Below are 111096 nucleotides of genomic sequence, written 5' to 3' on the forward strand. Positions count from 1 at the left end.
CCCCCCCCCCCCCCCCCCCCCCCCCCCCCCCCCCCCCCCCCCCCCCCCCCCCCCCCCCCCCCCCCCCCCCCCCCCCCCCCCCCCCCCCCCCCCCGAACCCGGCCGGGGCCGCGGCGTGCGCGGCCTGCGCGGGCCACACCGTGCCGCCGGACTCCGCGGTGACCGGCTGCGCCGGCTCGTGGGCGGGCGGCGGCGGCCACTCGGGGTCGACGGGGGAAGAGACATGCTGCTGCCGGGGGTACGCGGTCTGGTCGCCGTGACCCTGGGGGTTCTCGTACTCGCCGCTGCGGCGGAAGCTCTCGGTCATGCAACAGAGCTTGTCCGCCGACCATGAGAGCTTGCTGAGTGCTGCCTGAGAAGCCCGGCAGAACCTCGTATGCCCGATGTAAAGGTGGTTCTCGCAGCTTGGCGGGCCCTCTCAGACAACCCTCAGGAACGGGTGCGGAGTCTCACACACAGCCGCAGGAGCTGCGCGGCACCAGACGCGAGGGGAACACCTTCAGCCGTTCGCGGCGGGAGCCCGGGACCCGCACCCCGTCGTCGAGGACGAGGTCGACCGCCGCCCGCGCCATCGCCGAGCGGTCCGACGCGATCGTGGTCAGCGGCGGGTCCGCCAGGGCGGCTTCCTTGATGTCGTCGAAGCCGGCGACCGCCAGCTCCGCCGGCACCTCGATCCGCAGTTCGCGGGCCGCGCGCAGCACGCCGATCGCCTGGTCGTCGGTGGAGCAGAAGACCGCCGGCGGCCGGTCGGGCCGGGCGAGGAACTCCAGGGCGACCTGGTAGGCGTCGTAGCGGTTGTAGGGGGCCTCGATGAGCCGGCCCTCGGTGGCGAGCCCGGCCTCCTTCATCGCGCGCCGCCAGCCCTCGACGTGGTCGGACACCGGGTCGCCGACCGCCGGGGTCTCCGCGGTGCCGCCCATACAGGCGACGTACTCGTAGCCGTGTTCCAGGAGGTGGCGGACGGCGAGCTGGGCGCCGCCCAGGTCGTCGGTGACGACGGCGACGTCGTCGATGGCCTCGGGCCGCTCGTGCAGGAGGACCAGCCTGGCGTCCCAGGCGTCGATCTCCGCGGCCGCCAGGTCGTTCAGCGCGTGGCTGACGAGGATGAGCCCGGACACCCGCATGCCGAGGAAGGCGCGCAGGTAGTGGACCTCGCGCTCAGCGACGTAGTCGGAGTTGCCGACGAGGACCATCTTTCCGCGCTCGGACGCCGCCTGCTCCACCGCGTGCGCCATCTCACCGAAGAAGGGCTGGCGCGCGTCCGGCACGATCAGGCCTATGAGGTCGGTGCGCCGCGAGGCCATCGCCTGCGCCACCCGGTCCGGCCGGTAGGCCAGTTCCTTGATCGCGGCGAGTACACGCTCGCGCGTGGCCGGTGCGACCGGCCGGGGTCCGTTGTTGATGACATAGCTGACAACGGCAGTGGATGTCCCTGCCAGCCGCGCTACGTCATCCCGAGTCACCTTGGCCACCCGCGGAGTCTACGCGGATGGACCCGCTCTGGGCAGGGCGTAAAGCGGACGGACCGCTCGGGGCGGCCCCGTGGGACCCTCCCCGCGGCTTCCGGTGCGAAAGCCGTGCGAGCCCGGCCCGACCCGAACCGGAGGCCCTGGGGTCCTCCGTCCGGATCCGGCCGGATCAGGCCGGATCCAGCCGAGAGGACCTAGGCCTCGGCGGCCACCTCGGCGGCGTCCAGGGCGGCCGTCTCGTCCGCGTTCTCCGGCTTCGTCCCGGTGGAGGCGGAGGTCTGTCCGGCCGCCGCCTTGGCCTTGGCGTCGTCGCCGCCGCGGTCGCCCTTCTCGGGCGTGACGAAGCGGTACCCGACGTTGCGGACGGTACCGATCAGCGACTCGTGTTCCACGCCGAGCTTGGCGCGCAGCCGCCGTACGTGGACGTCGACGGTCCGGGTGCCGCCGAAGTAGTCGTAGCCCCAGACCTCCTGGAGCAGCTGGGCCCGCGTGAAGACACGGCCGGGGTGCTGCGCGAGGTACTTCAGGAGCTCGAACTCCTTGAAGGTGAGGTCGAGGACCCGGCCCTTGAGCTTGGCCGAGTACGTCGCCTCGTCCACCGACAGGTCACCGTTGCGGATCTCCATCGGGGAGTCGTCGTTGACGATCTGCTGCCGGCCCATGGCCAGACGCAGCCGCGCCTCGACCTCGGCCGGTCCCGCGGTGTCGAGAAGGACGTCGTCGATGCCCCAGTCGGCGGTGACGGCGGCGAGGCCGCCCTCGGTGACGACGAGGATGAGTGGGCAGCCGGGTCCGGTGGAACGCAGCAGCTGACACAGGCTGCGGACCTGTGGGAGGTCACGGCGGCCGTCGATCAGGATGACGTCGGCACCAGGGGTGTCGACGAGTGCGGGTCCCTCGGCAGGCGCCACGCGCACGTTGTGCAGCAGGAGTCCGAGAGCGGGGAGCACCTCCGTCGAGGGCTGGAGGGCGTTCGTCAGGAGCAGCAGAGAACTCATCGCGCCCCACCTGCCTGGCTCGTCATACGTACGTACACGGTTCGCTCGCCCATAACGTCTGGTTCCTCCTCGGTCCCTGCGAGGACGTTTGCGGCACTGCTTCGCAGCCGTCGTACTGGTGCGGCTCCCGCGCCCCGGGGGCCCGCCGTGCTCTCCGCGGGCCCTGTACACCTGCGGTTTCCCGCTTCGTATACAACGCTTTCCGAAAGCACAAAAGGACCCGGGGGCTACGCTGCCCGAGTCCTCTGCCGAGCAGAATAGCCCACATGAGCACTGGTTCGGCAGGTCATGCGGCACGTTCCACGGATCGTCCGCATGCCGAGACAAGCAGACATACCCGTTTCCGGACGTTTCTGCACACGGTCGACGGGGTGACGATCGATTCCGTATACGACCCGGTCGGGGACGTATACGACGCCTCCGCGCCACCTGCCCGTGACCTGGTGTTCGTCGTCGCGCACGGATTCACCGGCGACGTGGACCGGCCGCACGTTCGCCGGGTGGCGGAGGCGTTCGCGCGGTACGGCGCCGTCGTCACGTTCTCCTTCCGGGGGCACGGGGCGTCCGGCGGGCGGTCGACCGTCGGCGACCGGGAGGTGCTGGACCTCGCGGCCGCGGTGGCCTGGGCACGTGAGCTCGGCCACGCCCGCGTGGTCACCGTCGGCTTCTCGATGGGCGGCTCCGTGGTGCTGCGGCACGCGGCGATGTACCGGCCGGACGGCACGGGAACCGGCGACGCGTACGGCGACGTGCGGGACGCGCACGCGGACGCGGTGGTCTCCGTGAGCGCACCCGCCCGCTGGTACTACCGGGGCACGGCCCCCATGCGCCGGCTGCACTGGCTGGTGACCCGCCCCGCGGGCCGCGTGGTGACCCGCTACGGGCTCCGCACACGGATCCACCACCGGGAATGGGACCCGGTCCCGCTGTCCCCGGTGGAGGCGGTCCCGGGGATCGCCCCCACGCCGTTGCTGATCGTGCACGGCGACAGCGACGGCTACTTCCCGGTGGACCACCCCCGCATGCTGGCGGAGGCCGCCGGTGACCACGGCGAACTCTGGCTGGAACCCGGCATGGGGCACGCCGAACACGCGGCCGCGGACGAACTGCTGGCCCGGATCGGGGACTGGGCCACCGCACAGGCGGGCTAGCCTGATCCTGTCGACTGCCGATGTCGACCGCCGAATCACAGAGGAACGACATGCCAAAGGTCACGGTGCGCTACTGGGCCGCCGCGAAGGCCGCGGCCGGGACCGCCGAGGAGCCGCACGACGCGGCCACGCTCGCCGAGGCGCTCGACGCCGCCCGCGAGCGGCACCCCGGTGAACTCGTGCGGGTCCTGCGGCGCTGCTCGTTCCTCGTCGACGGCGACCCCGTGGGCACCCGCGGACATGAGACGGTACGGCTGACCGACGGCGGCACGGTCGAGGTGCTCCCGCCGTTCGCAGGAGGGTGAGATGACCGACCAGCCGTACGAGGGCGGTGCTCCGTACCAGGGGCACGAGCAGCAGGGACGCCGGCAGCAGGGGCACCGGCCGTACCAGGGGTACGAGGGACAGGAAGGGTACGGCGGGCAGGAGGGGTACGGCGGGCAGGACGGGTACGAGGGCCACGACCCCTACCGGCAGCCGCAGCCGTACCCACAGCAGCCGCAGCCGTGGGGACACCAGCAGGCGGGGCAGCAGGCGTGGCCGGGGCAGCAGCAGCCGCAGGAGGACCCGCAGGCCGCCCAGCAGTACACACAGCAGTGGCAGGGGCAGACCTGGGAGACCCAGATGCACGCGCCGGTCTCCGCGGCCGAGACCTCCTACCTCCCGCCGCAGTCCTACGACCCCGGACCCGTCCCGGCGGCCGACCAGGGCCACCGGTCCGCTCCACCCGCTCCGACCGCTCCCGCCGCGCCGTTCGCGCAACCGGTCGCGCAGTCCTTCCCGCCCGAGGCACCGGCGGCTCCCGGGGCCGCCGGCTACGGTCCCGCCACCGTCGCCGGCAACGCCCGGGTCACCGACGCCCAGCGGGCCCGGCTGGAGGGCCGGTCGCCGGTCATCGAACCCGGCATGCAGCCCGCCGCGCTCACCGCGCTGCTCGGGCTCCTGCTGTCCGGCACGGCCGCCGTCGGCTCGTACGCCCTGCTCGTCCCGCTCGTCCTCCTCCAGGCCCTGACCGCCGCGGGCTGGTTCCGGCTGAACGGCATGTGGCCCGCCCGGCAGGGCATCGCGCTGGCCTTCGCCGGCGCGCTCACCGCCGACGTGGCGCTGCTGGCGGCGGGGCGCGAGAACGGGCCCGCCGCGATCCTCGGCACCCTCGGCGTCTGGGTCCTGCTGACCCTCGTCCTCCAGCTCCGCTCGCACGCCGAGCCCGACGAGCGGATGTACGGCCTGATGGCGACGGTCGTCTCGGCGGCGCTGTCCGTCGTGGCCACCGGGTACCTCGCGGCCGGGCCGGACGCGGTCACGGTCGGCGCGGCCGCGGTGGCGGTCGCCGTCCTGGCCCGCGCCCTGCCGCTGCCCACGCCGGCGTCCGTCGTCGTCGCGGTGCTCGCCGCCGCGGGAGCCGGCATCGCGGCCGGCGGGATGACCGGGCTCGGCGCGAAGGGCGCGGTGCTCGGCGCGGGAGCGGCGGTGTGCGCGCTCATCGGGCACCGGGTGGCGAGCTACGACTACCCCTCGCGGTTCGTGCACTTCACGGCCGGCGTGGCCCTGCCCCTCGCGGCCGCGGCGCCCGCGGTGTGGGTGCTGGGGCGGGCGCTGGGATAGGCGGCACGACGGGGCGGCCGGACCGGATCCACCGGGGCGCCCCGCGCGGCCGGGGCCGCCCGGGAGGTCTGCCGGAAGGCGTCCGGGCGGTGTCCCGGCCCGCGGACCCCCTGTCACAGGTGATCGACAATCTCCCGTTCTCCGTCCACGGCGGGACTAGTCTCGCGCTGGGCGGCCACCCGGTCGTCACGGGCCGACCCGGTGGGGGAAACAGCGCATGCGCGCACTGCGAATACTTCTGATCGTCGTCGTGATCCTGGGCGGCCTCTTCGTGATCGCCGACCGGGTGGCGGTCAACTTCGCGGAGGACAAGGCGGCCGACAGACTCCGGACCACGGAGAACCTGGCCACCACCCCGGACGTCTCCATCAAGGGGTTCCCCTTCCTCACCCAGGCCGCCGACGGCAGGCTGGACGACGTCGAGGTCGGCATCAGGGACTACGAGGCGTCCACCGGCAACGGCGGGGACGACACCATCCGCATCGACGGCCTCAAGGCCGAGATGAGGGGCGTGACGTTCTCCGGCGACTACGGCTCCGCCACCGCGGCCACCGCCACCGGCACCGCGACCCTCGGCTACGCCACGCTGCTCAAGGCGGCGGCCAAGGCCGAGCCCGGTCAGGTGGCGCCCGGCGTCACCGCGCAGATCGTGGGCCTGTCGGACGGCGGGAACGGCAAGATCAAGGTCGAGCTCGACGCGACCGTCCTCGGCGCGAAGCTGCCCCGCACGGTCTCCGTCCTCAGCTCGGTCACGGTCGTCGACGGCGACACCGTGAAGGTGCACGCCGACTCGCTGCCGGACCTCGGCATCGACCTCGCCGAGACCCGGATCCGCTCGGTCACCGACTTCCGGCAGACCATCGACGGGCTGCCCGGCGGAATCCGCCTCGACCAGGTGCGGGCCGCGCCGGAGGGTGTGAAGATCTCGGTGAAGGGTTCGAACGTCCGGCTGGCCGGGTAGGACGACGGTCGGCGTGACCGACGTGTCCGACCTGTGAGACGACGTCGTCCGCACCGCAGATGTGCCACCCCCGACACCCGCCCGCAGACCCCGCGCACCCAGCCCGATCCCCACAGTCGTCTCACATCCCGGACGATCGCATCTCAAAATACGACACGGCGGTGACATGTCCCGCTGTCCGTCCCTACGATCGACGCATGAAGCGACAGGCGGATCTCACGAAGCGGCGGGCAGTAGACCTGTGCCGCGTCGCCGCCATGCTCTGTCGCGCCTTCTGAGCGGAGGCGTTCGCCTTCCGCGTTCCCCGCGCCCTCTGACGGGCGCCGTGCGCTGCCCTCGCGCCGCGAGCGCGCGCACCTCTCTCACCGCACGCCCCGCCGTAACTGCCCCGGAGGAGAAAGAGCATGAGCCGCAGCGACGTCCTGGTGGATGCCGACTGGGTCCAGGACCACCTGGACGACCCGAGCATCGCCATCGTCGAGGTGGACGAGGACACGTCCGCCTACGAGAAGAACCACATCAGGAACGCGATCCGGATCGACTGGACGCAGGACCTCCAGGACCCGGTCCGCCGTGACTTCGTCGACCAGGCAGGCTTCGAGAAGCTCCTGTCCGCCAAGGGCATCGCCAACGACACGCTGGTGATCCTCTACGGCGGCAACAACAACTGGTTCGCGTCCTACGCCTACTGGTACTTCAAGCTCTACGGCCACGACAACGTCAAGCTCCTCGACGGCGGCCGCAAGAAGTGGGAGCTCGACGCCCGCGAACTGGTCGAGGACGTACCCGAGCGTGCCACGACCGACTACACGGCGAAGCCGCAGAACAAGGCCATCCGCGCCTTCCGCGACGACGTCATCGCCGCGATCGGCGAGCAGAACCTGGTCGACGTCCGTTCGCCCGACGAGTTCTCCGGCAAGCTGCTCGCCCCCGCCCACCTGCCGCAGGAGCAGTCGCAGCGTCCGGGCCACGTCCCGTCCGCGCGCAACATCCCGTGGTCGAAGAACGCCAACGACGACGGCACCTTCAAGTCGGACGACGAGCTCAAGGAGCTCTACGCCGACGAGCGGGTCGACCTGGCGAAGGACACCATCGCCTACTGCCGCATCGGTGAGCGCTCCGCGCTGACCTGGTTCGTGCTCCACGAGCTGCTCGGCGTGCCGAACGTCAAGAACTACGACGGCTCCTGGACCGAGTACGGCTCCCTCGTCGGCGTGCCGATCGAGCTCGGCGCCAACAAGTAAGTCACCCGACCGACCTTTCAAGACCTCTACAGGAGTACGACATGTGCGGAGCGAAGGCCGGCGGCCCGGACGCCTCGACGATCAAGCCCGGTGAGACCACCATCCAGGGTCAGGTGACCCGCGACGGCGAGCCGGTGACCGGTTACGTCCGGCTGCTGGACTCGACCGGCGAGTTCACCGCGGAGGTCCCGACCTCCGCGACGGGCCAGTTCCGCTTCTACGCGGCCGAGGGCACCTGGACCGTGCGCGCCCTCGTCCCCGGCGGCACCGCCGACCGCACCGTCGTCGCCCAGCAGGGCGGCCTCGCGGAGGTCGCGATCGCGGTCTGATCCACACCAGGCGACCGAAGGGCCGCACCCCGGTCTCCGTACACCGGGGTGCGGCCTTCGCACGCCCCCGAACCCGTGCCGGTCCTACCCTGGAGTCATGTACGCCCGACGACGGCACGCCTACTTCGTGATGATGGGCATCTGCATCGCGCTGTTCGTGTCGGCCTGGGGGATCGTGCGCATCTGGTCGGTCCCGGCGGCCGTCGGGATGTGCCTGGTCGCCATGGTGATCCCCCCGGTCGCCGCGATGGTCGCCAACCGGCGCGGCCCCGAGGACCGCTGGTGGGACGCCCCCTCCGGCGACCCCGGGTCCGACGACTGGTGGGACGAACTGGACGGGAGGAAACGGCGGCGGTGACACCGCCCCACCCGCCGCCCGCTCAGTACACCAGCGCCTGCGTCCCGTCCTCCGTCGCCTCCTGCACGAAGACCTGCGCGCCCGCGATCCGGACGCCCTCGATGACGTCCTGCTCCGTGATGTCGCGGCGGGCCGCGCACTGGGTGCACAACGTGATCCGGCCGGCCGCCAGCACCGAGTCGAGCAGGTCGGGCAGCGGCGCGGCGTGCGGCAGCTCGAACTCCGCGGCCCTCCCCGGCAGCGCGAACCACGCGGACTCGCCGGTCAGCCACAGCGAGACGTCCACCCCACTGGCCACGGCCACCGCCGCCACCGTGAACGCCTGAGAACAGCGCTCGGGGGCGTCGGCCCCCGCGGTCACCTTGATCACGAGCTTCTTCGCCATGACCGAATCGTAGTCACCGCCCTCACGACTCCGGTCTTCACCATGAGCGGCCCGAGCCCACCGCGGGGGTCGCGGCGCCGCATCCGCACCTCGCAGAGAGCGCCGGGTCCCACCCGACTAGAGTGGGGTCCGGCTCTTGTACCGCCCACCCCGCTCACCAAGGAGCACCCGTGCTTGAGGCTTTCTACGAAGTCCTGCTGGTTCTGGTCTGCGTCGGCGTCCTCGCCTTCGCCGGACTGACCGTGAAGAAGCTGTACCAGGGCCAGCGCTGACCTCCGTCTAGGAACTGCCGATCATGATCGAGATCCCGTCCGACCTCCACCGGGACCTGGTCCCGCTCGCCTTCCTGCTCGGAACCTGGGCCGGCGCCGGCGTGCACGACTTCCCCGGCTCCGAGAAGTGCAACTTCGGGCAGGAGGTCGAATTCGCGCACGACGGCCGGGACTTCCTGGAGTACCGCTCCCACGCATGGGTGCTGGACAACGACGGGAACAAGGTCCGGCCGCTGGAGTCCGAGTCCGGCTTCTGGCGCATCGACGCCGACCGCAAGGTCGAGGTCACGATGACCCGCGACGACGGCGTCGTCGAGATCTGGTACGGCGAGCTGGCACACCAGAAGCCGCAGATCGACCTGGTCACGGACGCCGTCGCGCGTACCGCCGCCTCGGGCCCGTACACCGGCGGCAAGCGCCTGTACGGCTACGTCAAGAGCGACCTCATGTGGGTCGGCGAGAAGCAGACCCCCGACGTCGAGCTGCGCCCCTACATGTCCGCCCACCTGAAGAAGGTCGTCACCCCCGACGACGTCGAACGCTGGGCGAAGGCCCTCCCGGACGACATGCCGGACGACGGGATCGCTTTCTTCAAGTAGTCCTAGACTCTCTGGTGTGGTGAGCACCGACTGGAAGAGTGACCTCAGGCAGCGCGGCTACCGGCTGACGCCGCAGCGGCAGCTCGTGCTGGAAGCCGTGGACACCCTCGAGCACGCGACCCCCGACGACATCCTCGTGGAAGTACGGAAGACGGCGTCGGGGGTCAACATCTCCACGGTGTACCGGACCCTGGAGCTCCTGGAGGAGCTCGGGCTGGTCAGCCACGCGCATCTGGGCCACGGCGCGCCGACGTACCACCTGGCCGACCGGCACCACCACATCCACCTGGTCTGCCGGGACTGCACGAACGTGATCGAGGCCGACATCGCGGTGGCCGCCGGCTTCACGGCCACCCTGCGGGAGACCTTCGGCTTCGAGACGGACATGAAGCACTTCGCGATCTTCGGCCGCTGCCGGGAATGCCAGCTCAAAAGTTCAACTTCCAAGAGTTCAAGTACCGGGTCGTAGGCTTGGTCGTATGAAGAGCCCTCTGCTGTCCCTGCCCGGCGCCGTTCCCGCCGAGGGCGTGGACGAAGACGTCGCCGCCCACTACGGCGACCTGTTCCGCGAGCAGCGCGCCCTCGCCGAAGGCGCCGGCTTCGTCGACCTCTCGCACCGCGGAGTCGTCGCCGTCACCGGTGACGACCGGCTGAGCTGGCTGCACCTGCTGCTCACCCAGCACGTGAGCGAACTGCCCACCGGCGAGGCCACCGAGGCGCTGATCCTCTCCGCGAACGGCCACATCGAGCACGCGCTGTACCTCGTCGACGACGGCGACACCGTCTGGGCGCACGTCGAGCCCGGCACCCAGGACGCGCTGATCGCGTACCTGGAGTCGATGAAGTTCTTCTACCGCGTCGAAGTCGCCGACCGCACCGCCGAGTTCGCCGTCGTGCACCTGCCGGCCGGTTCGATCGCGGAGGTGCCCGAGGACGCCGTCGTCCGCGAGACGCCCTACGGCCGTGACCTCTTCCTGCCGCGCTCCGGCCTGGAGGCGTTCGCCGCGCAGGCCGGTCCGCCGGCCGGGATCCTGGCGTACGAGGCGTTCCGCGTCGAGCAGCACCGCCCCCGCCTCGGCTTCGAGACCGACCACCGCACCATCCCGCACGAGCTGGGCTGGATCGCCACGGCGGTCCATCTCCAGAAGGGCTGCTACCGGGGGCAGGAGACGGTCGCCCGCGTCCAGAACCTGGGCAAGCCCCCGCGCCGGCTCGTCTTCCTCCACCTGGACGGCAGCGAGGTCCACCTGCCGGCGGCGGGCACGGAACTGCGGCGCGCGGACGAGGGCCCCGACGGCCGCAAGGTCGGCTTCATCACGACGTCCGCCCGGCACCACGAGCTCGGTCCGGTCGCCCTCGCGCTGGTCAAGCGGAACGTCCCGGTGGACGCGCCGCTCGTCGCGGACAGCACGGCCGCCGCCCAGGAAGTCGTCGTGGAGCCGTAGGGGCAGGCGGCCGCGCCCAGGAAACGCGGAAGCCGTCCGGCCCCCGGCGTCCATGCGCGCCCCCGGCGGTCACATCTCGATCAGGACGGTGAACGGGCCGTCGTTCGTCAGCGAGACCCTCATCCGCGCGCCGAACCGGCCCGTCGCCACCGTCGCGCCCAGTGCGCGGAGCTGCGCGACGACCTCGTCGACCAGCGGCTCGGCGACCTCGCCCGGCGCCGCCGCGTTCCAGGTGGGGCGGCGGCCCTTGCGGGCGTCGCCGTACAGCGTGAACTGGCTGACGACCAGCAGCGGGGCGTCGATGTCGGAGCACGACCTCTCCTCTGCCAGCATCCGGACGGACCAGAGTTTGCGGGCCAGTTGGGCCGCCTTTTCCTTGGTGTCCTCGTGGGTCACCCCGACCAGGACGCACAGCCCCTCGCCCTCGATCGACCCGACCGTCTCGCCGTCCACGACGACGCTCGCGCCATCCACCCTCTGCACCACCGCACGCATGGCGACCATCATGCCGTGCTGCCCCCCACGGCTCGTACGGGGGCTTCTTTACCACTCGTACCCGTCCATCTGGGGCCGATCGGGGGCACTCGGTCACATAGCGGCCACCTGGGGTGGCACGATGCTTCCACACTCCGGTCGAGGGGACGGTTGAGGCACATGAGCACACCGAGTACCGGGCGGCCGCCTGGGGCTGTCTCGTTGACCCGCGCGGGAGAGGTTCGCGCGGGAGAGGTCGTCGGCGACCTCCAGACGCTCCGGCCGCCCGTCCAGCGCACCGACAGCGCGCTGCCGACGGCTGATTCCGACGAGCACGACCTGACCCCGCTCAGCCTGCCCGAACTGCGCACCCTGCGCCGGGAGGCCCAGCGGGACGAGGCCGACCTCAGCTACGTACGACGGCTGCTCCAGGGCCGTATCGACATCCTGCGGGCCGAACTCACCCGGCGCGGACCCGCCTCCGTCCCGGACACCGAGGAGGGCTCCCTGATGGAGCGGCTCCCGCAGATCCTGACCGACGCCCCGGCCCGGCACCGCTCCTCCGCCCGCCATGTGACGCTGGGCACCCCGTACAGCGAGGAGTACCGGCTGCTCGCCGCCGAGACGCTCGCCGAGGTCGAGCTCTCCGACCTGGCCGCCCGCACCGACCTGGAGCTGCACACGGCGATGGGCCGGCTCGTGCGGTACGAGCAGCAGGCGTCCCGGCGCCGGCAGCGGTTGCAGCGTACGGCCGACGACTGCGGGGCGGAGATCACCCGCAGGTACCGTGAAGGGGAAGCACAAGTCGACGACCTGCTCGTGTGAGGCGACGGCCCGGCGATCCCGGGCCCCTTCCGGGGCGGGTCCCGCGTACCGGCCCGGTCCACGGGGCGGGTCCCGCAGGCCGGCCCCTTCCCGGTGGCGGCGGGAACCGGCCCCTTCCGGGTCGGGCGCCGAGCACCGGAAGGTCACCGCCGATGTCCGTCCCCGCCCCCTCGACCCCGTCCGCCCTCGTCCCCGACTTCGCGCCCGTCCTCGCCGAGGTCGTGCGCTCCGGGTTCGTCGAGGGGCGGCATCGCGGCAGCCTCGTCGTGCTGGACGCGGACGGAGCCGTCGAGCTGGCGCTCGGTGACGTGACCTCGCCGGTCTTCCCCCGCTCCTCCAACAAGCCGATGCAGGCGGCGGGCGTGCTGCGGGCCGGCCTGGAGCTGACCGGCGAACGGCTGGCGCTGGCCGCCGCGAGCCACTCCGGCGAGCTCTTCCACCGCGACCTCGTCCAGAAGATGCTGGCCGAACACGGCCTGACCGCCGACCGGTTGCGGTGCCCGCCCGACCTCCCCCTGGACGAGGTGGAACGCGAGACCTACCTGGCGTCGGGCGCCGTCCGCGACCGGGTGACGATGAACTGCTCGGGCAAGCACACCGCGATGCTGGCCGCCTGCGCGCTGCGCGGCTGGCCGCTCGACTCCTACCTCGACCCGGCGCACCCGCTCCAGCGGATCGTTCACGACGTGGTGGAGGAAGCGGCGGGCGAACCGGTCGCGGCCGTCGGCACGGACGGGTGCGGCGCGCCCCTGATGGCGATCGGCCTGACCGGCCTGGCCCGCGCCTTCCGCGCCTTCGTCCTCGCCGTCCCCGGCACCGCCGAACGCCGGGTCGCCGACGCCATGCGCGCCCACCCCGAGTACGTCGCCGGCACCCGCCGCCCCGACACCTGGCTGATGCGCGAGCTCCCCGGCGCGCTGTCCAAGATGGGCGCGGAGGCGGTCCAGGCGGTCGCCCTGCCGGACGGCCGGGCACTCGCCTTCAAGATCGAGGACGGCGCCGGCCGGGCGCTGGGCCCGGTCCTCGCCCGCACCCTGACCCTCATGGGCGTGGACAGCCCGGTGCTGGCCCGCATCGGCCGGGCACCGCTGACGGGCGGGGAGCGGGAGGTGGGGGAGATCAGGGCGGTGTTCTGAGCGGCGGTCACTCGGCGAGGGTCGTGCGGCGGGGTCACCCGGCAAGGGGCGGCGGGATCGGCGGGTTCGGGGTGGATCAGGGCGCCGTATGCGGGTGGCGCACTCGGTGAGCGTTCCCGCCGGGGGCGCGGGGTTGGGCGGTCGCGGGCCGCTTCCGGAGCGGCCCGGCGAGGTCCCCGCCCCCGCGCGGGGGGGCGGCGAAATCCCCGCGACACCCATCCCCCGTCCACCTACCGTGACCTCATGAGCAGCCGCCGCCCCGACATCGACGTACGTCCGATCACCGAGAACGAGTTCCCCGACTGGCTCCGCGCGGTGAACACCGGGTTCCTCCGCCCGCCGACCCCGTCCGGCACCGAGCTGGCGGCCCGCCGGGCCCAGTTCACCCCGGGCCGCTACCTGGGCGCCTTCGACGGCGACCGCTGTGTGGCGACCTTCAAGTCCTTCGCGCAGGAACTCACGGCGGTGGGCGGCGCCCCGGTCCCGGCCGACGCCGTCACGGGTGTCACGGTCACCGCCACACACCGCCGCCGCGGCCTGCTCACCCGCATGATGGCGCAGGACCTGGCGGCCGCGAAGGAGCGTGGGGACGTCGTGGCGACCCTGATCGCCGCGGAGTACCCGATCTACGGCCGCTACGGCTTCGGCCCCGCCACCTCGATGAGCGAGTGGACCGTCGACGTGCCGCGTACCGGCCTGGACCGCCACCGTCCGGTCCCGGAGGACGGCGGCCGTATCGATCTCGTCGAGGCGGAGGACGTCCGCAAGCTCGGCCCCGACCTGCACGAGCGGCTGCGCCGGACGCAGCCGGGCGCGGTCAGCCGCGACGAGGTGTGGTGGCGGGTCAACACCGGCGCCCTGCGCTACGGCTCCTCGTGGACCGAGCCCTTCTACGCCGTGTACCGCTCGGCGTCCGGCGAGGTCGAGGGGCTGGTCTCGTACGAGTCGGACGACAACTGGCACGACAAGCGGCCGCACAACACGGCTGAGGTGAACTGGCTGATCGCCTCGACGCCGGCCGGTGAACGCGCGCTGTGGCACCACCTGTGCTCGATCGACTGGATCACGCAGGTCAAGAGCGGCTGGCGCGGCCCCGACGACCTCCTCCCGCTGTACCTGCCGGACCCGAGGGCGGCCAGGATCACCACGCTGTCGGACTGGCTGTGGGTGCGGATTCTCGACGTCGTACGGGCCCTGGAGGCGCGGACCTACGACCGCGCGGGCTCCCTGGTGCTGGAGGTCGCCGACCGGGCCGGGCTGGCCGGCGGCCGCTTCCTGCTGGAGGCGTCGGCGCGGGGCGCGAGCTGCACGCCCACCACGCGGGACGCGGAACTGGCCCTCGACGTGGCCGACCTGGCGTCCCTGTGGCTGGGTGACGAGTCGACGCTGCGGCTGGCGGCGCTGGGCCGGGTCCGGGAAGAACGAGCGGGCGCCGCCCGTGAGGCCGACGCCCTGCTGCGGACGTCCGGGCGACCGTGGTGCCCGGACATGTTCTGAACGCTCCTCGGTGTCGGCGACGGGGTGGTGCTGATCCGATCGGTTGATCCATCCGTAGCTGTGCTGCTGTGCTGCCGTTCTGGTACTGCCGATGGTGTTGTTCGGTTGTGGCTGTTCGGTTGTGGCTGTTCCCGCGCACGCTCCGCGTGCGCGCTGTATGGAGTTGTGGCTGGTCCTCGGTGTTCAGTTGTGGCTGGGCGGTGTCGCGGACCGGTCGGACTCCCGGCTCCCCTCCGGAAGGGAGAACGATCGGCCAACCTTGGGAACATGTGACCATGTTGCTCAAGTTGGCGACCAACTCAACTGTACTTATCTCCGCTTGGACGCGTCTCATAACCACCTTCCGCTGAACTGCCTGAAGATGGCGAGAAGTTGTACTGTTTGGGCGTGGACCCGAAACACGCCTCCGTCAAGGGAGGGTCGAGGTCGCAGCGGCCACAGAGAACACCCCACGAGGTGGCCGACGAGCTGCGCGCCCGGATCAGGTCCGGTGCGCTGCGGCCGGGCGAGCGCATGCCCACGCAGGCCAGGCTGGCCGACGAGTTCGGCGTGGAGCGCGGCGCCGTACGCGAGGCGCTGCGCATTCTGCAGGCGGAGCGCCTGCTGACCAACGTGTCCAAGGGCAGCCCGGCCACGGTCGCGCCCGATCTGGGCCTGGACAGACTCCGGACCGGCCCGGCAGCTCCGCCGCTGCCCACCACCGTGGCCCTCGCGCCCCGCATAGCGACCGCCTTCGCGTCCCCGCACGTCGAGATCGACGCCCTGTGTCTGACCTCGGTGTCCCTCACGCTCGCGATCGGCGAACCGTTGCGCCGCATCCACGCCGGAGAGCTGAATCCGGCCAAGATCGACGTGCGACTCCTGCTGCCGAGCCGGGACATCGAGCTCGCCTTCCCGACCCCGGTGGACGCCTCGGCCGACGGCCGGCTGCAACGGCGCTGGCTGGCCCAGCGCAACGCCCAGGGGCAGGTGCTCCGGCACAACCTGCTGGCGCTGCGGGCCACGCACGGCATCGACGTGCGCGTGACCTTCCGCGCCCTGCCCTTCACCCCGCCGGTGAAGCTGTACCTGCTCAACGGCTCCGAGGCGCTCTTCGCGTACTACACGCTCTCGCGGCGCGCGGAGGAGATCGACCACGAGCACCTGGAGCTGTACGACGCCGAGGGCACCCAGTCGATGCTGTTCGCGTTCGAGCAGGGCGCCGGGCTGCGCGACACGACGTTCGTGGAACAGTCGCACCTGTGGTTCAACGCACTGTGGGAGACGATCAGTTCGGAGCTCGTGCTCACGAACTGACCGCCTCCCACGAAGGCTGACCAGGTGACTTCTGCCTCACAGGGCGGGCCCCGCGAGGAGGAGGGCGAGCACCACGGCCCCGGCGGAGCTGACGGCCGGGCTGTTGGCCTTGATGCCGACGGTGAGCAGCAGCAGGCCGACGGCGCCGGTGACTCCGTACTTCACCTGGACGGTCTGCTCGATGCCGACGACGAGGACGGCGGAGAGAAGGGCGAGGACAGGCATGAGGGGGTTCCTCCTTCGGGCTTCCGGTGCGGGCGGTCGTGGGGGGGCGGGTGTGGGGGTGTGCGGGCGGTGGGGCGATGAGGAGGTAAACCTTCCGCCAACTCGGCTAAGTTGGTAACCAACTCTGCTGTAGTTGTCCCCACTTGGTACCTACTCATAAACAACTTTCAAACAACTCCACACAGATGGATCTAAGTTGTAGCGTTTGGTCGTGACCCAGGAGAACGTGGCAGTGAACGGCAGCAGAAAGCTCTCGCCGCAGGAAATCGCCGACAGCCTGCGGGAACGCATCCGTGCCGGGGACCTGAAGGCCGGAGACCGTCTGCCCACCCAGGCCGAACTCGCCGAGGAGTTCGGCGTGGAGCGGGGCACGGTCCGCCAGGCACTCCGGGCACTCCAGGAGGACGGCCTGCTCAGCAACGTGAGCAAGGGCAGCCCGCCGCGCATCGCCGAGCCGGCCCCGGGCCGGGCCGAACCGCAGCCGACGATGGTCGCACTGGCGCCGCGGCTGACTGAGGCGTTCTCCGCACCCCGCGTACGCGTGGACGTCGTCTGCCACACGTCCGAGACCCTCATGATGGCGCTGAGTGAACCCGTCCGCCGGATCCATCAGGGCGGCAGCCCACCCGAGTCGATCCACCTCCGCATCCTGTTGCCGTCTCGCGACATCACCCTTGCCTTCCCGGTCCTGGTCGAGAGCCGAGGAGATGACGATCCCGTCCATCAACGCTGGCTGAGGATGCGGAACGCCCAGGCCCAGGTACTACGCCACAACCTGCAAGCTCTCCGTTCCACCCACGGCGTCGATGTACAGGTCACCTTCCGGGCGCTGCCCTTCACACCGCCGGTGAAGCTGTACGTGCTCAACGGGCAGGAGGTGTTGTTGGGGTACTACATGCTCGAGAAGCGACGGGAGGAGTACGAGAGCCAGACCCTGGAGATGTACGACGCCCTCGGCTCCCGGTCTCTCCTCTTCTCCTTCGAAGAGCGCACAGGCCAGCGGGACGCGGCGTTCGTGGAGGAATCCCGGAAGTGGTTCGACGCCCTCTGGGAAACCATCACGACTGACCTGACACTCTCTTAGTGACCTCTGATACGAAGCAGACTGAACCGGTGGCGGCACGGACGGTGGACCAGGAGTCCCTGAGGGACCTCCTCCTCGGCGCCCGCGTGGTGCTGTGGGACTTCGACGGGCCGATCTGCCGGCTGTTCGCCGGGCACTCGGCGCATCGAGTGGCGGACGGGCTGGTGGCCTGGCTCGAAGCGCGAGGGTTGAGCGGACTGCTGGACGAGAGCGAACGGGACACGCGGGACCCCCACGCGGTACTTCGAGCCGTCGATCGACGGCACCCCGACAGCGACCTGGTCACGGAGCTGGAGGAACGTCTTACCGATGAGGAGCTGCGCGCTGTCCCCTCCGCGATGCCGACCGCCTTCGCGGATCCGCTGATTCACACCTGGCGGGCGGTGGGGGCGCGGCTGGCCATAGCCACGAACAACTCGCCCAGGGTCGTCCGTGCATACCTGGCCGAACGCAGGCTGCTCGACTGCTTCCAGCCGCACGTCTACGGGCGTACGCAGGACCTGCGGTACCTGAAGCCACACCCCCACTACCTCAACCGCGCTCTCCATGCGATGGGGGCCGCGCCGTCCGGTGCCCTGTTCATCGGCGACACCCCCACGGACTGCCAGGCCGCAGCCGGGGCCGGAGTTCCCTTTCTCGGTTACGCGCGCAACGAGCACAAGAGCAAGCTGCTGAGGGATGCGGGGGCTACGAGCGTCGTCGGCTCACTGGAGCCTTTGCTGATGATTCTGCGGGAGTGAACATGAAGGCAAGGGATCACCGGCGGCGGACCGTTCGGTGTGCCGCCACCGGTGTCCGCTCCTGGCGGGGGCCCGAACGGGTTGTGTCGTAGACGCGGTCCCGCACGCCGGACAGGATGGGTGTAACGGCGTCCACTACGCGGACATGCGTGAACGCCCGCGGGTAACGCGAAACAGCTGACGGAAAGTTATGCGCGTGTTGACATGACGCGGGTGGAGGACGGCTATTCTCGGCCATCATGCCCCCTCAGTCACACCGGGCGCGATGGGCGCTCGTGCACCGCCTCCTGGAGTCCCGCAGACTCCGGGGCGGGGGGCGTGTGCTCACCGGCCATCACAACACCAACCATGTCCTGCGGGCAGGGCTCTTGCTCGCTGTGTTGACCGGCGTCACGCCCTTCGCCCGGTTCAAGTACCGGGTGCCCCTGCAGGGGATCGAGGTCGTACCGCGCATCTGGCCGTGCGAGGCCGACGTACTCAGGGTCGTGTGCCGGTACCTGAGTGAAGTGCCCCGCTGTGTCGCCGTGCTGGGTGAGCTGGGGGACCGTTCTCTGCACAGGTACCGCCGGGGCGAAGCGCTGAGTGACGGTAATCCCGACGGCGCCATCGGTGAGTGGCTGATGAGGGAGTTCGCAGCGTTCTTCGTCAGGACCGCCCAGGTGCCGGTCGGTGAGCTCCCGGCTCGCCCTGCGGACTGGCCGGCCGATGGCGACAGTGACGGATTCCTGCACTGGCTTGCCGACTTCACCGAGAAACGCGTGCACCAGCCCAACCGGGACAGCTTCGGCGATCTCTTCCAGGCCCTGGGGATCCCCGAGGACGCGATGGCCAGGTTCAAGAGCAGTCACCAAGGTCTGACGCCCCGACCGTTCAGGCTTCTGCACACCGATGTCCATCGCGCGAACGTCCTGGTGCACCGTCAGCGGATCTCCGTGATCGACTGGGAGTTGGCCATTTGTGGGGATCCCCTGCATGATCTGGCGACTCATATCGTACGTATGGGGTACGACGTGGCAGAGCGGCAGCTCATGACTGAGCTGTGGACCGAAGCCATGGACGAGGCGGGTCTGAAGGAGCTGACCGCCGGCGTGGACAGGGACCTCGACTCCTATATGGCCTTCGAGTACGCCCAATCGGTGTTCCCGGACGTCATGCGCGCTGCGCTCGGCCTTCCCGGTGACGCTGAGGAGGGGCATTTCCACGCGGCTGGACGAGGGGTGGGCCGCGCCATGAATCGGGCCCGCCAGTCGCTGGAGATGACGGACGTTCCGGGCCTGGAGGAGATCGTGGAAGCCCTGAAGAAATGGCACAGCGTGTCCGCGCACTCTGCCACCGGTTGAAGCCCCGGCCGGACTGCCTGCGCCGGGCGTCGCACGCGCTGGGCGCCGAGGCGGACGGCGCCCTGATGACCGGGGACACGGCGACCGACCCGGCTGCGGGGGAGGCGGCCGGCATGGTCTTCGCGGGGGTGTGTCCGTGATGAGGATGAGGCGAAGGCGTTGTGGGAGGCGGGAGCGCCGTATGTGCTCTCTCGCTTCGCCCGCTTCCCGGCCATGGTTCCGTGCTGATTCCGGCGTCCCCTTCCTGACGGACCGTCCGGCGGGGCACCATGAGCGGACTCGAGTCGAATCGGGGTCCCGCGGGGGGGAATGGTGTCGGACACAAGGCCGTCGTGGTCCAGCAGACTGACCACCGCATGGGGCCGGGCGGAGTCCACGGTCACGAAGCTGTTCCTGTTCGCGGTGTTCGTGGTCGGACTGGTGGCCCAGTTCGTGAAACCCGTCGGTGACGCTCTGCAGGACAAGGTTTACCTGGGCGGGGCTCTGCTCACGGTGGTGGGCTACGTTCTCTACACCGAGGTACAGCGCCTGAACGCGGGACAGTCCGCGCAGCGAGAGGCCGAGACGGAACTGCAGGGGGTGGCGCGGCGGCTCGAAGACGAGGTGCGGCGCCTGAACGAAGCGCTCCGTCCCCGTGACGTCACGCCGAGGCAGCTCGAAGCGCAGTTCAGGGAAGTGCTCAGCAGCAGCGGAGACAGTCGTATCTCCGTGATGGGATTCACCGGAGAGACCTTCGCCGAACCCCTGGTGCACATACTGCAGGGTCTGAGCCAGCATGTCGCGCGCACCATCGAACTGCGTGTACTGGTACCGGACTTCACCAAGGAGATCGGGGTACCCGGGCTGGTCGACGCGGACGGCGTGGCTGGTGACGCACCCTCGTTCCGGGAGAGCCTGCTGGCTCAGATCGCCGGCTACGAGAGGCGGCTGACGGAGATGATCGGGCGGATGGTGGACGAGCACAGAGGAACGCTGTCGGTCGAGTTCCGCGTACTGCACATGTCCCCGTCGCTGAAGCTGTACTTCATCAACGAGGACGTGGTCTACGAAGGAATCTACGACAAGATCGTGCTCCGGCGCCCATCGCGCGACTCGGGCGGCCTCACCGCGCCCGATTCCGGCGTGGTGAATCACCGGTTCCTGGACCTCCTGGGCTACGACTCCATGCTGACCCGGTGGCACTGGGACGGCGGCGAGCAGGCACAGCAGATCATCAGGCGGCGCCGCGAACTCTTCGACACCCTCTGGACTGCCTCACGCAGGTTCTCCACGGAGGTGACGACCGGTACGCCGCCGGTCCGGCCGGGGGGTCTTCGACCTCGACCCGCCTTGCGGTCAGGCGGTGGCCCGGCGCCCGGTGCGTAGGCTCACCGGCATGAGTGAGGGCGGCCTTCGTGAGCGCAAGAAGCGGCGGATGTACGAGAGCGTGTCCGACATCGCCGTCGGGCTCTTCCTGGAGCGCGGCTTCGACGCCGTGTCGGTCGCGGAGGTCGCCGCCGCGGCCGAGATCTCCAAGCCGACGCTCTTCCGGTACTTCCCGGCCAAGGAGGACCTCGTCCTGTACCGCATCGCCGATCACGAGGGCGAGGCCGCGCGGGTGGTGGCCGGCCGGGCGCGGCCGGTCGACGCGCTGCGGCTGCACTTCCTCGACGGCCTCGAGCGGTACGACCCGATCACCGGGCTCAACGACGACCCGCGCGTGCGCGCCTTCTACGCCCTCCTCTACGGCACCCCGTCCCTGGTCGCCCGCATGTACGCCCACCTGGAACGCTCGGAGGCCGCGCTCGCCGAGGCGCTCGGTGACGACCTGGACGCGCGGCTGGCGGCCGGCCAGATCATCGCCGTACGACGGGTCCTCGCACAGGAGAACTGGCGGCGGATCGTGGCGGGGGAGCGGGCGGCGGAGGTGCGTGCGGACGCGGTGGCGGCGGCGGAGCGGGCGTTCGGGCTGCTGGCGGCCGGGCTGCCGCGGTTCGCCTGAGGGTTGTGTCCGGCGGGGCTGCCGCGGTTCGCCTGCGGGTCGTGTCCGGCGGGGCGCGGCGCGGGCCGGCCCCGGCGTAGAGACGCGGTTAAAAATGTTACTCGGTTGCGTTATTTCGGTAGGGTGCCCTCATGACGTCGACCGACCGCGACCTCGAAGGCCCGCTCCGGGACTCCCTCCGCCGCGAGCGCGCCCACCACGACCGCTGCCGCGCCGCCCTCGCCGCCATGATCGACGGAGCCCAGGAGCAGGTCGTCACCGGTGAGGACGTCTCCGCCTCCGGCGCCGACGCCGAAGTCCTCGGGTACCGCCTGCGCAGCCAGGCCAAGGAACTGCGGGAACTGCCCGAAGGTCCGTTGTTCTTCGGCCGGTTGGACTTCGGCCGCAACGCCGGCGCCGGCGACCACGCCGGCCAGCGCTACCGCATCGGACGGCTGCGGATCACCGAGCACCCCGCCGCCCCGCCCCTCGTCGTCGACTGGCGCGCCCCCGTCTCCCGCGCCTTCTACCAGGCGAGCGCCCGCGACCCGCAGGGCGTCGCCGTACGGCGACGGTTCGGCTGGGCCCCCGGCAGCCGCGGCGACTCCGCCGACCTCACCGGGCTGGAGGACGAACACCTCGACGCGCCGGAGAGCGGGGACGGTTCCGGGGCGGGCGTCCGCCCGAGTGGCATCGTCGCCCGCGAGATCGAGCGGCCGCGCGTCGGACCCATGCGGGACATCGCCGCGACCATCCAGCCCGACCAGGACCACCTCGTCCGCGGGGACCTCGCCCTCTCCGTCTGCGTGCAGGGCGCCCCCGGCACCGGCAAGACCGCCGTCGGCCTGCACCGGGCCGCGTACCTGCTCTACACGCACCCGCAGCGCATCCGGCGCGGCGGACTGCTGATCCTCGGGCCCAACCGGACCTTCCTCTCCTACATCTCGGAGGTTCTGCCCGCCCTCGGCGAGACGGGAGTACGGCAGTCCACCGTCCAGGACGAGATCGCCCGGCGGCCGGTCACCGGAGCCGACGAGGAGCGGACCGCCGTCGTCAAGCACGACGCCCGGATGGCGGAGGTGCTGCGCAGGGCGCTGTACGCGCGGGTGTCGGCCGGCGCCGTCGCCCCGCTCGTGGTGGCCGACGGCACCTACCGCTGGCGGGTCGGGACCGGAGAGCTGGCGGGGATCGTCACCGCCGTACGGGCCGAGGAGCCGCCGTACGGCGTGGGGCGGGAGCGGGTCCGCAGCCGGGTCGTGCGCTGCCTCCAGGCGCAGGCCGAGCGGCGTGCCGGGCCGCAGACCGGCGCCTGGGTGCGGACGGTCTCGCGGGCGCGAGCGGTGACGGCGTACGTCGACACCGTCTGGCCGCGCGTGACGCCCGAGGAGGTCGTCGCCGAACTCCTCGCCGACGAAAAGGCGTTGGCGCGCGCCGCCGACGGACTGCTGGACGCCGGCGAGCAGCGGGCCCTGCTGTGGGCGCGGCCGCCCCGGTCGTGGAAGTCGGCCCGCTGGTCGGCCGCCGATCTCGTCCTCCTCGACGAGGTGGCCGGGCTCGTCGAGCATCCGGAGGGCTACGGCCATCTCGTCGTCGACGAGGCCCAGGACCTCTCCCCGATGGAGTGCCGGGCCATCGCCCGCCGCGCCGCCTTCGGCTCGCTGACCGTCCTCGGCGACCTGGCCCAGGGCACCACACCGTGGGCCGCCCGGTCATGGCCGACGACCCTGCGCCACCTAGGCAAGCCGGACGCGGCCGTGATCCCCCTGACCACCGGGTTCCGGGTCCCCGAGGCCGTCGTCACCCTCGCCAACCGCCTGCTGGAACGCCTCGACGTGGATGTCCCGGCGGGCCGGTCCCTGCGCCGGGACGGGGAGCTGAGACTGACGCGGGCGGCGGCGGACGCCGTACCGGACGCGGTCGTCGCGGCCGTACGGGACGCCCTGGCCGGGGAGGGATCCGTCGGGATCGTCGCGGCCGACGCGGAGGCCGGCCGGCTCCGCGAGGTGCTCGACGCGGCCGGCATCGACGCGGCGGGCCCGGACCGACTCGGCGCCCGGGTGGCCGTGGTGCCGGCGAGCCTCGTCAAGGGCCTCGAGTACGACCATGTCGTCGCCGTCGAACCGGCGGCGATCGCGGAGGCGGAACCGCGGGGCCTGCACCGGCTGTACGTCGTGCTCACCCGTGCGGTGTCCCGGCTGGAGGTGGTCCACGCGCGGCCACTGCCGTTCTGATCACCGGAGGCACCGGCGCTCGACACGGCGGTTTCCCGGGCCGCGCGCTTCACCGCGTGTCCGTTGTGGGCGATGCTGTTGCTCGATGCTCCTCTTCCTCGACGTCGACGGGACGCTGATCCCCTTCGGGGCGGCCCGGCCGTACCCGCGGTACACGGCGCCCGCCCCCACCTCCGCACAATCCGTCGCGCACCCGCTGCTGACCCGGGTCGACCCACGGCTCGGCCCGCGGCTGACGGCGCTGGGCTGCGAGCTGATGTGGGCCACGACCTGGCTGGAGGAGGCCAACACCGTGGTCGCGCCCTGGCTCGGGCTGCCCCCGCTGCCCCTGGTGGACTGGCCCGACGAGGACGAACCGCCGGGCGCGCTGCACTGGAAGACGCGCCCCCTCGTCGCCTGGGCGGCCGGCCGCCCGTTCATCTGGGTCGACGACGAGATCACCCCCGCCGACCGCAGCTGGACGGCCGCCCACCATCCCGGCCGGGCCCTCCTGCACCGTGTGGACCACCGGTACGGACTCACCGACCGGGACTTCGCGATCCTGGAGGAGTGGCTCGGCGACCCGCGGTGACGCGCCTCGGCACCGCCGGCCCACCGGGACCTCCGGTGCCGCTCACGAGAAGTCGTACACGGTCCAGTCGGCGAGCGTGCGATAACCGAGGCGCTGGTAGAGGGCGTTGCTGGTGGGGTTGCCCAGGTCCGCGAACAGGACGACGTCCTGCGCGCCCGCGGCCAGCGCCGCCCGGCTCACCTCCGCCACCACGGCGCCCGCGTACCCGCGACCACGCAGGTGGGCCGGGGTGTGGACGACGTCCACCTGGACCTGGCCGCCGATCATCGGGTTCAGGCCCGCGACGGAGACGGGGGTGCCTTCCGGGGTCTCCCACAGCGTGTAGGTCTTGTCGGCGAAGCGGGTGCCGGCCCAGGTGGAGGCGTCGAGGGAGACGTCTTCCCCGACGGCCTCGGCGAACTCGCCGCACCAGAACATGGCCTGCTCCAGATCCCGCTCGCCCAGGACGCGCCCCCGGCCCGGCGGCAGCGGCTCCGGTGGGGTCAGCGTGCCGAGGCCGTACAGACGGAGCCGCGTGTCGCGGAGTTTCGGCGTCGCCCCGGTGTGCGTCTGCCACGCCTCGGCGAAGGCGGCGGCGGTGCCGCGGTCCGCGCTGACGCGGGAGAGGGAGTGTCCGAGAGCGGCCAGGCGGGCGGCGAGGGAGTCGGCCTGACCGGGCGTGAGCGGAGAGAGGCCGAGACCGCGGGGCGGGAGGCGGTAGAAGGTGGCGTGGACCGCGCCCGCCCGCTCCAGCACACCGAAGACGGGCGCTTCGGGGCCGAACGCCTTGGCCCCGCGCGTGCGCACCCTCTCGGCCCAGGTCAGCTGCATGACGTGCGGGCCGGGCCGGGAGCGCAGGAAGTCTCCGGCCCGGGCGAGAAAGTCGCCGACGTCTTCGGTCAGGTACCAGTCATCCGGTCGCATGCCTCATGATTCCCCGCGCGGCGGACGCGCCCGACGGGTTTCCGCCAGGCTTCCGCCAGGCTTCCGCCAGGCTTCCGCCAGGCGGGGAAGTACCGTCGGGCCTCACGGGCCCCATGCCCCGGGGAACGGGGAACGGGGAACGGGGAAACGGGGAACGGGAACGGCAACGGGGACCTGGGACGGCGATGAGCGCGCCGCCCATGGGTACACGCCGTCCCGTGTGCGCGCGGCCCATGGGCACCGGGACCGAACGGGTTGTCCCGGGCCGCCGTGCGAGTGGCGTGGCGCACTATTGCAAGCAGATGCTTGCAATAGTTAGCGGCGATGCGGCAGGGTGGAGGCATGGCATCGCTCAACGTCGGCAATCTCGGTGAGTACCTGCGCGAGCAGCGGCGCACGGCGCAGCTGTCGCTGCGGCAGCTCGCCGACGCCGCCGGGGTGTCCAATCCCTATCTGAGCCAGATCGAGCGCGGGCTGCGCAAGCCGAGCGCGGAGGTGCTGCAGCAGGTCGCGAAGGCGCTGCGGATCTCCGCCGAGACGCTGTACGTGCGGGCCGGCATCCTCGACGCCGAGCGGGACCGGGACGAGGTGGAGACGCGTGCGGTCATCCTCGCCGATCCCACGCTGAACGAGCGGCAGAAGCAGGTGCTGCTCCAGATCTACGAGTCCTTCCGCAAGGAGAACGGATTCGAGATCCCCCTGGGAGACGCGGGGCAGGACATACCGCAGGACACCGCGGAGAGCGAGCACGCGCAGAGCGACACCGTCGTACGGCCCGCTCGCACGGTCGACGACGGCACCGGCACGGCGAGACGTACCAGCGGTACCGGCACCACCGACATCGATCCGCAGCAGACGGCCAGTTGAGCCGGACCAGGGCACCGGCCGCCTGACCGCGGACCTTCATCAACCCTCAGCCGAAAGAAACACGGGAGGACCCTCACCATGGCCATCACCGACGACCTGCGCAAGACCCTCAGCGACCCGACCCCGTTCTACTTCGCCGCCGGCACCGCCGACCTGGCCCTGAAGCAGGCCAGGAAGGTGCCCGGTCTGGTGGAGCAGCTGCGGGCGGAGGCGCCGGCCCGTATCGACGCCGTCCGCGGCACCGACCCGAAGGCCGTGCAGGAGAAGGCCGCCGCCCGCGCCAAGGAGGCGAGCGCCAAGGCCAAGGAGGCCCAGGAGAGCCTCCAGGCCAAGGTCGGCGAGTTCTTCGGCGCCCTCGACGGCGACCTGAAGAAGCTGGGCAGCACGCTCGACGCGGACCTCAAGAAGCTCGGCGAGTCGGCCCAGGACATCGCGCTGCGGAGTGTCGGCGTCGCCGCCGAGTACGCCGTGAAGGCCCGGGAGACCTACGAGAAGGTCGCCGAGCACGGCGAGCAGGCCGTGCGGACCTGGCGCGGCGAGGCCGCCGAGGAGATCGAGGAGCTCGCCATCGCCGTCGAGCCGAACGACGCGCCGGCCCCCGTCAAGGTGGAGACGCCCGTCGCGAAGCCCGTCGCGGTCAAGCCCGAGCCCGCCGCGGCCAAGAAGCCCGCCGCGAAGAAGACCCCGGCCCCGGCTCCGGCCCCGGTGCGCAAGCCCACCGCCAAGAAGACCACGCCGCCCGCCAAGTAGGGACGGGGCGGCGACGGGCCGGGCACTCCAGGAGTGCCCGGCCCGTTCACCGGGTAACGGGCTTCCGGGACCGGGTACGGTGACCGCGTGAAGACAAGCCGAATCGGGTGGTGGACGTTGTGCTGATGCAGGGTTTCGCAGGGTTCATGTGGCTGCTGAGTGTCGCCATGATCCTGTTCAGCGGCTTCGCACTGCTCGACGCGGCGGTGCGCCGCGAGGACGGTTACCGCGCCGCCGACAAGCAGACCAAGCCGTTCTGGCTGATCATCCTGGCGATCGCGTTCGTGGTGAGCCTGATCTTCCCGATCCTGTCGTTCCTGCCGATCATCGGCCTCGTCGCGTCCATCGTGTACATGGTCGACGTGCGCCCCGCCCTGCGCGGTCTGCCGGGGGGCGGCCGCAGCCGCCGCGGCGGCTCCAGCAGCGACGGACCGTACGGGCCGTACAACGGCGGACGGTAACCCGGGGCCGCACGGGTTGCACGTCGCCGCAGGTCCGCAGGTCGGGTCCGTGGGGCCGGCGGGCTTTCGCGTGCGGCGGGCCGGCCCGCGCTCTCAACCGGCGCCCGTGTTCCGGCCGGTGGGTCAGGGGGTGCGGTCCAGGAGCACTACCGCCACGTCGTCCGTCAGCTCGCCGCCGTTCAGGTCGCGGACCTCGTTGACGGCGGCCCGCAGCAACTCCTCGCCGCGCAGTCCCTCGGCGAGCTGGCGGCGGACCATCTCCACCATGCCGTCCTGGCCGAGCCGCTCCCGGCCGCGGCCGACGTGACCCTCGATCAGACCGTCGGTGTAGAGCATCAGGCTCCACTCGGCCCCCAGCTCCACCTGCGTACGCGGCCAGCGGGCACCGGGCAGCAGACCGAGTGCGGGGCCGTTGTTGTCGTACGGCAGCAGCTTGGCCGGCCGGCCCGGGCGGGCTATCAGCGGCGAGGGGTGACCCGCCAGGCACAGGCCCGCGCGACGGCCGTCCGGCGCGATGTCGACCGTGCACAGCGTCGCGAAGATCTCGTCGTCCGAGCGCTCGTGTTCCAGGACCTGCTGCAGGGTCCCCAGCAGCTGGTCCCCGCACAGGCCCGCCAGGGTCAGCGCCCGCCAGGCGATGCGCAGCTCCACTCCCAGCGCCGCCTCGTCCGGCCCGTGGCCGCAGACGTCGCCGATCATCGCGTGCACCGTGCCGTCCGGGGTGCGGACGGTGTCGTAGAAGTCGCCGCCGAGCAGGGCGCGCGAACGCCCCGGACGGTAGCGGGCCGCGAAGCGCAGCGAGGAACCCTCCAGGAGGGGCGTGGGCAGCAGGCCCCGCTCCAGCCGCCGGTTCTCCTGGGCGCGCACCCGGCCCTCGGCGAGCCGCCGCTCGGCCGTGTCGGAACGCTTGCGCTCGACGGCGTAGCGGATGGCCCGGCTCAGCAGCCGTGCGTCCAGCTCGTCCCGGAACAGGTAGTCCTGGGCGCCCACCCGCACCGCCTCCGTGCCGCGTTCGGCGTCGCCGGACGCGGTCAGCGCGAGGACGGCGTGCCGGGGCGCGAGCCGCAGCACGTGCCTGAGTACGGCCAGTTCCTCGTCGTCACCGGGCAGGCCGGGGACGGTCAGCGCGAGGTCCAGCAGGATGCAGTGGACGTCGTCGGTGAGCAGCCGCTCGGCCTCGGTGAGGTTGCGCGCGGTACGGATGCGGAACGGCCGGCCGGCCGCGTCCCGGAGTTCGGGCACGGCCGCGGAACCGCCCGGGTCGTCCTCGATCAGGAGCAGCGTCAGGTGGGGCTGAGCGGCGCCCTGGGTGGGGCCGGCCGTCTTCCCGGCCGGCTCCTTGGCCGGGGTGGCTTCGCTGTGCGGAGTGGCTTCGGTGCGCGGGGCCTCTTCCCTGAAGCGGCCGCTCGGTGACGCGGCCGGCGCCTGACCACTCTCCACGGCCGGGATCGCTCTCTGCCGCGGTACGGGTGCGGGCATCGTCTTGGGTTCCTTCCCTCCCCCCGAGGGCATGGCGGGGCGAGGGACCTCGACCCACCGACGGGGACCATAGCGGTAGTCGGCGCCGCAGCGGAATGGTGTGAGACGGGCCGCACGGGCGTCCGCCACTGTCATATGCCGCGATCGGTAACGCAGTTGGACAGGTCAGGGGTGTCGCCGCAATGACGAACGTCACGTCGGCGGCAGGCCGGGCGTGGGACAGATCACGTGGCGGGGCTCACCGTGACGAGGAGCCCGGTTCACCTGGTCCGTATGCCCGTTCAGCCATCCGGCATGCGGTGGGCGGCCGTGCCGGGGGCGGAGCGAGCGGGTGCGGCGGGTCGGGCGGTCAGGCGTGGCGGGGCCCCACAGGGCGCGCCTCCGTCGCCGGCCCTCACGCGTCCGGCCGTACGACCCCGAGTATCGGCATGGAACCGGCCCCCGCGACGGTCACCGTGCGGCCGGGCCGCGGGGCGTGCACGATCGCGCCGTTGCCCACGTACAGGGCGACATGGCTGGCGTCGGCGAAGTAGATGACCAGGTCACCGGGGCGCATGTCCTCCACGGCGACGTGCGGCAACTGCTTCCACTGCTCCTGCGAGGTGCGGGGGACGGGGTGCCCGGCGTGCGCCCACGCCTGTGAGGTCAGGCCGGAGCAGTCGTACGTCTTCGGGCCCTCGGCGCCCCACTCGTAGGGCTTGCCCAGTTGCGCGGTGGCGAACTCGACCGCCTTCTTGCCCGGCTCGCTGGCGCTGCCGTGACTCCCGTCGAGGACTCCGGAGTCGAGCCAGGTGGTCTGCGCCTGGTGGGCGGCCGCCTCCTCCAACTCGGCGAGGCGTTCCTTCTCCTTCTTCTCCAGCCGCGATTCCAGCTCCTCGGCCGCGGCGATCCGCTGCTTGACCCTCTTGGTGGCCGCGGCCTTGGCCTTGCGGCCCGCCTCCAGTTCCTTCCACTGGGCGGAGGCGTCCTTCGCGTACAGCTCCAAGTCCTGCTGGGTGCGGGTCATCTCGACGAGGAGTCCCTTGGCCGCGCGCTGGCCCTGGAGCACCCGGCCCGCGCCGTCGAGGAACTCCTGCGGGTTGTCGCTGAGCAGCAGATGGGCCTCGTCCGGCAGCCCGCCGCCGCGGTACTGGGCGCGGGCCGCGGCGCCCGCGCGGTCCTTCAACCCGGCCAGTTTCTCCTGGCCCTTGACGATCTTCTTCGCCAGCTCGACCAGCTCGGCGGACTGCCGCTGAGCCTTCTCCTCGGCCGCGTTGTGCGCGTCGGTGGCGACGGCGGCCTCGTGGTACAGCCTCTCCAGCCGCTCGCGGACGGCCTCCAGGTCCTTGTTCGCGGGGAGCGCCGGGGCGGTGGGCGAACCGGCCGCCGGTGTCGGTGTGGGGTCCGGGGCGGCGAACGCCGTGCCCGGTGCCGCGAGGACGGTGACCGCGCACACCACCGCCACGGCCGCGGTGATCAGCCCGCGCCTGCCCGCTCCCATATCCCTGCCCCCGCATCCCTTGACGCGACCTGATTTACCGTCAGTAACTTACGGACGCCTGGGGATCGTGCCATGTCGTCGCGCAAAGCGACAGAGGTACGCGAGGCCGCGCTCGGCGGATCCCTTCCCCTCCCTCCCGGCGGCGCAACGATCTCCCCGCCTGTGTGACGAACGACTCAGGGAGATCGTTCCCCGCAGGTCGGGCGGGTCCGGGGGGTCAGCCGCGCGGGGCCAACGCCTCCCATCGCAGGGTCACTTCGCCCTGCCGCCACCGCGCCGGCCCGTCCGTCACCGGCCAGTCGGCGGCCACCTCACGCACCGCCCGGATCCAGCGCTGCCGGGCGCCGTAGGAGGCGTAGGGCGCCGCGGACGCCCAGGCGCGGTCGAAGTCGCGCAGGAACGCGTGCACGGGCTCGCCGGGAACGTTGCGGTGGATGAGCGCCTTCGGCAGGCGCTCGGCCAGGTCCGAGGGGCGCTCCAGCGAGCCGAGCCGGGTCGCGAAGGTGACCGTGCGCGGCCCCTCCGGGCCGAGCGCCACCCACACATGCCGGCGCCCGATCTCGTCACAGGTCCCCTCGACCAGCAGCCCGCCCCGGGAGCCGGCCGCCGGATCGGCCGGCGCGAGCCGCCCGCACAGCCGTTCCCAGACCGCGGCGACCTCCGCCTCGCCGTACTGGCGCAGGACGTTCGCCGCCCGGATCAGCAGCGGCCGCCGGGGGAGGGGGATCTCGAAGCCGCCGTGCCGGAAGGCGAGTCCGTCGCGCTCGTAGGGCTTCGCCGCGGCGACCCGCGCGGGCTCGATCTCGACGCCGACCACGCGGGCGCGGGGGGCGGCCTCCCGCAGTCGCGCGAGCAGTTCGACAGCCGTCCAGGGGGCCGCACCGTAGCCGAGATCGACGGCGACCGGATCGGCGGCGCGGCGCAGTTCGGCGCCGTGGGTGGCGGCGATCCAGCGGTCCATGCGGCGCAGCCGGTTGGGGTTGGTCGTCCCGCGCGTCACCGTTCCCACGATGGGGGTTCCCCTGCTCGAGCGAAGCCGAGGGTGGGGGAGGGTCGCTGCGCGGGCTGTCATGCGTACGAGGGTATGCGGGCACCAGGAGCGGGTCGTACGCCGTGGGGCGCGGGCGGCCGGTGAGCCCCGTGGGGCCGCTCGGGGCCCCACGGGGCTCACCGGCGGGGCCGCTCGGGGCCCCGCGGTCCCGGAGTGGGCAGGACGTGCCGCGGCCCCTCCGTGCGGGGCGCGGGCGGGCCGTGGGTCACAGGCCCCGGGGCGCGCAGGACGTGCCGCGACCCCTCCTCGGCTTCGGCCGGACGGGCAGGTTCGAGAGGCGGAACCACGCACAGAACCCTCGAACGGTTGAGCGAGACTCGGTAATGATTCGGCAAATACGGAGCGGCGCGGGAAATGGAGCGGCGACGTCCGGTGTTGCAAGCCCGTGGAGGGTCCCCCACACCCTCCGACAGGCATGTCCGCAGCAAGGAGGAACGCCACGTGAGCCAGTATGTCAGCAGGCTCGGGCGGCGCACCCCGGCGGCACCCTCCCGGCTCAGGCTGCACCGCCGCCCCCGCCGCGTGGCCATGCTCTCCGTGCACACCTCACCGCTCCACCAGCCGGGCACCGGAGACGCCGGCGGCATGAACGTCTACATCGTGGAGCTCGCGCAGCGCCTCGCCGCGATCAACATCGAGGTCGAGATCTTCACCCGAGCGACCACCGGCGGCCTCGCGCCGACCGTCGACCTCGCCCCCGGCGTCCTGGTCCGCCACATCGACGCGGGCCCCTACGAGGGGCTGGCCAAGGAGGACCTCCCGGCCCAGCTGTGCGCCTTCACGCACGGGGTGATGCAGGCATGGGCCGGTCACCGCCCCGGCTACTACGACCTGGTGCACTCCCACTACTGGCTGTCCGGGCACGTCGGCTGGCTGGCCGCCCAGCGCTGGGGTGTCCCCCTCGTGCACGCCATGCACACCATGGCGAAGGTCAAGAACGCCAACCTGGCCGACGGCGACACGCCCGAGCCGCCCGCCCGCGTCATCGGCGAGACGCAGATCGTCGCCGCCGCGGACCGCCTCATCGCCAACACGGCCGAAGAGGCCGGCGAACTGGTCCGGCACTACGCCGCCGACCACGGCAAGGTCGCCGTCGTCCACCCGGGTGTGAACCTGGAACGCTTCCGCCCCGCCGACGGCCGCGCCGCCGCCCGCGCCCGCCTCGGCCTGCCCCAGGACGCGCTGATCCCGCTCTTCGCGGGCCGCATCCAGCCCCTCAAGGCCCCCGACGTCCTGCTGCGGGCGGTGGCCGTCCTCCTCGACGAGCGCCCCGACCTGCGCCCGAACCTCGTCGTCCCGGTGGTCGGCGGCCTCAGCGGCAGCGGCCTCGCCAAGCCCGAGGGTCTGCAGAAGCTCGCCTCGCGCCTGGGCGTCGCCGACGTCGTACGGTTCTGTCCGCCCGTCGGCCAGGAGCAGCTCGCGGACTGGTTCCGGGCGGCCTCCGTTCTGGTGATGCCCTCCTACAGCGAGTCCTTCGGCCTGGTCGCCATAGAGGCCCAGGCCGCCGGTACGCCGGTGCTGGCGGCCTCGGTCGGCGGCCTGCCGGTGGCCGTACGCGACGGGCAGACCGGCTTCCTGGTCCAGGGGCACCGTCCGGCCGACTACGCGCGCGTGCTGCGCGACTTCGCCGACGACCCCGCGCTGTCGCCCCGGATGGGCGCGGCCGCCGCACGGCACGCCCAGTCGTTCGGCTGGGACACCGCCGCCGCGGCCACGGCCGACGTCTACAGCGCCGCGACCCAGTCCCACCGGCGTCGCGTACGCTCCCACCATGGCTGATGCGAAGACGGCGGCCCAGGTGATCGAGGGCTTCCTGAAGGACGCCGAACTCGACTGGGAGAGTCCCGCTCCCGGCAACTACGTCGTGAAACTCCCCGGCACCCGCAAGCTGTCCACGACCGTCTCCCTCCTGGTCGGCAGACACTCGCTCTCCCTCAACGCCTTCGTGGTCCGCCACCCCGACGAGAACGAGTCGGGCGTCCACCGCTGGCTCCTGGAGCGCAACCTCAAGCTGTACGGCGTGAGTTACGCCGTCGATCCCCTCGGCGACGTCTACGTCACCGGCAAGCTGCCGCTGGCCTCGGTCACCGCCGACGAGATCGACCGGCTCTTCGGCCAGGTGCTGGAAGCGGCCGACGGAAGCTTCAACACCCTTCTGGAGCTCGGTTTCGCCTCCGCGATCCGCAAGGAGTACGCGTGGCGCGTCTCGCGCGGCGAGCCGACCCGCAACCTGGAGGCGTTCGCCCACCTCACCCGGCGCCCGGCCGACTGATCACCGCGGCTCCGTCGCCCGTCACGCCCGGTCACGCCGTCCCGTCAGCCCGTACCGTCCCGGCGTCACCCCCACCAACTTCCTGAAGTGCCGGGTGAGATGGGACTGGTCGAAGAAGCCGGTCGCCGTGGCCACCTCGCCCGGCGGGCGGCCGTCGAGCAGCAGGCGTCGGGCCCGGTCGACCCGGCGGGAGGTCAGGTACTGGTGCGGGGCGATGCCGTAGGCGCCGCTGAACGCCCGTACGAGATGCGCGGGATGGGCGTGCACGAGTCCCGCGGCCTCCTCCAGGCCGATGCCGTCGACGACGTGCTCGTCGAGCAGTTCCCGCAGCCGGCGGGCGAGCACCGGGTCGGGGCGCGGCGTGCCCGACCCCGTGGCCGGCCGCAGCACGGCGCGCAGCCGCTCGGCGATGAGCGTCAGCCGGCTCTCCGCCTCCAGCTCGTCACCGGGGTGTTCCATCGCGGTGTGCAGCCGGCCGACGCGCCGGCGCAGCACGGGGTCCCGCAGGTCGGGCGCGTCCACGGCGGCCCCGATGAGGTCGGTGCCGAGCCGGCTGTCGTCGAGGTACAGCACCCGCTTGCGGAAGCCGTGCGGGGTGGCGGGGGAGCCGTTGTGCGGGACGTGCGGCGGCAACAGGGACACGGTGTCGTGCGGGGTGCCGTGCTCGTGCCGGTCGAGGTCGTACCGTACGGCGCCGTCGTCCACGATGAGCAGCGTCCACGCGTCGTGGACGTGCATCGGGTAGGCGTACTCGGTGAAATGGGCGTGGAACACCTCGACGACACCCGGGATGCGGGGGCGCCACGCGGTGACCTCACGCCGAGCGGCCATGCAAAGAACGTACAAGACGGTGCCGTACACCGGTCGGCAGTCTCAAGGCATGAACGCAGGAACGAACCCTGAACCCGTGATCCGCTTCGACACCAAGATCGCCGTCCTGCTGCGGGAGGACCTGGAGACCTGGCAGCGCCTGAACGTCACCGCGTTCCTGGTGAGCGGCCTCGGCACGGAGGTCCCGGAGGTGATCGGGGAGCCGTACGAGGACGCCGGCGGAGTGCTGTACCTGCCCATGTTCCGCCAGCCGGTTGTGGTCTTCGAGGGCACCAAGGAGACGCTGAGGGCCGCGCACACGCGCGCGCTGTCCCGCGCGCTGCCCCGGGCCCTGTTCACGTCCGACCTCTTCGCCACGGGCAACGACCGCGACAACCGGGCGGCGGTACGGGCCGTGGGCACGGCGGACCTGGACCTGGTGGGGCTCGCGGTGCACGGCCCGAAGAACGCGGTGGACAAGGTGCTCAAGGGGGCGCGGATGCATCCGTGAGCGGACGGGGAGGCCGGCCCGCCGCGCTGAGGGGACGGGGGGTCCGCCCCCGCCGCGCTCAGAGAGCGGCGGGGGCGGACCCCCCGTCGGCCGGGGCCGGAACGGGGATTGCCGCCGGTACCGATGCCGGCAGCGGTACCGGTGCGGTCGCGGTCGTCCCCACCGTCGCCGCCGCGGGCCCCCCGTCCGGCAGCCGGCGCATCAGCAGGCCGTATCCGATGGCCGCCGCGGTGCCGACCAGCGCGCACAGCCCCCACAGCCAGTCCGCGCCGAACCGGTCGATGACGAACCCGGACATGAGGGGGGCCACCAGAGCCGCGACGGACCAGGACAGGGTGTACACGCCCTGGTAGCGGCCGCGCCCGTGAACGGGGGAGAGGCGGACGACGAGACCGGTCTGCGTGGGCGCGTTCACGATCTCGGCCAGCGTCCACACGCACACCGTGAGGGCGAAGACGCCGACGGACCCGGCGAGCGCGGTGAGCCCGAAGCCGTAGCCCGCGAGCAGGGACGAGACGACCAACAGCCGCCTGGGGTCCCGGTGTTCGATGAGACGGGTGACCGGGATCTGGAGCACGACGATCAGGACACCGTTGACGCCGATCGCCATGCCGTAGTCGGCGGGGGTGAAGCCGGCCTCGCCCATGGCCACCGGCAGCCCGACGGCGCCCTGCTGGAAGACCAGGGCGACGAGGAAGCACAGCCCGACGACACTCATGAAACGTCCGTCGCGCAGCACGGTGCCGAGGCCGACGCCGGCCGCCGCCTGCTTGCCTGCCGGTACGGCGGGCCTCGACTCCGGCAGCTTCAGGAAGACCACGACCGCGCAGAGCGCCGTCATCCCGGCCTCGATGAGGAACCCGGCGCGATAGCTGTACTCGGCGATGAAGCCCGCGCCCATGGAGGAGACGGCGAACCCGAGGTTGATGGCCCAGTAGTTCAACGAGAAGGCGCGGACGCGGTCCTCGGGCCGCACGATGTCGGCCATCATCGCCTGCACGGCCGGCCGCGAGGCGTTGGAGGTCATGCCGACGAGGAAGGCGACGCCGGCGATGGCGACCGGGTCGTGCGCGAAGCCGAGCAGAGCCACGGACACGGCCGTCGACGCCTGGGCGACGAGCAGGGTGGGCCGCCGCCCGAGCCGGTCCGCCAGCACGCCGGCGACCAGCGAGGAGACGACCCCGCCGAGCCCGTGCAGCGAGGCGACGAGACCGGCGTACGAGGCGGAGTAGCCGCGGTCGAGGGTCAGATACAGCGCCATGAAGGTGGCGACGAACGCGCCGAGCCGGTTGACGAGGGTGCTGATCCACAGCCACCAGAACGCCCGGGGAAGACCGGAGACGCTCTCGCGGGCGGCACGTCTCAGGGCGGCGACGGACATGGCGGATCCCCCACGGATGTAAGCGGCTCAGGCGGTAGGCACACATTACGAGGGGGCGATCGGGGCAGGCCACTCGATTAACAGATCCCGTCAACCGTCCGTCCTTCGAGCGGACACGCAGGCGGTCGAAGCCTTCCATTACGCTCATACGCATGGCCGACGCACCGTACAAGCTGATCCTCCTCCGCCACGGCGAGAGCGAATGGAACGCGAAGAACCTGTTCACCGGCTGGGTGGACGTCAACCTCAACGAGAAGGGCGAGAAGGAGGCAGTCCGCGGCGGTGAGCTGCTCAAGGACGCCGGCCTGCTCCCCGACGTGGTCCACACCTCGCTCCAGAAGCGCGCCATCCGCACCGCGCAGCTCTCCCTGGAGTCCGCCGACCGCCACTGGATCCCGGTCCACCGCAGCTGGCGCCTGAACGAACGCCACTACGGCGCCCTCCAGGGCAAGGACAAGGCGCAGACCCTCGCGGAGTTCGGCGAGGAGCAGTTCATGCTCTGGCGCCGCTCCTACGACACCCCGCCGCCGCCCATCGAGGACGGCTCGGAGTTCTCCCAGTCGGACGACCCGCGCTACGCGACCATCCCCCCGGAGCTCCGCCCCCGCACGGAGTGCCTGAAGGACGTCGTCATCCGGATGCTCCCGTACTGGTACGACGGCATCGTCCCCGACCTCCTCACCGGCCGCACGGTCCTGGTCGCGGCCCACGGCAACAGCCTCCGCGCCCTCGTCAAGCACCTCGACGGCATCTCCGACGCCGACATCGCGGGCCTGAACATCCCCACCGGCATCCCCCTCGCCTACGAACTGGACGCCGACTTCAAGCCCCTCACCCCGGGCGGCACCTACCTCGACCCGGACGCGGCAGCGGCGGCGATCGAGGCGGTCAAGAACCAGGGCAAGAAGAAGTAACGCGACGCTCCGAGCCCCCTGCCCGCGGCCTCCCCGCGAGCAGGGGGCTTGTTGCTGCGCTGGGCCGTGTCGGGCCCTGAGCGGTTGGGTCGGTCCGACGGGAGTCAGGAGCCGAGGAGGCCGGGTTCCGGTTGCTCCCTCACTTCTCTCGTCTCCCGCGCCGACCGGTTGCGCCGGTCCGTTGGACCCGCACTCCCGGGGCAGGGGCTGTCCGGAGGTGGAAGGCGAGAGGCGCCACGTGCCGAGTCCCCGCAGTTCCCCGATCGGGTGGGCGCCCTCGCCCCGAAGGCGCCCGCACGGTGGGCGGGGCCGTCAGGCTTTCGCCCCCGTCGTCGGGTTCGCCACGGGCGCGTTCTGGGTGATCCGGCGGCGGGCGGTCGGGAGGCCGAGGGTGGGGTTGGTGACGCCCCAGGCCGCGCCCTTGCAGATCAGTTCCTTGTAGAGGGCGGCGAGTCGGCCGGTCAGGGCCGCGCGGACGGGGCGGTCGTCGGCGGTGACGTACTGGATCAGGCCCTCCTTGCGGCCGAGCGAGATGCACTGGTTGTAGTAGCGGAGGGTCACGTTCGGGAGCTTTCCGCCCGTCAGACGGGCCGCGATCGCGTCGGCGGCCTGCCATGCCGAGGGGGTGCCCGAGGCGCAGGACATCCGCAGCGGTTCGCCGGTGGAGCCCATGGCCAGGGCCGCGTCGCCGATGGCGTACACCCGCGGGTGCGAGACCGAGCGCATGGTCCCGTCGACCACGATCTGTCCGGTGCCGCTGACCTCCAGGGTGCTGGCCGCGGCGATCGGGTGCACGGCGAAGCCCGCGGTCCACACGGTGACCGCGGCGGGGACTGACCCGCCGTCCGCGAGGGTGACCCGGTCGGCCTCCACGCCGGTGACGGCGGCGTGCTCGTGCACGGTGATGCCGAGCCGGTCGACGACCTTCCGCAGGTGTCCCCGGCCCTTGGGCGACAGCCCGTCGCCGAGTCCGCCGCGAGCGGCGAGCGTGACCGCGAGGTCCGGACGTGCCTCGGCGATCTCGGTCGCGGCCTCCAGCCCGGTGAGGCCGCCGCCGACCACGACCACGGCCTCCTGGGCGTCCAGGCCGGCCAGGCGCTCGCGCAGCCGGAGTGCTCCGGGGCGGGAGGCGATCTCGTGGGCGTGCTCGGTGGTGCCGGGGACGCCCTGGCTGTGCCAGCCGCTGCCGAGGGCGTAGACGAGGGTGTCGTACCCCAGTTCCTCCGCGCCGTTCGCTCCGCTGATCGCGACGGTCCCGCGGTCGACGTCGACGCCGGTGACCTCGGCGACCGTCACGTCGACGCCGGTGCCCGCGAACATCTCGGCCAGCGGCCGGGGCGGGAGGTACTGGCCGGTCGCCAGCTGGTGCATCCGGACGCGCTCGACGAAGTCGGGTTCGGCGTTGACGAGGGTGATGGCGACGTCCTCGGGGCGCAGCCGCCTGGCGAGGCGTCCGGCGGCGATGGCTCCGGCGTATCCGGCTCCGAGGACGACGATGCGGTGCTGCATGTTCCTGCTCCTGTCGTGGGCGGATGTGCCCCTTGAACCGGGCGGCCCCCCGTTTCCTGACAGGACGCGGTGTGAAGCACCTCACACCGGCGCCGTAGGGGGTCAGAAGACGGTGAGCAGCGGTTCGCCGTGCTCGGTGGCCGCCCAGTGGCGGGTCGCCCGTTCGAGCTTGTCGGGGTTGACCTGGCTGCGGAACGCGGCGATGCCCTCGGCGGTGACCTCCACGCAGGTGACGCCGATGACCCGGCCGTCGATGACCGCCACGAGGGCGGGGCCGCCGTTGGCGGTCGTGGCGTACATCGCGGGCGAGCCGCCGACCAGCGCCCGCTTGGCCTTGCCCGGCTTGAACAGACCCCGCATGAAGGTCGCGACCGCGAGGGCGCCCTCGAACGCCTTCGCGCGCGCCGGGACCTTCCCGCCGCCGTCGCCGACCGCGACGGCGTCCTGCGTGAGCAGCCGGACCAGCGGCTCGGTCCTCCCGCTGGCCGCGGCCGCGAGGAACTCGTCGATGATCCGGCGGGCCGCGGCCGCGTCGACCTCGCTGCGCGCCCTGCCGTCCGCGACGTGCTTCCTGGCACGGTGCAGGATCTGCTGGCCGGCGGCCTCGGTGATGCCGAGGATCTCGGCGATCTCCCGGTGGGTGCAGCCGAACGCCTCCCGCAGCACGTACACCGCGCGCTCGTTGGGGGAGAGCCGCTCCAGCAGGGCGAGGACGGCGTACGAGACGGATTCGCGCTGTTCGGCGGTGTCGGCCGGCCCGAGCATGGGGTCCCCGGCGAGCAGTGGCTCGGGGAGCCAGTGCCCCACATAGGTCTCGCGCCGCGCGCGGGCCGAGGTGAGCTGGTTGAGGCACAGGTTGGTGAGGACCTTCGTCAGCCACGCCTCGGGGACCTGGATGTGGTCGATGTCGGCGGCCTGCCAGCGCAGGAACGTCTCCTGTACGGCGTCCTCGGCCTCGCTCGCCGAGCCGAGAAGGCGGTAGGCGATGGCCTCCAGGCGGCGCCGAGACGCCTCGAACCGGTCCACATCGTCCACGGTCAGCGCCATGGCCCGGATCCTAACTCCCGCACCCCGCCCCGGCCCACGCCGCCCACCGCGCCGGGCTTCGGCCCGCACCAGTCCGCGTCCCGCCCGGCTCACGCCGTACACCGGCTCACGCCGTACACCGGCTCACGCCGTACACCGGCTCACGCCGTACACCGGCTCACGCCGTACACCGGCTCACGCCGCGTCCCGGCTCACGCCGCGTCCCGGCTCACGCCGCGTCCCGGCTCACGCCGCGTCCCGGCTCACGCCGCGTCCCGGCTCACGCCGCACACCGTCCCGGGCTTCGGCCCAGACCAGTTCGCGCCCCGCCCGGCCCACACCAGTCCACGCCCCGCCCGGCTCACGCCGCACCAGGCTCCGGCCGCCCCCACCCGTCGGGGACCACCTCACACCGGCCCCCGCCACGCGCCGATCCCCACCTCACACCGGCCCACACCGACCGGCAGCACGAAGGGCCCCGGCGCCTTCCCGCACCGGAGCCCTTCGACGACGTAGCAGATCCCCGTGCGCACCGACGGCGGTGATGTCCGGCGCCGTCCTCGACGCCTTACGTCCGCCACGGCCTCGCGGATCTCCTCAGCCGCGCCGGCCGGGTTGCCGATGGCAGCCTCAGCCGCGCCGGCCGGGTTGCCGGATGGCAGCCTCAGCCGCACTGACAGCTCAGCCGCACTGACAGGGGTTGCCGGACTGGCAGCCGCAGCCGCAGCCCGAGCCGCAGCCGCACGCGCCGAAGAGCGGGAGGCTGGTGATCTCGGCGGGCTGATCGGTCCGGCGTTCCTGCGTGGGGTCGGGCGCGGGGGTGCTGGGGGATTCGGCCATGGGTCCCTCCCTGGAGGCTGGTGCCTGCGCCCATTGGACGCCCGCCCGGCCGGGCGCATCAACGGCGCACGGTGGCTCGCGCGTGGGCGGAGCGGGTCCGTGTCACCCCGCTCCGCCACTCCCGCCTCACCCGGCTCGGGCGGCGCGTGGGATCGCCCCGGGAGGGTCAGGCCCCCTCGACCCCGGCGACGGACTGGATGTCCTGCTGGACGGCGTCCGCGTGCTCGCCCGTCACCAGGAACACCACGCGCTTGGCCACCGAGACCGCGTGGTCGGCGAAGCGCTCGTAGTAGCGGCCGAGCAGGGTCACGTCGACGGCCGTCTCGATGCCGTGCTTCCACTTGTCGTCCAGCAGGTGCTGGAACAGCGTGCGGTGCAGCAGGTCCATCTCGTCGTCGTCCTGCTCCAGCTGGAGGGCCAGGTCGACGTCCTTGGTGATGATGACCTCGGCGGCCTTCGCCATCAGGCGCTGGGCGAGCTGGCCCATCTCCAGGATGGTCGCGTGCAGGTCGTGCGGGATGGCCCGCTCGGGGAAGCGCAGCCTGGCCAGCTTGGCCACGTGCTGGGCCAGGTCGCCCGAGCGCTCCAGGTCGGCCGACATGCGCAGTGACGTGACGACGATCCTCAGGTCCGTCGCCACCGGCTGCTGGCGCGCCAGCAGGGCTATCGCCCGGGCCTCCAGGTCGTGCTGAAGCTCGTCGACCTTCTTGTCGGCCTCGATGACGCTTTCGGCCAGCTTCAGGTCGGAGTCGAGGATGGCCGTCGTGGCGCGCCCGATCGCCGAGCCGACCAGCCGGGCCATGTCCACCAGTCCGTCGCCGATCGAATCCAGTTCCTCGTGGTACGCGTCCCGCATCTGGGTTCCCTCTCCTACGTGATCTTCGGGGGCTCCGGGGGCCGGGGTTCCGGCTGAAAACCGGCGGTGCGATCCCCACGTTCCCACGTTCGGGCCTGTACGCGTCGGTTTCCGTCACCCCAAATGAACCAACACTGGCTCCTAGGTGAACTCTGGGCGACGAGTGTTCGAGGTCGCACTCGGATGGCTGTGGCCGGGACGGATCCCATGCCTAACCTGGGCCCATGGACGTGAACGCGGCGGTCGCCGCAGCGGCGGCGATCGCCGGGGTGCTCACCGGTGTCATCGCCGTGCTGGCGTTCCGCTGGAGCGAACGCGACCAGAAGCGACCGACCAGGACATCGCTGCACACGGACCCGGTCCTTCCGCCGGGCGTGGACACGGTCCTGTCCGTGCTCCGCTCCTCGGCCGTCGTCCTCGACGAGGCGGACGCCGTGGTCAAGGCCAGCTCCGCGGCGTATGCCCTCGGGCTGGTCCGCGGCGGCAAGCTCTCCGTGGAGCCCATGCTGCTGATGGCCAGGGACACCCGGCGGGACGGGGAGATACGCCAGGTCGAACTGGACCTGCCGCGGCGGGGCACCGGCCGCGGTGAGGCACTCGCCGTGTCCGCCAGAGTCGCCCCGCTCGGTTCCCGGCTCGTTCTGCTGCTTGTCGAGGACCTCACCGAGGCCCGGCGGATAGAGGCGGTACGGCGCGATTTCGTCGCCAACGTCAGCCATGAGCTCAAGACGCCCGTCGGGGCGCTGTCCCTGCTGTCCGAGGCCGTCATGGACGCGGCCGACGAACCCGACGCGGTGCAGCGCTTCGCCGGACGCATGCAGATCGAGGCGACCCGGCTCACCAACCTGGTGCAGGAGCTGATCGATCTCTCGCGGGTCCAGAACGACGACCCGCTGGAGGACGCCGAACCCGTCCGCGTGGACGAACTGGTCGCCGAGGCCATCGACCGCTGCCGGCACCAGGCCGGCGCCAAGCAGATCACCATGGCCGCCGGCGGCACCGCCGACCTGCACGTCTGGGGGAACCGGGGGCAGCTCGCCGCCGCCCTCGGCAACCTGGTGGAGAACGCCGTTAACTACTCGCCCGCGCGGACGAGGGTCGGCATAGCCGCCCGCAGGCTCACCGCGCAGGGTGGTGACATGATCGAGGTCGCCGTGACCGACCAGGGCATCGGCATCACCGAGAAGGACAAGGAGCGCATCTTCGAGCGCTTCTACCGCGTCGACCCCGCCCGCTCCCGTGCCACGGGTGGTACGGGCCTCGGGCTGGCGATCGTCAAGCACGTGGCCGCCTCGCACGGCGGGGAGGTCACGGTGTGGAGTTCTGAGGGTCAGGGCTCCACGTTCACCCTGCGGCTGCCGGAGGCGGGTGCGGCCCGAGACCGCGCCCAGCAGCACCCCGCCCACGACGGACTCGACGACGAGCCCGGGCGGTCCTCTTCCGCACACCCCCACACGCCCCCGTACGAACCGCTTCCCGCCCCGGAGGTCCTTCCGTGACCCGAGTGCTTGTCGTCGAGGACGAGGAGTCCTTCTCCGACGCCCTGTCGTACATGCTCCGCAAGGAGGGCTTCGAGGTCGCCGTGGCGACCACCGGGCCCGACGGACTGGACGAGTTCGAGCGCAACGGCGCCGACCTCGTCCTCCTCGACCTGATGCTGCCCGGTCTGCCGGGCACAGAGGTGTGCCGCCAGCTGCGCGGCCGCTCCAACGTGCCGGTGATCATGGTCACCGCCAAGGACAGTGAGATCGACAAGGTCGTCGGTCTGGAAATAGGAGCCGACGACTACGTCACCAAGCCGTTCTCCTCACGCGAGCTGGTCGCCCGAATCCGGGCCGTCCTGCGCCGTCGCGGCGAGCCGGAGGAGGTCACGCCGGCCGCGCTGGAGGCCGGCCCGGTCCGGATGGACGTCGACCGCCATGTCGTCACGGTCTCCGGCTCCAAGGTCGACCTGCCGCTCAAGGAGTTCGACCTCCTGGAGATGCTGCTCCGCAACGCCGGCCGGGTACTGACCCGCATGCAGCTCATCGACCGGGTCTGGGGCGCCGACTACGTCGGTGACACCAAGACCCTCGACGTCCACGTCAAGCGGCTGCGCGCCAAGATCGAGCCGGACCCGGGCGCCCCGCGGTACCTCGTGACGGTCCGCGGCCTCGGCTACAAGTTCGAGCCGTAGGCCGGCCCGTCCCCGTGGCCTGACGGCGAAGGGACGTGACGACGCCTACGACGGAAGGGCGGGACCTCGTGAGGAGGTCCCGCCCTTCCGTCGTACCCGTGTCTGCCGGGCGGCTCTGTTCTACGACCGCTCAGTTGCCGGTGGCCGACGCGCTCGCGGAGGCCGAGTCCGACGGGGTGGGCGACCCGGAGGCGGAGGCGTCACCCGACGGCTTGCCGGAGGCGCTCGCCTTCGGCGAGGAACTGTCCGCCGCCGAGGGGACGGTCGTCGGACCCCAGGTGGAGAAGTAGGAGTCGGCGGGCACCACGAAGGCACGCAGGCTCACGTCACCGGTCTTGCTGAAGGTGAAGGTGATCTTCTGCGCGTTGCCGTCCCGGACGCCCTCACCGGGGTCGGTGAGCGCGGCGGAGGCGTTGCCCGAGCCACCGAGGATGACGTGACCGCCGGCCGGGATGGTCAGCTTGCCCTTGCCCTTGGCGGGCATGAGCTTCGCGCTGCCGTCGCCGGCCACGCTGACCTCGTCCAGGGTCTGGTCGGTGGAGCCGTTGTTGTAGAGGGTGGCGGAGACCACGGCCGGACCCGGGGACTGGGCGACGGGCTGGGTGATGACAAGAGCGTTCTGGATCTTGATGTCACCGACCGTCGTCTCCGCGTTGTCCGGCTTGACCTCCAGGGTCTGCGCGTCGGTGCCGGCCCCGCACGCGGAGAGCGCGGCGATCGAGAACGCGGTGGCGGCGGCGGCGAGGGCGCCGCGTCGAAGGCTGCTGCTCACGGCGGCGGCAACTCCTTGACTTGAGCGGGGCGGCCGTAAAGCCGCGCTAAGTGACTGTCAGCGGCCTCAGGTTACCGAGCCGTTCCCGCCGGGCCGCACCCGACCCTCCCCACGGGCCCGTCTTTCCGGCCGGCCGGGGCGCGCGGGGTGCGGCGCACGTGCTCACAAGCGCTCCGGAGGCGCATTGACCGGGCACTCGTCCGCCATTCACATAAGAGCTCAGGCATACCGCGCGCACCGGACCGCGGATTTTCCGCGGAGGAATGCGCGGCCGTACCGGGAATTGATCAACGACTGCCGGGCCGGACGTTCCGGGGCGCGTTCCGCCGGGCGTTCCCGGTACCTTCCGACGCGTGTTCAACCGTGCGTTCTGCCGGACCTTCCGCGACGCATCCGCCGGGCCTTCCCCGGGTGTTCCGCCGGCCGACGTGATCAATTCCGGATTCGTCCCGTACCCGCCGCGCACACCGAACGGAGTAGCGGAAGTCGCACGCTTGCAACCGGACATTTGGGGATGTTCGCCTCCTGGGAGGGGTCTCCCGGCGTGTGTGACGTACGGGTTTCGCCTCCCCCGGACAGTGGCTCCGACCTGCGAATACCTTCCTCCGCTCGGCCCGCGCAGCACGTTCCTGTTGCTGTTGTCAAGCCCCGAGATATGCCCTGACCTGCGAAAACGCCATTCAGAACCCGCCGTTTCCGTGTTACTCTGGATAGCCACGGAAGGGGTACCTGTCACATGACGTTCAAGGTTGGCGACACCGTGGTCTATCCCCATCACGGGGCCGCGCTGATCGAGGCTATCGAAACTCGCCAGATCAAAGGCGTGGACAAGACCTACTTGGTGCTGAAGGTCGCCCAGGGTGACCTGACGGTGCGTGTGCCAGCGGACAATGCGGAGTTCGTGGGCGTGCGTGATGTGGTCGGTCAGGACGGACTGGACCGGGTCTTCGAGGTGCTGCGCGCGCCGTACGCCGAGGAGCCCACGAACTGGTCGCGTCGCTACAAGGCAAACCTGGAGAAGCTCGCCTCCGGCGATGTCATCAAGGTCGCGGAAGTCGTGCGTGACCTGTGGCGTCGTGAGCGCGAGCGCGGACTCTCCGCAGGTGAGAAGCGCATGCTCGCCAAGGCCCGCCAGATTCTGGTGAGTGAGCTCGCTCTCGCGGAGAACACGAACGAGGACAAGGCGGAGGCCCTGCTCGACGAGGTTCTCGCGTCCTGAACTGACGCCGGCAGCCAGCCTGCTCAGCCCAGCGCACAGTGAAATGCCGCGGTGCCCGATGACGTAGTCCTGTCGCCGGGCGCTGCGGCATGTTCATGCCCGGATGCCGACTGTGGACGGCGGGAGAGGCGAGCCGTCCCTGACGAGCCACCGTGGTCCCGGACGCCGTACCCGAAGTCCGTACGCACGGGATGGGGGCCCCGATACTTGGTGTGCCGGGGCCGGGCTGCCGCCTGGACCGGGGTCACGGAAGGGTCCGGTCAGGCGTCGCGCCCGGCACTCCTCCTGGCCATACCCACGTAGGTTCGGCACACAAACCTGACAGGAACCGATGTCTGACGTACCGCGCCCTTCACCCGCCGGGGCCCGTACCGCCGCCGTGATTCCGGCCGCCGGCCGGGGCGTACGCCTTGGTCCGGGTGCCCCCAAAGCGCTCCGCGCGCTGAACGGGACGCCCATGCTCATCCACGCGGTGCGCGCCATGGCCGCCTCCCGTGCCGTCTCCCTGGTCGTCGTCGTGGCCCCGCCCGACGGAGCCGCCGAGGTCAGGTCCCTGCTGGACACGCACGCCCTGCCCGACCGGACCGACTTCCTGGTCGTCCCCGGCGGTGACACCCGCCAGGAGTCCGTGAAGCTCGGCCTGGACGCCCTGCCGCCCGGCCACGACATCGTGCTCGTGCACGACGCGGCCCGGCCGCTGGTGCCGGTGGACACGGTGGACGCCGTGATCGAGGCCGTACGCGACGGCGCCCCCGCCGTGGTGCCGGCGCTGCCCCTCGCGGACACCGTCAAGCAGGTCGAACCGGCGGCGGTGCCGGGCGAGCCGGAGCCCGTCGTCGCGACGCCGGAGCGGGCACGGCTGCGGGCGGTGCAGACCCCGCAGGGCTTCGACCGGGCGACGCTGGTCCGGGCGCACGAGACGGTCGGCGACGACGTCACCGACGACGCCAGCATGGTCGAGCAGCTGGGGCTGAAGGTCGTGGTGGTGCCCGGGCACGAGGAGGCCTTCAAGGTCACCCGCCCGCTGGACCTGCTGCTCGCGGAGGCGGTCCTGGCGCGCCGGAGGCTCAACGATGGCTTCTGACGACTTCCCGCCGCTGCCCCAGGTCGGCATCGGCACCGACATCCACGCCTTCGAGGAGGGTCGCGAACTGTGGTGCGCCGGCCTCAGGTGGGAGGGCGAGGGCACCGGGCTCGCCGGCCACTCCGACGCGGACGTCGTCGCGCACGCCGCCTGCAACGCGCTGTTCTCGGCGGCCGGGCTGGGTGACCTGGGACAGCACTTCGGCACCGGACGGCCCGAGTGGTCCGGCGCGTCCGGCGTCACGCTGCTGACGGAGGCGGCCCGGATCGTGCGGGCGGCCGGGTTCCGGATCGGCAACGTCGCGGTGCAGGTCGTCGGCCCCCGGCCGAAGATCGGCAAGCGCCGGGAGGAGGCCCAGAGGATCCTCTCGGCGGCGGCGGGCGCGCCTGTCTCGGTGTCGGGCGCGACGACCGACGGGCTCGGCTTCCCCGGCCGCGGCGAGGGACTGATGGCCGTGGCCACGGCACTGGTGGTGCGCACGGGCTGACGGGCCCGCGGGCCGCCGGTCCCCTCGGGCGCGCGGGTCGGCGGGCGTACGGCGTGAGGGCCGGCGGGCGTACGGCGTGACAGGTGGCGGGCGTACGGCGTGACAGGTCATCGGGCCCCACGGCCTGACGGGCCGGCGGGCCGAAGGGCCGGGCAGGCGGGTGTGTGGTCCGTGGTGAGGGCGCGCCCCCCTGACACCCGTGCCCGACTTCACCCCAACCGTCTGAGGCATGCCCCCGCGCCCACTACCCTGGAGGGGTGACTATTCGCCTGTACGACACCAGTGCCCGGCAGATTCGTGACTTCGCCCCGCTCAAGCCGGGTTGTGTCTCGATCTACCTGTGTGGCGCCACCGTGCAGGCGGCACCGCACATCGGGCACATCCGGTCGGGGCTGAACTTCGACATCATGCGCCGCTGGTTCGAGTACCGCGGCTACGACGTCACCTTCATCCGCAACGTCACGGACATCGACGACAAGATCATCACGAAGGCCGCCGAGCAGGGCCGGCCCTGGTGGTCGATCGGGTACGAGAACGAGCGCGCCTTCAACGACGGGTACGCGGCCCTCGGGTGCCTCCCGCCGGCGTACGAGCCACGCGCCACCGGCCACGTGCCCGAGATGATCGAGATGATGCAGGGCCTCATCGAGCGCGGTCACGCCTACGCGGTCGACGGCAACGTCTACTTCGACGTGCGCTCCTTCCCCGGCTACCTCCAGCTGTCCCGGCAGGAGCTGGACAACCTGCTCCAGCCGTCGGGTGACGGGGAGACCGGCAAGCGCGACTCGCGCGACTTCGCCCTGTGGAAGTCCGCCAAGCCGGGGGAGCCCACCTGGGCCACCCCGTGGGGCCGCGGGCGGCCGGGCTGGCACCTGGAGTGCTCCGCGATGGCGCACAAGTACCTGGGCACCGCCTTCGACATCCACGGCGGCGGACTCGACCTGATCTTCCCGCACCACGAGAACGAGATCGCCCAGGCCAAGGCGTTCGGCGACGACTTCGCCCAGTACTGGGTGCACAACGCCTGGGTCACCATGGCCGGCGACAAGATGTCCAAGTCGCTGGGCAACTCGGTCCTGGTGAGCGAGATGGTCACCCGCTGGCGGCCCATCGTGCTGCGCTACTACCTCGGCACCCCGCACTACCGCTCGATGATCGAGTACAGCGAGGAGTCGCTGCGCGAGGCCGAGTCGGCGTTCGCGCGCATCGAGGGCTTCGTGCAGCGGGTGGTGGAGAAGGCGGGGGGCGCCGTCGAACCCGCCGCCGAGGTGCCGCCCGCGTTCGCCGAGGCGATGGACGACGACCTGGGCGTGCCGCAGGCGCTGGCCATCGTGCACACCGCCGTCCGGCAGGGCAACAGCGCGCTGGCCGCCGACGACAAGGAGGCCGCCGTCGCCCGCCTCGCCGAGGTCCGGGCCATGCTCGGCGTCCTCGGTCTCGACCCGCTCGACCCGCAGTGGGCCGGCGGAACCGACCGCGGGGACGATCTGCACGGCGTCGTCGACAGCCTCGTACGGCTCGTGCTGGACCAGCGTGAGGCGGCCCGCACCCGCAAGGACTGGGGCACCGCGGACGCCATCCGCGACCAGCTCACCCAGTCGGGGCTCGCCATCGAGGACGGTCCGCAGGGGGCGCGCTGGAGCCTCGGCCCGCGCTGAGTCCGCAGGGGCTCAGGTGATCGATTGTGCCGTCCGGGCCTCCGGGCGGCACACTTCATAGACGTACGCAATCAGTGCGGCCTCCACGGAGGTGTCCGCACGCCACACACAGACAGGTAGGTCATGGCCGCTAACAACCGCCGCATGTCCGGCAAGAAGGGCGCGCAGGTCGGCAGTGGCGGCCAGCGGCGCCGGGGCCTTGAGGGCAAGGGCCCCACCCCGCCGGCCGAGGCGCGCAAGGGGCACAAGAAGAACCGTGTCGCCAACGCCAAGGCGAAGCAGACCGTGCGCCGTCCCGCGCCGCGCGGCCGCGGCGGCAAGGGCACGTCGGAGATGGTCGTCGGCCGCAACTCCGTCGTCGAGGCGCTGCGTGAGGGCGTGCCCGCCTCCATGCTGTACGTCCAGCAGTTCGTCGACAACGACGAGCGGGTGCGCGAGGCGCTCCAGCTCGCCGCCGAGCGCGGCGGCATCCACCTCATGGAGGCGCCGCGCCCCGAGCTGGACCGGATGACCAACGGGCTCAACCACCAGGGGCTCGTGCTCCAGGTCCCGCCGTACGAGTACGCGCACCCCGAGGACCTCGCCAACGCCGCCTACGACCACGGCCAGGACCCGCTCATCGTCGCCCTCGACGGGGTCACCGACCCGCGCAACCTGGGTGCCGTCGTGCGGTCCGTCGCGGCCTTCGGCGGCCACGGTGTCGTCGTGCCCGAGCGGCGCGCGGCCGGGATGACCGCCGGTGCGTGGAAGACGTCCGCCGGCGCCGCCGCCCGTACGCCCGTCGCCCGCGCCACCAACCTGACGCGCGCCCTGGAGGCGTACAAGAAGGCGGGCATCGTGGTCGTCGGTCTCGCCGCGGACGGCGAGACGGAGGTCGGTGAGCTGGCGGCCCTGGACGGGCCGGTCGTCATCGTCGTCGGCAGCGAGGGCAAGGGCCTGTCCCGGCTGGTCGGGGAGACCTGCGACCACCGGGTGCGGATCCCCATGCCGGGAGGTGCCGAGTCGCTGAACGCGGGTGTGGCGGCGGGTGTCGTGCTGTACGAGGCGGCGCGCCGGCGGGCCTGAACACACGTTCAGGGCCCTACCCGTACGGGTCGATCCGGGCGTTCAGGACGAGCTTGACGCGGTCCGGACACATCCGGCGAGTCAAAGCAGTGTCCTAACCACACGTCACTCGGTTAGATGAGTGTGGACACCAGAACACCCCGCACACCCACGGGGGACGGCCCGTCGGGATTCGACGACGCTCCCGCGCTGAGCATGGTGAAGGTGCCGAGCGATCCGGCGCAGATCATCGTCAATCACGCGAGTTTCCGCGTGCAGTTGGGCGCGTCGACGTGGCGCGCCCCATCCTCGCGGATCGCACGGCACTTGAGCGCCACCGACGATCCGTCCCGGATGCCCGCGGCCGCCCGCCGCCGGCCCGTCGTCTGGAGCGGCAGGTCCGCCCCCGACGACACCGGCGCCCACCGGCTGCTCCAGGCGGTGCGGGGCGGCAGCGTCCGCCACGGCGAGCCCGCCGCCGACGCCGGGGCGACCCAGGTCATCCCGCGCGTCGATCCCGGCGGCGGGTACCCCGGCTACGACTCCCTGGACCAGACCGTCGAGACCCCCGTGGTCGGCGCCCAGCGCACCCCGGAGGCGAGCGGTACCCGACTGCTGCCGCACATGCGCACCGTCGGCTCCGCCTACGACGAACAGGCCTACGGCGAGACCGGGTACGACCGGGCCGGCCGGCCCGCCCACGACGAGAACGCCTACCGGGACGAGGAGTTCGCGGAGTCCGGCGGGGCGGCGCGCGAGGGCCGGCGCGGCCGGCGCCACAGCGACGACCCGGCCCGGCACGCCTACTACCCGGGCCGCCGGATGAACCTCGGCGTGGTCCTGCTCCCGCTGCGCATCTTCCTCGGCTTCATCTCCATCTACGCCGGCATGGGCAAGCTCTGCGACCCCGTCTACTTCGACGGCGGCAAGCGCGGCTCCATGGTCAAGTGGCTCAACACCCTGCATCCGTGGGAAGTCGCCGAGCCGCTGCGCCAGTTCGCCCTCCAGCACCCGGTCGGCTCCGGACTCGTCATCGCCTTCGCCCAGGTCGTCGTGGGCGTGCTCACGGTCCTCGGCTGCTGGCAGCGGGTCGCCGCGGTCTTCGGCGCGCTGCTGTCGGCCGCGCTCATCGTCACCGTCAGCTGGAAGACCGTCCCGGTCTACGACGCCCCCGACATCATCTATCTCGCCGCCTGGTCCCCGCTGATCATCGCCGGCGCCCCCGTCTACTCCGTCGACGGACGGCTCGCGGGCAGCGCCTGGCGCCGGCTCGGCCCCCGCTCCGACATCTGGGAGCTGCGCCAGTACGTCCTGCGCCGCGGTGCCCTCGTCACGGCGGTCACCGTCGGACTCACCCTGCTCGTCGGCTCGTTGCTCGGCGGCGCCGTCCGGGACTCCGACCGTGTGGTCGTCCCCGGCCCCGGCGAGGCCCCGCGCAACGAACTGCCCGGCTCCCCGCTCCCGGAGGAGCCCGGCAAGCCGCACCGGGCGACTCCGTCGGCCCCGAGCTCGCCCAGCCGCAGCGCCGCGTCACACCAGGCCGACCCGTCGTCCGCCGCGACGACCCCGGGCGCCACCCGTGAGACGGGTGCGGCCGGCGGCGGTGCGCCGAGCCAGACCCAGGGCACCGCGGGCCAGCCGGCCCCACCACAGCCGTCCTCCCCGGCCCAGCGGGCGCCGAGCACCAGCTCGGGTCCGACCTCCGGGGGCGGCACCACCGGCGGGGGCGGCACCACCGGCGGCGGCACGAGTGGCGGCTCCGGCGCCGGAGGCTCGTCCTCCGGCCAGCCGGGCCTGGTGGGCGGCCTGTTGGGGTAGCCGGGCCGGTGGGCGGCGTCCTGGCCACGCCCGCCGGCTGAACCACTCTCCGGCCCGTACGACGAAGGGGTCCCGCACGGAAGACGTGCGGGACCCCTTCGTCGTACGCGAACGCCGTGGTGGGCGGTGGTGCTCGGGCCGGCGCGGGAGGGGCGTCCGTGCCCGGGTAGGGGGCCCGCCCCGCTGGGACGCTCGGGGTGTCCGGGAGGGGCGCTCAGCGTCCCAGGGCGGCCAGTTCCTTCGCCGCCTCCGTGAGGTCCTTGGCGGTGTCGATGGCACGCCAGTAGGCGCCCTGCGGGATCGGGAAGCCGGCCAGGCTGCGCCGGCGGGCCAGGTGCGGGAACGTGGTGCGCTCGTGGTCCCCGCGCTCGGGCAGCAGGTCGGCGAAGGCCGGGGAGAAGACGTACACGCCGGCGTTGATCTCGTACGTCGTCGGCGGGGCCTCGATGAAGTCGGTGATGTGACCGAAGCCGTCCGTCTGCACGGCGCCCCACGGGATGCGCGGGCGGGCCAGCGCGAGGGTGGCGACCGCGTCGCGCTCGGTGTGGAAGTCCGCCATGTCGCGCAGCGAGAAACGGGTCCAGATGTCGCCGTTGGTGGCGTACCAGGGCCGGTCCGGGTGCGGGAGGTGCGCGGCGGCGTACTTCAGCCCGCCACCGCGGCCGAGGGGTTCGGTCTCGACGACGGTCCGGACGTTCACCGGCAGGTCGGCCGTCTTCAGCCAGTTCTGCAGGACGTCGGCGAGGTGGCCGCAGCTGATCACCACGTCCGTCACGCCCTCCTCGGCGAGCCAGACGAGCTGGTGGCCGATGATCGGCGTCCCCGTGCCGGGGATCTCGACCATCGGCTTGGGCCGGTCGTCAGTGTAGGGACGCAGCCGGGAGCCCTGGCCGCCGGCCAGGATCACGGCTTGAACGGGGCGCGACGCGGCGTTCGGATCGGTCATGACCGAACTGTACGTCGCGCCCCGCGGGCGGCTTCGGGCCGGTGACCGTTCGTTGATCAGGCGTTCCCTTTCCGGGTGCGCGGGGGGTCGGGGTCAGTTGTGCGCGGCCGCGACACCGGTGGCGAAGGAGGTGTCGCAGACGGGACGGGCGTAGGACTGGGCGCGGGAGGGCCCGTACACACGGACCGCGGCGCGGCCCAGGGCGCGGGCGATGGACCCGCAGTGCTCGGCCAGGGACGGACGGCCGTTGACGGCCTGCTGGAGGTGCGTCAGCGCGACGCCCGGGTTCTTGTCCTGGAGCTCGGTCAGGAGCTGGTCGCGCAGGACGTCCTGCGGGGCGCGGGCGGCCGACCGTGAGGAGGCCCCGATCACCGAGGCGTCCGAGGCGGTGAGGACCGAACCGGCCGGGCTGCCGGACCAGTTGACCCGGGTGACCGCCAGGGTGCCGGACAGCACCATGACGACGGGCAGGACGAGGGCGAGCGTACGGCCGATCCGGTGGGCGGGGCCCCGGCCGCGTCGCGTCTGCTGGTTAGTGGAGTGCTTCACGCGTGTGAGGGTAGCGCGGGGTAATGATTTGGCGACATTTAGTCACCGGTTCGGGGGATGAACTGGCGACCCCGGTTGGGTAGGGCGTTGACGCACACTGCTCGAAATGACCGGTCTGCCGGGGTATTTGTCGACAGCGAAGAGGGCCCCGCGGCGTGCTGCGGGGCCCTCTTCGTCAATGCGGGTGAAAGTCCGGGTCGAACTCCCGGTCTCAGTCGGAGAGGCGCTCGCCCGTGGAGGTCGAGAAGACGTGGAGCTCGCCCGGCCGCGGCACGACGTGCAGCTGCGAGCCCTTCTCCGGCACCTGGCGGCCGTTGACGCGGACCACGAGGTCCTTGACGTCGCCGTCGACGTCGGCGGTGCCGTAGACGTAGCCGTCGGCGCCGAGCTCCTCGACGACGTTCACGGAGACCGCGAGACCGGCCGGCGCGTCCTCGGTGTCCTTCGTCAGGGCGGTGGCGGCGGCGCCGTTGTGCTCCACCACGTCGAAGTGCTCGGGGCGGACGCCGACGGTGACCGTGCGGTCACCCTTGTCGGAGGCGGCCTTGAGAGCGTCACGGTTGACCGGCACCACGCTGTTGCCGAACTTCACACCGCCGTCGGTGATCGGCACCTCGACCAGGTTCATCGCGGGGGAGCCGATGAAGCCGGCGACGAAGAGGTTCACCGGGCGGTCGTACATGTTGCGCGGGGAGTCGACCTGCTGGAGCAGACCGTCCTTCAGTACGGCCACACGGTCGCCCATCGTCATGGCCTCGACCTGGTCGTGGGTGACGTAGACGGTGGTGATGCCGAGGCGGCGCTGGAGCGAGGCGATCTGCGTACGCGTGGACACGCGGAGCTTGGCGTCCAGGTTCGACAGCGGCTCGTCCATGAGGAAGACCTGCGGCTCACGCACGATGGCGCGGCCCATGGCCACACGCTGGCGCTGACCGCCGGAGAGCGCCTTCGGCTTGCGGTCCAGGTACTCGGTCAGGTCGAGGATCTTCGCGGCCTCCTCGACCTTCTGCCGGATCTCCGCCTTGTTGATGCCGGCGATCTTGAGCGCGAAGCCCATGTTGTCGGCGACCGACATGTGCGGGTAGAGCGCGTAGTTCTGGAACACCATGGCGATGTCCCGGTCCTTCGGCGGCAGGTGCGTGACGTCACGGTCGCCGATGCGGATGGCACCGCCGTTCACGTCCTCGAGCCCCGCGAGCATGCGGAGCGAGGTGGACTTGCCGCAGCCGGACGGACCGACCAGGACGAGGAACTCGCCGTCCTCGATGTGGATGTCGAGACCGTCGACGGCGGGCTTGGTGGAACCCGGGTAGATCCGGGTCGCCTTGTCGAACGAGACAGTGGCCATGGTGAAGGGCCCCCTTCTACCGGCAGGAACGTGCCGGACGATCCGTTGTGGAAGGTGGTGTGCCACCACGACGGGTGCTACCGGCGTGGTGTAGTCCACACGAGTGAACTGGCTCTGGACGGTACCCGGCGTTCACCTCGTCTGTCAGTACCTGGACCCCTGTGAACTTCGCGGAAACTTTCGATCGGGGCCGCCGGGACCTGGGTACACTGCTCGGGCACGCACGTCGCCACGCGCGTGCGCGCCTCCTTAGCTCAGCTGGTCAGAGCGCCGCTCTTGTAAAGCGAAGGTCGTCGGTTCGAATCCGACAGGGGGCTCCGTGATCTACCGGCGATCCACCGGGGACGACGCCCCCCCACACGCTCATGCGTCGCGGGGGCGTTGCCGCGGGACCCGACGGGAGTCGTCCTCGGCGGCGCCGTTCGAGCAGGCGACCCACTGCCTCCCGGGAGCGCCGTAGCCGGTGCCGCCGGCACAGCGAGTACGGCAGCCGAGGTCGTCCGTCCGACATCTGCCGGGGGCCGCGACAGCAGAGGGTGACGTTCCGCTCCCGCACCGCGCTCCTCCGCCGTACGCTGGTCGCCTCCATCAGGGATCCGCGCCGGTTGTCTGGAGGTAACGGGGTTGAGAGGGCGTAGTCCGGAACGGGTCCGCAACGAGCTGGTCGTCTCCATCGTGGACGTGCTCCAGGGCTCGGCCACGGTGAACCAGGCGGGCAGCCGCGAGCTCTGGCGGGAGCTGCTCGCCGACGAACTGGGCTCGCCCGTGGAGCCGTTCGGAGGGGACCGGCTGAGGCCCTGGCTCCTCCAGGTCGTCAAGGGGTGCGCCGCCGTCGGGGACGGACCGGCCTGTCTGGTGCGGTCCCTCGAGTACGTCGAGCAGCAGTCGACGACGGTGGCCGGACTGTGGCCCCTCGTGGACGAGTGGGAGGCCGTCGACTTCTTCAACCACGCCGACCTCGGCGAGCTGCGGCCCGTCCTGTTCTCCCTGCGCCCCCCGGACCTGGCCGCCATGGCGCGCCGGGCGAGCCGGTCGCGGGTGCAGGAGCTGCCCGCCTGGTGCCAGACGGCCTGGCAGGTGTTCCTGCGCCTGGCGGGCGAGAACGCCCCGGCCGGTGACCTCCCGCCGAGCATGGCCTTCCTCGCGCTGGCCGCCGACCGGCTGGTGGAGGACGGCGCGCCGGACGCCGCCGAACTGGTGCGCCGCTTCAACCGCGGCCAGGCCCAGGCGCTGGGCCTGGAGCGGCTGCTCGCGGACCGGCAGCGCTCCGACCTTCCGCAGCCCGCGCCGTCTCTGGTCCCCGCCTATCTGATGATCCAGTTCGAGCCGGACCGGATCGAGGCCGACCGCTACTACCTGTCGCACTGGCGCCAGTCCGACTCGGAGGGCTGGCACCCGGTGCGGGGCGAGACGGTCCACCTGCACTACAACGACCTCTCCGGCGCGGTGGAGCAACTGGTCGAGGAGACCGAGGCACGGTGGGCCGACCTGCGGCAGCCGGTGATCCTGGAGTTCGTGCTGCCCTGGGAGCTGCTCAACGAGCCCGTCGAGTGGTGGTCGAAGGAGTCCGGCAGCGGCTCCCCGACACCGCTGGCCCTCGACTACCCGGTGGTGGTCCGCAGCCTGGAGCGCTTACAGCGGGCCGCGTGGCACCGGCCCTGGCACACCAAGTGGCGGCAGCTGCGGGAGCGGCCCGCGGACAGCCACTCGCACCGGAGCCGTCCCGGGCAGGACGGGTCGTACTTCTTCCATCTGGAGCGGGAGCTGAAGGAGGACCGGCACGCGGTGTGCCTGGTGCTCAGCCAGCCGCCCGGCGACGCGTCGGGCGTCGGCCGCCAGGAGATTCTCGCCGGGCTGCGAGCCGGGGTGCCCGCGATGATCTGGCACCGCAGCGACTGCGCGGACCCGATGTTCCAGGACGCCATCAGCGAGATCCTGGAGGACCGGGGGCTGGGCCGGCTTGCGGAACGCGTCGGACAGTGGCGCAAGGAGGCGCTGGCCCTGGGCCCCGGCGGCTGGAAGGACCACGTGGGCCGGCATCTGGCGATCCTGCTGGACGATCCGGAGCACCGGCCGGGTCCGCCCGGCCCGGTGTAGGCCGTGCGGTCGTGGACCGGTGGGGGACCAGCGCTGTGGTCGTCCGCCGGCTCGTCGTCGTCGGCCCGGGGCGTGCGGGACGCGGTCTTGCACGCGGCAGCGCGGGCTGTCACGCTGAAACCGAGGACGGCCCGCCGGCCGTCGCACATGCGTGACAGCACAGGGGGTCGAGAAACACCCGCCGTTCGACTGTTCCCTTCCTCCTTCCCTCTGCTGCGGCAGGCCGTGTTGCAACGCGCGCCCGCCGCTGCCAGGCTGGGCACGTGGCTGTCACGCATGCCCGCACCCTGCGGGACTTCTCGGTACTCCCCGGCTCGGGCACTACCGGACGCTCTGAGAGTGCTTATGCAGTGTGACGACGGCCCACGAGCAGCAGCGGCACCGGCATCCGACGAAGCGTCAGTCGACGCGTCGGCGCACGCCCTGAGCGGACTGGCGCGGACCGGTCCCGGACCCCGGGCCGCCGTACTGCTCGTCGTGGACGACCACGTCACCATGCGGGTCTGGGACGACCTGATCGGCCGGCTGGCCGGTGAACTCGCCGCCCGGGACGGCCTCGGCCCGGTCACCCGCGTACGGCTGCTGAGTTCCGACGACACCGAACCGGCCCGGGTCCGGCTGGAACACCTGCCCCCCGCCGAGTCCGCGCACCGGGTGGTGCTGGTGCTGACCGACGGACTGGCCGCCGGCTGGCGGTCCGACGCGGTGCTGCCGCTGCTGCGTGAACTCGGCCGCTCCGAACCCCTCGCGGTGGTGCACCTGCTGCCGCAACGCCTGTGGTTCCGCACCGGTCTGGACCCGCACCGGATGCGGCTGAAGGCCGGGTCGCCCTGGGTACCGAACCACGCGCTGGAGTGGCAGCTGCGCGCCTCCCCGCTGGAGCCCGTCGACGACGACGCCGCCGGGCGCAGCGGTGTGGTGCCCGTCCCCGTGCTGGAACTGACGGAGCGTTCGCTGTCCGCCTGGGTCGACATGGTCGCCGGGCGGGACGAGGGCTGGGTGGAGACGTCCGGGGTCCGGGCGCGGGACTGGAAGCGGCGGCCGGACGCCGCGCGGGCCGTGCCGTGGGTGGAGGACGTGCCCGATCCGGCCAGCGCCGTACCGCCGTGGGAGCGGGTCTCGGAGTTCCGGGCCGCCGCGTCGCCCACCGCGTTCGCGCTGGCCACCCGGCTCGCGGCGGCCCCGCTGACGCTGCCCGTGATGGGCGTGCTGACCGCCTCGGTGCCCGGCGCCGGGCCCGCCCATCTCACCGAGCTGCTGATGAGCGGCCTGGTGCGGCCCGCGGGCGCGGACGCCGAGCGCGCGGCCGACGTGGCCTTCACCTTCGGCCCGAACATCCGCCAGGAGTTACTGGCGCTGTCCCGCCGCCGGGACACCGCGCGCGTGCTGCACGACGTACGGGAGCTGCTCGCCGCGGCCGCGGAGGGCTCCGACCCCGTCCTGCCGTCCGCCGACGAACTGTTCGAGACATCCGTCGTGCCGCTGGTGACCCGGCTCAACGTCGCCTTCCTGCGCGTCGAACTGATCGCGTTACGTGCCCTGTCCGGCCGTTTCCTGCCCCGCGCCGAGCGGCTCGGGCGCGCCCTGCGCGAGTACAACCGGCGCCACACGGTCAGCCTGCACAAGGACGAGGACGCCGGAACGCCGGCTTCCGCGGTCAGACTGCGGTTTCGGATTGCCGGTGGGGCCCCGAACCGGCCCAGGACAACTTCACCATCAGAGGGAGCCACGGCCATGGCCACCACGCAGCAGCAGCCATCGGTGGAGAGCGGCCGTACGACGCAGCCGCGCATCTGGGGCAACATCCCCCCGCGCAACCCGAACTTCACCGGCCGCGTGGACCTTCTGGAACGGCTCAGCGAACGCCTCCAGGAAGGCACGACCACCGTGCTGCCCGAGGCCATCCACGGCATGGGCGGTGTCGGAAAGACGCAGCTGGCCATCGAGTACGCCTATCGGCACCAGGCCGACTACGACATCGTCTGGTGGATCCCCGCCGAGCGCCCCGGCCAGATCGGCCAGGCCCTGGTGGAGCTGGCCCAGCGGCTCGGTCTCGGCACCAGCGCCGAGGCCAACATCGCCGGACCCGCGGTCCGTGAGGCGCTGCGCGAGGGGCGGCCGTACTCCCGCTGGCTGCTGATCTTCGACAACGCCGACAGCCCGGAACGGGTCCGCGACTACTTCCCCACCGGCGGCAGCGGCACCATCCTCGTCACCTCCCGCAACCGCCGCTGGAGCGTGGTGGGGCCCTCGCTGGAGGTCGACGTCTTCACCCGGGAGGAGAGCAAGGAGCTGCTGCGCCGGCCGCACGCCTACGGGGACGAACTCTCCGACGCCGAGGCCGATCAGCTCGCCGTCGCGCTCGGCGACCTGCCGCTCGCCCTGGAACAGGCCGCGGCCTGGCGGGCGGAGACCGGGATGCCGGTGTCGGAGTATCTGCGGCTGTTCGAGCACAAGCGCAGCGAGCTGCTGGAGGTCTCGCCGCCGCCGGACTACCAACTCCCGGTCGCCGCCGCGTGGAACGTCTCCCTCGACCACCTGGAGACCCGCAGTCTCACCGCCCTGCGCCTGCTCCAGCTGTGCTCGTACTTCGCTCCCGACCCCATCTCCCGGTCGATCTTCTCCGGTCTCGGCGGCTCCAGCATCGATCCCGAACTCGACCGGGCCCTGAACGACCCGATGCGGCTCGCCCGGGCCGTCCGGGAGATCAACCGCTATTCCCTCGCCCGTATCGATCACCGGTCCAACTCCATCGAGATGCACCGCCTGGTCCAGGCCGTGCTGGTGCACCGGATGTCCCCCGAGGAACAGAACCGCATGCGCAACGGGGCTCACACACTGCTCGCCGCCGCCGACCCGAAGGGTCCCAACCAGGCGGCCAACTGGCCGCGTTACGCCGAGTTGTACGGCCATGTCATCGCCTCGGGCGCGATCGAGTCCGACCAGCCGTGGGTGCGCGAGCTGGTGATGAACGTGGCGAAGTACCTCTGGTACTGGGGGGATCACCGGGTCGCGCTCGAGTTCACCGAGCAGGCCTGGCGGGTCTGGAAGGGACTCTTCGGCGAGGAGGACCAGCAGACGCGGCTGATGGGCTGGTGGCTCGGCTTCCTCTACCTGAGGGTGGGGCGCTACGACGACGCCTCCGAGACCGTCACCCGGCTCAGGGACGTCTACGACCGCACCGCGCCGGCCGACCAGGAGGACACCCGCGAGGACGCCCTGGTCGCGATGAACCTCGAAGCCGCGGTACGGCGCGCTCAGGGGGACTTCGCCGCCGGTGCCGAAGTGGACGAACTGGCCTACCAGCGGGCCCGACGGGCCTTCGGCGAGGACGATCCCACCACGCTGGTCACCGCCCACAACCTCGGGGTCAGCCTGCGGGTCATCGGCGAGTTCCGGCGGGCGCTGGAGCTGGACCGGCACACGCACGCGATGAAGTCCCGGCTGTTCGGCCGCGATCACCAGCAGGCGCTGGTGACCGAGGCGAGCGTCGCCGTCGATGTGCGCGAGACCGGCGACTACGTCGGCGCGCGGGCCCTGCAGCAGGCGGTCGTCGACGGCTACCGGTCCACGTTCGGCGCCGGCAACCCCACGACGCTGGGCACCGTACGGCAGTTGAGCGAGGCCTGCCGCAAGGAGGGCGACCACGCCACCGCTCTGGAACTGGCGCGGGAGGCGTTCGACCAGTTCACCCGCCGCTACGGCGACACCCACCCGGATGCCCTGCTGGCCGCGCTCGCCCTGTCGGTGGCGCTGCGGCACAACGGCGAGCTCGAGGCGGCCCGTGACCGCGGCGAGAAGGCCCGTGAACGCTTCCGTCTGATCTTCCAGCCCGACCACCCCCACGTCGTGGCGGCCGACGTGGACCTCGCGGTGACGCTGCGGCTGCTGGGGCGGGTGCAGGAGGCCCGGCAGCTGGACGACGCGGCGCTGCGGTCGCTGACCGAGCGCCTCGGGGAGAACCATCCCACCGCACTGGCCTGCGCCATCAACCTGGCGAGTGACCTGAGCGCGCTCGGGCGGACGGCGGAGGCACGCGAACTCGGCGACAGGACCCTGGCGCTGTGCCGGACGAGGCTCGGCGAGGACCACCCGACCACGCTGGTCTGCGCGGCGAACCTCTCCCTGGACCTCGTCGCCCTCGGTGAGACGGCGGAGGGCGAGGCGCTGCGCGGGGACACGCTGACGCGGATGGAGATGGTCCTGGACGCGCCCCGCCTCAGCTCCGCCGAGCCCGCTCCGCACCCGGCGACCGTGCAGGCCCGGGCCAGGCAGCGGACGGACTGCGACATCGACCCGATGCCGATGTAGGTGCGGGGGCGGGGGCGGGGGCCGAGGTGAGCCCTGGGCTCTGGCCGGCGGGGGGTGTCGGGCGCGTGGTGCCGGGCTCGGGCCCGCGACGGGTGTCGGGTGTGCCGGGCTTGGGTCGGCGGCGGGTGCCGGGTTCCGGTCGGCGGCCTGGTGCCGGGCTCGGGCCCGCGACGGGTGTCGGGTGTGTGGTGCCGGGTTCCGGTCGGCAGCCTGGTGCCGGGCTCGAGCCCGCGGCGGGTGTCGGGTGTGTGGTGTCGGGCTCGGGCCCGCGGCCGGCCTCGGGGGTGCGGCGGGGTGTTCAGGTCCGGGGCGAGTCGAGCCAGGTGGCGAGGCTGATCGGGTCCGGTGCCGCGTCCGTCGCGTGCAGCAGGGCCTGGTGCACCGCCAGCGCGCGTTCCGGGTGGTGGCACAGCAGGCGGGCCGCTTCCGGTTCCGTGCCCTCCAGGGCGAGGGCCCGGCCGAGGCCCGCCCAGGCTCCGTGCCGGCCGGGCTCCGCGACCAGGTGCGCCAGGTAGGCGTGCCGGGCCGCTGTGGCGTCGCCCGCGGCGAGCAGGGCGTCCGCGGTGAGTGCCCCGGTGACCGCGGCCGCGGTCTTCTCCGCTCCGCCGGGTGACATCCGCTCGTCCGCGTCGCTGAGCCGGTAGCGGACCAGCATCGACAGACTGTCCAGCCAGCGCGCCGAGGGGTCCGGTACGACCTCGGGTCCGGCCGCCAGGGAACGGGGCGCCTCGCTCGCCCCGTCCAGCCAGGCGCGTACGGCCGCCTCGACCGCCGGCGCGGCGGGGCGCCGGTGGTGGGCGCGCCAACGGGTGACATGGTCGTCCACGCACAGCCGGGCCAGTGCCAGGGGCTCCTCGGGGACCGGCTCCGCCAGCCACGCGGCGCACTGTTCACGCAGCGAGTCGAGCAGGGCCGCGCCCAGCGGGGTGAGACGGGGATGGCGGTGGATCTGGTCCATGGCCGTGGCCGCATGGGCCCGCCACAGCGCGAACTCGAAATGCGCCAGGGCGGCCCGCGTCGGTGCGGTGGTGCGGTGCACGCGCCAGAAGCCGGTGACCCCCATGAAGGCGTAGATCCCCTGGAGCAGCCCTTCGAGGGGCCGGGGATCGTTCCGCCAGGGCGCGTACCAGAGTTCCGTGTCCTCGTCGGAGGCCGGCACGAGCAGCGGCGTCAGATGCAGCAGCCCGCCGAGCTTGGTGTGCTGGAACTCGTGTATCAGGGTGACGGCCAGCTGGACGGCGTCGTCCGGCTCCGAGGCCTCGACGCCGCCGAAGGCGTCCCCCGAGGTCACACTGCGCGGCCGGAACCTCTCCCGCGCGGTGGTCGGCGTCAGCGACATCACGCTCCGCCGCATGGCGTCCGCCGTCCCGGGCTGCTCCGCCAGCAGGACGGCCCAGGCCCGCTCCAGCAGGTCCCGCCAGTGCCCCGCGCCCTCCTCGGACAGCGGACGCGGCGCGGTCGGCTGCGGATACGTGCGGTACGGGTCCACGTCGTCCAGCGCGATGTCGAGCCGCCGCCCGGGCGGACCCACCGACAGCCGGCGCACCGGATGCCACCCGGGTCCCGCCGCGCCGGACGCCGGCACCACGGTGACCCGGGCCCCCGGTGACTCGATCACCGCGCGTCCGCTCCGCGCCCGTACCCTGGCCGTGGTCCAGGGCTCGGCCACCGGCAGTACCGCGCAGCCGAGGGTCGGCAGAGGGACCCAACCGTCCCGCACCGGCACCTCGATGCTGAAGTCGAGCTCCGCGCGTAGCGCAGCCGCGGCGGCGATCGCCGACATGTGGCCGAGTTCCACCCACAGCGGCGGCTCGTCCCGCGGCGCCGTTCCGCGCAGCCGGCGCAGTACCCCGGCCAGCCACATACCCGTCTGCGGATAGGTGAGCAGGTCGTCGACGACCTGGGGCGCGTGGCGCTGCGCCTCGCTCAGAAGCTCCCACGCGGGACCGAGCTCCGTGGCGTCGTCGAGTATCCGCAGCAGCAGGAGACGCCGGCTTCGTTCGGCGCCGAGCAGGATGTCGAGCGTGGCGGGGCCGCCCTCGCCACGGACCAGTTCGGCCAGGCTGTCAGGCGGCAGACGATGATGGGGCAGGGCCGGCTCAGCACGCATGAGCGGCCCCGGCAGTGTCAGCCGAAACCGTCGGCGCCGCCGTCGATGCCGGCGACGCTGGCCAACTGGTGGTCGATCGTTGGCAGTAGTTCCTGGATGGATGCGGCGATAACTCGACTGTCCATGGAGCGCAGCGTTTCAAGAGACACCCCCGCGAGATCGACAAGGCTGGACTCGACGGCGGCCACAGTCGGCTCCATGACGGCCAAACCCCTTCTCCCCCGGCTGCACGTGTGGATTCCTGCTGCTGACATCCTCCTGATAATGGCCCGCAGTTCGGAGTATGAAACCCCGCGGCCACGCGGCCACGCGATATCAGGTCAGTGGCTCTCATCGGCTCGGTGATGGCGCCGGGACAACTCCATCGCCTCGCGGTCCATACGGGCCACTCCCTCGGAGTCGCCCTCCAACAACCGTAACGCCTCCAGGAACTGGTCCAGGGTGCCCCGGTAGCGCAGGCAGGTCCGCACGATCCCGAACACGTCCGCGCGCAGGGCCGGCGACCTGGGGCTCATGGCCGCGATCGCGGGGTCGATGCCGTCCAGGGCGAGGGACAGCGTGGTGGGGTTCTTCACGGTGGGGAGCGCGGTCAACGCCGTGACCAGGGAGTTGAGTTCACCCAGAGCCAGGTTGTCCGGCAGTCCGGCCAGGGGAGCCCGGTGCGGCCGTGCGGCGGTGGACCGCGCCAACTCCCCGGCGTCGGCGGGCAGTCCGGCGTGCTCGTGCAGCAGGGTCAGTTCGGTTTCGGTCAGCAGTTCGTACCAGCGGTCCACGCGGACGGCGGCGAGGCGGCCCAGGCCGTCCGTGCGGTGGTGGGCGCTGACGACGGCGATGAGGGTGTCGTCGTGCCAGACGGCCGCGCCGGACATGCCCTCCCAGGGGGAGCGGCCGGGTTCCGTGTCCGACTCGGGTGGTGTGACGGCGAGTTCGAGGGTGCCCTCGCGGCGGTTGGAGAGCACGGAGGTCATGCCGGTCGCGTGGCACGAGTCGCGGTACTGGGAGGGCGAACCGTCGTCCGGCGCGTGCGCCGGGTCGGCGCGCAGCTTGAACCGGGGGAAGCCCATGGCACTGCAGGGCAGTGTCACGTCCGCGTCGGGCACGGCGCCGTAGGACGGCGGCGGGGCCGGCCGGGCGTGGATGCCGGGCGGTGCGGGGGCGAGGAGTTCCAGGAGCGCGACGTCGGCCTTGTCGGAGGCCAGGGCGACCCGTGCGGGCACGGTCCACTCCTCGGCCCGGTCGGCCTCGAACCGTACGAGGACATCCTCCGGCGCGGCCTCGCGCACCACGTGTGCGGCGGTGAGCACCCACGAGGCCCCCGCCCGGTAGCCGGAACCCCGGCGGCCGGCACCCCGCCCCGTCGGCGGTCGCGCGATGACCTCGGCCACGCGGACCGGGTCGAGCCCGCGGCGGGCGTCTGCCGGCAGCACGGTGTTCAGCCCGCCTCTCTGTGCAACACCTCGGTCATTTCCTTCAGTTCACACACACGGCTCCTACCCGCAACGCTCATCCGTCACTCGATCCGGGTCGATTCCGCGCTGTGGTCCGTGTGGGGCGCCTGGGGTGCATTAGGGTCACTGAAGCGACCATAAACCCCCGAAAGCGGGATATTCAGGTACGCATGAGGTATTGATCGCCTCACCACCCACCTTCACCTTCACAGTCACGGGGACGGCGTCATGGAGAAGTCCGGAGTCGAGTCGGAGCTGATCGACCTCAGCGACGTGCCGTTGGACGCCTGGCCCGGTATGAGCCTGCCGTCCGCCGGGGACTCCATGCGGCGCCTGCTCGGCCGCATCGACGACCCGGCGAGCAGCCTCGGCGGCTACAACCCGCAGCGCGACGAAGCCGGCGAGTAGGTCCCCTCCGTGCCGCACACCGCCCGCCCCCGCCCCCACGTCCTGGCCCCTCGGTCCTTCGGGGAACTCCTCGGCGGCGGGGGCGGTGCCCCGACCGTCGCCGCGCTGCGCGCCGGTGAACGCAGCTGGCGCCTGCTGGTCGTCCGCGCCCTGCTCGACGCGGCCGGCCCGGCACCGGCCGGCCCGCTGCCCCCGCTCGCCGACGGCTGGCGCCTGCTGACCCGCGCGCACGCCGCGTCCGCCGACGCCGTCGAGGCGCTGCTCGCCTACCCGGCCGTCGGGGTGTGGGCGGCGCACACGCTACGGCGGCTGCGCGGGAGCGCCGGGGGCGACACCCCCCTGTGGGCGGACACCGGGTACCTGCACGCGCTCGCGGCCGCCGCGGCCGTCCGGGCGGGCCTGGACTTCCGTACCGGCATCCCGGTCCGTGACGGCTGGGCGGTGCTGCCCGCGCTCGGCGCGATGCGCGTGCCCGGCGCCGGGGACCTCGGCGTGGCCGAGGTGTCCGCGGCCGGCGGGCGGGTGCGGATCGCGGGGCGGGCCGCCGAGGGAGCCGGCTGGCATCCGCTGACCGCACTGCGCGCCGAGGGCTGCACCCTCCTCCTGGACGACACCGATCCCTACCGCGCCCTGCGCGCACCCGCCGCGGCCGACCCCCTCGACTGCGCCGCCGACTGGCAGGAGCTGTTCCGCGCGGCCTGGCGGATCCTGCGCGACACCGACGCCGAGACGGCCCGGGCGCTGGCGGAAGGGCTGGTGTCGGTGGTGCCCCGGCCCCGGAGTGAGCGGTTCCGGCCGCACAGCGCCTCCTCGGGCGACGCCTTCGGTACGGCGCTCGCGTCCCTCCCCGACGACGGCGAGCAGTTCGCGTCCACGCTCGTGCACGAGTTCCAGCACAACAAACTCAGCGCGTTCATGCACCTGTTCACCCTGTACGACGACCAGGGCACCGGGCTGTACTACGCCCCCTGGCGGGACGATCCCCGGCCGCTCGGCGGTCTGCTCCAGGGCGTGTACGCCTTCTTCGGCGTCACCGCGTTCTGGCGCCGGCGGCGCCATCCGCTCGGGCGGTTCGAGTTCGCGCTGTGGCGCTCCCAGACCGCGCACGCCCTGCACACGGTCGGCCGGGCGGAGCAGCTCACCGACCTGGGGCGCAGGCTGGTGGCCGAGTTGTCCGGACGGCTGGAGCCGTGGCTGGCGGAGCCGGTGGAGGGGCCCGCACCGGCGGCGGCGGAACTGGCGGTCGAGGACCACCGGGCGCTGTGGCGGGCGTACCATCTGGCGCCCGCCGGTCCCGCGGGCGAGCAGCGGCTCGCTCCGCGCACCCCGGCGCGCGGCTTCGACACGCGGGCGGTCCTGCTGCGCTGGCTGCTGGCCGACCCGGCGGGCTTCGAGCGGCTGCGCGACGACCCGGGCGCCACGGTGAGCGGGGCGCGCCCCGAGGACACCGACCTGGTGTCCGGCCGTACGGCCGAGGCGCTGGCCGCGTTCCGCGCCCGTATCGTCCGGGGCGACGGGGATCCGGAGACCTGGGTCGGCCTCGGCCTCGCCGCGCGGGCCGAGGGGGACCCGGCGGGTGAGGGGCTGCTCGCCCACCCGGGACGCGCGATGACCCTGTACGCCGACTCGTCCGGCGCGGCGGACCCACTGGAGGTGGGCCGTGAACTGGGTCGTGAACTGGGTCGTGAACTTGGCCGTGAACTTGGCCGTGAGCCGGGTCGCTGCCCGTCGGGTGACGGGGCTGATCCGCTCCGGGCGGCAGGCAGGGGCTGATCGCGGCCGTCCGGGAGTGACGGTGGCCGTCGCGCGCGGTGGAGGTCGGGCGGGGCGGGCCGTGGCCCTCCGGGACGCGTCGTGACCGGTCGGCCCGCTGCCCGCTGCCCGCTGTCCGCTGCCCGCCGTCAGCCGCCCAGTCGCTCCAGGGCCTCGTCCGTCAGCCGGTACACCGTCCACTCGTTCTGGGGGCGGGCGCCGAGGGCCTCGTAGAACGCGATGGACGGGGCGTTCCAGTTGAGGACGGCCCACTCCAGGCGCTGGTAGCCGCGGGTGACGCAGAGGCGGGCGAGTTCGGTGAGCAGGGCCTTGCCGTGGCCGGCGCCCCGGGCGGTGGGCCGGACGTAGAGGTCCTCCAGGTAGATGCCGTGGACGCCGCGCCAGGTGGAGAAGTTGAGGAACCACAGGGCGAAGCCGACCGTCTCGCCGGTCGTGTCGTCGGTCGCGAGGTGGGCGTGGGCGGCCGGGTGGCCGCCGAAGAGGGCCGCGTGGAGCTGCTCCGGGGTCGCCCTGACCTCGTGCAGGGCCTTCTCGTACTCGGCGAGTTCACGGATCAGGGTGTGGATGACGGGGACGTCGGCGGGAGCGGCGGCTCGAATCATGGGGTGAGGTTAACTCCGGTCGCCGTCGCGCAGTCGCCGGGCGATCTCCAGCCGCTCCGGTTCGGGTGGACGGCCGTCCTCGATGTCCCACAGGGAGTTCTGCAGGACGCGGCCCAGGGTCCAGGCGCGGGCCCGGGCACGGTCCAGACCGAGGACGTCCGTCATCGCGTCGAACCGCCAGCGGATCTCGCCGGCCTCGAAGCGGTTGGCGAGGGCGGGCAGCAGCTCGAAGGCGGGGTCGCCGGCCAGCGGCTTCGGGTCGATGGCCAGCCAGGGGGCACGGTCGGCGCCGAGCACGTTGTCGTAGTGCAGGTCCCAGTGCAGCAGCCGGTCGCCGGGGTCGTCCACCACCTCGCGCACGGCGGCCGCGCAGTCGGCGACCAGCCGGCGGACCGCGGGATCCGGGACGCGTTCCAGGGCCCGCGGTGTCCGGTCGAGCAGGGCGCGGGCGAGGTCGCCCAGACGGCGCATGCCGTGCGGCGCCGGTACGGCGGTGAGGCGGCCGAGGAGCCCGGCGACGACGAGGGCGGCCGCGCGGGAGTCGGGGACGTACGACAGCGTGCGGGCCGGGTCGAGGCGCTCCAGGAGCATGGTGCCGGTGGCCCGGTCGTGGTCGAGGAGCCGGACCGCGCCGGCACCGTCCCACACGCGCAGGGCGACCGGCTCGCTCTCGGTCTCGGAGTCGGGGAGCTGCAGCTTCAGCACGGCGGGGCTGCCGTCGGGGCGCAGGACCGGCAGGACCAGGGCGCTGACGCCGTGCATCGGCGTCCCGTCGGGCCGCAGCTCCCAGCGCTCCAGGAAGCCGGCGGCGAGGCCCGGCAGCGCGGCGACGAACGCGCGGCCCGCATCCCCGTTGTACCTCTCCTGCGCCGCGGCCAGCGCTTGCGGAATGTCGATCACGTGACGGACGTTACTGGCGTGCGTGAATCGGCTCATGCGAATCGACCGGGGCCCGCATCGGGTGTGGAGCTACGTCCGCGGCGCCCCCGGCACCTACGTATGGCTGGGCATCCTGTTCGTGACGACGGTGGCCATGCACCGCATGTCGCCCGAGTTCGAGCAGGAGTTCCTGCGGCAGCGGTCGACCAACCTGCACGAGCTGTCGCAGCATCCGCTGCGGGTCCTGGTGACGAGCGCGATGTGGATCGACGGCGGGATCTGGCTGCCGTACGTCGTCTTCTACAGCGTCTTCCACGCGCAGGCCGAACGCTGGCTCGGGACGCTGCGCTGGCTGGCCGTCGCCGCCGCCGCGCACGTCCTGGCCACCCTCATCAGCGAGGGCGCGCTGTGGCTGGCGATCAGGGACGGCCGGGCGCCGAACTCGGCGGTCAACACCCTGGACTTCGGGGTGAGTTACGCGCTGGCGGGGGTGGTGGCGGTCCTCACCTACCGGATCGCGTCCCCCTGGCGGTACGGCTATCTCGCCGTCGTCCTGGTCGTGTACACGTACCCGCTCGTGGCCGCGCCGACGTACACGGACCTCGGCCACTTCCTCTCCGTGGTGATCGGTCTGAGCTGCTATCCGCTGGTCGGCGGGCGCGGAGAAGCACGGAATCCGAAGGAGACAGCGGACGTGCACCGGGGTTGAATACCGGCATGGACAGCCCGGCGAGCAGTGCCGTCAACGGCGGTATCTCCTTCTGGTACGCGGACGACGGCCTCCCGGCGGTGCGGGAGCCGCTGGCCGGTGACGCGTCGGCGGACGTCGTGATCGTGGGCGGCGGGTACACGGGACTGTGGACCGCGTACTACCTGAAGAAGGCGGCGCCCTCCCTGCGGGTCACCGTGCTGGAGCAGCGGTTCTGCGGCTACGGCGCCTCCGGCCGCAACGGCGGCTGGCTGTACAACGGCATCGCGGGCCGCGACCGGTACGCGAGAGAGCACGGCCGGGAGGCCGCCGTACGGTTGCAGCGGGCGATGAACGACACGGTCGGCGAGGTCGTCCAGGTCGCCGCCGCCGAGGGCATCGAGGCCGACGTCCACCGGGGCGGGGTGCTCGAGGTCGCCCGCACACCGGCGCAGCTGGCGCGGCTGAGGGACTTCCACGCGGCGGAGCTGGCGTTCGGCGAGAAGGACCGCGAGCTCTACGGCGCCCGGGGGACCGCGGAGCGGATCAGGGTCGCGGACGCCGTCGGCTCGACCTGGACCCCGCACGGCGCCCGGGTGCACCCGGTGAAACTGGTGAAGGGACTCGCGGCGGCGGTGGAGGCGCTGGGCGTCACCGTCCACGAGTTGACCCCGGTGACGGAGATCCGGCCGCGGCAGGCGCTCACGCCGTACGGGACCGTCCGCGCGCCCTACGTCCTGCGCTGCACGGAGGGCTTCACGGCCGGGCTGAAGGGGCAGCGGCGGACCTGGCTGCCGATGAACTCCTCGATGATCGCGACCGAACCGCTGACCGACGGACAGTGGGAGTCGGTCGGCTGGGACGGGCGGGAGACGCTGGGCGACCTGGCGCACGCGTACATGTACGCGCAGCGCACCGCCGACGGGCGGATCGCGCTCGGCGGCCGCGGTGTGCCGTACCGCTTCGGCTCCCGGACCGACAACGACGGCCGCACCCAGCAGGCGACCGTAGAGGCGCTCCGCGAGATCCTCGTCGGCTTCTTCCCCGCCCTCGCCGGGGTGCGCGTCGCACACGCCTGGTCGGGGGTGCTGGGTGTGCCGCGCGACTGGTGCGCGACGGTCACCCTCGACCGCTCGACGGGGCTCGGCTGGGCCGGCGGATACGTCGGCTCGGGCGTGGCCACCGCCAACCTCGCGGCGCGCACCCTGCGGGACCTGGTGCGGCTGGACTCCGGCGAGGACGGCCCCACCGAACTCACCGGCCTGCCGTGGGTGGGCCACAGGGTCCGCAGGTGGGAACCGGAACCGTTGCGGTGGCTCGGCGTGCAGGGCATGTACGCCACCTACCGCACGGCGGACCGCCGGGAGACCGCCACCCACGCGGCCCGCTCCTCCCGGCTGGCGCGCATCGCGGACCGGGTGGCGGGCCGGCACTGAGGTCGCGCGGTACGCGAGGGGGCGGCCGCCAGCGCCGTCCCCTCCGACTGTTCGGGCTGTCCGGGCAGGCTTCGGTCACACCGCCGGTTCCGGCATCGGGGTGTCCGAGCGGATGCCGTGACGGGGGGCCTTCGCCGTCACCATCAGGCCCGCCACCAGGCCCGCGAGGAGCATGATGCCGGCGGCCCACCAGATGGCGACCGTGTAGCCGTGCACGACGCCCTCCTGCACGATCCGGGCCTTCTGGGCCGGGTCGCGCAGGTGGGCGGTGACGTAGGCGGCGCTGCTGGTGGTGGCGATGGTGTTGAGCAGGGCCGTACCGATCGAACCGCCCACCTGCTGCGAGGTGTTCACGGTCGCGGAGGTCACGCCCGAGTCCTGCGGGGCGACGCCCGCGGTCGCGGTCGCGAAGACCGGCATGAAGGTCAGGCCCATGCCGAGGCCCATCAGCAGCAGCGCGGGCAGGATCTCCGTGGGGTAGGAGGAGTGCACCGTCATCCGGGTGAGGATCACCATGCCGCCGGAGGCCAGGACCATGCCGGGGACCATGAGGCCGCGCGGCGGTACGCGGTTCATCAGCCGGGCGGAGATCTGCGTGGACCCGACGATGATCGCGACCGTCAGGGGCAGGAAGGCCAGGCCCGTCCGCACCGGCGAGTAGCCGAGGACGACCTGGAGGTAGTACGTCATGAACAGGAACAGGCCGAACATGCCGATCACGGCGAGCGCCATGGTCAGGAAGCAGCCGGCGCGGTTGCGGTCCCTGACGATGTGCAGGGGCAGCAGCGGGCTCGGCGCCCTGGTCTGCCACCACACGAACGTCACGAGCAGGGCCACCCCGGCCGCGAACAGGCCGAGCACCACCGGGTCCGTCCAGCCGCGCGGCTGGGCCTCGCTGAAGCCGTAGACGATCGCGACGAGGCCGCCGCAGCCCAGCACGGCGCCGGGCACGTCGAGCCGGGCGCCCGCGTGTCCGGGGCGGTCGTGGAGCAGGACGAGGGCGCCGAGGACCGCGGCGATCGCGATGGGCACGTTGACGTACAGGCACCAGCGCCAGTTCAGGTACTCGGTGAGCAGACCGCCGACGATGAAACCGATCGCGGAGCCGCTGCCGGCGAGGGCGCCGTAGATGCCGAACGCCTTCCCGCGCTCCTTCGGGTCGGTGAAGGTGGTCGTCAGCAGGGACAGGGCCGAGGGCGCCAGCAGGGCGGCGAAGGCGCCCTGGAGGGCGCGGGCGCCGAAGAGCATGACCTCGCCGGTGGCCGCGCCGCCGAGCGCGGAGGCGGCGGCGAAGCCGATCAGGCCGATGACGAAGGTGCGTCTGCGGCCCACCAGGTCGGCGATGCGGCCACCGAGCAGGAGCAGACCGCCGAAGGCGAGCGTGTAGGCGGTGATCACCCACTGCCGGTTGGCGTCGGACATGCCGAGGTCGCGCTGTGCGGAGGGGAGCGCGATGTTCACGATCGTCGCGTCCAGCACGACCATCAGCTGCGCGAGGGCGATGACCACCAGGCCCCACCAGCGGCGGGGGTCGACGTCCTCGGTCGCGGCCGGTTCACCTGTCGGCGTGGCGCTCATCCGGTCAGCAGACCACGGATCGCGCGGTGTCGCATCCTCTGCGGACCCGTGCCTGGTCATGGCTCAGCACCACCCGCGCAGGTCAGCCGTGTCATCGGTGGCGCGGGTCGGGGGAGTTGTCAGTGGCGCGGTGCAGGATGGGGGCATGGCGAGGCGAGCGGTGGGCGGGCGGGGTGCGGCCGGTGCGGCAGGCGGGCGCGGCATGGCGGGTGCGCGGGGCGTAGGGGGTGCGCGGGGTGCGGCCGGGGTGCGGGGCGCGCGGCGGCCGGAGCTGCGGCTGCCCCCGCTGGAACCGCATGACGGCGGGGAACTGGAGCCCGACGGGGACTACGACGGGCTGGAGTTCCGCGAGACGGACTTCGCCGGACAGGACGCCGGGGGCGCCCGCTTCATGGACTGCGCGCTGACGGGGTGCGCGCTGGACGAGACGCGGCTGCACCATGCCCGCCTCCTCGACTCGCGTCTCACCGGCATCAGAGGGGTGGGCACCGACCTCGCCGAGTCGTCCCTGCGGGACGTCGAACTGATCGACGCGCGGCTCGGCGGGGTGCAGCTGCACGGGGCGACCCTGGAGCGGGTGTGGGTCCGCGGCGGGAAGATCGACTACCTGAACCTGCGCGGGGCCCGCCTCAAGGACGTCGTCTTCGAGGGCTGCGTCCTGGTCGAGCCGGACTTCGGGGGCGCGACCCTGGAGCGGGTGGAGTTCGTCGACTGCGCCCTGAAGGGGGCCGACTTCAGCGAGGCCGCGCTGACGGACGTCGACCTGCGCGGGGCCGCCGCGCTGGAGATCGCGCGGGGTGTGGACCGGCTGGCGGGGGCGGTGATCAGTCCCGCGCAACTGGTGGATCTGGCGGCGGTGCTGGCGGCCGAGCTGGGCATCCGGGTGGAGGGCTGAGGGAGGCGGGGCGTAGGACGACGGGGGCGCGGGACGGCGGGGCGTGGGACGACGGGGGCGCGAGACGGCGGGAGGCGCGGGACGGGTGGGGCGTAGGACGACTGGGGCGCGGGACGGCGGGGCGTGGGACGACGGGGGCGCGAGACGGCGGGAGGCGCGGGACGGGTGGGGCGTAGGACGACTGGGGCGCGGGACGGTGGGGCGTGGGACGACGGGGGCGCGGGACGGTGGCCCGGCGCTCTCACTTCAGCCGGGGGAAGCGGGCCAGCAGGGACCAGATCGCCGGGTTCTCGCCGAGGTCCTCGTGCAGGTCGGTCAGGTCGGCGAGCAGGTCGTGCAGGAAGTCGCGTGCCTCGCGGCGCAGTTCGGCGTGCGAGAAGGTCAGCGGCTTCTCGTCGGCCGGCATCCAGTCCGCCTCGATGTCCACCCACCCGAAGCGGCGCTCGAAGAGCATGCGGTCGGTGGACTCGGTGAAGTCGAGCTCGGCCCACTGGGGGCGGGAGGCCCGCGAGCCAGCCGGGTCCCGGTCGATCCGCTCCACGATGTCGCACAGCGCCCACGCGAAGTCGAGCACCGGCACCCATCCCCAGGCTGTGGACAGCTCCCGGTCCGCGTCGGTGTCGGCGAGGTAGACATCGCCGCAGAACAGGTCGTGGCGCAGGGCGTGGACGTCCGCGCGGCGGTAGTCCATCTGCGGCGGGTCGGGGAAGCGGTGGGAGAGGGCGTAGCCGATGTCGAGCACCCGGTGATGGTGTCACGTCAGCCTAGGATCACTGGCGTGTCCCGATCCACCCCTCTTGTCCCGAATGGCGCGTCCGGCACCACCTCCGTCTCCGCCCGAGCCGCCATCAACCCCGCCGTCATCTCCGCTCCCGTCGTCGCGGCCGCCGCCCTGCTGCTCGCTGTCGCCCTGACCGCGTGCAGCGGGGGTGGCGATGGCGGTGGAACGGGTGGGGCCCGGGTGGACGGCGAGGCCGGTGCACCCGGCGTCCGCGACCCGTACTTCCCCCAGGCGGGCAACGGCGGGTACGACGTCACGCACTACGACCTGGCGCTCGACTACGACCCGGGCCGGCAGCACCTCACCGGCACGGCCGGGCTCACCGCCCGCGCGACCCGGCGCCTCGCCGCCTTCGACCTCGATCTCAAGGGCCTGGACGTCGAGCAGGTCACCGTCGACGGCAGCCGGGCCCGCTGGTCCCGCGTCGGGCAGGAGCTGACCGTCCGCCCGCACGGCGTACTCGCCCGGGGCCGCACGTTCCACGTCACGGTGCGCTACGCGGGGACACCGGAGACGGTCACGGACGCCGACGGGACCGGGGAGGGATGGGTGCGCACGGACGACGGCGCGCTGGCCCTCGGGGAGCCCACCGGGTCCATGGCCTGGTTCCCCGGCAGCCACCACCCGTCCGACAAGGCGTCGTACGACATCGCCGTCACCGTCCCCGAGGGTCTCCAGGCCGTGTCCAACGGGGAGTTGACGAGCCGTACGACCTCCCGCCGCCGGACGACCTTCCGCTGGCACACCGCACAGCCCATGGCGAGCTACGTCGCCACGGTCGCCGTCGGGCGGTACGACATCACCCGGTCCACCGTCCGGGACGGACTGCCCGTGTACGTCGCCGTCGATCCACGGCGGGCGAAGGCGAGCCGGCCGGTGCTCGCCGCCATCCCCGGGATCATGCGGTGGGCCGAGGGCGTCTTCGGCCCCTACCCCTTCTCCTCCACCGGGGCGATCGTCGACCGTGCGGACGACGTCGGCTACGCCCTGGAGACCCAGAACCGGCCCGTCTTCCCCGACGTCCCCGACACCGGGACCCTCGTCCACGAGCTCGCCCACCAGTGGTACGGCGACTCGGTCACGCCGAGGACCTGGCGGGACATGTGGCTCAACGAGGGCTTCGCCACGTACGCGGAGTGGCTGTGGCAGGAGGAGCACGGCGGCGACACGGCCGAGGCGGTCTTCTCCGCCCTGTACCGGGGCGACTACTACGACAGCCCCGACTACGGCCAGGCCGTCTGGGCCTTTCCACCCGCCGAACCGCCGAGCGCCGGGCGGCTCTCCGACAGCCCCGTCTACGAGCGCGGCGCGATGGTCCTGCACAGGATCCGGCAGACGGTCGGCGACGGCACCTTCCGCGCCATCCTGCGGGGCTGGGCCGCCGCCCACCGCCACGGCAACGCGGACACCGCCGACTTCACCGCGTACGTGGAGAGGAAGGCGCCCGGCAGGGACTTCGGCGAGATCTGGAAGGACTGGCTGTACGGGGACGGCAGACCGACGAGCGGAGGGTAGGGCCGGCCGGGGCGCACGGGTTCACCCGAGCACACCGGTCACGCAGGCCCCCTGAGCGGTCGTCAGCCGGGTCGCTCAGCCGTCCTGCTCCCGTCCCGGTCCTTCAGCCGTGCCGCTCCGTCTCGCCCGGTCCTTCAGCCGTCCTGCTCCCGTCCCGGTCCTTCAGCCGTGCCGCTCCGTCTCGCCCGGTCCCTCAGCCGTCCTGCTCCCCTCCTGTTCCCACGCGGTGAGCAGCCGGGCCAGACCGGGTGGCCACACCGGTTCCCCCTCCTCGGCGAGTTCCTCCCGGGTCCACCAGCGTCCGCCGAGGATGCCGTCCTCGGCCTGCGCGGCGGCCAGTCCGGGTCCGGCGGGGTCGCGGTGGGGGCCGTGGGCGACGTAGATGTGCTCGTGCTGGCGGATGTGGACGTCGAACCGGCTGAAGTCGTGTTCCCAGGTACACAGCAGCGGGCCCGGTTCGAGGTCGGTCCAGCCGGTCTCCTCGCGCAGTTCGCGCAGGGCGCCCTCGCGCGGGGTCTCGCCCGCGTCCAGGCCCCCGCCGGGCAGCGCCCAGTGCACGCCGGTCTCGGGGTTGTCGTACCGGAAGAGGTAGACCGAGCCCTCGGGGTCGACCACGGCGACGCGGGCCGCGGCGCGCGGGGTGCGCAGCGTCTTGCGCAGCACCGCGCACGGACGGCCGAGGAGGCGGTCGGGACGGTGGGCGACGACCTCGTAGCCGAGGGCGGTCCAGAAGGCGAGGGCCCCGGGGGTGTCGTCGAGGACGGCGAGACGTACGGCGGTGCGGCCCGCCGCCCGGAAGCGGTCCTCGACCAGTGAGGCCAGCCGCCGCCCGTGTCCCCGCCGGTGTGCGCCCGCGTCCACCATCAGCAGCCCGATCCACGGATCCGGGTCGGCCGGATCGGGGTGGTGGGCGAGGGTGACGGCGATCCCGGCGAGCCGCCCGGCCTCGCGGGCGAGGAGGACCTCCGTGTCGGGGTCGGCCAGTTCGTCGGCGAGCGCCGTCGCCACCTGCTCGGGCCGGATGTCGTCCGGGTCGGGGAAGTCGCCGCTGAGGGAGTGGAACTCGTGGTTGGAGGCGTACAGCGCGGTGAGTTCGGTGAGGAGGGCGGCCGGCAGGTCGCGGTCGGAACTGAGGGTGAGCGGCTGGAGGATCACGCTCGGCAACCTATCGCGGGGCATGCCGAAGCCCCCGGCTTCCGTGGCGGGGCCGGGGGCTTCGTCGGGGCGGGGCCTGAGTCAGACGCTGACGCCGAGGTCCTGGTGTCAGACGGTGACGCCGAAGTCCTGGGCGATGCCGACCAGGCCCGAGGCGTAGCCCTGGCCGACCGCGCGGAACTTCCACTCCGCGCCGTTGCGGTACAGCTCGCCGAAGACCATGGCCGTCTCCGTGGCCGCGTCCTCCGAGAGGTCGTAGCGGGCGATCTCCGCGCCGCCGGCCTGGTTGACGATGCGGATGTAGGCGTTGCGGACCTGGCCGAAGTTCTGCGAGCGGTTCTCCGCGTCGTAGATCGAGACCGGGAAGACGATCTTCTCGACGTCGGCGGGGAGGCCCGCCAGGTTGACGTTGATCGCCTCGTCGTCGCCGGCACCCTCGCCCGTGCGGTTGTCACCGGTGTGGACGATGGTCTGGTCCGGGGTCTGCTTGTTGTTGAAGAAGACGAAGTGACCGTCCGAGTAGACCTTGCCCTGGGGGTTGACCGCGATGGCCGACGCGTCCAGGTCGAAGTCGGTGCCCGTGGTGGTGCGGACGTCCCAGCCGAGGCCCACGGTGACGGCGGTCAGGCCCGGAGCCTCCTTGGTGAGCGAGACGTTGCCACCCTTGGACAGGCTTACAGCCATGGTTGGGAGTCCTTTCCTAGTTTTGCGTACGGAAGTACGCCAGTACGGCACGAAGCTACAGCTACCCCTAGGAACGCACAGAGGGGTACGCAGGGTTCCAGGTCTCTTTACTTTCTTTACCCGACTCTTTCGCCACCTGGGATATTCGGGTGACGCGGACCGGACAGAACCGGGAACATGGACGTCATGTCCGGCCCCCATCTCATCCGCGGCTCCGTCTCGCTCCCCGAGGCCGAGCTCCTGTGGCGTTTCTCGCGGTCGTCCGGGCCCGGCGGACAGCACGTCAACACCAGCGACTCCCAGGTGGAGCTGCGCTTCGACCTGGCGAAGACCGAGGCGCTGCCCGAGGTGTGGAAGCAGCGGGCGCTCGAACGGCTGGCCGGCCGGCTGGTCGACGGGGTCGTCACCGTCCGGTCCTCCGAGCACCGTTCCCAGTGGCGCAACCGTGAGACCGCCGCCGTACGCCTGGCGGCGCTGCTCGCCGAGGCTACCGCTCCGCCGCCGAAGCCGCGCCGGCCCACGCGCATCCCGCGCGGCATCAACGAACGGCGGCTGCGGGAGAAGAAGCAGCGCTCGGACACCAAGCGCGGCCGGACCGGACGGGACTGGGGATAACGCCGGCGGCCGTCCCGCGCCCACCGCCCTGTCACGTTCTCTCCGCGCGACGCGTCAGTCGTACGACGGCGGGCCGCGACGAGCGATGACCGAGACCGAAGACGACTTCCTGGCCGAGCGCTTCGACGCCCACCGGGACCGGCTGCGGGCCGTCGCCCACCGCATGCTCGGCTCGCTCACCGAGGCCGACGACGCCGTGCAGGAGACCTGGCTGCGGCTGAGCCGCTCCGACACCCGTGAGATCGCCAACCTCGGCGGCTGGCTGACGACAGTGGCCGGCCGGGTCTGCCTCCGAGGGGTCGGGTGAGCCGCGACAGCGCCGGCACCCCGACGGCCTGCCGCCCGCTCGTCTCCCCGGTACGCCGGGAACCCAGCCGGAGGTGGAAGCCCTCCCGCGACCGCCGTCCTCAGCCCAACTGCCGGTACCGTCCACGGAAGTACGTCAGGGGGCCGCCCTCCGCGCTCGGTACGCGGGCGGTCAGGACGCGGCCGATGACCAGGGTGTGGTCGCCGGCCGGTATGCGCTGTTCCGTGCGGCACTCCAGGGTGGCCAGGGCGCCGCCCACCAGGGGAGCGCCGGACACCTCGCCGCGTGCGTAGGGGATGTCCTCGAACAGCAGCCGGTCGCTGATGCGGCCCTTCATGGCGAAGCGGCCCGCGATGTGCCGCTGGCTCTCGGAGAGGACGGAGACGCCCCACAGGGGCTGCTCGTCGAGGAGGTCGTCCATGCGGGAGCCGTCGCGGAGGCTGACCATCACCAGGGGCGGGTCGAGGGAGACGGACAGGAACGCGGTCGCCGTCATGCCGACGTCCTCACCGTCCGGAGCACCGGGGTCGTCGGGGTCGAGCGAGGGCTCGGTGGCGGTCACCAGGACCACCCCTGCGGCCAGCCGGGACATGGCGGCGCGGAACTCGTCGTTGCTCACCCCCTCAGCATGCCCGGCGGGCCCGGCGGTGGCGGGCACGGCGGTGGCGGGGGGCACGGCGGGGGGAGTCTTCAGCACGTCGGAAACGCTAGTGCCCGCCGTCCGCGCCCCGCATCGGGCCTCCGGCCGAGACCGGACACAGGACAGACCTAGGACCGGCCTAGGACCTCCGTCGGCGGGTGTGTGGACTTCCTCCGGACGCGGTGGGTACCCGGGCGTTACCGTACGTGCACCGGACACCGCCGGGGGAGAAAAACAGCGTTCAGGAAACGCACAGGAAAATCGCCGAAAGCCCACTCAATTGTTCATCTTTGGCTGTGACTTGAGTCACAAGGGACGTTAATTGTTGACCCTGTGTACCGAGTGGGCAGCGCGCTGTGATTCAGTGGCGGAGAAACTGCCAGGACGATACGCCGAAGAGAACCCTTGATTCGCTGCGAGGTCTCGGGGGGAGGGCGCACATGGAGACCGAGTCGGAACCCTACGTCCGCCTTGCGTCCCTGCGACAGCTGCATCAGGCCATGGCCGAGATGAACACGGCACGCAGCCTCGCGGACACACTGCAGACCGTCTCGGACGGCGTGGTCAGCGCCCTCGGGTACGAGCTGGCGTGCGTCAACCTGGTCCGTCCCGACGGCGACCTGGTGGTCGCCGCCTTCTCCGGCAACCAGGCCGCCGAGGCCCTCATCACCGGGCGGGTCGGCTCCCGTGAGTCCTGGGAGCGCCGGCTCGGCATGGGAGAGCACTGGGGCGACCTGGTGTTCATACCGCACACAGAGGGCTGGGTCCTCGACGACGACGACGTACCGCAGTGGTACACCGACGGGCCCGCGCCCCGCTTCGAGGACGAGTGGCACCCCTCCGACCGGCTGTTCGCGCCCATGTTCACGCCCGGCGTGCAGGGCGGCGCCTGCGGCGAACTGATCGGCGTGCTCTCCGTGGACCGCCCGCGCAACGGCCGCCGGCCGGGCGCATGGGGTCGAGAAGCGCTCCAGATGTACGCGTTCCAGGCCGCCATCGCGATCAGCAACGCGCGTCTGAGGGCCAACATGCAGCGCGCACTGGTCAGGCTCGAAAGGGAGCAGCAGGCCCTGCGCGCCAGCGAGGAGAGTTTCCGGCAGGCCTTCGAGTACGCCCCCTCCGGCATGGCCATCGCCGAGATGGGCGGCGACCAGCACGGCCGAATACTGCGCACCAACGACGCCCTGTGCCGCCTGCTCGGCCGCCCCGCCTCCGCGATGCGCCGCTACTCGTTCTCCGACCTCGTGCACCCCGAGGACATAGGCACGCTCCTGCGGACCTCCGCCGAGGGGGGCCGCGCGGAGCTCAGGCTCGGCCGCCGGGACGGCACCTACCTCTGGGTCAGCCTGCGCAACTCGGTCGTCGCGGACGCCGCCGACGGCCCGCGCTTCCTGCTCACCCACGTCGAGGACATAGAGGAGCGCAAGCGCCGCGAGCTGCAGCTCGCCCACCGCGCCTCCCACGACGCGCTCACCGGCCTGCCCAACTCCGCCGAACTGCGCTCCCGTCTCTCCTCCCGCCTGTGCCAGCGGGCCGACGGCCACTCCGCCGCCCTGGAGTCCCTGGACGCGGCCTTCGGACATCCCGCCTACGGCGTGGGCGGCCAGAGCTTCGACGACTACCGGCCCTCCCTCGAGGCGCTCGACGCCTACGACCACCACGTGCACACCGCCGCCCCCGAGGACGAGCGCGACGACGGCGCCAAGGGGCTCGCCGTCCTCTTCTGCGACCTCGACGGCTTCAAGTCGATCAACGACCGGTTCGGTCACAACGCCGGCGACGCGGTCCTCATCGAGGTCGCACGGCGCCTGTCGAACGGGGTCCGCGACGGCGACACGGTGGCCCGGCTCGGCGGCGACGAGTTCGTCGTGCTCGCCGACGGGCTCGGCCGGGCCGACGCCCAGGACCTCGCCGTACGCCTGCGCAACGAGATCATCCAGCCCATCCGCGTCGACGGCCGGGCCGTGCGGGTCGGGGCCAGCTTCGGCATCGGCTGGGCGCACTGCGGAATGACGGCGGACGAGGTGTTGAAATCCGCTGACGAGCGGATGTACGTGGAGAAACGATCTCGTCCCAAACAGCACAGGCGCGCGGGTTGATCCCCAGGTCAGCGAGTTGATGCGAGCGGAGTCACCCGTTTGGGTCACCGGGAGCGGGTAGGCTCGCCATTCTGACCACACGTATCGCGTCCGACCCGCACCTGTTTGAGGAGTACCAAGGGATGACGTCCGGCAACAACGGCGCGACCCCGCCCGAGGACGACGACCCGTTCGGCTACCTCTACGCCGACGGACAGGCCAACGGGGCGCAGCCGCCGTCCGGCGGAGGCTACGGCTACCCGAACTCCGTCAACCGGGTGCGTGCCGTCGGCCAGCGCCAGTACGGCCAGCAGACACCGACCGCGCAGTACGGCCAGCCGACCGTGCAGCAGCAGAGCCCGCACGGCCAGCCGACCACCCAGTACGCCGCGCCCGAGAGGTTCCCCGGCGGCGGCGCGCCCACGTCCCCGCAGCAGCCGTCGCACGGCGGCGGCGGCCGGGGCCGCGGCCCCAACACCAAGGGCCTGCTGATCGGCGCGATCGCGGTGGTGGCGGCGGTCGTCATCGGCATCGCGGTGGCCATGGCCAACGGCGACTCCGACGGCGGCAAGGGGAACGACAGCAAGGCGTCCGCCGCGCCGTCCACCTCGCAGAGCACGCAGCCGAGCCCGTCGAACAGCAACAGCGAGGCCAGCGAGGAGAACCTGCCGACCATCGACGCGAAGGCGCTTCTGCTCGGCGGCGGCGCCGCCACCGCGTCCGACGTCAAGGGCGCCAAGGCCGACGGCGGCGTGTACGTGACCGGCTTCAACACCCCCGGCGCCTCGGTCACCTGGAACGTCAGCGGCATCCCCAAGGCCGGCAAGTACAGCGTCTACACCGGCTACAGCGTGCCCGGCAAGGACGCCACCGCGACCCTCACGATCAACGGCACGGCCTCCACCTCTCCGGTCGACCTGAAGAACTACGCGAAGGCCGCCGAGGGCGACTACGAGAAGGGCTGGACGAAGACCTACAACTACGTCCAGCTCAACAAGGGCACCAACACGATCAAGGTGTCCTGCGAGAACGGCAACCAGTGCGACGCGCTGCTCGACCAGATGTGGCTGGTCAGCGGCTGGGTCGACTCCTAGGAGCGGTCAGGCCGCGCCGGCCTCCCCCGTCACCGTGACGCGGGGCAGGAGGTCCTCGTACGCCGTGCGGTGGAACTCGCCCGCCGTCGGGGACAGGACCGTTGCCGTGGACAGGGCGACCGCGCGGGTCAGGCGGTCCGGCCAGGGCAGGTGGTCGGCGAGGCCCGACAGCAGGCCGGCGACCGCGGAGTCGCCGGCGCCCGTCGGATTGCCCCGGACACGGGACGGCGGGGTGGCGCGCCAGCGGCCCTGCGGGGTCACCGCGAGCAGACCGTCGGCACCCAGCGAGGCGACGACGGCGTGGGCGCCGCGCCGCCGGACGTCCCGGGTCGCCTGCAACGGCTCGTAAGAGCCGGTGAGTTCGGCGAGTTCCCCGGCGTTCGGCTTCACGATGTCGGGGCGGGCGGCCACCCCGCGGCGCAGCGGTTCGCCGCCGGTGTCCAGCAGTACGGGAACACCCGCCGCTCTCGCCACCCGTATCAGCCCGGCGTACGCCCCCACCGGCACCCCCGGCGGGAGGCTGCCGCACAGGGCCACCGCCGAGGCGGACGCGACGAGTTCGCCGTACGCCCTCTGGAAGGCGGCCCACTCGGCCGGAGTGACCGGCGGCCCGGGTTCGTTGAACTGGGTGGTGTCGCCGCTGCGGTCGTCCACGACGGCGACCGTGCGCCGCGTCGCGCCGGCGACCGGCAGGAGCGCGTCCACCACCCCCGGCACGGCGGCGAGCCGCTCGCGCACCGCGCGCCCGGTGGCGCCGCCCGCGAAGCCGGTGGCCGTCACCTCGTGCCCGAGGGCCGCCAGGACGCGGGCCACGTTCAGGCCCTTGCCGCCCGGGCGTTCGATGACCTCGGAGACCCGGTGGGAGGCGTGCGGCAGCAGGGCCGGCACGCGGTAGGTGAGGTCGAGAGCGGTGTTCAGCGTGACCGTGAGGATCACCCGGGCGACCTCCCCCCCGACGTGCGTGCGCGTGCCTGTCCCGGGCTCGATCATGCCAAAGAGACGGCGCTCCTCCCAGCCCCCGGATCGGCCACCGTCTCCCAGCGTCCGGACGGGTCAGGCCAGTTGGGGAGCGACCACCCAGGCGCCGCGGCGCATCACGCCCTTGAGGCCGAAGTCCGCGTCCAGCAGGACCAGGTCGGCGTCCTTGCCGGGTTCCAGGGAGCCCACGGTGTCGTATCTCCCCAGCAGCCGGGCCGGGTTGACGGACAGAGCGGTCACCACGTCCTCGACGGCCAGCCCGTCGACCGTCACCGCCCGCTGGAAGGCGCGGTCCAGGGTGAGGGTGGAGCCCGCGATGGAGCCGCCCTCCACGAGGCGGGCCACGCCCTCGCTGACCTCGACCTCCAGCGGGCCGAGCTGGTAGCGGCCGTCTCCGGCGCCGGCGGCGTCCATCGCGTCGGTGATGAACGCGACCCGTGCGGCGCCCGCGTGGTGGAACGCCAGTTGGAGGGAGGCCGGGTGCAGGTGCGTGCCGTCGTTGATGAGCTCGACGGTGACGCGCTCGTCCTCCAGGAGGGCCGCGATCGGGCCGGGGGCGCGGTGGCCGATCTGGGGCATCGCGTTGAACAGGTGTGTCGCGACCGTCGCGCCCGCGTCGATGGCCTCGACCGTCTGCTCGTAGGTGGCGTCCGTGTGCCCGATGGCCGCGATGACGCCGTGCTCGGCGAGCAGCCGTACGGAGTCGAGGCCGCCGGGGAGTTCGGTGGCGAGGGTGACCATCCGGGCCTGCCCGCGCGCCGCCTCGATCAGTTTGCGGACCTCAGCCGGGTCCGGGTCGCGCAGCAGCCGCTCGGAGTGGGCGCCCTTGCGGCACGGCGAGATGAACGGCCCCTCGAAGTGGATGCCGGCGATGTCGCCCTGTTCGGCGAGCTCGGACAGGAGTCCGGCCTGCCGGGCCAGGAAGTCCATGTCGTCGGTGACGGTGGAGGCGACCAGGGTGGTCGTGCCGTGCAGACGGTGGGCGCGGACCGCGGTGAGGACGTCCTCGGCCGGGCCGGAGAACGACACGCCGCCGCCGCCGTGGTTGTGGATGTCGACGAAGCCGGGGACCAGCCAGTGGCCGCTGACGTCGATGACCTCCGCGCCGGCGTCGGCGTGCGGGGCGTCGGCGGCGACGCGGCTGCCGTCGACGGTGATCCGGCCGTCGTCCACGATGCCCGTGGGCAGCACCACGCGGGCGCCCGCCAGCACCCGCCGGGTGGCGCCGTCCGCGGGCCGCGGCTGCGTCGTGGCTGGTCGCGCGGTTCCCCGCGCCCCTGGTGGGGTGGCCATCAGGTCGATACCTCCGTCGTAGGAGTCGTGGACGCGGCGGTCAGCAGGTCCCGGGCGAGCAGTCCGGCGCCGAGGCAGCCGGCCGTGTCGCCGAGTGCCGCGGGGACGAGGGCCGGCAGTTTCTGGAAGGTGACGCGCCGCCGGACGGCGTCCCGCAGCGGTGTGAACAAGGTTTCCCCCGCCTCGGCGAGGCCGCCACCGATGATGAGCGTGCGCGGGTCCAGCAGGGTGAGCGCGGTGACGAGTCCGTCGGCGAGCGCGTCGACGGCGTCCTGCCAGACCGCCCGGGCCCGCGGGTCGCCGGACCGGGCGGCCTCGGCGCAGTCCGCCGCGTCGGCCGCGGGGTCTCCCGAGGCCGCCGCCCACGCCTCGCTGACCGCCGCCGCGGAGGCGTACCGCTCCAGGCAACCGTGCTGTCCGCAGGGACAGGGGGCGCCACCGGGGCGTACGACGATGTGGCCGATCTCGCCCGCGAAGCCGTGGGCGCCCGCCTCGACCTGGCCGCCGATGCCGATGGCGCCGGCGATGCCGGTGCCGAGCGCCACGAACAGATAGCGGTCGGCGCCCCGGCCGGCGCCGACGCGGCCCTCGGCGAGCCCGCCGGTGCGCACGTCGTGGCCGAGGGCGACCGGTATGCCGCCGAGCCGCTCGGAGAGCAGGTCGCGCAGGGGTACGTCCCGCCAGCCGAGGTTGGCCGAGTAGACGGCGACGCCCTTCTCGGCGTCGACGATGCCGGGCACGGCGAGGCCGGCGGCGACCGCGGGCTCACCGAAGTGCTCGACGCCGTACGCGCGCAGCTCGGCGGCGAAGTCGAGGATCGCCTCGACCACCGCGTCCGGTCCGCGCTCGCGTCCGGTGGCGCGGCGGGTCTGGTGCAGCAGGGCGGGGCGCCCGGCCGGGCCGCCGGAGGGCGCGGCGCTCGCCTCCGCCAGGGCGGCCTTCATCCCGGTGCCGCCCACGTCGAGGGCGATGACATGTCTCACGGGTGACAGTGTGGCGCGTGGACCCGTAAGAGGTCTAGTCCACTACGTGGTGTAGACCTTATGGTCGAGGATCTGAAATTTTTCGGCAGGGTTGGGGCGAGCGAAGTGCAACGGCGAAGGACGGCAACGATCGCGGCGGTGTCCGCGCTGGGCATGACCGCGGTCCTCGGCGGCTGCGGACTCTCCGGCGGCTCCGGAGAGGTCACCCTGAAGCTGGTCGCGGCGGACTACGGAGACAGCGCGGCGAACAGCTCCGGGAAGTACTGGGCGAAGCTCGTCGCGGAGTACGAGGCGAGCCACCCGGACGTGAAGGTCGACGTCAGCGTCTACTCCTGGAACGACGTGGACCGCAGGGTCGAGGAGATGGCCGACGCGGGCCGGCCCCCGGACATGGCGCAGATCGGCGCCTACGCCGACTACGCGGCCAAGGGTCTGCTCTACACGGCCGACGACCTGCTCTCCATCACCACGCAGGCCGACCTCGTCTCCCAGCTGGCGAGCGCGGGCCAGGTCAACAACGTGCAGTACGGCATGCCCTTCGCGTCCTCCACGCGCCTGATGTTCTACAACAAGACCCTCTTCGCGAAGGCCGGCATCACCCCGCCGAAGACGTGGGGCGAGCTCGCGAGCGACGCGGCGGCGCTCAAGGCGGCCGGCGTGAAGTACCCGTACGCGCTGCCCCTGGGCCCGGAGGAGGCGCAGGCCGAGACGATGCAGTGGATGCTCAGCGGCGGAGGCGGCTACACCGACCAGCTCGGCACCTACCAGATCGACGCGACGCAGAACATCGACACCTTCACCTGGCTCAAGGACAACCTGGTCGGCAAGGGCCTGACCGGGCCGGTCGCGCCCGGGAAGCTCAACCGCGCGACCGCGTTCGCGGCCTTCGCCGACGGCCAGGTGGGGATGCTCAACGGGCACCCCTCGCTGATGAAGAGCGCCGCCGCGAAGGGCGTGAAGTTCGGCATGGTGCCGATGCCCGGCGCCCAGGCGCAGAGCAAGGTCGCGATGGGTGTCGCCGACTGGATGATGGCCTTCAAGAAGAACGGCCACGCCGAACAGGTCGGTGACTTCCTCGACTTCGTCTACAGCAAGAAGAACGTGCTCGCCTTCTCCCGCGAGTACGACCTGCTGCCGGTCACCACCTCCGCGTCCGAGGTCATGGGCGGGGCGAAGCGGGACGCGGCCCTCAAGCCCTTCCTCACCGAACTCCCGCTCTCCGAACTCCCGCCGGTCGGAAAGACCTCCTGGGCCGACGTCAGCGCGGACGTGAAGAAGGAGATCGGCCAGGCGGTCGCCCCCGGCGGCAACCCCGCCTCGATACTGAGCCGGCTCCAGACGACGGCGTCGACCGCGCAGAACACCGAGTAGCCCCGGCGCGCTGTCGGTGGCGGGGACTACCGTGCGGGGCATGGACCAGGAGCAGCTCGGCCGCCGCGAACAGGACGTCCTCGCGCTGGAGCGCCGCGGGTTTCCGGGCCCCGGCGCGAAGGAGCGCGCGATACGCGAGGAGCTGGGGCTGGCGCCGGTGCGCTACTACCAGCTGCTCAACGCGCTCCTTGACGACCCGCGGGCGCTGGCGCACGACCCGGTGACGGTCAACCGCCTGCGGCGAGTCCGAGAGGCACGCCGCGCCGAACGCTGATCAGCCCGACGCTCCGCCCCCGGCCGCCCCGGGTGCCAGCCGCCTCCGGCCCCCTTCCGGTGCCGAGCGCTGAACCGGCCGGCGCTCCGGTCCCATGCCGGCTGCGGGCCGATCGCGAACCGGTCCCGTGCCGGCTGCGGGCCGATCGCGAACCGGCCACGGGCCAGCGGTGTGCCGGGGCCGGGCCCCGCCGGCGCGGAGCGTTGAGCCGGCCGGCGCTCGGGTCCCATGCCGGCCGCGGGCCGATCCCGGAACCGGCCCCGGGCCGGCCGCGTGTCGGTCCGGGGCCAGCCCCCCCGGCCAGGTCCGAGCGCTGAGCCGGCTTGCACTCCGGTTCCGGGGCGGCCCCAGGGCGCTCGGGGGCGGTTGCGAGAAGAGGCCGGGACAGGCTCGGAAGGGCCGGGAAGCGTGTCGTCGGGGACTCGTGGATAGGGTCCAGTCATGGGCAGCCACAAGGACTTCACGGACCCCGCAGACCCCCTCCGCCTCCCCGAGCCCTCGACCCGGCAGGGGCGGGACGGGCTCGCCGCCCTGCTGGCGCGGCCCGGCCGGGCGGTGATCGCGCTCGACTTCGACGGCACGCTCGCGCCGATCGTCGCCGACCCCGAGCAGGCCCGCGCCCACCCGGACGCCGTGCCCGCGCTGGCCCGGCTCGCGCCGAAGGTCGCCTCGGTGGCGGTGGTCACCGGCCGCCCGGCCGAGGTCGCCGTCCGGCACGGCGGCTTCGCCGGCGTCCCCGGCCTCGAACACCTCGTCGTCCTCGGCCACTACGGCGCCGAGCGCTGGGACGCCGTCACGGGCACCGTCACCGCGCCCGCCCCGCACCCCGGCGTGGCCGCCGTCCGCGCCGAACTGCCGGCGCTGCTCGACGCGGCCGGGGCCGGCCAGGGCACCTGGGTGGAGGAGAAGGGCCGGGCGGTGGCCGTGCACACCCGCCGTGCCGCCGATCCCCAGGCCACCTTCGAGGCCCTGCGCGCGCCCCTGAGCGACCTGGCCGCCCGGCACGGCCTCATCGTCGAACCGGGCCGTCTGGTCCTGGAACTGCGCCCGCCGGGCATGGACAAGGGTGTGGCGCTGCTCGACCACGTTCGGGACACCGGCGCGACCTCGGTCCTGTACGCCGGGGACGACCTCGGTGACCTGCCCGCCTTCACCGCCGTCGACACGCTGCGCTCCGACGGCACCCCGGGGCTGCTGGTGTGCAGCGGCAGCGATGAGGTGAGCGAGCTGCGGGAGCGCGCTGACCTGGTGGTCGACGGCCCGGCGGGCGTCGTGGGACTGCTCACCGGGCTCGCCGCTCAGCTGGGCTGAATCTCCCGCAGCGCGGTCAGCTGCTCCAGGAACCACTGGGCGGGCGGGAGCGCGGTGGCGGCCGCGGCGAGCCGCTTCGCGCGCTCGCCGCGCTCGCCGTGCGGCATGCCGAGCGCGGTGTGCAGCGCCCGGGCCGTCTGGATCACGTCGTAGGGGTTGACGACGATCGCGTCCTCGCCCAGCTCCTCGTACGCCCCCGCCTCCCGGGACAGCACCAGCGCGCACCCCTCGTCGGAGACGAGCGGGACCTCCTTCGCCACCAGGTTCATGCCGTCCCGGATGGGGTTGACCAGGGCCACGTCCGCGAGCCGGTAGGCGGCCAGGGACCGCGCGAAGTCGTCCTTGACGTGCAGCACGACCGGCGTCCAGTCCGGTGTGCCGTAGTGGGAGTTGATCTCCTCGGCCACCCGCTGCACCTCGGCCGTGTAGTCCCGGTAGACGGCGAGGTCCTGCCGCGAGGGGTAGGCGAACGCCACGTGCGTCACCCGTTCGCGCCACTCGGGGTGGTCGTCGAGCAGCTGCCGGTAGGCCAGCAGGCCGCGCACGATGTTCTTCGACAGCTCGGTGCGGTCCACCCGCACGATCGTCCTGCGCGGGCTGCCGTCCGGGGCCGTGCCGATCTCGCCGCGCAGCGCCCTGATCCGCTCCTCGACGTCCGCCTCGTGGGCGCGGGCGCGCAGGAACTCGGCGTCGGCGCCGAGGCCGTGCACCCCGATCCGGGTCCGGCGCCCGGACGCCCCGCCGTGGGTGAGCACCCGCGGCCCCTGCTGCGGCCACTCCCGCCCGATGCCCTCGTCGACCGCCTGCGCGCACTCGGCGAAGGCGGTCGCCCAGCGCCAGGTGAGGAAGCCGAGCTGGTCGGCGCCGAGCAGGCCGCGCACCAGCTGGGCCCGGATGTCGTCGGGCAGCATGCGGAAGTAGGCGTCCGGCGCCCACGGCGTGTGCGAGAAGTGGCCGATGCGCAGGTCGGGGCGGAGTTCGCGGAGCATGCCCGGCACCAGGCACAGGTGGTAGTCCTGCACGAGGACCGCCGCGCCCTCGGCCGCCTCCTGCGCCAGCGCCTCGGCGAAGGCCCGGTTGTAGGTCTCGTACGACGCCCACTGGCGGCGGAACTCCGCGCCGAAGACGGGCTCCAGCGGGGTCTGGTACAGCAGGTGGTGGACGAACCAGAGCACCGAGTTGGCGATGCCGTTGTAGGCGTCGGCGTGCACGTCGGCGGGGATGTCCAGCATCCGTACGCCGTCCTCGCCGACCCCGCGCCGGACCGCCTCGCGGTCGCCGTCGGTGAGGGCGGAGCACACCCACAGGGCGCCGGCGTCGGGCCCGATCGCGGACAGGCCGGAGACCAGCCCGCCGCCGCCACGCCTGGCGTGCAGCGAGCCGTCCTCCCGCACCTCGTAGGAGACCGGGCCGCGGTTGGACGCGACGAGTACCTGGGCGCCCTGAGCAGCGCGGGTGGAAGCCATACGCCTCAACCTAGCCCGGCCCGTAAACGCTCAAACGTGCGGTCCGGTCCTACGGCGGGTGCGGGGGCCGTGGGCGGCTCGGTTCGGTCCGCGGCACGGCCCCCGCGCCCGGCCCGGTCAGGCCACCTTGCGGGTGGCGTACTCGGCGATCTCCACCATGGGCGGCCGTTCCTCGGTGTCCACGGAGTACGTGCGCGGCTCGAAGCCGTCCTCGCCCCGTTCGAACTGGGTGAGGGAGGGGCGGATCAGGTGGCCGCGGGCCAGCCGCAGCTGGGCCGTGCGGTAGATCGCGGCGGCCATCCGGCCCAGTGCCTGGCCGTCCTGGTGACGGTGCTTGCGCACTCCGACGTCGACCTGGGCCAGGGCGTCGAGGCCGACGAGGTGCAGGGCGTCGACCAGCATGCCCAGCTCCACGCCGTAGCCCACCGGGAACGGGAGCTGTTCCAGGAGGGAGCGGCGGGCCGCGTACTCGCCGCCGAGCGGCTGCACGAAGCCGGCGAGCTGGGGCCAGTGCATGTTCAGCAGCGGGCGGGCCATCAGCTCGGTGACCCGGCCGCCCTGGCCGGCCCTGCCGCCGAGCGGACGGTCGTACATCGCCTTGACGAGGTCGACCCCGGGATCGGTGAGCAGCGGCCCCACGATCCCGGAGACGAAGTCGGAGGAGAACTCCTTCAGGTCCGCGTCGATGAAGCAGACGATGTCCCCGCTGGTCACCAGGAGCGAGCGCCACAGGACCTCGCCCTTGCCCGGCACGGGCGGGATGTGCGGCAGGATGTCGTCGCGGTGGACGACCCGGGCGCCGGCCGCGGCGGCCACCTCGGAGGTGCGGTCGGTCGACCCCGAGTCGACGACGACTATCTCGTCGACGAGCGGGACCTGATGCATGAGGTCGTGACGGATCACGGCGACGATGTCACCGACCGTCTCCTCCTCGTTGAGCGCGGGCAGCACGACGGAGACCGTCTGGCCCGTCATGCGTTTCGCGGCCAGGACCTTGTGCAGCGGGCGACTGGTCATGGACCAGGAGCGGTTGCTCAGCCAGCGCTCGACTTCTTCCAGCACAGTGCGCGGCTCCTCTGCGTTCTGTCGGCGAGAGGTGATCGGCTGTGATCCATCTCGCGGTGCGGACGACTATCTCAACTGTCCTGGCCTTCGGTTACAGTCTTGAACAACGCTGATGACCATCGCATGTCGGGGGTCGTTGCGCGTACAACTACATACCGCTCATCCAGAGGGGCAGAGGGATACGGCCCGTTGAAGCCCCGGCAACCCTCCAGCCGGTCTCGTGGATCACTGTTGATCATCACGCGAGGCTCCCGGCTAGGGAAGGTGCCAAATCCGTCTCATGGCGAAACGCGTCGTGAGGAAGATGAGGAAAGGGCCTCGCCTCCATGGCTGTGCAGACCGTTGCAAGCACCACCGACTCAGTGGACCTCGGCCCCGCCGCCGCGCTCTCCTGCCGCGAATGCGGCCACCGGGTGCCCCTCGGCCCGGTCTTCGCCTGCGAGGAGTGTTTCGGCCCGCTCGAGATCGCCTACGACTTCTCGGCCTACGACACCGAGGAACTCCGCAAGCGCATCGAGGCGGGACCGGCGAACATCTGGCGGTACGCGCCGCTGCTGCCCGTCCCGGCCGACGTGGCGGACAAGCCCAACATCAACCCCGGCTGGACCAAGCTCGTGCGGGCCGACAACCTGGCCCGCGAGCTGGGCGTCGACGCCGGCCGGCTGTTCGTCAAGGACGACTCCGGAAACCCGACGCACTCCTTCAAGGACCGCGTCGTCGCGCAGGCCATCGAGGCCGCCCGCGCCTTCGGCTTCACCACCCTGTCCTGCTCCTCCACCGGCAACCTGGCCGGCGCGGTCGGCGCCGCCGCCGCCCGGGCCGGCTTCCGCTCCTGCGTGTTCATCCCGCACGACCTGGAGCAGGGCAAGGTCGTCATGGCCGCGGTGTACGGCGGGGAGCTCGTCGGCATCGAGGGCAACTACGACGACGTGAACCGCTTCTGCTCCGAGCTGATCGGCGACCCGGCCGGCGAGGGCTGGGGCTTCGTCAACGTCAACCTGCGGCCGTACTACGCCGAGGGCTCCAAGACGCTGGCCTACGAGATCTGCGAGCAGCTGGGGTGGGAACTGCCCGACCAGCTCGTGGTGCCGATCGCCTCCGGCTCCCAGCTCACGAAGATCGACAAGGGTCTGCAGGAGCTGATCAGGCTCGGGCTGGTCGAGGACAGGCCGTACAAGATCTTCGGCGCGCAGGCGGAGGGCTGTTCCCCGGTGTCGGCCGCCTACAAGGCGGGCCACGACGTCGTGCGGCCGCAGAAGCCGGACACCATCGCCAAGTCGCTGGCCATCGGCAACCCGGCCGACGGGCCGTACGTCCTCGACATCGCGCGCCGCACGGGCGGCGCGGTGGAGGACGTGAACGACGAGCAGATCGTGGACGCGATCCGGCTGCTCGCCCGGACCGAGGGCATCTTCGCCGAGACCGCCGGCGGGGTGACGGTGGGGGTCACGAAGAAGCTGGTCGACAGCGGTCTGCTGGACCCGACGCTGACGACGGTCGTGCTCAACACGGGTGACGGCCTCAAGACGCTGGATGCGGTGGCCGACACCGGACTGACCGCGACGATCCGTCCGAACCTGGAATCCTTCCGGGACGCCGGTCTCGGCTAGCCGTCGTTCGTCTGCGGGCCGTGGGGCTGGTCGCGCCCACGCGGCGGAGCTCCACATCGACGCGGCCCCGCGCCCACATCAGCGCCCTATCCGACCGGAGGTCACACGTTATGAGCGTCAACGTCCGCATCCCCACCATCCTGCGCACCTACACCGGAGGCAAGGCCGAGGTGACGGCCGAGGGCGGGACCCTCGGCGAGGTCATCACCGACCTGGAGAAGAACCACACCGGTATCGCCGCCCGGGTCCTGGACGACCAGGGAAAGCTGCGCCGATTCGTCAACGTGTACGTGAACGACGACGACGTGCGTTTCGAGCAGGGGCTGGAGACGGCGACCCCCGACGGCGCGGGCGTGTCGATCATCCCGGCCGTGGCCGGCGGCTGACCGAGGCCGATTATTACCCTCGGTAATACCGGTCACCAAGAGTTCATGTGATTGCCCCCTCCGTGAGAGAAGCGGAGGGGGTAATTCTGTATGGTTGAGCGCGGTACAGTTGGGGAACCCGCGGCCTTCCGCATGACGGACGCATATGAGTTCAGGCTCCGCGTGCGACGATAAATGGCCAAAGTGTGCGGGTATTTTGCGCCATTCACTCCTTTTATGGAGCCCGACTTGCCCTGAAGTCGGGCGAATTCTCCGTATATTCCCGACCGGTCATGCCTGGAATTCTCGTCCGATTGACCTGTTGCAGAGGGCAGTTGGGCAGATACATTCGGCCGCGGTCGACGCGTTCCGGCGCACGCCCCCGTCCATGTGGGGGGGTGAGGTCTGACCCGGATCCGCGAAGTGCGGGTCTGCGCAAGGGCCAGTAATAGGGGAGTTAGGCATGGCTCAGGGCACCGTCAAGTGGTTCAACGCGGAGAAGGGGTACGGCTTCATCGCGGTCGACGGTGGTGCGGATGTTTTCGTCCACTACAGCGCGATTCAGATGGACGGCTACCGCACCCTGGAAGAGGGTCAGCGGGTCGATTTCGAGATCTCGCAGGGCCAGAAGGGGCCGCAGGCGGACATGGTCCGGCTGGCGACCGGCTGAAGCACGCGCCGACTGACAGCGTCGTTCTTCTGTTCTTCTTCGGAGGGCTCGTATCCCATGGGGAGTCATGGGTTACGAGCCCTTCGGCGTGTCCGGCGCCCCATCAGCGACGCCTCCGGGACCCCTCCGGGGCCTGTCCGCGACCCGCTCGCGCGCCGCTTCCGCGCCGTTCGCGCCCCGCGGAGCGCCCCCTCGATCCCGGGTAGGCGCTTGCACTCGGCATGGGCGAGTGCTAATCATTGGCGTTAGCACTCTGCAGGTGAGAGTGACAACGAGGACCGGGTCGGTGAGGCCCGCAGGCCAGGTGGGGCAAGGAACCACAGGGCAGGCGAGCCGTCCGTCGCGGGCGCCAGCGCGGTCCGGAGAAATCCACCCCCTGTCCGGGAGGACCACTTCACATGGCCAAGATCATCGCGTTCGACGAGGAGGCACGGCGCGGTCTCGAGCGCGGGATGAACCAGCTCGCCGACGCCGTCAAGGTCACCCTTGGCCCCAAGGGCCGCAACGTCGTCCTCGAGAAGAAGTGGGGCGCGCCCACGATCACCAACGATGGTGTTTCCATCGCCAAGGAGATCGAGCTCGAGGACCCGTACGAGAAGATCGGCGCCGAGCTGGTCAAGGAAGTCGCCAAGAAGACGGACGACGTCGCCGGCGACGGTACGACCACGGCGACCGTGCTCGCCCAGGCGCTGGTGCGCGAGGGTCTGCGCAACGTAGCCGCCGGCGCCAACCCGATGGCCCTCAAGCGCGGTATCGAGAAGGCCGTCGAGGCCGTCTCCGGTGCCCTGCTGGAGCAGGCCAAGGACGTGGAGACCAAGGAGCAGATCGCCTCCACGGCCTCCATCTCCGCCGCCGACACCCAGATCGGCGAGCTCATCGCCGAGGCGATGGACAAGGTCGGCAAGGAAGGCGTCATCACCGTCGAGGAGTCCCAGACCTTCGGTCTGGAGCTGGAGCTCACCGAGGGTATGCGCTTCGACAAGGGCTACATCTCGGCGTACTTCGCCACCGACATGGAGCGGATGGAGGCGTCGCTCGACGACCCCTACATCCTCATCGCCAACTCCAAGATCGGCTCCGTCAAGGACCTGCTCCCGCTCCTGGAGAAGGTCATGCAGTCGGGCAAGCCGCTGCTGATCATCGCCGAGGACGTCGAGGGCGAGGCCCTGTCGACCCTGGTCGTCAACAAGATCCGTGGCACCTTCAAGTCCGTCGCCGTCAAGGCCCCTGGCTTCGGTGACCGCCGCAAGGCCATGCTCGGTGACATCGCCATCCTCACGGGCGGCGAGGTCATCTCCGAGGAGGTCGGCCTCAAGCTGGAGAACGCGACCCTGGACCTCCTGGGCCGCGCTCGCAAGGTCGTCATCACCAAGGACGAGACCACGATCGTGGACGGCGCCGGTTCGGCCGACCAGGTCCAGGGCCGGGTCAACCAGATCCGCGCCGAGATCGAGAACTCCGACTCGGACTATGACCGCGAGAAGCTCCAGGAGCGTCTGGCGAAGCTGGCCGGCGGCGTGGCCGTCATCAAGGCCGGTGCCGCCACCGAGGTCGAGCTCAAGGAGCGCAAGCACCGCATCGAGGACGCCGTTCGCAACGCGAAGGCGGCCGTCGAGGAGGGCATCGTCGCCGGTGGTGGCGTGGCGCTCATCCAGGCTTCCTCGGTCTTCGAGAAGCTGGAGCTCACGGGTGACGAGGCGACCGGCGCCAACGCCGTGCGGCTCGCGCTGGAGGCCCCGCTCAAGCAGATCGCCATCAACGGTGGTCTCGAGGGTGGCGTCATCGTCGAGAAGGTGCGCAACCTGCCCGTCGGCCACGGCCTGAACGCCGCGACCGGTGAGTACGTCGACATGATCGCCGAAGGCATCATCGACCCGGCGAAGGTCACGCGTTCCGCCCTGCAGAACGCCGCGTCCATCGCCGCGCTGTTCCTCACCACCGAGGCCGTCATCGCCGACAAGCCGGAGAAGGCCGCTGCCCCGGCCGGCGGCGGCATGCCGGGCGGTGACATGGACTTCTGAGCCTGACGGCTCGGACCCGGTCCGCTCGTACCGAGGGCGGCACTCCCTGGAGACAGGGGGTGCCGCCCTCGGTCGTGTCCGGGATCACAGGCCCGTCGCCGGGGGCCGCGGAATGAGGGCCGGGGCGGGGCGGTTGTTGTTGGCGCGGACTCAATGCACGTGCACATACCGTCCGGTTTCTCCCATCCGTCAGCAGTACGCACCCTCAGGAGCCCTCCAGGTGACCGCCACCCCGCCCGCCGCCTCCCGTGCCGCGCAGATCCTCTCCCGGCCCGTCTCCCTCAACGGCCTGACCGTCCCGAACCGCATCGTGATGGCGCCCATGACGCGCATGTTCTCCCCGGGCGGCGTCCCCGGCGAGGACGTGCGGTCGTACTACGCCCGTCGCGCGGCCGCCGGAGTCGGTCTGATCGTCACCGAGGGCACGTACGTGGGGCACGAGTCGGCCGGGCAGAGCGACCGCGTCCCGCGTTTCCACGGCGAGGACCAGCTCGCGGGCTGGGCGAAGGTCGCCGACGCCGTGCACGCGGCGGGCGGCACGATCGTGCCGCAGCTGTGGCACATCGGCATGGTCCGCAAGCAGGGCGAGCCTCCCTTCGCGGACGCCCCCGCCGTCGGCCCCTCCGGCCTGCGCGGCGACGGCTCCGAGGACACCGGCAAGGCGATGACCCAGCGCGACCTGGACGACGTGATCGGCGCCTTCGCCGAGGCCGCCGCGGCCGCCGAGCGCATCGGCTTCGACGGCGTGGAACTGCACGGCGCGCACGGCTACCTCGTCGACCAGTTCCTGTGGGCGGGCACCAACCGGCGCACGGACGCCTACGGCGGTGACCTGGTGGCCCGTACGAAGTTCGCGGCGGAGATCGTCGCGGCGGTCCGCGAGACCGTCTCGCCCGAGTTCCCTGTCCTCTTCCGCTACTCCCAGTGGAAGCAGCAGGCGTACGACGCCCGCCTCGCCGAGACCCCGGAGGAACTGGAGGCCATCCTCGCCCCGCTCGCCGCGGCCGGCGTCGACGCCTTCCACGCCTCCACCCGCCGCTACTGGCTGCCCGAGTTCGATGACTCCGACCTCAACCTCGCCGGCTGGACGAAGAAGCTGACCGGAAAGCCCGTCATCACCGTCGGTTCGGTCGGTCTCGACGGCGACTTCCTCAAGGGCTTCCGGGGCGAGGGCTCCCCGGTCAAGGGCATCGACGAACTCCTCGACCGCCTGGAGCGCGACGAGTTCGACATGGTGGCCGTCGGCCGCGCCCTGCTCCAGGACCCGGAGTGGGCGGCGAAGGTCCTCGGCGGCCGGCTGGACGAGCTCAAGCCGTACGACGCGTCGGCCCTGAAGACCCTGAGCTGACCCCGGCTCCCCGGGCCGCTACAGGTTGCCGAGGGGCTCGATGTCGACGTGCACCGGGGTGCCCCACACCCGCAGCACCTCGTAGTCGGTGAACTCGTGCACCAGCCGGTAGGCCATGGCGGCCCGGGGGCCCCGGCGCGCGGCGGCGAGATACAGCTCCGCCTCCCGCCGGTCGCGGCGCGGGGTGCCGCACAGCTGCCACGCCTGGCCGTTCCACAGCTCCGGCAGCCAGCGCTGCTGCGGCTGCGGCCGGTCCTCCCGGACGCCGTAGCGGGACGACGCCTGCTCGGCCGGCCGGGTGCGCGGGGCGGGACCGTTGATCTCCCGGCGACGGGCGGCCCGGCGCCTGGTCTCGCACAGCAGGCACAGGTCGGGGGCGTTCTCGTCGACCGGTCCTGTGGGGTGCTCGGGGCACCGGGTGGTGGGCGCGGCCCCGCTGACGCTCTCCTCCAGCAGATCGAGCGCCCGCTTGAGATCGCCCTTGACCTCGTGCAGCCGCGTGTCCGGCATGTCGGAGGTCAGGGCTTCGCCGTGTTCGCCGAGGAGACGAAGGGCGCGGCCAAGGGCGGTCAGCTGGGCGTGGTTCATGTCAGTCGGCGTAGTCCTTGAGCTTTTCGGTGTCCAGGGGCGTGTTCACGGGGGCGGGCGGTTCGACGGTCGCACCCCAAGGGTACGAGGGGGACTGCTGATGGTGGCCGTCCCCGGGCTCGCCGAAGACCGTGACGCTCTTGTTGTCGCGGTCGATCAGGAGGTGGACGGGGATGTCGGCTTCGGCGCGTCCCCTCTACTCGCTCGTGTGGCGGGTCGCCCTGACGAACGCGGACCAGGCCTCCGCCCGGAACGCGAGCCTCGGGCCGTGCGGCCTTTTGGAGTCCCGCACGGGGACGAGGGGGAGGTGGCCGAGGGCCACTTCCACGCAGTTGCCCCCTTCGCCGCCGCTGTAGCTGGACTTGGACCAGGCGGTCGCGCGCACTCCGTGATCAGGGCTGCTCTTCATGGGCGTAATCCTCTGCCACCGATTCGATCCAGGCCAGCGATTCCTGCGGGGAGAGAGCGCTGGCCCGGATCAGATCGTAGGTCAGTTGGTGGCGTGCGACGGTGGCCGGGTCGTCCTCCAGCCGCCCCACGCTGGGGCCTTCGATGAAGGCGAGCGGGGGTGCGTCCTCAAACGCCATGAGTGTCAGGGCACCGCTCATGGAAGCGTGCGCTCCCGCGCTGAACGGCAGGAGCTGCACGATGATCCGGTGCTCGCGGATCAGTGTCGTGACGTGTCGCAGGGCTTGTGCCATCACTCCGGGCCCGCCGGTCCTGCGCCGCAGGGCTGCTTCGTCAAGCACCGCCCACAACAACGGCTTTGTTGGGTCGCCGAGAATGCGTGCCCGCTCCAGCCGGGCCGTGAGGAGTTCGTCGATGACATCGGCTGACGCGGTCGGCTGGTAGGCGCGGAACACCGCCCGCGCGTACGCCGGTGTCTGCAGCAGACCTGGGATCAGCAAGGGGGCGTACTCCTTGATCGCCGTGGCGACCGCCTCCGCCTCCGCCGCCTCCGCGAAATGGTCCGGGTACTTCGATCTGGCCGCCGCCGCGCAGTTGCGCCGGAAGAAGTCCTCCGTGGCGAGCACCTCGTCCAGCAGGCGGGCGTACTCCGGCTGCATCCGCCGGGTGCCGGCCTCCAGCTGGCCGATGAAGGAGCCGCTCACGAACAGCCGCTGCCCCAGGTCCTCCTGGCTCAGGCCGGTCTTCTCGCGGGCGTGCCGTAACTCCGCGCCGAGGAGGGCGCGCGGTGACGACGACGGGTCGAGGTCCTTGGGTCCGGCCATGGCGACTCCCGGTCCGACAACGGTGGTTGTTGGGGTGTCCCTGCTGGCCAGGTTAGAGGGGGTGCGACCACGCTGGGTGGCGAATGGCCAACTCACGGTGGAGGTAGGAACGGTGCGGTCGACCGAAGAAGTGGTGGAGTCGTTGCGGGGCGCCCTGGTGGACGTGGGAGTCGTGCTCCCGTCGCTGTGCGTCGATCCCGTGACCGGCGCGAGCGAGGGGCCGTTCGCCCTGGTGGACCTCGGGCGCTGCAACATGCGTACGGCCGAGCGGCTGGCCTCGGTGCTGCGGGGGGAGGCGCCGGCGATCGGGACGCATGTCGTGGACGTACGGGACGGGCGGGTGGGGGAGGTGATGGGGCATCTCGGCGGCCGGGTGCGGCTGCGGCCCGTCGCCGGGGGCCGGGAGTGGGACTGCCCGCCGGAGTCGACCGGGCCCGCGCCCTCGGACGAGGTGCTGCGGGCCCGGGTGCGGAAGGTCAACGGGGAGGGGCGGCTGCCGGGTTGAGGTGGTCGGCCGCGGCACCGGTGAAACCGAAGGCGTACGTCATCAGGAATCCCGCCAGATAGCCCGTGAGCAGGCCGCCCGCGTAGATCGCCGCCGTCACCGCCAGGGGTCTGTTGCCCGCGAGCAGCGGGAACAGGGCCCAGCCCGACGGGCCGATCGCCGTGGTCCCCACCCGGTCGCCGAGCATCGCGAAGAAGCCGACGAACGCGCCGCCGGCCGCCCCGCCCGCGCACGCGGTGAGGAAGGGGCGGCCGAGGGGGAGCGAGACGCCGTAGATCAGCGGTTCGCCCACCCCGAGCAGTCCGGCCGGCAGTGCCGATCTGATCGTCGTCCGCAGGGAGGCGTCGTGGCGCAGCCGGACGTACACCGCGAGGGCGGCGCCGACCTGGCCGGCGCCGGCCATCGCGAGGACGGGCAGCAGGACGGTGTAGCCCTGCTGCTGGATGAGGGTGGCGTGGATGGGGATGAGGGCCTGGTGCAGGCCCAGCATCACCAGGGGCAGGAACAGGCCGCCGAGTACCAGGCCGGCGAACGCGCCCGTGGTGGCGAGCAGCCAGTTCGCGGCGGTGCCGATGGCCGTGGCGACCGCGCCGGCCGCGAACATCAGGCCGTACAGCGTCACCAGGCCCGCCACCAGGACCGTCAGCGCCGGGGTGAGGAGGACGCCGAGGGTCGCCGGGACGCGGGCGCGGCACCACTTCTCCACGCAGGTGCCGAGCAACGCGGCGGCCAGCGCGCCGAGCACCCCGCCCTGGCCGGGGGCCAGTGCCACCCCGAACGCCGTCACCTTCGCCACGCCCGGATACACGACGACGGCCGCCACCGCGCCGCCCAGCACGGGCGTCCCGCCGAACTCCTTCGCCGTGTTGTGGCCGACGAACACCGCGATCAGGGCCATGAACGCGGAGGCGACGGCGGTGAGGGCCGGGGTCACGCCGGGCAGCAGGCCCAGGTTGACGAGCAGGCCGTTGAGACCGGCCAGGACACCGCAGCCGATCAGCGCGGGGATCAGCGGGACGAAGATGTCCGCGAGGCGGCGCAGGGCGCGCTTGAGTGGGGTCGCGTTGCGTGCCCGGCGTGCCTCGCGCACCGCGTGTCCCCGGTCGGCGAGCTCGTCCGCCCGGGTCCCGGCCGCCGTCACCAGCGCCGCGAACTCGGGCGTGACCCGCGCGACCACGCCGGGCCCCAGCACGATCTGGTAGGTGTCGTCGGACACGATCCCGAGCACCCCGGGCAGCGCCCGCAGCGCCTCCTCGTCGACCAGGGAGCGGTCGGCCAGGCCCAGGCGCAGGCGGGTCATGCAGTGGGCGACGGAGGTGACGTTCGCGGGACCGCCCACCAGGGGCAGGAGCGCGGCGGCGATGTCGTTCGAGGTGTGCACCCCCCGAGCGTGCTGGTCAGCGGGCCGCCGCCGCGAGCGCCGCGCGCAGATGACCGCCGGAGTCCTCCAGAAGGCGGGCGGCCGTCGGGCCGTCGACGCCGGCGAGGATCGCCAGGATCGCGTTCTTCACCTCGCCGTCCGTCTCCGCCAGCGCGCGTTCGGTCTCCTCGTCGTCCGCGCCGGTGGCCAGCGCCACGATCCGCCGGGAGCGGGCCCGCAGCTTCTCGTTGGAGGCGCGCACGTCGACCATCAGGTTCCCGTACGTCTTGCCCAGCCGGATCATCGTGATCGTGGACAGCATGTTGAGGACCAGCTTCTGGGCCGTGCCCGCCTTCAGCCGGGTGGAGCCGGTGAGCAGCTCGGGCCCGACGACGACCTCGATGCCGTGCTCGGCGGCCGCCGCGAGCGCGCTGTCCGCGTTGCAGGCCAGCCCGATCGTCAACGCGCCGATCGCGCGCGCGTGTTCCACGGCGCCGACGGCGTAGGGGGTGCGGCCGGAGGCCGAGACGCCGACCACCGTGTCGGCGTCGGTGAGGGCGAGCGCGTCGAGGTCGGCGCGGGCGAGTTCCGCCGAGTCCTCCGCGCCCTCGACCGAGGTGACCATGGCGTCGGGACCGCCCGCGATCAGGCCGACGACCCGGGAGGGGTCCGTGTTGAAGGTGGGCGGGCACTCGGAGGCGTCCAGCACGCCGAGCCGCCCGGCGGTCCCGGCACCGGCGTACACGAGCCGGCCGCCCCGGGCCATCCGCTCGGCCACGGCGTCGATGGCGGCGGCGATCTCCGGCAGCCGTGCGGCGACGGCGGCCGGGACGGCGGTGTCCTCGCCGTTCATCAGGCGGGCGATGTCGAGGGTGGGCAGCCGGTCGATGCCGGCGAGCTCGGGCCGGAACGCCTCGGTGGTCAGGGTCTCCAGCGCGGCACGCAGTGCGCGGGGGTCGGACGTGGAGGTCATGGGGATGTGGCTCTTTCTCGGAACGGTGTGATGTCGGGCGTGCGGCGGCGCGGCCCGCCACGGTGGACCGGCCGGGGGACCGCGGCACCTGGAGCGAGGGGGCTATCGCCGGTGCCGGTGCGCCAGCGCCTCGTAGGACGCGGACAGCGCCGGCGCGGCCCTGTCGTAGGTCCGCTGCGCCACCCCGATGAACAGACAGTCCACGACCAGCAGTTGACTGGTCCGCGAGGACATCGCGGCCGGCCGCAGTTCGCTCTCCCGCGCGGTGGACGTCGTCAGCACGTGGTCGGCGTACTGCGTGACGGGGCCGTCCGGCCGCCCGGTGATCGCGACGGTGGTCGCACCGTGCTCGAACGCGACCCGCAGCGGCTCGATCACGTCGCCGGTCGCCCCGGAGTGGGTGATCGCGATGGCCACGTCGCCACCGCGCAGCTGCACCGCGTTGGTGACGGCCAGGTGCGGATCGCCGTGCGCGTGGGCTATGAGCCCTATGCGCAGCAGCTTCTGCGTGAGGTCCTGCGCGACCAGACCGGACGCGCCGACGCCGTACACGTCGACACGCCGTGCGGCCGCCACCGCGCCGACGGCCGCGGCGAGCTGGGCGGTGTCGAGTCCGGCGGCGGTGTCGGCGAGGGTCTGCTGCTCGTCGTAGGCGAGTTTCGCCACCACGTCGGAGAGGGGGTCGTCCACCGCGATGTCCGTGGTGAGGGCGGGCGCGCGGCCGGACTGCTGCTGGGCTGCGAGCCCGGCCAGGGCCAGCCGCAGGTCGCGGTAGCCGGGGTAGCCGAGCAGCCGGGCGGTGCGCACGACCGTGGCCTCGCTGGTGCCGGTGAGCCCGGCGAGACCGGTGACCGTGAGGGCCGCGCAGCCGGCCGGGTCCTTCGCGACGGCCTCCGCGACCCGCTGCATGGAGCGGGTCATGGAGGGCGTGAGGGTGCGCACCTTGGCGGCGAGGGCGGCGGGCGCGGGCGGTGCGCCGGAACCCCTGCCGAAAGTTTCCTTCACACTCTGGGTCACCTGTTGAAAGATATTTTCGGTTCGGTCGGCGGTCAAGAGTGCGCACAATGGAGGCATGGACCCCATCAGCCCCCTGGAGCAGGCGTTGCACGCCGCACGCGCCCTCGTACTCGCCGATCTGGCCGCCGGTGAGGTCGCCGCCGCGGACGTGGTGTCCATGGTCGAGGAGTCCGTCGTCCAGCGGCGCTGGTGGGTCGAACAGTGGCCGGAGGGCGGGGAGTACGTCGCCGGCCTGATCGCGCAGGACGTGCAGGACGCGCTCCTGGAGCGGTACGGCCGCTGGCCGCTGTGTCCCGTCTGCGGCTCCGGCGACCCGCACGCCCTGGAGGTCGAGCCGGAACTCGGCCCCGACCCGCACTGGGTGTGCCACAAGGCGGGCGTGCGGGTCGCCGCCGTCGGCGCGCTGGACTCGGCGCAGGGCGGGGCGGAGACCGCGTGACGGTCTACATCGACCCGCCCACCTGGCCGGGCCACGGACGCCTGTGGTCCCACCTGGTCAGCGACGTGTCCTACGACGAACTCCACGCCTTCGCCGCCGCGCTGGAGATCCCCCGGCGCGCCTTCGAGCGGGACCACTACGACGTGCCCTCGCACCGGTATGCGGACGCGGTGCGCGCGGGCGCGGTCGAGGTCGACAGCCGCGAGGTGGTGCGGCTGCTGTACGCGGCGGGACTGCGCCGGCGCAAGGGGCGGGCTCAGCCGCGCAGTTCGTAGGCCAGCAGGCCCTCCGCGACGCCGTCCTCGGCGCCGTCCTCGCCGACCGGGACGAACCCGGCGCGCCCGAGCACGGCCTGCGAGGGCGGGTTGTCCCGGTCGACGGTCGCGAACAGGGCCCGTACGTCGTCCCGGGCCAGCGCCCAGTCCGCCAGCGCGCGCAGCGCCTCGGTCGCGTAGCCGTTGCCGCGGACGCTCTCGGCGAGGTCGTAGCCGATCTCGGCGCGGCCGTCCCCGTCCGGGGCACCGTGGAAGCCGATGCCGCCGACCGCGCGGCCGTCCTCGCGCCGGACGAGCACGAACAGGCCGAACTCCGGCCGGTGCACCCCCGACTCGTACGCCTTCACGGTCATCCCGGCGGCGTCCCGGGTGCCCTCGAAGGGGCCGTCCTCGACCCACTCGAACCCTCCGTCGCCGCCCGCGCGCAGGTCGGCTGCGGCCGCGGGCGTGACGCCCTGGAGGGTGAGCCGGGCGGCCGGCAGCACCAGGTTGTTGTTCCAGCGCCACTCGGTGAGCCGCGCCCGGCCGGGCAGCTCACCGCGGCCGGTCGCCCACAGCAGGGTGGACCAGTGGTCGGGGCCGGGCCGCACGTGCGGGAAGATCCGGGTCAGCACGGCCTCGGCGAGATGGGCGGGCGGTTCGTAGGGCAGGCCCAGCCCCACGGCGAGGTCGTGCGTGTGCAGCAGCACCTCGGCCACGCCCATCGCGGCGAAACCCTCGCGGTCCGCGCTGCGGAAGGGGTACGGATGGAAGGCGCGGACCTCGCGCGGGGTGGTGCGCAGGGTCGCGGCGAACAGGGCGCCGGTCGTCTCGATCACCTGGACGAGCCCCGTGTTGTCGGCGCGGTCCAGGCCGTCGTCGGTGCCGTCGACGGTGATCTCGAAGGGGACGTAGGCGTCCTGCGCCCGTCCCGCCAACTGCCCGGCGTAGGCGAGGAGATCGCTCGCGATGTGTGCCACCGTCCGCCGGCAGTTCCAGTCGAGCCCGCCGGCCCGCACCTGCTCCCAGTCCCGGTCCAGCGCCGAACTCAGCACGGCCGTACAGCCCGCGACGGCTTCTTCCACGTAGTCCCCGCCCATGAATCGCATGCGGGCAGAGTAGGCGGCCGGGTCCGTCACAGCGACAGGATTTCCAGCTCGGAGCGGAGGTTGTAGCGGGCCGTCGCCTCCCACTCGGCCTTCCCGTGAGGCGTCCTGAACAGGCTGGGCAGGTCCAGGAGTTGACGCAGGACCGCGGCCCGGCCCGTGCGGAAGGCGTCGCTCGGGACGAAGCCGTACTCCTCACGGACGGCGGCCGTGTAGGCGGCGTACGCGGACGGGGGCGAGGCGAGGACCGCGAGGTCGGCGTCGCACAGCACCTGCCCGTCCCGGTCGTCGTCGGCCGGGGCGTGGGTGAGCGTCAGCCGGACCAGACGGGCCGTCTCGGCCGTCCTCGCGTCCGGCACCCCGGCCTCCGGCAGGGCTCGTTCGGCGAGCCGGGCCGAGCGCTCCTCGTTCTCCGAGCGGTCGGGCCGGTACACCGCGTCGTGGAACCAGGCCGCGAGCCGGACCACGTCCGGATCGTCCGCGTACCCGGCCAGGACGTCGATGTGGTCGAGGACCGCGGTGAGGTGGGTGAGCGTGTGGTAGCGGCGCTGCGGTTCCTGCCAGCGCTCCAGCAGGTCGTCGGCGTACGGCACCGGGTCCGGTCCGCCGCCGGGGGCGCGGGCCCCTTCCAGGGCACGGACGAAGCGGGCGCGCAGGGCATCGAGGTCGGCCATGCGGCCATTGTCCCCGTGACCGAACCGGGGGCGTACCCTTAGATTGGACTAGACCTGTAGTCGCCTACGGCCCGCCGACAGCCGCCGAAGAATGGGGTCCCATGAGCAAGCGTGCAGTCCTGGAGGTGATCGCCCTCGGCGCCGAGGACGCCGTCGCCGCCCAGGCCGGAGGCGCGGACCGCCTCGAGCTGGTCACCGACATGGCGGCCGACGGGCTCACCCCGTCGGCCCGCACCGTCGCCGGGATCCGCGGGAGCGTCGACATCCCGCTGCGCGTCATGCTGCGGCCCACCGACGGCTTCGCGGCCGGCGACACCGGGCGCCTCGTGGACACGGCCCGCGAGCTGCGCGACGCCGGGGCCGAGGAGTTCGTGCTCGGCTTCCTCGACGCCTGCGGCTGCGTCGACCTCGCCGCCGTGGAGCGGGTCGTCGCCGCGCTCGACGGCTGCCGCTGGACCTTCCACCGGGCCATCGACCGCGCCGCCGACCGCGACGCGCTGCGCAAGCAGCTGGACGGACTGCCAGGACTGGACACCTACCTGACGGCGGGCTCGGCCACCGGCGTCGACGAGGGCCTCCCCACCCTCACCGCCGAGGCGGCACGGAGCGGGGAACCCGGCTACGAGCAGCGGATCCTCGTCGGCGGCGGCCTCCGCCTCGACCACGTACCCACCCTGCTGGCCGCCGGTATCGACGCCTTCCACATCGGCTCAGCGGCCCGCCCGGCAGGCTGGCGACACCCGGTCTCGGCCACCGCGGTGACGAAGTGGCGCGAGGCGCTCGACGAGGCGTGAGGCCGGCCGCCGACAGCCCGCACCCGGCGGCCCGGTGGCCTGGTGGCTCGGTGAGTGAGCGTCGGGCCCGGGTGCCGTGGCCGTTCCGGGCAGGCCGCCGTACGCGTGCGTCCGCGGTGGGCGCGCCGCGGTGGGCGTGCGGCGTTGAGGGCCGTGCGGGGCGGGGGCCCGGCGGTTTGTCGGGGCCTCGCGCCGGTCGAGGGCCCGGCGGTTGCCGGGGCCTCGCGCCGGTCGAGCCCCGGCCGGGTCCGCGGCCGGGGCCGTGGCCGCGTGCCCGTTCAGGGGGTCCGGTCGGGCTGCGGGGCCTCGGTGAGTTGGCTCGGCAGCGGGTCGGTGTGGGTGACGGTCAGGCCGGAGACCGCTCGGGTCAGGGCCACGTACAGGCGGCGCAGGCCGGTGCGTTCGTCGGGCTCGCCGTCGACCACGGCCCGCGGCTCGTCCAGGACCACGTAGTCGTACTCCAGGCCCTTCGCCAGCGAGGCCGGGACCAGGGTCAGCCGCGTCTCGTACGTCGTCTCCTCACCCGGCGCGAGATGCCCCATGCCCGCCGCGGCGAGCGCCTCGGCCAGCGCCGGGATCCGGGCGTCCGCCGCGATCAGGCCGGTGGAGCCCTCGTGGCGCAGCGACTCCGCGCAGGCCGCGACCACGTCGGCGGTGCCGGCGACCTCGCGGACCTCGAAGAAGCCCGGGTTCTCCCGCACCGACACCACCGGGGTCAGCCCCGGCGCGATGTGCGGCAACAGCCGCGAGGCGTACGTGATCACGTCCGTCGGCACACGGAAACCCGCCGTCAGCTCCTCGACCACCCCGTCCGCCTTGCCGAGGTGCGACAGGGCCTCCGCCCAACTGCGGGTCGCCCACGGTGTGGTGCCCTGGGCCAGGTCGCCGAGCACGGTCGCCGAGCCGGTCGTGCAGCGCCGGCCCACCGCCCGGTACTGCATCGGGGACAGGTCCTGCGCCTCGTCCAGGACCACGTGACCGAGCGAGTGCGTACGCTGCACGAGATCCGTCGCCTCGTCGATCAGCACCGCGTCCGCCGCCGACCACCGGGCCGCCTTCACACCGCGCACCGGCCTCGCCCACAGGATCGTCTTGCGTTCGTCCTCGTCGAGCAGGCCCTCGGAGTGCGCGGCGAGGAAGTCCGCGTCCGTCAGCAGCCGCAGCACCAGCTTCGCCGGGTCGACCGGCGGCCACATCGCCCTGACCGCGGCCTTCACCGCCGTGTTGCGGGCCACGGCGTCCTGCACACGGTCGTCCGGTGCCTCACCCGACCGCTCCATCTGCACCAGCACCGCGTGCGCGATGCGCTGCGGCAGGGCCTCGCGGGCGGCGCCGTAGCGGATGTCACGCTCCAGCAACTCGCCTACGATGCCCTCCAGTTCGTAGGCCGGGACCCGCCAGCGGCGGGAGCCGCGCACCACCACCACCGGCTCGGTGGGCATGCTCACGTGGGAGCGGACGGCCCGCTTCAGCACCTCCGCCATCCGGGCGTCACCCTTGACGACCGCGGCGGCCGCCTCGTCCGTACCCCGCACCTCGACGTGGGCGACCAGGTCGTCCACGGTGGCCTGCCGCACCGACAGCTCGCCCAGCGCGGGCAGCACCTGCTCGATGTAGTGCAGGAAGGACCGGTTCGGCCCGATGACCAGGGTGCCGGTACGGGCCAGCCGCTCGCGGTGCGCGTACAGCAGATAGGCGACCCGGTGCAGACCGACGGCCGTCTTGCCGGTGCCGGGACCCCCCTGCACGCAGACCGTCCCGCCCAGCCCGCTGCGGACGATCTCGTCCTGCTCCGGCTGGATCGTCGCCACGATGTCCCGCATCGGCCCGACACGCGGCCGCTCGATCTCCCGCTGAAGCAGCTTGCTGGTGGCGGCCGCCTCCGCCGGATCGGACAGATGCTCGTCCTCGTACGCCGTCAGGTCGCCGCCGGTGTAGCCGAAGCGGCGGCGCAGCCCCACATCCATGGGGTCCTTCCGGGAGGCCCGGTAGAACGGCTGCGAGACCGGCGCCCGCCAGTCGATCACCATCGGGTCGCCCCCGCCGTCGTGCACGTGCCGGCGCCCGATGTAGAAACGCTCGCCCTCCGCGCCCTCGGCCCGGTCCGCGCCCGGAGCGTGCAGGTAGTCGAGACGACCGAAGAACAGCGGCGTGTGACTGAGGTCGGCGAGCGCCTTGATGCGCTCCCCGATCTGGCGTTCCAGGATCTGCGCGTTGACCCAGTTCGCGGTGACGTCACGGATGTCGAGCGACTCGACGTCCTCCCGCATGGCGCGCAGGGCCGCCCGGGAGGAGGAGAGATGGGACCGTTCGCGGGCGAGGGGATCGTCGTCGACGGGCGTGGACAAGGGGGTGCCTCCGAAGGACCGGCGGGTGGACCGCGCGAAACGGACCGCGCGACGTACGCGTGGATGCCGGCCGGTTTCCGTCCGGACGGCGGCACTCCGTGGGGAGGCGGGGGAAGCGGAGATTCTAGGCGAGCGGGGCGGCGCGGACCAACGCATTGTTCTCCGCGCCGGCGGTCGCGCCCCCGGCGTCCCCTAGGGGACACACCCCCCGTCTCTGGGGGGACGGCTCGGTCCGGAGTACTACACGGTGACCCGCGGGGCTCGCCCCGCAGACCGATGCCACCCTTATGCCCGTAAAGCCACTATGGACGTATGAGCGCAGCAACCATCACCCCAGCACCGCGCCCGCCCCGCCCGGCCGGCGCCACCCCCGTCCTCGGCAGCCACCGGCACCTGCTCGGCGAGAGCCTGCGAGCCGTCCGCGTCTTCGTGGGCGCCGCCTTCGACGTGCTCGTCCTCGGCGAGTACGGCGAGGAGGCGGGCGTCCGCCGCAGGTGACCGCTGACCGCCGCAGGTGACCGCCCGCCCGGGCCGGCCTCCCGCTCAGCTCTCCGCGAGCAGTTCGTCCGCGTCCACGATCCGGTACGCGTAGCCCTGCTCGGCCAGGAAGCGCTGCCGGTGGGCGGCGAAGTCCTGGTCGATCGTGTCGCGGGCCACCACGGAGTAGAAGTGCGCCTGATGCCCGTCGGCCTTCGGCCGCAGCACCCGGCCCAGCCGCTGCGCCTCCTCCTGGCGTGAACCGAAGGTGCCCGACACCTGGATGGCGACCGTCGCCTCCGGCAGGTCGATGGAGAAGTTCGCGACCTTCGACACCACCAGCACGCTGATCTCGCCCTCCCGGAAGGCACCGAAGAGCTTCTCGCGCTGCGCGTTGCTCGTCTCGCCCTTGATGACCGGCGCGTTCAGGTGCTCACCCAGCTCGTCCAGCTGGTCGATGTACTGCCCGATCACCAGGATCTGCTGCCCGGCGAACCGCCGCACGATCGCCTCCGTGACCTTCCGCTTGGTCGCGGTCGTCGCGCAGAAGCGGTACTTCTCCTCCGCCTCGGCGGTCGCGTAGGCCAGCCGCTCGGCGTCCGTCAGGTTGACCCGCACCTCGACACAGTCCGCGGGCGCGATGTACCCCTGCGCCTCGATCTCCTTCCACGGCGCGTCGAACCGCTTCGGCCCGATCAGCGAGAAGACGTCCGACTCCCGGCCGTCCTCCCGCACGAGCGTCGCCGTCAGCCCCAGCCGCCGCCGCGCCTGGAGGTCCGCCGTGAACTTGAACACCGGCGCGGGCAGGAGGTGCACCTCGTCGTAGAGGATCAGCCCCCAGTCCCGCGAGTCGAACAGCTCCAGGTGCGGATAGACACCCTTGCGTCTCGTCGTCAGCACCTGGTAGGTGGCGATGGTGACGGGCCGGATCTCCTTCCGCGTCCCGCTGTACTCGCCGATCTCCTCCTCGGTCAGACTCGTGCGCTTGACCAGCTCGTGTTTCCACTGCCGGGCCGAGACGGTGTTGGTGACCAGGATCAGCGTGGTCGACTTGGCCTGCGCCATCGCCCCCGCGCCCACCAGCGTCTTGCCCGCGCCGCAGGGCAGCACCACGACACCCGAGCCGCCGTGCCAGAAGTTCTCCACGGCCTGCTTCTGGTAGGGCCGCAGCGCCCACCCGTCCTCGTCCAGGTCGATCGCGTGCGCCTCACCGTCGACGTACCCGGCGAGGTCCTCGGCCGGCCAGCCCAGGCGCAGCAGCGTCTGCTTGATCTGCCCGCGCTCGGAGGGGTGCACGGCCACGGTGTCCGGGTCCAGCCGCGCCCCGACCAGCGGGATGATCCGCTTGGACCGGAGGATCTCCTCCAGGACGGGCCGGTCGGTGGTGGTCAGCACCAGACCGTGCGCCGGATGCTTGCTGAGGGTCAGCCGCCCGTAGCGGTCCATCGTCTCGGCGATGTCGACGAGCAGCGCGTGCGGCACCGGATACCGGCTGTACTGCACCAGCGCGTCCACGACCTGTTCCGCGTCGTGTCCGGCCGCCCGCGCGTTCCACAGCCCCAGCGGCGTCACCCGGTAGGTGTGGATGTGCTCGGGAGCCCGCTCCAGTTCCGCGAACGGCGCGATCGCCCGGCGGCAGTCGTCGGCCTGCTCGTGGTCGACCTCCAGGAGCAGGGTCTTGTCGGACTGGACAATTAGGCAGGACACGCATACCTCCGCAAATAGGATCGTCCCCGTGACAGACACAACACCTGCCACGGCTCGGGCCATGCCCCGTGCCCGGCGCCGAAAGGGCGGTCCGGCCGGCGCGCCGGGTATGCGCGCCGCCATCTATGTTCGCCTATCGCGAGAAACGGACGAGACGACTTCTCCAGAGCGCCGGCGCGCGGCGTGCGAGGCGCTGTGTGAGGCACGTGGCTGGGACGTCATAGCCGTCGAGGAGGACATCGATGTCTCGGGCTTCTCGCGTGGGCTCGACCAGTCGGGGCGGCAGCGCATCCGGGAGACCTGGTCGCGGGTGCGCTCGAAGTCGCCGAGGTTGGCCAGCTCGATCAGGTCCCGGAGGTAACCCTCGCCCGCATGAGTGAACGGCCGGAGTGCGGAAGGTAGCTGGTATGAGGGCGCGGAGGCGCTGAATCCGTTGTGACCTCACGCCGGGCGAGATCCGGCGGCTACGCCCGTGTGGTGTGGCTGAAGCCGAGGGAGGCCAGTCCTTCGGATTGGCACAGCATGTCGGAGGGGCCGCCGACCTCGGTCTGGAGAAGCTGGTAGGCGGCGCCGTGGGACTGGCCCCAGTACATCGCGGCCCGCCAGAGGACGCGGCCCAGGCCCTGTCCTCGGGCCTCGGGCAGGAGGGCGAAGTACTGGGGCAGGAGCTGGGGGCATCCGATCGCGTCTGGGCGTACTTCCATGGGGCCGATCGCGCCCACGATGCGGTTCTCGACGGCAGCGGTGAGTACCGGGCCGCACCGGCCGGCCTGCATCTGGGTGTGAAGGAAGGCCAGGCCGTCGGCGGCCATGGCCGTGGCGAACGCGGCGAAGGTCTCCTGCACGGCGGCCGGCCAGTCGGTGACGGGGTGGACCGGGCCGCCGGGGTCGGGGCACGGGCGGGCGGTGAAGTCCTGGAGCTGGATGCGGGTGCCGCGCGGAGATTCGGTCTCGGGGCCGAGCGGGCGCACGACCTTCGCGTTGATCGCGTCGTGCACGGCGGCGATCTTCGTGGCCAGTTCGGTGGCTTCATCCACGACGCTGCCACGGTGCCCGTAGGCGAAGACCTTGACGGCGCCGCGTCCGCGTCGGGTCAGGGTGGGGATGAGGGTGTGGTCGGGTTGGTGCACCACGTCGCCGCGAAGGAGTATTTCGTCCTTCTCGCCGCTCCAGCGCCGGTCCTTGTCGTAATGGAGGAAGGACCGGTCGGTGACGGCCGCCCGCAGCGTGTCCTCGAAGAGGTCGACGGTGAGGACGTGAGGGTGGACGGGGCCGAGAGTCGGCACGATCGGCGCGGTCAATACGGGCCGGAGCCAGTCCCAGCGGAAGAACATGAGCGGCACCCTAACGGTCGGTCGGTCAGGGCA

General features: G+C 72.4%; 108 protein-coding genes, 1 tRNA gene and 1 riboswitch. Of the genes, 64 read left to right on the plus strand and 45 right to left on the minus strand.

The window, feature by feature from the left end; genetic code table 11:
• Positions 1 to 449 precede the first annotated feature (449 nt).
• Positions 450 to 1472, minus strand: coding sequence for a LacI family DNA-binding transcriptional regulator (locus AC07AZ_RS11755; RefSeq protein ID WP_478846394.1), 1023 nt, complete (start codon positions 1470 to 1472; stop codon positions 450 to 452).
• Between the two features lie 191 nt (positions 1473 to 1663).
• Entirely contained in the window at positions 1664 to 2467 is an 804-nt protein-coding gene (locus AC07AZ_RS11760; protein ID WP_478846396.1) for a response regulator transcription factor, read from the minus strand.
• Positions 2468 to 2733: 266 nt separating this feature from the next.
• Between AC07AZ_RS11760 and AC07AZ_RS11765 the strand changes: the two genes are divergently transcribed.
• The 7 genes from AC07AZ_RS11765 (at position 2734) to AC07AZ_RS11795 (ending at position 8115) form a co-directional block, all read left to right on the plus strand.
• Positions 2734 to 3618 carry an alpha/beta hydrolase gene (locus AC07AZ_RS11765; protein WP_478846398.1) on the plus strand — a complete coding sequence of 295 codons (885 nt, stop codon included), beginning with the start codon at positions 2734 to 2736 and terminating at the stop codon, positions 3616 to 3618.
• A 50-nt stretch (positions 3619 to 3668) separates the two neighbouring features.
• The gene (locus AC07AZ_RS11770) at positions 3669 to 3923 is read left to right on the plus strand and encodes a MoaD/ThiS family protein (RefSeq protein WP_478846400.1); all 255 of its coding nucleotides are present in this window, start codon (positions 3669 to 3671) and stop codon (positions 3921 to 3923) included.
• 1 nt (position 3924) lies between these two features.
• Positions 3925 to 5223 carry a hypothetical protein gene (locus AC07AZ_RS11775; protein WP_478846402.1) on the plus strand — a complete coding sequence of 433 codons (1299 nt, stop codon included), beginning with the start codon at positions 3925 to 3927 and terminating at the stop codon, positions 5221 to 5223.
• Positions 5224 to 5440: 217 nt separating this feature from the next.
• Positions 5441 to 6184 (plus strand): LmeA family phospholipid-binding protein, encoded by a 744-nt coding sequence (locus tag AC07AZ_RS11780; protein ID WP_478846404.1) that lies wholly within the window; start codon positions 5441 to 5443, stop codon positions 6182 to 6184.
• A gap of 404 nt (positions 6185 to 6588) precedes the next feature.
• Positions 6589 to 7428, plus strand: a complete 840-nt coding sequence (locus tag AC07AZ_RS11785) for a sulfurtransferase (RefSeq protein WP_478846406.1) — start codon at positions 6589 to 6591, stop codon at positions 7426 to 7428.
• 41 nt (positions 7429 to 7469) lie between these two features.
• Positions 7470 to 7757 carry a DUF1416 domain-containing protein gene (locus tag AC07AZ_RS11790; protein WP_004986406.1) on the plus strand — a complete coding sequence of 96 codons (288 nt, stop codon included), beginning with the start codon at positions 7470 to 7472 and terminating at the stop codon, positions 7755 to 7757.
• A gap of 97 nt (positions 7758 to 7854) precedes the next feature.
• On the plus strand, positions 7855 to 8115 hold the full coding sequence (locus AC07AZ_RS11795; RefSeq protein ID WP_478846408.1) for a DUF3099 domain-containing protein: 261 nt from the start codon (positions 7855 to 7857) through the stop codon (positions 8113 to 8115).
• Between the two features lie 22 nt (positions 8116 to 8137).
• On the opposite strand, the gene AC07AZ_RS11800 is transcribed toward AC07AZ_RS11795, so the two are convergent.
• Entirely contained in the window at positions 8138 to 8500 is a 363-nt protein-coding gene (locus tag AC07AZ_RS11800; protein WP_478846410.1) for a DsrE family protein, read from the minus strand.
• A gap of 295 nt (positions 8501 to 8795) precedes the next feature.
• Here AC07AZ_RS11800 and AC07AZ_RS11805 point away from each other — a divergent pair, with 295 nt between their 5' ends.
• The 3 genes from AC07AZ_RS11805 to ygfZ are packed head-to-tail and all read left to right on the plus strand — an operon-like array spanning position 8796 to position 10816.
• Complete coding sequence (locus AC07AZ_RS11805) at positions 8796 to 9371, plus strand: heme-binding beta-barrel domain-containing protein (protein WP_478846412.1); 576 nt, start codon at positions 8796 to 8798, stop codon at positions 9369 to 9371.
• A 16-nt stretch (positions 9372 to 9387) separates the two neighbouring features.
• Positions 9388 to 9840 (plus strand): Fur family transcriptional regulator, encoded by a 453-nt coding sequence (locus AC07AZ_RS11810; protein ID WP_478846414.1) that lies wholly within the window; start codon positions 9388 to 9390, stop codon positions 9838 to 9840.
• A 10-nt stretch (positions 9841 to 9850) separates the two neighbouring features.
• Complete coding sequence (ygfZ, locus tag AC07AZ_RS11815; RefSeq protein ID WP_478846416.1) at positions 9851 to 10816, plus strand: CAF17-like 4Fe-4S cluster assembly/insertion protein YgfZ; 966 nt, start codon at positions 9851 to 9853, stop codon at positions 10814 to 10816.
• 69 nt (positions 10817 to 10885) lie between these two features.
• Here ygfZ and dtd read toward each other — a convergent pair whose 3' ends face one another.
• On the minus strand, positions 10886 to 11311 hold the full coding sequence (dtd, locus tag AC07AZ_RS11820; RefSeq protein WP_478846418.1) for a D-aminoacyl-tRNA deacylase: 426 nt from the start codon (positions 11309 to 11311) through the stop codon (positions 10886 to 10888).
• A 159-nt stretch (positions 11312 to 11470) separates the two neighbouring features.
• On the opposite strand from dtd, the gene AC07AZ_RS11825 reads away from it, so the two are divergent.
• The 4 genes from AC07AZ_RS11825 to AC07AZ_RS11840 all read left to right on the plus strand — a co-directional run bounded on the left by AC07AZ_RS11825 (position 11471) and on the right by AC07AZ_RS11840 (position 16044).
• A complete protein-coding gene (locus tag AC07AZ_RS11825) occupies positions 11471 to 12115 on the plus strand; it encodes an RsiG family protein (protein WP_478846420.1) in 645 nt (214 codons plus the stop codon).
• A 152-nt stretch (positions 12116 to 12267) separates the two neighbouring features.
• Entirely contained in the window at positions 12268 to 13251 is a 984-nt protein-coding gene (locus AC07AZ_RS11830) for an asparaginase (protein ID WP_478846422.1), read from the plus strand.
• 243 nt (positions 13252 to 13494) lie between these two features.
• Entirely contained in the window at positions 13495 to 14748 is a 1254-nt protein-coding gene (locus tag AC07AZ_RS11835) for a GNAT family N-acetyltransferase (protein ID WP_478846424.1), read from the plus strand.
• A gap of 381 nt (positions 14749 to 15129) precedes the next feature.
• Positions 15130 to 16044 carry a winged helix-turn-helix domain-containing protein gene (locus AC07AZ_RS11840; protein ID WP_478846426.1) on the plus strand — a complete coding sequence of 305 codons (915 nt, stop codon included), beginning with the start codon at positions 15130 to 15132 and terminating at the stop codon, positions 16042 to 16044.
• A 36-nt stretch (positions 16045 to 16080) separates the two neighbouring features.
• Here the strand turns inward: AC07AZ_RS11840 and AC07AZ_RS11845 are convergent, their stop codons facing one another.
• On the minus strand, positions 16081 to 16269 hold the full coding sequence (locus AC07AZ_RS11845; protein WP_478846428.1) for a hypothetical protein: 189 nt from the start codon (positions 16267 to 16269) through the stop codon (positions 16081 to 16083).
• 205 nt (positions 16270 to 16474) lie between these two features.
• Between AC07AZ_RS11845 and AC07AZ_RS11850 the strand changes: the two genes are divergently transcribed.
• The 8 genes from AC07AZ_RS11850 (at position 16475) to AC07AZ_RS11885 (ending at position 24195) form a co-directional block, all read left to right on the plus strand.
• Positions 16475 to 17353, plus strand: coding sequence for a winged helix-turn-helix domain-containing protein (locus AC07AZ_RS11850; RefSeq protein ID WP_478846430.1), 879 nt, complete (start codon positions 16475 to 16477; stop codon positions 17351 to 17353).
• Positions 17353 to 18093 (plus strand): HAD family hydrolase, encoded by a 741-nt coding sequence (locus tag AC07AZ_RS11855; protein WP_478846432.1) that lies wholly within the window; start codon positions 17353 to 17355, stop codon positions 18091 to 18093. Before AC07AZ_RS11850 ends, AC07AZ_RS11855 begins: the two co-directional genes overlap by 1 nt.
• Before the next feature lie 320 nt (positions 18094 to 18413).
• Entirely contained in the window at positions 18414 to 19433 is a 1020-nt protein-coding gene (locus tag AC07AZ_RS11860) for an aminoglycoside phosphotransferase family protein (RefSeq protein ID WP_478846434.1), read from the plus strand.
• Positions 19430 to 19573, plus strand: a complete 144-nt coding sequence (locus tag AC07AZ_RS11865) for an HAD hydrolase-like protein (protein ID WP_478846436.1) — start codon at positions 19430 to 19432, stop codon at positions 19571 to 19573. The genes AC07AZ_RS11860 and AC07AZ_RS11865 overlap by 4 nt, the downstream gene beginning before the upstream one ends.
• A gap of 262 nt (positions 19574 to 19835) precedes the next feature.
• Positions 19836 to 20798 (plus strand): ATP/GTP-binding protein, encoded by a 963-nt coding sequence (locus AC07AZ_RS11870; protein WP_478846438.1) that lies wholly within the window; start codon positions 19836 to 19838, stop codon positions 20796 to 20798.
• A gap of 10 nt (positions 20799 to 20808) precedes the next feature.
• Positions 20809 to 21414 carry a TetR family transcriptional regulator gene (locus tag AC07AZ_RS11875; protein ID WP_478846440.1) on the plus strand — a complete coding sequence of 202 codons (606 nt, stop codon included), beginning with the start codon at positions 20809 to 20811 and terminating at the stop codon, positions 21412 to 21414.
• Between the two features lie 131 nt (positions 21415 to 21545).
• A complete protein-coding gene (locus AC07AZ_RS11880) occupies positions 21546 to 23624 on the plus strand; it encodes a HelD family protein (RefSeq protein ID WP_478846442.1) in 2079 nt (692 codons plus the stop codon).
• A gap of 85 nt (positions 23625 to 23709) precedes the next feature.
• Positions 23710 to 24195 (plus strand): HAD domain-containing protein, encoded by a 486-nt coding sequence (locus AC07AZ_RS11885; protein WP_478846444.1) that lies wholly within the window; start codon positions 23710 to 23712, stop codon positions 24193 to 24195.
• Between the two features lie 42 nt (positions 24196 to 24237).
• On the opposite strand, the gene AC07AZ_RS11890 is transcribed toward AC07AZ_RS11885, so the two are convergent.
• The gene (locus tag AC07AZ_RS11890) at positions 24238 to 25098 is read right to left on the minus strand and encodes a GNAT family N-acetyltransferase (protein WP_478846446.1); all 861 of its coding nucleotides are present in this window, start codon (positions 25096 to 25098) and stop codon (positions 24238 to 24240) included.
• Between the two features lie 342 nt (positions 25099 to 25440).
• Between AC07AZ_RS11890 and AC07AZ_RS11895 the strand changes: the two genes are divergently transcribed.
• The 3 genes from AC07AZ_RS11895 to AC07AZ_RS11905 all read left to right on the plus strand — a co-directional run bounded on the left by AC07AZ_RS11895 (position 25441) and on the right by AC07AZ_RS11905 (position 27176).
• A complete protein-coding gene (locus AC07AZ_RS11895) occupies positions 25441 to 25965 on the plus strand; it encodes a helix-turn-helix domain-containing protein (protein WP_478846448.1) in 525 nt (174 codons plus the stop codon).
• Between the two features lie 78 nt (positions 25966 to 26043).
• A complete protein-coding gene (locus AC07AZ_RS11900; protein WP_478846450.1) occupies positions 26044 to 26715 on the plus strand; it encodes a hypothetical protein in 672 nt (223 codons plus the stop codon).
• Between the two features lie 125 nt (positions 26716 to 26840).
• On the plus strand, positions 26841 to 27176 hold the full coding sequence (locus tag AC07AZ_RS11905; protein WP_478846452.1) for a DUF2516 family protein: 336 nt from the start codon (positions 26841 to 26843) through the stop codon (positions 27174 to 27176).
• A gap of 123 nt (positions 27177 to 27299) precedes the next feature.
• Here AC07AZ_RS11905 and AC07AZ_RS11910 read toward each other — a convergent pair whose 3' ends face one another.
• The 3 genes from AC07AZ_RS11910 to AC07AZ_RS11920 all read right to left on the minus strand — a co-directional run bounded on the left by AC07AZ_RS11910 (position 27300) and on the right by AC07AZ_RS11920 (position 31144).
• Positions 27300 to 28655, minus strand: coding sequence for a PP2C family protein-serine/threonine phosphatase (locus AC07AZ_RS11910; protein WP_478846454.1), 1356 nt, complete (start codon positions 28653 to 28655; stop codon positions 27300 to 27302).
• Between the two features lie 394 nt (positions 28656 to 29049).
• On the minus strand, positions 29050 to 30135 hold the full coding sequence (locus tag AC07AZ_RS11915) for a C40 family peptidase (RefSeq protein ID WP_478846456.1): 1086 nt from the start codon (positions 30133 to 30135) through the stop codon (positions 29050 to 29052).
• A 217-nt stretch (positions 30136 to 30352) separates the two neighbouring features.
• On the minus strand, positions 30353 to 31144 hold the full coding sequence (locus AC07AZ_RS11920; protein WP_478846458.1) for a class I SAM-dependent methyltransferase: 792 nt from the start codon (positions 31142 to 31144) through the stop codon (positions 30353 to 30355).
• A 483-nt stretch (positions 31145 to 31627) separates the two neighbouring features.
• Between AC07AZ_RS11920 and mshA the strand changes: the two genes are divergently transcribed.
• Positions 31628 to 32965, plus strand: coding sequence for a D-inositol-3-phosphate glycosyltransferase (gene mshA, locus AC07AZ_RS11925; RefSeq protein ID WP_478846460.1), 1338 nt, complete (start codon positions 31628 to 31630; stop codon positions 32963 to 32965).
• On the plus strand, positions 32958 to 33458 hold the full coding sequence (locus tag AC07AZ_RS11930) for a type III secretion system chaperone family protein (RefSeq protein ID WP_478846462.1): 501 nt from the start codon (positions 32958 to 32960) through the stop codon (positions 33456 to 33458). Before mshA ends, AC07AZ_RS11930 begins: the two co-directional genes overlap by 8 nt.
• 21 nt (positions 33459 to 33479) lie before the next feature.
• Here AC07AZ_RS11930 and AC07AZ_RS11935 read toward each other — a convergent pair whose 3' ends face one another.
• The gene (locus AC07AZ_RS11935; protein ID WP_478846464.1) at positions 33480 to 34289 is read right to left on the minus strand and encodes a helix-turn-helix transcriptional regulator; all 810 of its coding nucleotides are present in this window, start codon (positions 34287 to 34289) and stop codon (positions 33480 to 33482) included.
• On the opposite strand from AC07AZ_RS11935, the gene AC07AZ_RS11940 reads away from it, so the two are divergent.
• On the plus strand, positions 34288 to 34779 hold the full coding sequence (locus AC07AZ_RS11940; RefSeq protein ID WP_478846467.1) for a DUF2000 family protein: 492 nt from the start codon (positions 34288 to 34290) through the stop codon (positions 34777 to 34779). The two genes, AC07AZ_RS11935 and AC07AZ_RS11940, sit on opposite strands and share 2 nt — an antisense overlap.
• A 58-nt stretch (positions 34780 to 34837) precedes the next feature.
• Here AC07AZ_RS11940 and AC07AZ_RS11945 read toward each other — a convergent pair whose 3' ends face one another.
• On the minus strand, positions 34838 to 36160 hold the full coding sequence (locus AC07AZ_RS11945; protein WP_478846469.1) for an MDR family MFS transporter: 1323 nt from the start codon (positions 36158 to 36160) through the stop codon (positions 34838 to 34840).
• A 152-nt stretch (positions 36161 to 36312) separates the two neighbouring features.
• Between AC07AZ_RS11945 and AC07AZ_RS11950 the strand changes: the two genes are divergently transcribed.
• Entirely contained in the window at positions 36313 to 37074 is a 762-nt protein-coding gene (locus AC07AZ_RS11950) for a phosphoglyceromutase (RefSeq protein ID WP_478846471.1), read from the plus strand.
• A 312-nt stretch (positions 37075 to 37386) separates the two neighbouring features.
• Here the strand turns inward: AC07AZ_RS11950 and AC07AZ_RS11955 are convergent, their stop codons facing one another.
• The 4 genes from AC07AZ_RS11955 to phoU form a co-directional block, all read right to left on the minus strand.
• Positions 37387 to 38583, minus strand: coding sequence for an NAD(P)/FAD-dependent oxidoreductase (locus AC07AZ_RS11955; protein ID WP_478846473.1), 1197 nt, complete (start codon positions 38581 to 38583; stop codon positions 37387 to 37389).
• Positions 38584 to 38685: 102 nt separating this feature from the next.
• Positions 38686 to 39630, minus strand: coding sequence for an RNA polymerase sigma factor SigJ (gene sigJ, locus AC07AZ_RS11960; protein ID WP_478846475.1), 945 nt, complete (start codon positions 39628 to 39630; stop codon positions 38686 to 38688).
• Positions 39631 to 40290: 660 nt separating this feature from the next.
• Positions 40291 to 40449 carry a hypothetical protein gene (locus tag AC07AZ_RS11965; RefSeq protein WP_478846477.1) on the minus strand — a complete coding sequence of 53 codons (159 nt, stop codon included), beginning with the start codon at positions 40447 to 40449 and terminating at the stop codon, positions 40291 to 40293.
• 166 nt (positions 40450 to 40615) lie between these two features.
• Complete coding sequence (gene phoU, locus AC07AZ_RS11970; RefSeq protein ID WP_478846479.1) at positions 40616 to 41305, minus strand: phosphate signaling complex protein PhoU; 690 nt, start codon at positions 41303 to 41305, stop codon at positions 40616 to 40618.
• Between the two features lie 224 nt (positions 41306 to 41529).
• Between phoU and phoR the strand changes: the two genes are divergently transcribed.
• Together phoR and phoP are read left to right on the plus strand one after the other, a co-directional pair.
• A complete protein-coding gene (gene phoR, locus AC07AZ_RS11975; protein WP_478846481.1) occupies positions 41530 to 42804 on the plus strand; it encodes a two-component system sensor histidine kinase PhoR in 1275 nt (424 codons plus the stop codon).
• Between the two features lie 5 nt (positions 42805 to 42809).
• Positions 42810 to 43481, plus strand: a complete 672-nt coding sequence (gene phoP / locus AC07AZ_RS11980) for a two-component system response regulator PhoP (RefSeq protein ID WP_004000192.1) — start codon at positions 42810 to 42812, stop codon at positions 43479 to 43481.
• 130 nt (positions 43482 to 43611) lie between these two features.
• On the opposite strand, the gene AC07AZ_RS11985 is transcribed toward phoP, so the two are convergent.
• Positions 43612 to 44253 (minus strand): copper chaperone PCu(A)C domain-containing protein, encoded by a 642-nt coding sequence (locus AC07AZ_RS11985; RefSeq protein ID WP_478846483.1) that lies wholly within the window; start codon positions 44251 to 44253, stop codon positions 43612 to 43614.
• A 736-nt stretch (positions 44254 to 44989) separates the two neighbouring features.
• On the opposite strand from AC07AZ_RS11985, the gene AC07AZ_RS11990 reads away from it, so the two are divergent.
• From AC07AZ_RS11990 to AC07AZ_RS12015, 6 genes are all read left to right on the plus strand, one after another.
• Positions 44990 to 45472: a CarD family transcriptional regulator gene (locus AC07AZ_RS11990; RefSeq protein ID WP_003953493.1), complete on the plus strand. Its 483-nt coding sequence runs from the start codon at positions 44990 to 44992 to the stop codon at positions 45470 to 45472.
• 331 nt (positions 45473 to 45803) lie between these two features.
• Positions 45804 to 46556: a 2-C-methyl-D-erythritol 4-phosphate cytidylyltransferase gene (gene ispD / locus AC07AZ_RS11995; RefSeq protein ID WP_478846485.1), complete on the plus strand. Its 753-nt coding sequence runs from the start codon at positions 45804 to 45806 to the stop codon at positions 46554 to 46556.
• Complete coding sequence (ispF, locus tag AC07AZ_RS12000) at positions 46546 to 47043, plus strand: 2-C-methyl-D-erythritol 2,4-cyclodiphosphate synthase (protein ID WP_478846487.1); 498 nt, start codon at positions 46546 to 46548, stop codon at positions 47041 to 47043. The genes ispD and ispF overlap by 11 nt, the downstream gene beginning before the upstream one ends.
• Before the next feature lie 257 nt (positions 47044 to 47300).
• A complete protein-coding gene (gene cysS / locus AC07AZ_RS12005) occupies positions 47301 to 48701 on the plus strand; it encodes a cysteine--tRNA ligase (protein ID WP_478846489.1) in 1401 nt (466 codons plus the stop codon).
• A 123-nt stretch (positions 48702 to 48824) separates the two neighbouring features.
• Positions 48825 to 49766, plus strand: a complete 942-nt coding sequence (rlmB, locus tag AC07AZ_RS12010) for a 23S rRNA (guanosine(2251)-2'-O)-methyltransferase RlmB (RefSeq protein WP_478846491.1) — start codon at positions 48825 to 48827, stop codon at positions 49764 to 49766.
• A 117-nt stretch (positions 49767 to 49883) separates the two neighbouring features.
• Positions 49884 to 51563, plus strand: coding sequence for a DoxX family membrane protein (locus AC07AZ_RS12015; protein ID WP_478846493.1), 1680 nt, complete (start codon positions 49884 to 49886; stop codon positions 51561 to 51563).
• Positions 51564 to 51777: 214 nt separating this feature from the next.
• On the opposite strand, the gene AC07AZ_RS12020 is transcribed toward AC07AZ_RS12015, so the two are convergent.
• From AC07AZ_RS12020 to AC07AZ_RS12030, 3 genes are all read right to left on the minus strand, one after another.
• A complete protein-coding gene (locus AC07AZ_RS12020) occupies positions 51778 to 52509 on the minus strand; it encodes a nucleotidyltransferase family protein (protein WP_478846495.1) in 732 nt (243 codons plus the stop codon).
• Between the two features lie 93 nt (positions 52510 to 52602).
• On the minus strand, positions 52603 to 53058 hold the full coding sequence (locus tag AC07AZ_RS12025) for a hypothetical protein (protein WP_478846497.1): 456 nt from the start codon (positions 53056 to 53058) through the stop codon (positions 52603 to 52605).
• A gap of 211 nt (positions 53059 to 53269) precedes the next feature.
• Positions 53270 to 54406: an ABC transporter ATP-binding protein gene (locus AC07AZ_RS12030; RefSeq protein ID WP_478846499.1), complete on the minus strand. Its 1137-nt coding sequence runs from the start codon at positions 54404 to 54406 to the stop codon at positions 53270 to 53272.
• Positions 54407 to 54649: 243 nt separating this feature from the next.
• Here AC07AZ_RS12030 and AC07AZ_RS12035 point away from each other — a divergent pair.
• The 3 genes from AC07AZ_RS12035 to fxsT all read left to right on the plus strand — a co-directional run bounded on the left by AC07AZ_RS12035 (position 54650) and on the right by fxsT (position 60814).
• A tRNA-Thr gene (locus tag AC07AZ_RS12035) sits at positions 54650 to 54723 on the plus strand.
• A 307-nt stretch (positions 54724 to 55030) separates the two neighbouring features.
• Positions 55031 to 56503 (plus strand): VMAP-C domain-containing protein, encoded by a 1473-nt coding sequence (locus tag AC07AZ_RS12040; protein WP_478846501.1) that lies wholly within the window; start codon positions 55031 to 55033, stop codon positions 56501 to 56503.
• 147 nt (positions 56504 to 56650) lie between these two features.
• The gene (gene fxsT, locus AC07AZ_RS12045) at positions 56651 to 60814 is read left to right on the plus strand and encodes an FxSxx-COOH system tetratricopeptide repeat protein (protein ID WP_478846503.1); all 4164 of its coding nucleotides are present in this window, start codon (positions 56651 to 56653) and stop codon (positions 60812 to 60814) included.
• A 298-nt stretch (positions 60815 to 61112) separates the two neighbouring features.
• Here fxsT and AC07AZ_RS12050 read toward each other — a convergent pair whose 3' ends face one another.
• From AC07AZ_RS12050 to AC07AZ_RS12060, 3 genes are all read right to left on the minus strand, one after another.
• Positions 61113 to 62924, minus strand: coding sequence for an HEXXH motif domain-containing protein (locus AC07AZ_RS12050; RefSeq protein ID WP_478846505.1), 1812 nt, complete (start codon positions 62922 to 62924; stop codon positions 61113 to 61115).
• 17 nt (positions 62925 to 62941) lie between these two features.
• The gene (locus tag AC07AZ_RS12055; protein WP_478846507.1) at positions 62942 to 63112 is read right to left on the minus strand and encodes a hypothetical protein; all 171 of its coding nucleotides are present in this window, start codon (positions 63110 to 63112) and stop codon (positions 62942 to 62944) included.
• Between the two features lie 132 nt (positions 63113 to 63244).
• Positions 63245 to 64351 (minus strand): effector-associated domain 2-containing protein, encoded by a 1107-nt coding sequence (locus tag AC07AZ_RS12060; protein ID WP_478846509.1) that lies wholly within the window; start codon positions 64349 to 64351, stop codon positions 63245 to 63247.
• A gap of 249 nt (positions 64352 to 64600) precedes the next feature.
• On the opposite strand from AC07AZ_RS12060, the gene AC07AZ_RS12065 reads away from it, so the two are divergent.
• Positions 64601 to 64780, plus strand: coding sequence for a hypothetical protein (locus AC07AZ_RS12065; protein WP_478846512.1), 180 nt, complete (start codon positions 64601 to 64603; stop codon positions 64778 to 64780).
• Between the two features lie 9 nt (positions 64781 to 64789).
• Positions 64790 to 66553, plus strand: a complete 1764-nt coding sequence (locus AC07AZ_RS12070; protein WP_478846513.1) for an HEXXH motif domain-containing protein — start codon at positions 64790 to 64792, stop codon at positions 66551 to 66553.
• A 128-nt stretch (positions 66554 to 66681) separates the two neighbouring features.
• Here the strand turns inward: AC07AZ_RS12070 and AC07AZ_RS12075 are convergent, their stop codons facing one another.
• Positions 66682 to 67155: an N-acetyltransferase family protein gene (locus AC07AZ_RS12075; protein ID WP_478846514.1), complete on the minus strand. Its 474-nt coding sequence runs from the start codon at positions 67153 to 67155 to the stop codon at positions 66682 to 66684.
• 9 nt (positions 67156 to 67164) lie between these two features.
• Positions 67165 to 68091, minus strand: a complete 927-nt coding sequence (locus tag AC07AZ_RS12080; protein ID WP_478846516.1) for an aminoglycoside phosphotransferase family protein — start codon at positions 68089 to 68091, stop codon at positions 67165 to 67167.
• Here AC07AZ_RS12080 and AC07AZ_RS12085 point away from each other — a divergent pair.
• Positions 68090 to 68743, plus strand: coding sequence for a rhomboid-like protein (locus tag AC07AZ_RS12085; protein WP_478846518.1), 654 nt, complete (start codon positions 68090 to 68092; stop codon positions 68741 to 68743). The genes AC07AZ_RS12080 and AC07AZ_RS12085 overlap by 2 nt on opposite strands.
• 8 nt (positions 68744 to 68751) lie before the next feature.
• Positions 68752 to 70158 carry an NAD(P)/FAD-dependent oxidoreductase gene (locus tag AC07AZ_RS12090; protein ID WP_478846520.1) on the plus strand — a complete coding sequence of 469 codons (1407 nt, stop codon included), beginning with the start codon at positions 68752 to 68754 and terminating at the stop codon, positions 70156 to 70158.
• Between the two features lie 75 nt (positions 70159 to 70233).
• Here the strand turns inward: AC07AZ_RS12090 and AC07AZ_RS12095 are convergent, their stop codons facing one another.
• Entirely contained in the window at positions 70234 to 71736 is a 1503-nt protein-coding gene (locus AC07AZ_RS12095; protein WP_478846522.1) for an MFS transporter, read from the minus strand.
• Positions 71737 to 71881: 145 nt separating this feature from the next.
• On the opposite strand from AC07AZ_RS12095, the gene AC07AZ_RS12100 reads away from it, so the two are divergent.
• Complete coding sequence (locus tag AC07AZ_RS12100) at positions 71882 to 72631, plus strand: pentapeptide repeat-containing protein (protein ID WP_478846523.1); 750 nt, start codon at positions 71882 to 71884, stop codon at positions 72629 to 72631.
• A 241-nt stretch (positions 72632 to 72872) separates the two neighbouring features.
• On the opposite strand, the gene AC07AZ_RS12105 is transcribed toward AC07AZ_RS12100, so the two are convergent.
• Complete coding sequence (locus AC07AZ_RS12105) at positions 72873 to 73373, minus strand: hypothetical protein (protein ID WP_478846525.1); 501 nt, start codon at positions 73371 to 73373, stop codon at positions 72873 to 72875.
• A gap of 6 nt (positions 73374 to 73379) precedes the next feature.
• On the opposite strand from AC07AZ_RS12105, the gene AC07AZ_RS12110 reads away from it, so the two are divergent.
• Entirely contained in the window at positions 73380 to 74927 is a 1548-nt protein-coding gene (locus tag AC07AZ_RS12110; protein ID WP_478846527.1) for a M1 family metallopeptidase, read from the plus strand.
• A gap of 162 nt (positions 74928 to 75089) precedes the next feature.
• On the opposite strand, the gene AC07AZ_RS12115 is transcribed toward AC07AZ_RS12110, so the two are convergent.
• Entirely contained in the window at positions 75090 to 76082 is a 993-nt protein-coding gene (locus AC07AZ_RS12115; protein ID WP_478846529.1) for a bifunctional GNAT family N-acetyltransferase/NUDIX hydrolase, read from the minus strand.
• A gap of 108 nt (positions 76083 to 76190) precedes the next feature.
• Entirely contained in the window at positions 76191 to 76766 is a 576-nt protein-coding gene (locus AC07AZ_RS12120) for a TerD family protein (protein WP_478846531.1), read from the minus strand.
• Positions 76767 to 76943: 177 nt separating this feature from the next.
• On the opposite strand from AC07AZ_RS12120, the gene arfB reads away from it, so the two are divergent.
• Together arfB and AC07AZ_RS12130 are read left to right on the plus strand one after the other, a co-directional pair.
• The gene (arfB, locus tag AC07AZ_RS12125; protein ID WP_478846533.1) at positions 76944 to 77381 is read left to right on the plus strand and encodes an alternative ribosome rescue aminoacyl-tRNA hydrolase ArfB; all 438 of its coding nucleotides are present in this window, start codon (positions 76944 to 76946) and stop codon (positions 77379 to 77381) included.
• Positions 77382 to 77466: 85 nt separating this feature from the next.
• The gene (locus AC07AZ_RS12130; protein WP_478846535.1) at positions 77467 to 77688 is read left to right on the plus strand and encodes a sigma factor; all 222 of its coding nucleotides are present in this window, start codon (positions 77467 to 77469) and stop codon (positions 77686 to 77688) included.
• 100 nt (positions 77689 to 77788) lie between these two features.
• On the opposite strand, the gene AC07AZ_RS12135 is transcribed toward AC07AZ_RS12130, so the two are convergent.
• Positions 77789 to 78385 carry a flavin reductase family protein gene (locus AC07AZ_RS12135; protein WP_478846537.1) on the minus strand — a complete coding sequence of 199 codons (597 nt, stop codon included), beginning with the start codon at positions 78383 to 78385 and terminating at the stop codon, positions 77789 to 77791.
• 383 nt (positions 78386 to 78768) lie between these two features.
• Here AC07AZ_RS12135 and cdgB point away from each other — a divergent pair, with 383 nt between their 5' ends.
• On the plus strand, positions 78769 to 80427 hold the full coding sequence (gene cdgB, locus AC07AZ_RS12140) for a diguanylate cyclase CdgB (protein ID WP_478846539.1): 1659 nt from the start codon (positions 78769 to 78771) through the stop codon (positions 80425 to 80427).
• A 122-nt stretch (positions 80428 to 80549) separates the two neighbouring features.
• Positions 80550 to 81500 carry a CBM35 domain-containing protein gene (locus tag AC07AZ_RS12145; RefSeq protein WP_478846541.1) on the plus strand — a complete coding sequence of 317 codons (951 nt, stop codon included), beginning with the start codon at positions 80550 to 80552 and terminating at the stop codon, positions 81498 to 81500.
• 6 nt (positions 81501 to 81506) lie between these two features.
• Here AC07AZ_RS12145 and AC07AZ_RS12150 read toward each other — a convergent pair whose 3' ends face one another.
• From AC07AZ_RS12150 to AC07AZ_RS12160, 3 genes are all read right to left on the minus strand, one after another.
• Positions 81507 to 82436 (minus strand): 1-phosphofructokinase family hexose kinase, encoded by a 930-nt coding sequence (locus AC07AZ_RS12150; protein ID WP_478846543.1) that lies wholly within the window; start codon positions 82434 to 82436, stop codon positions 81507 to 81509.
• Between the two features lie 117 nt (positions 82437 to 82553).
• The gene (nagA, locus tag AC07AZ_RS12155) at positions 82554 to 83771 is read right to left on the minus strand and encodes an N-acetylglucosamine-6-phosphate deacetylase (protein WP_478846545.1); all 1218 of its coding nucleotides are present in this window, start codon (positions 83769 to 83771) and stop codon (positions 82554 to 82556) included.
• Positions 83771 to 84754, minus strand: coding sequence for an ROK family protein (locus AC07AZ_RS12160; protein WP_478846547.1), 984 nt, complete (start codon positions 84752 to 84754; stop codon positions 83771 to 83773). Before AC07AZ_RS12160 ends, nagA begins: the two co-directional genes overlap by 1 nt.
• A gap of 105 nt (positions 84755 to 84859) precedes the next feature.
• Between AC07AZ_RS12160 and AC07AZ_RS12165 the strand changes: the two genes are divergently transcribed.
• The 3 genes from AC07AZ_RS12165 to otsB all read left to right on the plus strand — a co-directional run bounded on the left by AC07AZ_RS12165 (position 84860) and on the right by otsB (position 87710).
• A complete protein-coding gene (locus tag AC07AZ_RS12165; protein ID WP_478846549.1) occupies positions 84860 to 86125 on the plus strand; it encodes an ABC transporter substrate-binding protein in 1266 nt (421 codons plus the stop codon).
• A gap of 40 nt (positions 86126 to 86165) precedes the next feature.
• Positions 86166 to 86399 (plus strand): DUF3263 domain-containing protein, encoded by a 234-nt coding sequence (locus AC07AZ_RS12170; RefSeq protein WP_356032376.1) that lies wholly within the window; start codon positions 86166 to 86168, stop codon positions 86397 to 86399.
• A 441-nt stretch (positions 86400 to 86840) separates the two neighbouring features.
• A complete protein-coding gene (gene otsB, locus AC07AZ_RS12175; RefSeq protein WP_478846552.1) occupies positions 86841 to 87710 on the plus strand; it encodes a trehalose-phosphatase in 870 nt (289 codons plus the stop codon).
• Here otsB and AC07AZ_RS12180 read toward each other — a convergent pair.
• Both AC07AZ_RS12180 and AC07AZ_RS12185 read right to left on the minus strand, forming a co-directional pair.
• Complete coding sequence (locus AC07AZ_RS12180; RefSeq protein WP_478846554.1) at positions 87698 to 89176, minus strand: alpha,alpha-trehalose-phosphate synthase (UDP-forming); 1479 nt, start codon at positions 89174 to 89176, stop codon at positions 87698 to 87700. The two genes, otsB and AC07AZ_RS12180, sit on opposite strands and share 13 nt — an antisense overlap.
• Positions 89177 to 89293: 117 nt before the next feature.
• The gene (locus AC07AZ_RS12185; RefSeq protein ID WP_478846557.1) at positions 89294 to 90238 is read right to left on the minus strand and encodes a glucosyl-3-phosphoglycerate synthase; all 945 of its coding nucleotides are present in this window, start codon (positions 90236 to 90238) and stop codon (positions 89294 to 89296) included.
• A 159-nt stretch (positions 90239 to 90397) separates the two neighbouring features.
• A riboswitch (SAM riboswitch) is annotated at positions 90398 to 90552 on the plus strand.
• A 15-nt stretch (positions 90553 to 90567) separates the two neighbouring features.
• Between AC07AZ_RS12185 and thrC the strand changes: the two genes are divergently transcribed.
• The 5 genes from thrC to AC07AZ_RS12210 all read left to right on the plus strand — a co-directional run bounded on the left by thrC (position 90568) and on the right by AC07AZ_RS12210 (position 96255).
• Positions 90568 to 91851 (plus strand): threonine synthase, encoded by a 1284-nt coding sequence (gene thrC / locus AC07AZ_RS12190; protein ID WP_478846559.1) that lies wholly within the window; start codon positions 90568 to 90570, stop codon positions 91849 to 91851.
• Between the two features lie 110 nt (positions 91852 to 91961).
• A complete protein-coding gene (locus AC07AZ_RS12195) occupies positions 91962 to 92237 on the plus strand; it encodes a MoaD/ThiS family protein (protein WP_356032366.1) in 276 nt (91 codons plus the stop codon).
• A gap of 442 nt (positions 92238 to 92679) precedes the next feature.
• Positions 92680 to 92886: a cold-shock protein gene (locus tag AC07AZ_RS12200; RefSeq protein ID WP_007493268.1), complete on the plus strand. Its 207-nt coding sequence runs from the start codon at positions 92680 to 92682 to the stop codon at positions 92884 to 92886.
• 398 nt (positions 92887 to 93284) lie between these two features.
• A complete protein-coding gene (gene groL / locus AC07AZ_RS12205; protein ID WP_478846562.1) occupies positions 93285 to 94907 on the plus strand; it encodes a chaperonin GroEL in 1623 nt (540 codons plus the stop codon).
• 220 nt (positions 94908 to 95127) lie between these two features.
• Positions 95128 to 96255, plus strand: a complete 1128-nt coding sequence (locus AC07AZ_RS12210) for an NADH:flavin oxidoreductase (protein WP_478846564.1) — start codon at positions 95128 to 95130, stop codon at positions 96253 to 96255.
• An 18-nt stretch (positions 96256 to 96273) separates the two neighbouring features.
• Here AC07AZ_RS12210 and AC07AZ_RS12215 read toward each other — a convergent pair whose 3' ends face one another.
• From AC07AZ_RS12215 to AC07AZ_RS12225, 3 genes are all read right to left on the minus strand, one after another.
• On the minus strand, positions 96274 to 96843 hold the full coding sequence (locus AC07AZ_RS12215; protein WP_478846566.1) for a hypothetical protein: 570 nt from the start codon (positions 96841 to 96843) through the stop codon (positions 96274 to 96276).
• Positions 96844 to 97039: 196 nt separating this feature from the next.
• Positions 97040 to 97252 (minus strand): DUF397 domain-containing protein, encoded by a 213-nt coding sequence (locus AC07AZ_RS12220; RefSeq protein ID WP_478846568.1) that lies wholly within the window; start codon positions 97250 to 97252, stop codon positions 97040 to 97042.
• Positions 97236 to 98075: a helix-turn-helix domain-containing protein gene (locus tag AC07AZ_RS12225; RefSeq protein WP_478846570.1), complete on the minus strand. Its 840-nt coding sequence runs from the start codon at positions 98073 to 98075 to the stop codon at positions 97236 to 97238. The genes AC07AZ_RS12220 and AC07AZ_RS12225 overlap by 17 nt, the downstream gene beginning before the upstream one ends.
• A gap of 112 nt (positions 98076 to 98187) precedes the next feature.
• Here AC07AZ_RS12225 and AC07AZ_RS12230 point away from each other — a divergent pair, with 112 nt between their 5' ends.
• The gene (locus AC07AZ_RS12230) at positions 98188 to 98580 is read left to right on the plus strand and encodes a hypothetical protein (RefSeq protein ID WP_478846572.1); all 393 of its coding nucleotides are present in this window, start codon (positions 98188 to 98190) and stop codon (positions 98578 to 98580) included.
• Here the strand turns inward: AC07AZ_RS12230 and AC07AZ_RS12235 are convergent.
• The 3 genes from AC07AZ_RS12235 to AC07AZ_RS12245 all read right to left on the minus strand — a co-directional run bounded on the left by AC07AZ_RS12235 (position 98552) and on the right by AC07AZ_RS12245 (position 101930).
• The gene (locus tag AC07AZ_RS12235; protein WP_478846574.1) at positions 98552 to 99961 is read right to left on the minus strand and encodes a PTS transporter subunit EIIC; all 1410 of its coding nucleotides are present in this window, start codon (positions 99959 to 99961) and stop codon (positions 98552 to 98554) included. The genes AC07AZ_RS12230 and AC07AZ_RS12235 overlap by 29 nt on opposite strands.
• 16 nt (positions 99962 to 99977) lie before the next feature.
• Positions 99978 to 100913, minus strand: a complete 936-nt coding sequence (murQ, locus tag AC07AZ_RS12240) for an N-acetylmuramic acid 6-phosphate etherase (RefSeq protein WP_478846577.1) — start codon at positions 100911 to 100913, stop codon at positions 99978 to 99980.
• A 102-nt stretch (positions 100914 to 101015) separates the two neighbouring features.
• On the minus strand, positions 101016 to 101930 hold the full coding sequence (locus AC07AZ_RS12245) for a MurR/RpiR family transcriptional regulator (protein ID WP_478846579.1): 915 nt from the start codon (positions 101928 to 101930) through the stop codon (positions 101016 to 101018).
• A gap of 55 nt (positions 101931 to 101985) precedes the next feature.
• Here AC07AZ_RS12245 and AC07AZ_RS12250 point away from each other — a divergent pair, with 55 nt between their 5' ends.
• Both AC07AZ_RS12250 and AC07AZ_RS12255 read left to right on the plus strand, forming a co-directional pair.
• Positions 101986 to 102369: a hypothetical protein gene (locus AC07AZ_RS12250; RefSeq protein ID WP_478846581.1), complete on the plus strand. Its 384-nt coding sequence runs from the start codon at positions 101986 to 101988 to the stop codon at positions 102367 to 102369.
• Positions 102366 to 102644, plus strand: a complete 279-nt coding sequence (locus AC07AZ_RS12255) for a DUF4031 domain-containing protein (protein WP_478846583.1) — start codon at positions 102366 to 102368, stop codon at positions 102642 to 102644. The genes AC07AZ_RS12250 and AC07AZ_RS12255 overlap by 4 nt, the downstream gene beginning before the upstream one ends.
• On the opposite strand, the gene AC07AZ_RS12260 is transcribed toward AC07AZ_RS12255, so the two are convergent.
• Positions 102626 to 103732, minus strand: coding sequence for a GNAT family N-acetyltransferase (locus AC07AZ_RS12260; protein WP_478846585.1), 1107 nt, complete (start codon positions 103730 to 103732; stop codon positions 102626 to 102628). The genes AC07AZ_RS12255 and AC07AZ_RS12260 overlap by 19 nt on opposite strands.
• A 26-nt stretch (positions 103733 to 103758) precedes the next feature.
• Entirely contained in the window at positions 103759 to 104403 is a 645-nt protein-coding gene (locus tag AC07AZ_RS12265; protein ID WP_478846587.1) for an HD domain-containing protein, read from the minus strand.
• A gap of 101 nt (positions 104404 to 104504) precedes the next feature.
• Here AC07AZ_RS12265 and AC07AZ_RS12270 point away from each other — a divergent pair, with 101 nt between their 5' ends.
• A complete protein-coding gene (locus AC07AZ_RS12270; protein WP_478846589.1) occupies positions 104505 to 105197 on the plus strand; it encodes a copper homeostasis protein CutC in 693 nt (230 codons plus the stop codon).
• A 278-nt stretch (positions 105198 to 105475) separates the two neighbouring features.
• On the opposite strand, the gene AC07AZ_RS12275 is transcribed toward AC07AZ_RS12270, so the two are convergent.
• Positions 105476 to 107467: a HelD family protein gene (locus AC07AZ_RS12275; protein WP_478846897.1), complete on the minus strand. Its 1992-nt coding sequence runs from the start codon at positions 107465 to 107467 to the stop codon at positions 105476 to 105478.
• A 390-nt stretch (positions 107468 to 107857) separates the two neighbouring features.
• On the opposite strand from AC07AZ_RS12275, the gene AC07AZ_RS12280 reads away from it, so the two are divergent.
• Positions 107858 to 108043, plus strand: a complete 186-nt coding sequence (locus AC07AZ_RS12280) for a hypothetical protein (RefSeq protein ID WP_478846591.1) — start codon at positions 107858 to 107860, stop codon at positions 108041 to 108043.
• Positions 108044 to 108088: 45 nt separating this feature from the next.
• On the opposite strand, the gene AC07AZ_RS12285 is transcribed toward AC07AZ_RS12280, so the two are convergent.
• The gene (locus AC07AZ_RS12285) at positions 108089 to 109729 is read right to left on the minus strand and encodes a DNA repair helicase XPB (RefSeq protein WP_478846593.1); all 1641 of its coding nucleotides are present in this window, start codon (positions 109727 to 109729) and stop codon (positions 108089 to 108091) included.
• A gap of 109 nt (positions 109730 to 109838) precedes the next feature.
• On the opposite strand from AC07AZ_RS12285, the gene AC07AZ_RS12290 reads away from it, so the two are divergent.
• The gene (locus tag AC07AZ_RS12290; protein WP_478846595.1) at positions 109839 to 110090 is read left to right on the plus strand and encodes a recombinase family protein; all 252 of its coding nucleotides are present in this window, start codon (positions 109839 to 109841) and stop codon (positions 110088 to 110090) included.
• A gap of 103 nt (positions 110091 to 110193) precedes the next feature.
• On the opposite strand, the gene AC07AZ_RS12295 is transcribed toward AC07AZ_RS12290, so the two are convergent.
• Positions 110194 to 111063 (minus strand): GNAT family N-acetyltransferase, encoded by an 870-nt coding sequence (locus AC07AZ_RS12295; RefSeq protein WP_478846597.1) that lies wholly within the window; start codon positions 111061 to 111063, stop codon positions 110194 to 110196.
• Positions 111064 to 111096 lie beyond the last annotated feature (33 nt).

It is taken from the genome of Streptomyces sp. NPDC043878 (assembly GCF_056435735.1).

Coding starts and splice junctions, on each gene's coding strand:
- AC07AZ_RS11760 (WP_478846396.1), bottom strand. CDS start 2,467: ATGAGTTCTCTGCTGCTCCTGACGAACGCCCTCCAGCCCTCGACGGAG.
- AC07AZ_RS11765 (WP_478846398.1), top strand. CDS start 2,734: ATGAGCACTGGTTCGGCAGGTCATGCGGCACGTTCCACGGATCGTCCG.
- AC07AZ_RS11770 (WP_478846400.1), top strand. CDS start 3,669: ATGCCAAAGGTCACGGTGCGCTACTGGGCCGCCGCGAAGGCCGCGGCC.
- AC07AZ_RS11775 (WP_478846402.1), top strand. CDS start 3,925: ATGACCGACCAGCCGTACGAGGGCGGTGCTCCGTACCAGGGGCACGAG.
- AC07AZ_RS11780 (WP_478846404.1), top strand. CDS start 5,441: ATGCGCGCACTGCGAATACTTCTGATCGTCGTCGTGATCCTGGGCGGC.
- AC07AZ_RS11785 (WP_478846406.1), top strand. CDS start 6,589: ATGAGCCGCAGCGACGTCCTGGTGGATGCCGACTGGGTCCAGGACCAC.
- AC07AZ_RS11790 (WP_004986406.1), top strand. CDS start 7,470: ATGTGCGGAGCGAAGGCCGGCGGCCCGGACGCCTCGACGATCAAGCCC.
- AC07AZ_RS11795 (WP_478846408.1), top strand. CDS start 7,855: ATGTACGCCCGACGACGGCACGCCTACTTCGTGATGATGGGCATCTGC.
- AC07AZ_RS11800 (WP_478846410.1), bottom strand. CDS start 8,500: ATGGCGAAGAAGCTCGTGATCAAGGTGACCGCGGGGGCCGACGCCCCC.
- AC07AZ_RS11805 (WP_478846412.1), top strand. CDS start 8,796: ATGATCGAGATCCCGTCCGACCTCCACCGGGACCTGGTCCCGCTCGCC.
- ygfZ (WP_478846416.1), top strand. CDS start 9,851: ATGAAGAGCCCTCTGCTGTCCCTGCCCGGCGCCGTTCCCGCCGAGGGC.
- dtd (WP_478846418.1), bottom strand. CDS start 11,311: ATGCGTGCGGTGGTGCAGAGGGTGGATGGCGCGAGCGTCGTCGTGGAC.
- AC07AZ_RS11825 (WP_478846420.1), top strand. CDS start 11,471: ATGAGCACACCGAGTACCGGGCGGCCGCCTGGGGCTGTCTCGTTGACC.
- AC07AZ_RS11830 (WP_478846422.1), top strand. CDS start 12,268: ATGTCCGTCCCCGCCCCCTCGACCCCGTCCGCCCTCGTCCCCGACTTC.
- AC07AZ_RS11835 (WP_478846424.1), top strand. CDS start 13,495: ATGAGCAGCCGCCGCCCCGACATCGACGTACGTCCGATCACCGAGAAC.
- AC07AZ_RS11845 (WP_478846428.1), bottom strand. CDS start 16,269: ATGCCTGTCCTCGCCCTTCTCTCCGCCGTCCTCGTCGTCGGCATCGAG.
- AC07AZ_RS11875 (WP_478846440.1), top strand. CDS start 20,809: ATGAGTGAGGGCGGCCTTCGTGAGCGCAAGAAGCGGCGGATGTACGAG.
- AC07AZ_RS11880 (WP_478846442.1), top strand. CDS start 21,546: ATGACGTCGACCGACCGCGACCTCGAAGGCCCGCTCCGGGACTCCCTC.
- AC07AZ_RS11885 (WP_478846444.1), top strand. CDS start 23,710: ATGCTCCTCTTCCTCGACGTCGACGGGACGCTGATCCCCTTCGGGGCG.
- AC07AZ_RS11890 (WP_478846446.1), bottom strand. CDS start 25,098: ATGCGACCGGATGACTGGTACCTGACCGAAGACGTCGGCGACTTTCTC.
- AC07AZ_RS11895 (WP_478846448.1), top strand. CDS start 25,441: ATGGCATCGCTCAACGTCGGCAATCTCGGTGAGTACCTGCGCGAGCAG.
- AC07AZ_RS11900 (WP_478846450.1), top strand. CDS start 26,044: ATGGCCATCACCGACGACCTGCGCAAGACCCTCAGCGACCCGACCCCG.
- AC07AZ_RS11905 (WP_478846452.1), top strand. CDS start 26,841: ATGCAGGGTTTCGCAGGGTTCATGTGGCTGCTGAGTGTCGCCATGATC.
- AC07AZ_RS11910 (WP_478846454.1), bottom strand. CDS start 28,655: ATGCCCGCACCCGTACCGCGGCAGAGAGCGATCCCGGCCGTGGAGAGT.
- AC07AZ_RS11915 (WP_478846456.1), bottom strand. CDS start 30,135: ATGGGAGCGGGCAGGCGCGGGCTGATCACCGCGGCCGTGGCGGTGGTG.
- AC07AZ_RS11930 (WP_478846462.1), top strand. CDS start 32,958: ATGGCTGATGCGAAGACGGCGGCCCAGGTGATCGAGGGCTTCCTGAAG.
- AC07AZ_RS11940 (WP_478846467.1), top strand. CDS start 34,288: ATGCAAAGAACGTACAAGACGGTGCCGTACACCGGTCGGCAGTCTCAA.
- AC07AZ_RS11935 (WP_478846464.1), bottom strand. CDS start 34,289: ATGGCCGCTCGGCGTGAGGTCACCGCGTGGCGCCCCCGCATCCCGGGT.
- AC07AZ_RS11945 (WP_478846469.1), bottom strand. CDS start 36,160: ATGTCCGTCGCCGCCCTGAGACGTGCCGCCCGCGAGAGCGTCTCCGGT.
- AC07AZ_RS11950 (WP_478846471.1), top strand. CDS start 36,313: ATGGCCGACGCACCGTACAAGCTGATCCTCCTCCGCCACGGCGAGAGC.
- AC07AZ_RS11955 (WP_478846473.1), bottom strand. CDS start 38,583: ATGCAGCACCGCATCGTCGTCCTCGGAGCCGGATACGCCGGAGCCATC.
- sigJ (WP_478846475.1), bottom strand. CDS start 39,630: ATGGCGCTGACCGTGGACGATGTGGACCGGTTCGAGGCGTCTCGGCGC.
- AC07AZ_RS11965 (WP_478846477.1), bottom strand. CDS start 40,449: ATGGCCGAATCCCCCAGCACCCCCGCGCCCGACCCCACGCAGGAACGC.
- phoU (WP_478846479.1), bottom strand. CDS start 41,305: ATGCGGGACGCGTACCACGAGGAACTGGATTCGATCGGCGACGGACTG.
- phoR (WP_478846481.1), top strand. CDS start 41,530: ATGGACGTGAACGCGGCGGTCGCCGCAGCGGCGGCGATCGCCGGGGTG.
- AC07AZ_RS11990 (WP_003953493.1), top strand. CDS start 44,990: ATGACGTTCAAGGTTGGCGACACCGTGGTCTATCCCCATCACGGGGCC.
- ispD (WP_478846485.1), top strand. CDS start 45,804: ATGTCTGACGTACCGCGCCCTTCACCCGCCGGGGCCCGTACCGCCGCC.
- ispF (WP_478846487.1), top strand. CDS start 46,546: ATGGCTTCTGACGACTTCCCGCCGCTGCCCCAGGTCGGCATCGGCACC.
- rlmB (WP_478846491.1), top strand. CDS start 48,825: ATGGCCGCTAACAACCGCCGCATGTCCGGCAAGAAGGGCGCGCAGGTC.
- AC07AZ_RS12015 (WP_478846493.1), top strand. CDS start 49,884: ATGAGTGTGGACACCAGAACACCCCGCACACCCACGGGGGACGGCCCG.
- AC07AZ_RS12020 (WP_478846495.1), bottom strand. CDS start 52,509: ATGACCGATCCGAACGCCGCGTCGCGCCCCGTTCAAGCCGTGATCCTG.
- AC07AZ_RS12030 (WP_478846499.1), bottom strand. CDS start 54,406: ATGGCCACTGTCTCGTTCGACAAGGCGACCCGGATCTACCCGGGTTCC.
- fxsT (WP_478846503.1), top strand. CDS start 56,651: ATGCGTGACAGCACAGGGGGTCGAGAAACACCCGCCGTTCGACTGTTC.
- AC07AZ_RS12050 (WP_478846505.1), bottom strand. CDS start 62,924: ATGCGTGCTGAGCCGGCCCTGCCCCATCATCGTCTGCCGCCTGACAGC.
- AC07AZ_RS12065 (WP_478846512.1), top strand. CDS start 64,601: ATGGAGAAGTCCGGAGTCGAGTCGGAGCTGATCGACCTCAGCGACGTG.
- AC07AZ_RS12075 (WP_478846514.1), bottom strand. CDS start 67,155: ATGATTCGAGCCGCCGCTCCCGCCGACGTCCCCGTCATCCACACCCTG.
- AC07AZ_RS12085 (WP_478846518.1), top strand. CDS start 68,090: ATGCGAATCGACCGGGGCCCGCATCGGGTGTGGAGCTACGTCCGCGGC.
- AC07AZ_RS12080 (WP_478846516.1), bottom strand. CDS start 68,091: ATGAGCCGATTCACGCACGCCAGTAACGTCCGTCACGTGATCGACATT.
- AC07AZ_RS12090 (WP_478846520.1), top strand. CDS start 68,752: ATGGACAGCCCGGCGAGCAGTGCCGTCAACGGCGGTATCTCCTTCTGG.
- AC07AZ_RS12095 (WP_478846522.1), bottom strand. CDS start 71,736: ATGAGCGCCACGCCGACAGGTGAACCGGCCGCGACCGAGGACGTCGAC.
- AC07AZ_RS12100 (WP_478846523.1), top strand. CDS start 71,882: ATGGCGAGGCGAGCGGTGGGCGGGCGGGGTGCGGCCGGTGCGGCAGGC.
- AC07AZ_RS12110 (WP_478846527.1), top strand. CDS start 73,380: ATGGTGTCACGTCAGCCTAGGATCACTGGCGTGTCCCGATCCACCCCT.
- AC07AZ_RS12120 (WP_478846531.1), bottom strand. CDS start 76,766: ATGGCTGTAAGCCTGTCCAAGGGTGGCAACGTCTCGCTCACCAAGGAG.
- arfB (WP_478846533.1), top strand. CDS start 76,944: ATGGACGTCATGTCCGGCCCCCATCTCATCCGCGGCTCCGTCTCGCTC.
- AC07AZ_RS12130 (WP_478846535.1), top strand. CDS start 77,467: ATGACCGAGACCGAAGACGACTTCCTGGCCGAGCGCTTCGACGCCCAC.
- cdgB (WP_478846539.1), top strand. CDS start 78,769: ATGGAGACCGAGTCGGAACCCTACGTCCGCCTTGCGTCCCTGCGACAG.
- AC07AZ_RS12145 (WP_478846541.1), top strand. CDS start 80,550: ATGACGTCCGGCAACAACGGCGCGACCCCGCCCGAGGACGACGACCCG.
- nagA (WP_478846545.1), bottom strand. CDS start 83,771: ATGGCCACCCCACCAGGGGCGCGGGGAACCGCGCGACCAGCCACGACG.
- AC07AZ_RS12170 (WP_356032376.1), top strand. CDS start 86,166: ATGGACCAGGAGCAGCTCGGCCGCCGCGAACAGGACGTCCTCGCGCTG.
- otsB (WP_478846552.1), top strand. CDS start 86,841: ATGGGCAGCCACAAGGACTTCACGGACCCCGCAGACCCCCTCCGCCTC.
- AC07AZ_RS12180 (WP_478846554.1), bottom strand. CDS start 89,176: ATGGCTTCCACCCGCGCTGCTCAGGGCGCCCAGGTACTCGTCGCGTCC.
- thrC (WP_478846559.1), top strand. CDS start 90,568: ATGGCTGTGCAGACCGTTGCAAGCACCACCGACTCAGTGGACCTCGGC.
- AC07AZ_RS12195 (WP_356032366.1), top strand. CDS start 91,962: ATGAGCGTCAACGTCCGCATCCCCACCATCCTGCGCACCTACACCGGA.
- AC07AZ_RS12200 (WP_007493268.1), top strand. CDS start 92,680: ATGGCTCAGGGCACCGTCAAGTGGTTCAACGCGGAGAAGGGGTACGGC.
- groL (WP_478846562.1), top strand. CDS start 93,285: ATGGCCAAGATCATCGCGTTCGACGAGGAGGCACGGCGCGGTCTCGAG.
- AC07AZ_RS12215 (WP_478846566.1), bottom strand. CDS start 96,843: ATGAACCACGCCCAGCTGACCGCCCTTGGCCGCGCCCTTCGTCTCCTC.
- AC07AZ_RS12220 (WP_478846568.1), bottom strand. CDS start 97,252: ATGAAGAGCAGCCCTGATCACGGAGTGCGCGCGACCGCCTGGTCCAAG.
- AC07AZ_RS12225 (WP_478846570.1), bottom strand. CDS start 98,075: ATGGCCGGACCCAAGGACCTCGACCCGTCGTCGTCACCGCGCGCCCTC.
- murQ (WP_478846577.1), bottom strand. CDS start 100,913: ATGACCTCCACGTCCGACCCCCGCGCACTGCGTGCCGCGCTGGAGACC.
- AC07AZ_RS12250 (WP_478846581.1), top strand. CDS start 101,986: ATGGACCCCATCAGCCCCCTGGAGCAGGCGTTGCACGCCGCACGCGCC.
- AC07AZ_RS12260 (WP_478846585.1), bottom strand. CDS start 103,732: ATGCGATTCATGGGCGGGGACTACGTGGAAGAAGCCGTCGCGGGCTGT.
- AC07AZ_RS12265 (WP_478846587.1), bottom strand. CDS start 104,403: ATGGCCGACCTCGATGCCCTGCGCGCCCGCTTCGTCCGTGCCCTGGAA.
- AC07AZ_RS12270 (WP_478846589.1), top strand. CDS start 104,505: ATGAGCAAGCGTGCAGTCCTGGAGGTGATCGCCCTCGGCGCCGAGGAC.
- AC07AZ_RS12275 (WP_478846897.1), bottom strand. CDS start 107,467: ATGCGGGAGGACGTCGAGTCGCTCGACATCCGTGACGTCACCGCGAAC.
- AC07AZ_RS12280 (WP_478846591.1), top strand. CDS start 107,858: ATGAGCGCAGCAACCATCACCCCAGCACCGCGCCCGCCCCGCCCGGCC.
- AC07AZ_RS12290 (WP_478846595.1), top strand. CDS start 109,839: ATGCGCGCCGCCATCTATGTTCGCCTATCGCGAGAAACGGACGAGACG.
- AC07AZ_RS12295 (WP_478846597.1), bottom strand. CDS start 111,063: ATGTTCTTCCGCTGGGACTGGCTCCGGCCCGTATTGACCGCGCCGATC.